Genomic DNA, 103219 nt, shown 5'->3' with positions numbered 1-103219 from the left:
GGAAGCTCCTATCGACTCTGTCGAGGTAAGACGGCGGCCATTGTAGCTGTGCACCGGCTGGTTATCCACAAGAACCCGCCCCGTGCCACTGCGATTCCGCTTTACCAGACAGAATGCAAATCCATCCTGCAAGCCTGTTGATAACCCCGCATAAGGGCGGTGTTCAACCCTGTGGGAAAGCGATGAGCTATGTCCGCTGTGGATATATCCGGGTTTCATCCCCAGGCTGCACAGAGGCTCCCCACCCCTGCCGCACCGCTTTTCCACCTGGTTTGCAATCGCTGCAACCCTTGCTGCGTAGAGCCTGCAGAAAGGTATCCACAGATCGTGGTGGGTACATACATAAGCATTACATCTTAAGAGCTTATATTTCTTTTCTTTCTTATCTATTTTCTGGCTCGGCGGAACTGGTTGGAAATTGACCTGGCTGGACAGCTTCTCTACAATCGCCGGTCTCTTAAAAGGGGGCCATTCCGGCCCGCAATGGATCACCAGGTAATCGCACCATGAAACGCACTTTCCAACCCAGCACCATCAAGCGCGCTCGTACCCATGGCTTCCGTGCCCGCATGGCCACCAAGAACGGTCGTCAAGTTCTGTCCCGCCGTCGCGCCAAAGGCCGTAAGCGTCTGACCGTCTGATATCGGAACAGGTAGTGAGTCGGGGCTTCGGCCGGGAAAAGCGTCTGCTGACTCCCCGCCAATTCAAGGCAGTCTTCGACTCCCCTTCCGGTAAGGTGCCTGGCAGGAACGTCCTGCTGCTGGCACGCGAGAACGATCTGCAATACCCCCGCCTCGGGTTGGTGATCGGCAAGAAAAGCGTCAAGCTTTCGGTGGAACGTAACCGCATCAAGCGGCAGATACGGGAAACCTTTCGTCACCACCAACTGGAATTGGCGGGCTGGGACATCGTGATCATCGCCCGCAAGGGATTGGCTGATCTGGACAATCCCGAACTGGCGAAGCAGTTCGCCAAGCTCTGGAAGCGACTGTCACGCAACCCAGCCAAGGCCGCCGTCGAACCTGGAGCCGCCAACAGCACCCATGCGTAAATTGGCCATTGCTTCGATCAAGGTCTACCAGTACGCCATCAGTCCGATGATGGCCAGTCACTGTCGTTTCTATCCAAGCTGCTCCTGCTATGCACTAGAGGCCATCGAAACCCATGGTCTGTTGCGTGGCGGCTGGCTGAGCCTGCGCAGGTTGGGGCGTTGCCACCCGTGGAACCCTGGTGGCTACGATCCTGTGCCTCCTCACAACACTTCCAATTCATCTCCGATGGCCGAGTAACCATGGATATCAAACGCTCGATACTGCTCGTAGCTCTGGCAGTCGTTGCCTACCTGATGGTTCTTCAGTGGAACCAGGATTACGGTCAGGCAGCTTTGCCGACCGAAACCGCGCAAAGCCAGCCAGCCGCTCCGGCACTGCCGGACAGCCCGAGTGCGACGACCGAAGGCAATGCTGATGACGTCCCGGCCGTGGCCGGTCAGCAGCAAGCCAGCGCCCTGCCAGCCAGCGCACCGAGTAGTCAACTGATTCGGGTGCGCACCGACGTATTGGATCTGGCCATCGATCCGCGTGGCGGGGACATCGTCGAGCTGCATCTGCCGCAGTATCCTCGCCGTCAGGATCGGCCCGATGTGCCGTTCCAGCTGTTCGAGCGCAGCGGCGAGCGTACCTATGAAGCGCAGAGCGGCCTGATTGGCGATGGTCCGGACAAGGCCAGCGGCCGTCCGCAGTACAGCAGCGAGAAAACCGAGTATCGACTGGCCGAAGGGCAGGATGAGCTGGTTGTCGACCTGAACTACAGCGCCGATGGGGTCAACTACACCAAGCGCTTTACTCTGGAGCGAGGCAACTACGCGCTGAAGGTCAACTACCTGATCGACAACCAGAGTGAAAAGCCCTGGACCGGCTATCTGTTCGGCCAGCTCAAGCGCGACAACAGCGGCGACCCATCCTCGAGCACCGCCACCGGCACCGCCACTTATCTGGGTGCCGCGCTGTGGACCAAGGACGAGCCCTATCGCAAGGTCTCCATGGGCGACATGGATGAAAGCAACCTGCGCGAAAGCGTGCAGGGCGGCTGGATCGCCTGGCTGCAGCACTACTTCGTCACCGCCTGGATCCCGCAGGCGGACGACACCAACCAGGTGCAGACCCGCAAGGACAGCCAGGGCAACTACATCATCGGTTTCACCGGCCCGGCGGTCACCGTGCCGGCCGGTGCTCAGGGTGAGACCGGCGCCACGCTGTATGCCGGCCCGAAGAGCCAGGACAAACTGGAAGAGCTCTCGCCGGGTCTGCGTCTGACGGTCGACTACGGCATTCTCTGGTTCATCGCCCAGCCGATCTTCTGGCTGCTGGAAAATATCCACGCGCTGCTCGGCAATTGGGGCTGGTCGATCATCGTGCTGACCATCGTCATCAAGCTCGCCTTCTTCCCGCTCTCTGCCGCTAGTTACCGGTCGATGGCTCGCATGCGCGCGGTCTCACCGAAGATGCAGGCGCTGAAGGAACAGCATGGCGACGATCGCCAGAAGATGTCCCAGGCGATGATGGAGCTGTACAAGAAGGAAAAGATCAATCCGCTGGGTGGCTGCCTGCCGATCCTGGTGCAGATGCCGGTGTTCCTGGCGTTGTACTGGGTCCTGCTGGAAAGCGTCGAGATGCGCCAGGCGCCTTGGATGTTCTGGATCACCGACCTGTCGATCAAGGATCCGTTCTTCATTCTGCCGATCATCATGGGCGTGACCATGTTCATTCAGCAGCAGCTCAACCCGACTCCGCCGGACCCCATGCAGGCTCGGGTGATGAAGCTGTTGCCGATCATCTTCACCTTCTTCTTCCTCTGGTTCCCTGCCGGTCTCGTGCTGTACTGGGTGGTCAACAACGTCCTGTCCATCGCTCAGCAGTGGTACATTACCCGCAAGATCGAGGCCGCGGCGAAGCCCGCCTGACGCCTCAGATGCTCATGCACAACGCCCCTTGATTGGGGCGTTCTGCTATCTGCGATCCAGAAAGGAGGCCGCATGAATCCAGTTCGCGACACCATAGCCGCCGTCGCTACCGCCCCGGGGCGCGGAGGGGTCGGTATCGTCCGGGTCTCAGGGCCACGGGCCAAGGCCATCGCCATTACCCTGACCGGTCGTGAGCCAACACCACGGCATGCGCACTACGGTGGATTTCACGCAGACGATGGCGAGGTGATCGACGAGGGCTTGCTGCTGTTCTTTCCAGGCCCGCATTCGTTCACCGGTGAGGACGTACTCGAACTACAGGGGCATGGTGGCCCGGTTGTTCTGGACATGCTCCTGCAGCGCTGCGTCGAACTCGGCGTGCGTCTGGCTCGACCAGGCGAGTTCAGTGAGCGCGCCTTTCTCAACGACAAGCTGGATCTGGCCCAGGCCGAGGCAATCGCCGATCTCATCGAAGCGAGCTCGGCACAGGCAGCGCGCAACGCGGTGCGTTCGCTGCAGGGCGAATTCTCTCGCCGCGTGCACCAACTGACCGAGAAGTTGATTCAGCTACGTATCTACGTAGAAGCGGCGATCGATTTTCCTGAGGAAGAGATCGACTTCCTCGCCGATGGGCATGTCCTGGCGCAGCTGAATGCCGTGAGAGCAGAGTTATCCACAGTGCTGCGGGAGGCCGGCCAGGGTGCATTGCTGCGGGACGGGATGACGGTAGTGATCGCGGGACGCCCGAACGCCGGTAAATCCAGCCTGCTCAATGCACTCGCGGGCCGCGAGGCTGCGATTGTGACCGACATTGCCGGGACCACCCGCGACGTGCTGCGCGAACACATCCTCATCGATGGCATGCCGTTGCATGTCGTCGACACGGCCGGTCTGCGCGACACCGACGATCAGGTCGAGCGCATCGGCGTGCAACGTGCGCTCAACGCCATCGGCGAAGCGGACAGAGTGCTGCTGATGGTCGATGCCAGTGCACCTGAAGCGCTGGATCCCATGGCCCTCTGGCCGGAGTTTCTCGAGTTCAGCCCGGCACCGAACCGGGTGACGCTGATCCGAAACAAAGCCGATCTGAGCGGTGAGCCGATCGCGATTCGCTTTGACGACAGCGGACAGGCAACCCTGAGCCTGTGCGCCCGATCAGGTGAAGGGATCGAGCTGCTCCGCGAACACCTCAAGCAGTGCATGGGCTACGAGCAGACTTCTGAAAGCAGTTTCAGCGCTCGGCGCCGCCATCTGGACGCACTGCGTCTGGCCGACCAGTACCTGCAGCATGGGCATGCCCAACTGACACTGGCCGGCGCGGGCGAGTTGCTGGCCGAGGATCTGCGCCTGGCACAACAGGCGCTCGGCGAGATTACCGGAGCGTTCAGCTCGGACGACCTGCTCGGGCGAATCTTCTCCAGCTTCTGCATCGGTAAATGACTCAGAACGGGCGTTGATCACGCCCGCTTCACTTCCTTTCCCTTCACCCACAACTCACAACGTCGCGCTGTAGAAACCCAGCGCAGGCATTCGGCTGCCCGTGTGCCGTCAATGAGCCCTGTGGAAAAGCCCGCCTGAAGACAGTAGAAAAGTCATCTTAAAAGCGGGTGACAAATTCATGTGTGCATAACTAGACCTTTAATCCACAGGATGCGCGCCGCGTTCACACGGCTAACACCCAGCCGAAGCACAGGCTTATCCTTCCCTGGAGAACTAGAGCGACGCGGGCTTCAGAGGCTTATCCACAGAACGGTACTCCACCATACATAAACATAAAAATAAGCTTCTTATCTATTTCTTCTCTATTTCTATGTTTACCCACTGACGTACCTCCGTCGAATGGTTGGTCATTTTTTGCTCAGAGCCCTTCTTTAGCTCCGGCTAAATCCCTATACTTCGCGGTTTCCCAAACTCCCATCTAGACAGGCACGAGGTGCGTGGTGGACTTCCCTTCCCGTTTTGACGTGATCGTTATCGGCGGCGGCCATGCCGGCACCGAAGCTGCGCTGGCAGCGGCACGCATGGGCGTGAAGACCCTGCTGCTCAGCCACAACGTGGAAACCCTCGGCCAGATGAGCTGCAACCCTGCCATCGGTGGCATCGGCAAGAGTCATCTGGTCAAGGAAATCGACGCTCTGGGCGGCGCCATGGCGACCGCGACCGACAAGGGCGGCATCCAGTTTCGTGTGCTCAACAGCCGCAAGGGACCAGCCGTGCGTGCCACCCGTGCACAAGCTGACCGGGTGCTTTACAAGGCAGCCATTCGCGAAGCCTTGGAAAACCAGTCCAACCTGTGGATATTTCAGCAAGCGGCCGACGACCTGATCGTCGAGCAGAATGAGGTCCGTGGCGTCGTCACCCAGATGGGGCTGCGTTTCCTCGCCACGTCAGTGGTGCTGACCACAGGAACCTTTCTTGGCGGACTTATCCACATAGGTCTGCAGAATTATTCAGGCGGACGTGCAGGCGATCCGCCTTCGATCGCCTTGGCCAAGCGCTTGCGCGAGTTGCCGCTGCGCGTCGGCCGGCTGAAGACCGGCACACCGCCACGTATCGACGGCCGTTCGGTAGACTTTTCGCAGATGACCGAGCAACCTGGCGACACGCCGCTGCCGGTGATGTCCTTTCTCGGCAGCCGGGAGCAGCATCCGCCGCAGGTCAGCTGCTGGATCACCCACACCAACGCGCGTACTCACGAGATCATCGCCGCCAACCTTGATCGCTCGCCGATGTATTCCGGCGTGATCGAAGGCGTGGGACCGCGCTACTGCCCTTCGATCGAAGACAAGATTCATCGTTTTGCCGACAAGGACAGCCATCAGGTCTTCCTCGAGCCGGAAGGCCTGACGACTCACGAGCTTTATCCCAACGGCATCTCCACCTCGCTGCCGTTCGACGTGCAGTTGCAGATCGTGCAGAGCATCCGCGGCATGGAGAATGCGCACATCGTGCGGCCGGGCTACGCCATCGAGTACGACTATTTCGATCCGCGTGATCTCAAGTACAGCCTGGAGACCAAGGTCATTGGCGGGCTGTTCTTTGCCGGTCAGATCAATGGCACCACCGGTTACGAAGAAGCTGGCGCCCAGGGGCTGCTCGCGGGAGCCAACGCCGCCTTGCGCGCGCAGGGCAAGGACAGCTGGTGCCCGCGACGCGATGAGGCCTACCTCGGCGTGCTGGTCGATGACCTGATCACCCTCGGCACGCAGGAGCCGTATCGCATGTTCACCTCGCGCGCCGAGTACCGGCTGATCCTGCGCGAGGACAATGCCGACCTGCGCCTGACCGAGAAGGGCCGCGAGCTCGGGCTGGTGGACGACGCCCGCTGGGCGGCGTTCTGCGCCAAGCGCGAGGGCATCGAGCGCGAGGAACAGCGCCTGAAGAACAGCTGGGTGCGCCCGGGCACGCCGCAGGGCGATGCCATCGCCGAACGCTTCGGCAGTCCGCTGGCCCGCGAGTACAACCTGCTCAATCTGCTCGCTCGTCCCGAAATCGATTATCAGAGCCTGATCGAACTGACCGGGCCGGGCGAACCGGATCCTCAGGTCGCCGAGCAGGTCGAGATCAAGACCAAATACGCCGGTTACATCGAGCGGCAGCAGGACGAGATCGAGAAGCTGCGCGCCAGCGAGAGTGTCGCGCTGCCGGCAGATCTCGATTACGCGACCATCCCGGGGCTGTCCAAGGAAATCCAGCACAAGCTCGGCCAGGCTCGCCCCGAGACGCTTGGCCAGGCCTCACGTATTCCCGGGGTCACTCCCGCTGCGGTGTCTCTGCTGATGATCCACCTGAAGAAGCGCAGCGCCGGTCAGCAGCTGGAGCAGAGCGCCTGATGAGTCTGGTCAGCGAATCCCACGCCGAAGAACTCGTCCGCGGCGCAAGACAGCTCGGCATCCCGCTGGACGATCATCAGCAACAGTTGCTGCTGGCCTACCTGGCGCTGCTGATCAAGTGGAACAAGGCCTACAACCTGACCGCCGTCCGCGACCCGGACGAGATGGTGTCGCGGCACCTGCTCGACAGCCTGAGCGTGGTGCCCTTCGTCGCCGAAGGTGGGCGCAACTGGCTGGATGTCGGCAGCGGTGGCGGCATGCCTGGCGTGCCGCTGGCGATCATGTTCCCCGAGCTGGCCTTCACCCTGCTGGACTCGAACGGCAAGAAGACGCGCTTTCTCACCCAGGTGAAGCTGGAGCTGAAACTGACCAATCTCGAGGTGGTGCACAGCCGTGTCGAGCAGTTCCAGCCAGCCATCGCTTTCGACGGCATCACCTCGCGTGCCTTCAGCTCGCTGGAGGACTTTGCCAGCTGGACACGCCATCTGAGCGATACCGAAACGCGCTGGCTGGCGATGAAAGGCGTGCAGCCGGACGACGAGCTGCAGCGACTGCCAGCGGACTTCCGCCTCGATGCCTGTCACGTACTCAAGGTTCCCGGTTGCCAAGGCCAGCGCCATCTGCTGATACTGCGCCGCACTTCATGACCCGGACAGACACTGACCATGGCTAAAGTCTTCGCCATTGCCAACCAGAAAGGCGGTGTCGCCAAGACCACCACCTGTATCAACCTGGCCGCTTCGCTGGTTGCGACGCGCAGGCGCGTGCTGCTGATCGATCTCGATCCGCAGGGCAACGCCACCACCGGCAGCGGTGTGGACAAGCTCGGCCTGGAATACTCGATCTACGATGTGCTGATCGGCGAATGCAGCCTGGTTGATGCCATGCAGTTCTCCGAGCACGGTGGCTACCAGTTGCTGCCGGCCAACCGCGACCTGACCGCGGCCGAGGTGGCCCTTTTGAATCTGCCGGCCAAGGAAAAGCGCCTGCGCGAAGCGCTGGCGCCGGTCCGCGAAAACTACGACTACATCCTCATCGACTGCCCCCCGTCGCTGTCGATGCTGACCATCAATGCTCTGGCTGCATCGGACGGAGTGATCATCCCAATGCAGTGCGAGTACTACGCGCTCGAAGGGCTCACCGACCTGGTCAACTCGATCCAGCGCATCGGTCAGGCACTCAATCCGAGTCTGAAGATCGAAGGTCTGCTGCGCACCATGTACGACCCGCGCAGCAGCCTGACCAACGATGTCTCCGAGCAGCTCAAGGCGCATTTTGGCGACAAGCTCTACGACACCGTCATCCCGCGCAACGTCAGGCTCGCCGAGGCACCCAGCCACGGTATGCCGGCGCTGGTCTACGACAAGCAATCCAAGGGCGCACTGGCCTACCTGGCCCTGGCCGGAGAACTGTCGCGACGCCAGCGCCAGTCGGCGCGTGGCGCCCTCGCATAAGGACTACTCATGGCGACCAAGAAAAGAGGCCTAGGCCGCGGACTCGATGCCCTGCTCGGCGGCGCCAGTGTTTCGGCCATGCAGGAAGAGGCTGCCAAGGTCGATACCCGCGAACTCCAGCACCTGTCGCTGGAGCTGATCCAGCGCGGCAAGTACCAGCCGCGACGTGACATGGACCCGCAGGCACTGGAAGAGCTGGCACAGTCGATCAAGAACCACGGCGTGATGCAGCCGATCGTGGTGCGACCGCTGAGTGGTGGTCGCTACGAAATCATCGCCGGCGAGCGGCGCTGGCGGGCCAGCCAGCAGGCCGGGTTGGAGAAGGTGCCAGCGCTGGTTCGTGAGGTCCCGGACGAAGCGGCGATCGCCATGGCGCTGATCGAGAACATTCAGCGCGAAGATCTCAACCCGATCGAAGAGGCGGTGGCGCTGCAGCGTTTGCAGCAGGAGTTCCAGCTGACCCAGCAGCAGGTCGCCGATGCGGTCGGCAAGTCGCGTGTCTCCGTCAGTAATCTGCTGCGACTGATCGCCCTGCCGGACGAGATCAAGACGCTACTTGCCCATGGTGATCTGGAGATGGGCCATGCGCGCGCCTTGCTGGGTTTGCCGGGTGACCAACAGGTCGAGGGCGCGCGGCATGTTGTCGCACGTGGCCTGACGGTCCGCCAGACCGAGGCCCTGGTACGTCAGTGGCTGAGCGATAAGGAAAAGCCGAAGGCCGAGGTCAAGAGCGATCCGGACATCAGCCGCCTGGAACAGCGCCTTGCCGAACGGCTGGGCTCGCCGGTGCAGATCAAGCATGGGCAGAAGGGCAGGGGCCAACTGGTGATCCGCTACAGTTCACTGGACGAACTGCAGGGCGTTCTGGCGCACATTCGTTGATACAAAATCCATGTAGTGCCGGTCGGAAAATACTACCGGAGAGTTGAACCCCGGCTGGCCTGCTCCTATACTCGCCGCGCTTTTTTGACTGCGGACAATTATTTACGCGGCCCGCTGCAGCGATGGAAATCCGGTGAACATACGCAACAGAACACCCTTCCATCGTCTTCCGGCTTTTCGCGTATTGCTGATGCAGGCGATGGTCGTGGTTGCGACCGCTGTGTCATGTGGCCTGGTATTTGGTATGGTCGCCGGCTACTCCGCGCTGTGTGGCGGTCTGATTGCGCTGTTGGCGAACGTGTATTTCGCGTACAAGGCCTTTCGGTACTTTGGCGCACGTTCGACTCGGGCAATCATCCAGTCCTTCTGGTCTGGCGAGATGGGTAAACAGATTCTGGCAGCAGCGCTGTTTGCGTTGGTGTTCGTGGGAGTGAAGCCGCTGGACCCGATTGCCTTGTTTGCCGGCTATCTGCTGGTTCTGGGTGTCGGAGCAAGCGCGCTCCTGCTGATGAAAAACAATCCGAAGCATTGAGCATTGAGGCGTTTATGGCGAGTACCCCCGCTGAATATATCCAGCACCACCTGCAAAACCTCACCTACGGCAAGCTGCCGGCAGGTTACGAGCGTGCTGATGGCTCCGTTCTCGATCAGGCCACCTGGACCATCGCTCAGACGGGTCTGGAAGCTCGTGACATGGGCTTCATGGCCTTTCACCTGGATACCCTTGGCTGGTCGCTGCTGATGGGCGCCATCTTCATCCTGCTGTTCCGCAGCGCCGCCAAGTCTGCCACCGCCGGCGTACCGGGCAAGCTGCAAAACTTCGTCGAGATGTGCGTCGAGTTCGTCGAAGGCGTGGTCAAGGACACCTTCCATGGCCGCAACCCACTCATTGCTCCGCTGGCGCTGACCATCTTTGTCTGGGTGTTCCTGATGAACAGCCTGAAGTGGATCCCGGTCGACTACATTCCTGGCATCGCTGGGCTGCTCGGTCTGCCGGCCTTCAAGATCGTGCCGACCGCCGATCCCAACGGCACCTTCGGTCTGTCGCTCGGCGTGTTCATCCTCATCCTGTTCTACAGCGTCAAGGTCAAGGGTATCGGTGGTTTCAGCAAGGAACTGGCTTTCACCCCGTTCAACCACTGGTCGCTGATTCCGTTCAACCTGTTCCTGGAAATCCTCGGTTTGCTGACCAAGCCGCTCAGCCTCGCGCTGCGTCTGTTCGGCAACATGTATGCCGGTGAGGTGGTGTTCATCCTTATCGCGCTGCTGCCGTTCTACGTGCAGTGGACCCTGAATGTACCCTGGGCGATCTTCCACATCCTGGTGATCCCGCTTCAGGCGTTCATCTTCATGGTTCTGACCGTGGTGTACCTGAGTTCTGCTCATGAAGATCATGGGCACGCCGAGCTCACGCCGTAACAGCTGAACCGTTACAACCGTTTTGCTTTACCCAAGAAAACCTTAACCCCCTTAGCTTCAGGAGCTTTACATGGAACTCGTCTACATCGCCGCCTCCATCATGATCGGTCTGGGTGCCCTGGGCACCGGTATTGGCTTCGCCCTGCTGGGTGGCAAGCTGCTGGAATCCACTGCTCGTCAGCCGGAGCTGGCTCCTCAGCTGCAAACCAAGACCTTCCTGATGGCCGGCCTGCTCGACGCCGTACCGATGATCGGCGTTGGTATCGCGATGTACCTCATCTTCGTTGTCGCCGGTTAATCACTTTCCGGTTTGAGATGGGGTTCGCCGGGCGGACCCCGTCGCCGTGGAATGACTCCCGCGTTGAACGAGATAGCACGAGGTAAATCGCTGTGAACATTAACTTGACGCTGTTCGGTCAAACGCTCGCCTTCGCTATCTTCGTCTGGTTCTGCATGAAGCTCGTATGGCCGCCAATCACGGCAGCCATGGCAGCGCGCCAGAAGAAGATCGCCGAAGGACTGGATGCGGCAGGCCGTGCGCAGCAGGACCTGAAACTGGCTCAGGACAAGGTGTCCAACACTCTCCGCGAGACCAAGGAGCAGGCTGCCCAGATCATCGAGCAGGCGAACAAGCACGCCAATGCGATCATCGAGGAAGCCAAGCAGCAGGCACGTGCCGAAGGCGAGCGACTGGTCGCCGGCGCCCGCGCCGAGATCGAACAGGAAGTGAACCGTGCCAGGGACCAACTGCGCAGCCAGGTAGCGGCTCTTGCCGTCGCCGGTGCAGAGAAGATCCTGGAGTCCCAGGTGGACGCCAAGGTACACAACGAGCTGGTCGAAAAACTGGCCTCCCAACTCTAAGCGAGGCAAGCGATGATCAATACCCAGACGCTTGCTCGGCCTTACGCGAAAGCCGCTTTCGAGTTTGCCAGCGCCGCAGGACAGACCGATTCCTGGTCAAAAATGCTCAACCTGGCTGCCGTCGCTGTTGAAGTCCCAGAAGTCGCAGCGTTGCTGAACGACCCTCGTCTGACCAGCGAAAGCAAGGTCCAGGCGCTGGTACGTGTACTTGGTGACGATGCCGACGAGGCGTTCCGCAACTACGTTCAGACCCTTGGCGAAAACGATCGCCTGTCGGTCCTGCCGACCGTGTGGGAGCTGTACGAGGACATCAAGGCGCAAGCCGAGAAAACGCTCGAGGCAGAAGTTGAAACCGCCTTTGAGCTCAGCAACGCGCAACTCCAAACTTTGGCTGCCGCCCTGTCGAAGCGGCTAGATCGCACCGTCAACCTCCAGCAGGTCGTGAATCCTGCGCTGATCGGCGGCGTGTTGATTCGCGCCGGTGATGTGGTTGTCGACGGTTCGGTCCGCGGCAAACTGAGCCAGTTGGCCGAATCGTTGAAATCCTGATTTGAGGGTCATGGCATGCAGCAACTGAATCCTTCCGAGATTAGTGAAATCATCAAGCAGCGCATCGAGAAATCGAATGTCGCTGCTCAAGCCCGTAACGAGGGCACCGTCGTCAGCGTTTCTGACGGTATCGTACGCATCTACGGTCTGGCCGACGTCATGTACGGCGAAATGATCGAGTTCCCTGGCGGCATCTTCGGCATGGCACTGAACCTGGAGCAGGACTCCGTAGGTGCCGTGGTTCTGGGTAACTACCTGGGCCTGACCGAAGGCATGAGCGCCAAGTGCACCGGCCGCATCCTCGAAGTTCCGGTTGGTCCGGAACTGCTGGGTCGCGTGGTCGACGCGCTGGGTAACCCGATCGACGGCAAAGGCCCGATCAACGCTCAGGCGACTGATGCGGTCGAGAAAGTCGCACCGGGCGTGATCTGGCGTAAGTCGGTCGACCAGCCGGTACAGACCGGTTACAAGTCGGTCGACGCCATGATCCCGGTAGGCCGTGGCCAGCGTGAGCTGATCATCGGTGACCGTCAGATCGGCAAGACCGCCCTGGCCATCGACGCCATCATCAACCAGAAGAACAGTGGCATCCGCTGCGTCTACGTTGCCATCGGTCAGAAGCAGTCGACCATCGCCAACGTGGTGCGCAAGCTGGAAGAGCACGGTGCCCTGCAGAACACCATCGTGGTGGCTGCTTCGGCTTCCGAGTCCGCTGCGCTGCAGTACCTGGCTCCGTATGCCGGCTGCACCATGGGCGAATACTTCCGCGACCGCGGTGAAGACGCGCTGATCGTCTATGACGATCTGTCCAAGCAGGCCGTGGCCTACCGCCAGATTTCCCTGCTGCTGCGCCGTCCGCCGGGACGTGAAGCCTACCCGGGCGACGTGTTCTATCTCCACAGCCGTCTGCTGGAGCGCGCTTCCCGCGTTTCCGAAGAGTACGTCGAGAAGTTCACCAACGGCGCCGTGACTGGCAAGACCGGTTCCCTGACCGCTCTGCCGATCATTGAAACCCAGGCTGGCGACGTTTCCGCGTTCGTTCCGACCAACGTGATCTCCATCACCGACGGTCAGATCTTCCTGGAATCGGCCATGTTCAACGCAGGCATCCGTCCGGCCGTCAACGCCGGTATTTCGGTATCCCGCGTGGGTGGTGCGGCGCAGACCAAGATCGTCAAGAAGCTGTCCGGTGGTATCCGTACCGCACTGGCTCAGTACCGTGAACTGGCGGCATTCGCCCAGTTCGCTTCCGACCTCGACGAAGCGACCCGCAAGCAGCTGGAGCATGGTCAGCGCGTTACCGAGCTGATGAAGCAGAAGCAGTACGCGCCGATGTCCATCGCCGACATGTCCCTGTCCCTGTATGCCGCCGAGCGTGGCTATCTGGCGGACGTGGAAGTGGCCAAGGTTGGCGCCTTCGAGCAGGCCCTGATCGCCTTCTTCAACCGCGAGTTCGCCGACCTGATGGCGAAGATCAACGTGAAGGGCGACTTCAATGACGAAATCGACGCTGGCCTGAAGGCTGGTATCGAGAAGTTCAAGGCCACGCAAAGCTGGTAAGCCGCAGCGGGAGCCGCGAGGCTCCCGCCTGCTAACCCGATAGGTGTCAAATGGCAGGCGCAAAAGAGATTCGCAGCAAGATTGCGAGCATCAAAAGCACGCAGAAGATCACCAGCGCCATGGAAAAGGTGGCGGTCAGCAAGATGCGCAAGGCACAGATGCGCATGGCTGCCAGCCGCCCTTATGCGGAGCGGATCCGGCAGGTAATCGGCCATCTGGCCTACGCCAACCCGGAATACCGTCACCCGTTCATGGTGGAGCGTCCGGTCAAGCGTGTCGGCTATATCGTCGTGTCTACTGATCGTGGTCTGTGCGGTGGCCTGAACATCAACCTGTTCAAGGTCCTGATCAAGAACATGAAGGAGTGGCACGATCAGAAGGTCGAAGTCGACCTCTGCGTGATCGGCAACAAGGGCGCGAGCTTCTTCCGCAGCTTCGGCGGCAACGTCGTCGCGGCGATCGGCAACCTCGGCGAAGAGCCATCGATCAACGATCTGATCGGCAGTGTCAAGGTCATGCTGGACGGCTTCCACGAAGGCCGTATCGATCGCTTGTACCTGGTATCCAACAAGTTCATCAACACCATGACCCAGAAGCCCACGGTCGATCAGCTGCTGCCCCTGGCCGCAGACGAGAACGCCGAGCCGGTCAAGAAAGGTCAGTGGGACTACCTCTACGAGCCGGACGCCCAGCAGCTGCTGGATGCCCTGCTGGTTCGTTTCATCGAGTCCCAGGCCTATCAGGCGGTGGTTGAGAACGGCGCAGCCGAACAGGCCGCGCGGATGATTGCCATGAAGAACGCAACCGACAACGCCGGTGAGCTGATCAGCGACCTGCAACTGGTCTACAACAAGGCCCGTCAGGCTGCGATCACTCAGGAAATTTCGGAAATCGTCGGCGGCGCTGCCGCGGTTTAAGAACGGTTCAAATATTCAGAGGAACCAAACATGAGTAGCGGACGTATCGTTCAAATCATCGGCGCCGTTATCGACGTGGAATTTCCGCGCGATCTGGTACCGAACGTCTATGACGCACTGAAAGTTCAGGGCGCCGAGACCACCCTGGAAGTCCAGCAGCAGCTGGGTGACGGCATTGTCCGTACCATCGCCATGGGTTCGACCGAAGGCCTCAAGCGCGGCCTGGACGTCGTCAACACCGGCACCGGTATCTCCGTACCGGTCGGCAAGCAGACCCTGGGTCGCATCATGGACGTCCTGGGTAACCCCATCGACGAAGCCGGCCCGATCGGCGAAGAAGAGCGCTGGACCATTCACCGCGCTGCGCCGTCCTATTCCGAGCAGGCTGGTGGCAACGAGCTGCTGGAAACCGGCATCAAGGTTATCGACCTGGTTTGCCCGTTCGCCAAGGGCGGTAAGGTCGGTCTGTTCGGTGGTGCCGGTGTCGGCAAGACCGTAAACATGATGGAGCTGATCCGTAACATCGCGATGGAGCACAGCGGTTACTCCGTGTTCGCCGGTGTGGGTGAGCGTACTCGTGAAGGTAACGACTTCTATCACGAGATGAAGGACTCCAACGTTCTGGACAAGGTAGCCCTGGTGTACGGCCAGATGAACGAGCCGCCGGGAAACCGTCTGCGCGTTGCTCTGACCGGTCTGACCATGGCCGAGAAGTTCCGTGACGAAGGCCGTGACGTACTGTTGTTCGTCGACAACATCTACCGTTACACCCTTGCCGGTACCGAAGTGTCCGCCCTGCTGGGTCGTATGCCTTCGGCGGTAGGTTATCAGCCGACCCTGGCCGAAGAGATGGGCGTTCTGCAGGAGCGCATCACCTCCACCAAGAACGGTTCGATTACCTCCGTACAGGCCGTATACGTACCTGCGGACGACCTGACCGACCCGAGCCCGGCGACCACCTTCGCCCACCTCGACGCTACCGTCGTACTGTCGCGTGACATCGCCTCCCTGGGTATCTACCCGGCGGTCGATCCGCTCGACTCGACTTCGCGTCAGCTGGATCCGCTGGTCATTGGCCAGGAGCACTACGACACCGCTCGCGGCGTTCAGTACGTGCTGCAGCGCTACAAGGAGCTGAAGGACATCATCGCGATCCTCGGTATGGACGAACTGTCCGAGACCGACAAGCAGCTGGTATCCCGTGCTCGTAAGATCCAGCGCTTCCTGTCCCAGCCGTTCTTCGTGGCCGAAGTCTTCACTGGCTCGCCAGGCAAGTACGTGCCGCTGAAGGAAACCATCCGTGGTTTCTCCGGCATCCTCAATGGCGACTACGACCATTTGCCGGAACAGGCGTTCTACATGGTCGGCAGCATCGACGAAGCCATCGAGAAAGCCAAGAAACTGTAACTGGCGCGCCCGCTTGCGGGCGCCAACCAGCCTGACCCGCAGCTGCGGGTCAGGCTGATTACCGAGGCATGAACATGGCTATGACAGTGCATTGCGACATCGTCAGTGCGGAAGAAGAGCTGTTCTCGGGGCTGGTGGAAATGGTCGTCGCCCACGGCAACCTGGGTGACATCGGCGTTCTGCCGGGTCACGCGCCGCTGCTGACCGATCTCAAGCCGGGTCCGGTTCGAGTGATCAAGCAGGGTGGGGACGAGGAAATCTTCTACATCTCCGGCGGCTTCATCGAAGTCCAGCCGAACATGGTGAAGGTTCTCGCCGATACCGCTACCCGCGCCAAGGACATCGACGAAGCTGCCGCGCAGGCCGCCGTCAAGGCTGCCGAGAAGGCCCTGCACGAGAAGGGCGCTGAGTTCGATTATGGCTCCGCGGCCGCTCGCCTGGCCGAGGCTGCAGCCCAGCTGCGGACCATCGAGGCAATGCGCAAGAAGTACGGTCGTCACTGATCGACTCGCAACTTCATCGCGCACGAGTAAAAGGGTAGCCTTGGCTACCCTTTTTCTTTGTCTGCCATTTGTCGGCGCTGATACCAGCTGCACCCTGACTACCTACAGGTGAGCTGTCGGGCCGAACCCGTTCAGGAATCGCTTCATGTCCCTCGATATCGTCATTCTCGCCGCCGGTCAGGGCACCCGCATGCGTTCGGCACTGCCCAAGGTGCTGCATCCAGTCGCCGGCCAATCCATGCTCGGTCACGTCGTAAGCACGGCGCGCGCGCTGCAGCCGCGCAGTATTCAGGTGGTGATCGGCCACGGTGCCGAGCAGGTGCGCCAGCGGCTGGTCGGGGACGACCTTAACTACGTGGTTCAAGCCGAGCAGCTGGGTACCGGGCATGCGGTGGCCCAGGCGTTACCGAATCTGTCGGCCGAGCGCGTTCTGATCCTCTACGGCGATGTGCCGCTGATCGAGGCCGAGACCCTTCAGCGTTTGCTGCAAAAGGTCGGACCCGAGCAGCTGGCGCTGCTGACGGTGACCCTGGATGACCCGACTGGCTACGGCCGGATCGTCCGTGACGCGAACGGCGAAGTGCAGGCCATTGTCGAGCACAAGGATGCCAGCGCCGAGCAGAAGGCGATCCGCGAGGGCAACACCGGGATTCTCGCCGTACCGGGCAGCCGCATCGGCGAATGGCTTGGCCGCCTGTCCAACAGCAACGCTCAGGGCGAGTACTACCTCACCGACGTGATCGCCATGGCCGTGGCCGATGGGCTGCGGGTGGCCACCGAACAGCCACAGGACGCCATGGAGGTGCAGGGCGCCAATGACCGCATCCAGCTCGCCGAACTGGAGCGCCACTACCAGCTGCGTGCTGCGCGCCGGCTGATGGCCCAGGGCGTCACGCTGCGCGACCCGTCGCGTTTCGATCTGCGCGGCGAAGTGAGTGTCGGCCGGGACGTGCTCATCGACGTCAACGTGGTGCTCGAGGGCGAGGTGGTCATCGAGGATGATGTACAGATCGGCCCGAACTGCGTGATCAAGGACAGCACCCTGCGCCGCGGCGCTATCGTCAAGGCCAATTCCCATCTGGACGGTGCGGTGGTGGGCGAGGGCGCCGACTGCGGACCGTTCGCCCGGCTGCGTCCCGGCAGCACACTCGGTGCCAAGGCGCATGTGGGCAACTTCGTCGAGATGAAGAATGCGAGCCTCGGCGACGGCGCCAAGGCCGGTCATCTGAGCTACCTGGGCGACGCCGAGATCGGCGCGCGGACCAACATCGGCGCCGGGACAATCACCTGCAACTACGACGGCGCCAACAAGTTCAAGACGGTGATGGGCGAGGACGTGTTCATCGGCTCCAACAGCTCGCTGGTGGCGCCGCTGAATCTGGGCGACGGCGCCACTACCGGCGCCGGGTCGACCATCACTGCGGACGTTCCGGCGCATACCTTGGCACTCGGTCGCGGACGTCAGCGCAATATCGATGGCTGGCAGCGACCGGTGAAAAACAAATCCTGAGGAAAAAGGGCGTTGGCTGGATGGCGTGTGCCGACTTCCGGCTGCCGGGCAGGGCTTGCGATCGCCTCGGGCATATGTTTTGATTCGCGCCGTTAACTTTCGAATCGAAACATATAAATGTCGAAGCGCAATACACCACAACGTCGTCACGTCATCCTGGCGCTGCTCAACGAGCGCGGCGAGGTCAGCGTCGATGAGCTGTCGCGGCGCTTCGAGACGTCTGAAGTCACCATCCGCAAGGACCTCGCCGCCCTGGAAAAGAATGGCCTGCTGCTGCGCCGCTACGGCGGTGCGGTCTCGCTGCCGCAGGAGCTGATCGGCGACACTGCACAGCCCGTCTCGCCCTACAAGCAGGCGATCGCCCGCGCGGCTGTCGGCTGCATTCGCGAGCACGCGCGGATCATCATCGACAGCGGCACCACCACCGCGGCGATGATCCCTCAGCTCGGCTACAAGCACGGGCTGGTGGTGATGACCAATTCGCTGAACGTGGTCAATGCCCTGCGCGAGCTGGAGCACGAGCCGGTGCTGCTGATGACCGGCGGCACCTGGGACCCGCACTCGGAGTCCTTCCAGGGCCAGGTGGCCGAACAGGTGCTGCGGTCCTATGACTTCGACCAGCTGTTCATCGGCGCCGACGGCATCGACCTGGAGCGCGGTACCACCACCTTCAACGAGCTGCTTGGGCTGTCGCGGGTGATGGCCGATGCCGCACGCGAGGTCATCGTGCTTGCCGAGGCCGACAAGATCGGCCGGCGCATCCCCAATCTCGAGCTGCCCTGGAGCAGCGTGCACACCCTGATCACCGATGAGCGCCTCAGCGACGAGGCGCGCACCAGCATCCTGGCCCGCGGCGTGAAGCTGATCTGCGTGGCCATCGAACCCCATTTGGAGACCTGAGTATGTGTGGCATCGTTGGCGCCGTCGCCGAACGCAACATCACCGCGATCCTTCTCGAAGGCCTCAAGCGCCTGGAATACCGTGGCTATGACAGTGCCGGCGTTGCCGTGCTGGACGAGAACGGCACACTCGAGCGCCTGCGCCGCAACGGCAAGGTTGCCGAACTGGAGCAGGCTCAGCAGCAGACGCAGCTGGCCGGCCGCCTGGGCATCGCTCACACCCGCTGGGCCACCCATGGCGCGCCCTGCGAGCGCAATGCCCATCCGCATTTTTCCGGTGATGATCTGGCGGTGGTGCATAACGGCATCATCGAGAACCACGAGGCGTTGCGCGCTCGGCTCAAGGAGATGGGTTACGTATTCGTCTCGGATACCGACACCGAAGTCATCGTCCATCTGCTACATCACAAGCTCGATTCGCTCGGCGACCTCACGGCTGCACTGAAGGCAGCGGTCAAGGAACTGCATGGCGCCTATGGTCTGGCAGTGATCAGCGCCAAACAGCCGGATCGCCTGCTCGCCGCACGCAGCGGCAGCCCGCTGGTGATCGGTCTGGGCCTGGGCGAAAACTTCCTCGCCTCCGACCAGCTGGCACTGCGGCAGGTCACCGACCGCTTCATGTATCTGGAAGAGGGCGATATCGCCGAGATTCGCCGTGACGCCGTGCAGGTTTGGGATGTCGATGGCCAGCCGGTGAAGCGCGAGGCCGTGCAGTATCACGAAGGCGCCGAGGCGGCGGACAAGGGCGAATACCGCCACTTCATGCTCAAGGAGATTCACGAGCAGCCCAAGGTCGTGCAGCGCACCCTGGAAGGCCGTCTGGGCGATCGTCAGGTGCTGGTCGAGGCCTTCGGTCCGCAGGCCGGCGAGCTGTTCGCCAAGGTCCGCAACGTGCAGATCGTCGCCTGCGGCACCAGCTATCACGCCGGCATGGTGGCGCGTTACTGGCTGGAAGAACTGGCCGGCATTCCCTGCCAGGTCGAAGTCGCCAGCGAGTTCCGTTACCGCAAGGTGGTGGTGCAGCCGGACACCCTGTTCGTCACCATTTCACAGTCCGGCGAGACGGCCGACACCCTGGCGGCGCTGCGCAACGCCAAGCAGCTGGCCAGCGGCGAGGGCGGCTATCTCGCCAGCCTGGCCATCTGCAACGTCGGCATCAGCTCACTGGTACGCGAGTCGGACCTGACCCTGCTGACCCAGGCCGGGCCGGAAATCGGCGTCGCCTCGACCAAGGCGTTCACCACCCAGCTGGTCGGGCTGATGCTGCTGACACTCGCCCTGGGCCACGTCCGCGGCACCTTGAGCGCGGCCCGCGAAGCGGAGCTGGTCGACGAACTGCGGCGGCTGCCGACCCGCCTGGGCGAGGCGCTGGCCATGGATGCCACGGTGGAGAAGATCGCCGAGCATTTCGCCGAGAAGCACCACACGCTGTTCCTCGGTCGCGGCGCGCAGTACCCGGTGGCGATGGAAGGCGCGCTCAAGCTCAAGGAGATCTCCTACATCCACGCCGAGGCCTATCCGGCTGGTGAACTCAAGCACGGCCCGCTGGCGCTGGTGGATGCCGACATGCCGGTGGTCACCGTGGCGCCGAACAACGAGTTGCTGGAGAAGCTCAAGTCGAACCTGCAGGAAGTGCGCGCCCGTGGCGGCGAGCTGATCGTCTTTGCCGATCGCGAGGCGGGTTTCGACAATGGCGAGGGCATCTTCCTGGTGAACATGCCGCACATCCACGATGCGCTGGCGCCGATCCTCTACACCCTGCCGTTGCAGCTGCTGTCGTACTACGTCGCCGTGCTGCGCGGCACCGACGTCGACCAGCCGCGCAATCTGGCCAAGTCGGTAACGGTGGAGTAATACCGACCTCGCAGGGTTCTCGGCGTCGTCGTCGGTATTGATGACGACGCCGTGGTCGCCGCCGCCATTGGCCGGCCTGGCTCCTGGCAGCAGGTCTCCTCAGCGATTTCTCGGCGAGCGCGCCAGCCGTTCGCGGATGATCGCGAACATCCCTTCCTGCTGTCACAGTCCACGTCCGGGTGAGCATTGCCAGGCGCAACTCCATGGATGTGTGAACGCATGGCTGCGCTGCGTCGCTCAGCCGGCAGATCGCAATAGCGCGTTGCCAGGTGATTTCCGCCTTCGGCAAGCCTGTGCAAGCAGGGGCTGAGCGTCGTCGTAGCCCGTTCGTCGGCTAGCCGCTCGCCGCCCTCACGAGACCCTTTCAGCACCCGATACAGAGGCCAAATTCATAACCTCTGTGACTACCCGATTCGTTCGCTACTGGCCTTCGAATTCGAGCAGAAGATGCCTTGCACTACCCAAGCCCCAGTCAGGTCAGCTGGGGCCCCGAGGTGCCACATGCTGAAAAACATCTCCTTGAGCCGGAAACTGATTCTGATCGTACTCGCGCCCCTGTTGGGGTTTCTCTGGCTCGGAACGCTGTACGTCAATGAAAGCTACAAGACGTTGCGGCAGATGGAGTACACCGTCGAGGCCAGCTCTGCGGCGCAGCAGGTGAGTCAGCTGATCACCACCCTGCAGCGTGAGCGTGGCGCAAGCGGTGTGTTCCTCGGCAGCCAGGGACGGCTCATGAGCCGGCGGCTGCCGGGCCTGCGTCAGGCGACGGACGAAGCCTCCAACGCCGTTGCAACACTGGCGCTGAAAGACGACGCCCAGCTGGCCAGCGCCTTGCTCGCGCTGAACGAACTGCGCGGCACCCGAGCGCAGATCGACAGTTTCGCGATCAGCAACGTGGAGTCCGGCGCGCGCTTCACCGGCATCATCAAATCACTGATCGGTTTCACCCACGCGCTTGAAGCGCGCGTCGAGGATGCCGAGCTGGCGCGGGCGCTGAGCGGGCTCAACCAGTTCATCGAGATGAAAGAACGCGCCGGCCGTGAGCGCGCCATGCTCGGTGTAGTGTTCGGCCAGGACCGGTTCGATGCCACGTTGCTGGCTTCATTCAGCCGCAACCTCGGCGAGTTCACCGCCTACCTGGACGGCTTTCGGCGTACGGCAGCTGAGCGTCTCGTCGGCCTGCTCGACCAGCAGATGCAGCAGGGCAGTGCACAGGAAGTCGCCCGACTGCAGCGTCTGGCCTTCGACGTACCGATCGGCCAGAGCCTCGGTGTGGACAGCGAAACCTGGTTCGAGACGGCCACCAGCCGGATCGATCTGATGGGCGAGGTGGAACGCCAGCTGGCCGAGCATGTGGGCGAGCTCGCAGCCGCCTCGCGCGATGAAGCACGCAGCGCCCTGTGGATGACTCTGACAGCGGTGATCGTCGCCCTTGTTGCAGTCACGGTGTTGTCGTTGCTGATCATCCGCAACATCAAGACGGCGGTACATGAGGTCAATCACGCCCTGCTGGCGCTTTCCGCACGAGACCTCACCGCCAAGGCCGACTACCAGGGGCGCGACGAATTCGGCGAGATCGCGAGTAACCTCAATGTCATGGCCGGTGAGCTGCAGCAGATCGTCAGGGAGATAGGCAGCGCCACGGCACAGGTCGCGACGGCCGCGGAAGAGTCGTCGGCGGTGACGGTGCAGACCAGCGCCAGCATCGATCGCCAGCGGCAGGGAACCGAGCTGGTGGTGACCGCGATCAACGAGATGAGCGCGACGGTGCGCGATGTGGCGCGCAGCACCAGCGATGCCGCCGAACTGTCCCAGCGGCTGAACACGAACGCTGCACAGGGCCGCGCCGAAGTGCAGGACACCATCGACCTGATCCGTCAGCTGTCGGATCAGGCCGACCAGACCGCGCAGATCATCGAGAACCTGAAGCAGGAAAGCGATTCGATCTCCTCGGTATTGGACGTGATCCGTGGCATCGCCGACCAGACCAACCTGCTGGCGCTCAATGCCGCCATCGAAGCGGCACGCGCCGGTGATCACGGGCGCGGCTTCGCCGTGGTGGCGACGGAAGTGCGCATGCTGGCGCAGAAGACCCAGGAGTCGACCGGCAGCATCCAGACAATGATCGGCAACCTGCAGACCGGCGCTGACCGCGCGGCGCGCTCCATGCAGGACACCCTGAGCAAGGCACAGGCGGGCTCCAGCAACATTGGCCGCACCGGCGAGCTGCTCGAGGAGATCGCCGCAGGGGTCGCCGCGATCAGTGACCGCAACATCCAGATCGCTACCGCGGCGGAGGAACAGAGCGCTGTTGCCGAGGACATCAACCGCAACGTCGTGGAGATCAACGACGTCGCCATCCAGGTCAGCGCCGGAGCCGAACAGACCGCCATGACCAGCCTGGAGCTGGCGCGCCTGGCCGAGCAACAGCAGCAGCTGGTCGGTCGCTTCAGGGTCGCCTGACCGGTTTTCAGCCGAACAAGGCAAGGCCCCACGGGGGCCTTTCTCTTTCAGCCGTAGGCGCCCTCGGCTTCCAGCGCGGCGGCACTGGCGAATAGGCCGAAGGTGGCTTCGGCTGCAGCCAGCATCGGCGCCCATGAAGACGCCGAGGCCTGCTGCTCGAGGCGGCTGAGAAATGTCGGCCAGAGCCGGGCGACGTCGCCGTGTTCGAGGTAGCGAACGGGTGCGGTCGGATCGGCCTGACGAACCCGCCGTGCAAGTACCTGCCCGCCCAGGCGGGAGCCTTCCAGAACATAGGCGGCGCCCCAGCAGCTGGCGATCTCGCTCAGCTCGGGAGCGGGCAGCGCGACGGGCGCCTGGCAGTCCAGATCGGCCAGGTCATCGAGCAGGGCATGCCGTCTTGCCCGCGCGGGCCAGTCCATCAGCAGGGTGGCGATGCCGGCCTGCTCCAGGGCTGTCTCCACCGCGCGCAGCGCCCGCGCATGGGCACGCAGGAAGCGACGGTAGTCCTCAGGCCGCCCGAGATCGAACTCCGAGTAGGCGGCATCGACCCGCTCGTGCAGCGGTGCCGTTGCCTCACGCAGGCGCAAACGCAGTTCAGCCATCCGCCAGACTGCCCTCACTAAGTGCCAGATGAATCTTGTTCGCCAGCTGTTCCTCGCGAAACGGCTTCTGGATGATCGAGTAGCCTTCCAGGCCCAGTTCGCACAGCTCGGCATAACCGGTTACAAACACTACCGGCAGCTCCGGGTGACGTACTCGCACCGCACGCGCCAGCTCGCCGCCGTTCATACCCGGCATGGCGAAGTCGGCCAGCAGCAGGTCGACCTCCGCGCCCTGGGTGAGCAACTGCAGCGCGTCATCGCCGCTATCCGCGGCGATCACCGTAAAGCCCAGATCCTCGAGCATCTGGGCGGTCACTTCGCGCACGCTGTGGTCGTCGTCCACCAGCAGGATGCAATGCTGACTGTTGCTCTCGGCGGAGCCACTGCTCGCCGCGCTGGCCGGCTCCGGTTGGCGTGGCGCCGAAGTACGCGGTAGGAACACCTTCACGGTCGTGCCGACGCCTTCGCGGCTTTCGATGCGCGCACCACCACCGGACTGTTTGGCGAAGCCGAACACCTGGGCCAGGCCGAGCCCCGAGCCCTTGCCGACTTCCTTGGTGGTGAAAAACGGCTCGAACGCCTTGCTCAGCACGGCTTCGCTCATGCCGGACCCGGTGTCGGCGACCGACAGCATCACATACTCACCGGGGCTCGGGTCTTCGGCGCGCTGTGCCGGCTGGTCGATCACCACGTTGCGTGTACCCAGCGTCAGCCGGCCGCTATCAGCCATTGCGTCGCGGGCGTTGATTGCCAGATTGAGGATGATCATCTCGATCTGGGTCGGGTCCACCAGGGCGTGCCAGATGTCCGCCTGGGTGTCCGTCTCGATGCTGACGCTGCCACCCAGGGTGCTCTTGAGCAGGCTGAGCAGGTTGACCAGGGTGTCGTTGAGGTCGATGGCGGTGGGTGCCAGCTGCTGGCGCCGGGCGAAGGCCAGCAACTGGCTGGTCAGGGTGGCGCCGCGCTCGCCCGACTCGCGGATGTACTGCAGGCGACGCAGGCTGCGCTCCAGCGGCGCGCCGTTCTGCAGGTCGTTTTGCAGGAAGCTGGCGCTGGTGAGGATCACGGTCAACAGGTTGTTGAAGTCGTGGGCGACGCCGGCGGTCAGCTGGCCGACGGCTTCCAGGCGCTGCATCTGCTGCAGTGTGGCCTCGACACGTTCGCGCTCCTGGATCTGCGCGCGCAGCTCGCGGTTGGCATCGGCTAGTTTGTCGACCGCGGCGATTTCGCTGGTGATGTCGCGTGCTGCCGAGTAGATCCGGCCGCCATCGGCCACGGCCGACCAGGACAGCCAGCGGTAGCTGCCGTCGCGGTGGCGCATGCGATTGACGAAGCGGGTGGTGACCTTGCCACGGCCCACTCGCGCGGTCTCTTCCAGCGTCGCCTGCAGGTCGTCCGGGTGTACCAGGCGGGTCAGCGGATGCTCCATCAGCTGCTCCAGCGGCCAGTCGAAGGCCTGTTCCCACATCGGATTCAGCGCGACCGGCATCATGTCCGTATGGGTCACGGCGAGCAGATCGCGCGACAGCTCCCAGGTGCGATCGCGCTCTCGGGTGCGTTCCTGAACGCGCTCACCGAGGGTTTCGTTCATCTGCCGCAGCGTCTGGGTCGCCAGCTGCTGCTCGGTGATGTCCATAAGCACGCCAACGAAGCGCGTACAGCGCTCGCCGTCGAAAAACGCCTGGCCGCGGGTTTCCATCCAGCGCATGCGCCCGTCCTCGAACAGCACGCGATAGGTGGTGCTGAATTGGCCGGCGTCGCTACCGGAAATGGCGCGGGCAACCTGCTCGCGCATGCGTTCGCGGTCGTCCGGATGGCAGAGCCGCTCGAACAGCGGCATGTCGACCGGCGTCTCGGCAGCGATTCCCATCATCGCGCGGCAGCGCTCGTCCCAGATGAGCGTGCCGCTCTGCGGTTCGTAGTCCCACATGCCCAGGCGTGCCGCATCGATAGCCAGGCGCGCGCGTACCTCGACCTCGCGCAGCGCCTGTTCGGCCTGCAACCGGCGCCGGCGCTCGTTGACCTCGCCCATCGCGCGTTCCACCGCCTTGGGCAGGAAGCCGAGGTTCTGCTTGAGCACGTAGTCGACCGCGCCGGAGCGCATCATGTTGACCGCATGCTCTTCGCCGAACACACCGGACAGAAAGATGAAGGGGGTCTGCGGCGCGAGCCGACGCGCTTCCTGCAGCGCCTGGCTACCGGAGAAACCGGGCAAGATGAAGTCAGCCAGGATCAGGTCGAATTCGCGCCGTTGCAGGGCTTCGACCACACCGGCCCGGTCATATACCAGCTCGGTGCGCAGGTCGTAGCCGCTGCGTTCCAGCGCCAGCTGGGCAAGTTCGGCGTCGTGCGGGCTGTCCTCGATGAACAGGACGCTGATGTTCTTTGACGCTGGCATATCCAACCTGTCGAGGAAGCAGGAATCATCGAAACGGCCCGCCAGGCACGGGCCGGCAAAGCTCGTTCAGTTCTTTTCGTCTTTGTTGCGCGCGCGCTTGAGACGCAGCGAACCGGGTGGCGGCTCGTTGAGCACGGCCCAGAAGATGCCGAGGTCGGAGATTGCGGCGACAAAATCTTTGAATTCGACCGGTTTGACGACGTAAGCGTTCACCCCGAGCTCGTAGGCTTTCATCAGGTCGGGTTCTTCCCGCGAAGAGGTCAGCATGACCACCGGAATGCTGCGCAGCTCGGCGGTCTCGCGGACGGTCTTGAGCACTTCCAGCCCGTCGACCTTGGGCAGCTTCAGGTCCAGCAGCAGCACTGCAGGATTGCCATCGGCGCGATCGGCGTAGGCGCCGGTGCGCTGCAGGTAGTTCAGCGCCTCGGCGCCGTCACGCATGATCACCACCTCATTGGCCAGCTGGCTGCGCTCCAGCGCGATCAGGGTGAGTTCCAGGTCGTGGGGGTTGTCTTCGACCAGCAGTATCGGTTTCAGCATCAGATGTCTCGGTCCAGGAGGGACGATGTATAGGACAGTTTTGGGAGTGAGAAGTAGAACGTGGCGCCCTTGTCCAGCTGGCCTTCGGCCCAGACCTGGCCGTCGTGGCGCTCGATGATGCGGCGCACGCTCGCCAGGCCGATGCCGATACCTTCGAACTCCTCCATGCGGTGCAAGCGCTGGAACACGCCGAACAGCTTGCTCGAGTACTGCATGTCGAAGCCGACGCCGTTGTCGCGCACATAGACGACCACTTCGCCGGCGCGCTGTTCGGCACCCACCTCGATGACGGCCACCTCCCGGGTGCGGCTGTACTTGACCGCGTTGTCGATCAGGTTGCGCAGCACCATGTGAATGAAGGCGGCATCGGCGACTACGATCGGCATCGGCAGCAGGTGCCATTCGATCTGGCGTCCTTCGCAGTCAGGCGCCAGCTCCTCGCGAATCGAGGCGACCAATGCACCGAGGTCGACATCCGACAGGCGCAATGCCGAACGGCCCATCTGCGAGAAGCTCAGCAGGTTATCCACCAGCGTGCCGGCGAAGCGCGCGGCGTCGGCGATGTTGTCGAGAAAGCGCATCCCACGTTCGCTCAGTTGCTTGCTCTCCATCTCGCTGAGCAGCTCGGTGTAGCCGGCGATATGCCGCAGCGGAGCGCGCAGGTCGTGGGAAACGCTGTAGGAGAAGGCCTCCAGCTCCTTGTTGCTGGCGCGCAACTCGCCGGCCAGCTGGGCCATCTCCTCGGCTTTGCGCAAGACGATACCGAGCACCGCATTGCGCAGTTCCAGCGCGCCCTCGATCACCACCTGATCCCAGGGCTGCGCATAGCCGCGCAGGGTTTCCTGCCATTGTTCGAAGCTGTGCCGCGGAGTGAGCGCGCCACTCTGACGGTCGATCTGTTTTTCCGGCTGACCGGCCCAGTTGACGGTCTTGATCTGCTCGTGGCGAAACCAGATCAGATAGTGCGCGTGCAGGCGCGAGATGGAGATGGCCATGACCCCGGCACAGTGCTCGGCGAGCGCCGGCATGTTGGGAATGTCGCGGCTGATGCAGTCACTGTGGAAGACCAGTTCGTCGCGCCGTTCGCCCAGCCACCGCGCCAGCTGCAGGATCTGTTCATGGTCCGGTGTGTCGCCGACGGTTTCGCACTTGTCGGCGGAAATGATCGCCGCGCCATCGGCACCGGCGAACCCCAGCACCACCTCGGGGAGGTGGCGGAAACCCTCGACCACGCTGTCGCGATCGGCCATCGCCGCGAGCAGGTGGACGATCTGGTGGCGCAGTTCCAGCTTGCGCTGAGCGACGATCTCGCTTTCCCGCGCCTCGATTTGCAGCGAAAGGATGCGTCCAAGCAGCTCGCAGGCGGTGCGGGTCTGGTAGCTGACCGCACGCGGTTCGGCATCATGGCAGGAGATCAGCCCCCAGAGGCGGTCGCGAATGACGATGGAGATCGACATCGACGCCAGCGTGCCCATGTTGCGCATGTACTGCAGATGCACCGGGGAGACGCTGCGCAGTGCGGCGAAGCTCAGATCGAGCGGTGCCCCGGAGATCGGGTTGAGCGCCGGCACCAGGGGCGAGGGTTGATAGTTGGCGTCCTGAATCACCCGGATCAGGTTTTCGCGATACAGCCGGCGCGCCTGCTGGGGGATGTCGGCAGCCGGAAAGCACAGCCCGAGATAGCTTGGATAGCCGGGGTCGGCGACCTCTGCCAGCACTACGCCATTGTCTTCGGCGTCGAAGCGATAGGCCTTGACGCGGCCGAAGCCGGTGATGCGCTTGACCTCCCGAACCGCCAGTTGGCAGAGCGCTTCCAGCTCGCGGCTGTCCTGCAGTTGGGCGACGAAGGTGCGCATCAGCGGGTAGAGGGTGTCATAGGCCTGGCCGGAGGTTTCCGCGCGTTCGAATTCGAGGATCAGCTGGCCGCGATGGCGATGGCCGAGCAGGGCGAACGCCTGGCCGGCGACACCGGTGAGACCGATGCTTACATCGCTCAGGTGGAAGGGGTTGTGGTCGTCTTCGCTCAGTGCCGTGAGACCGGCTTCGATGCGTGCGGTGGGTAGCAGGTTCGACAGAGGCTGGCCGACCAGCGAGCGGGCGTCTATCCCGAGCCAGCGCTGAACGTTTTCACTGGCCTGCTGCACACGCAGCTCGGGCTCGCTGACCACCAGCAGGAAACCATGGGGCTGGATGCTACCGGGGATATGGATTGGTTCGTCGGCGCATCGATCGATGGCCTGGAGCAACTCCTGGGCTTCGGTAGTAGTCATTGCGTGTCCTTGTTCAGGTCCGAGCGGACCAGATGTGTTTGGCAGGCACCAATGCAAATTGCTACCTAATTTCTGCAATTGTGCGTATTGAATCGGGCAAGTCGCCGTGAATGTATTAACCGAGCGTTTCGCTAAGCCATGCACTTTAACGCGACAGAACTGGCTCGCCAATCCGGCGGACTGTATAAACGGGGCCTTGCCTGGGGGCATACGACAGGAGGTGGGTGTGGAAGAAGTCATCGAACAGCTGCGCGAGCTCAACGAGCCGGTGCCGGTACCGCTGGAACTGCCGGACGACGATCTCTTGGTGGAGATCGAGGAGCAGCTTTTGATCAATCTCCCGTTCGGCCTGCGCGAGTTCCTGCTCCAGGTCAGCGATGTGATCTACGGGCGCCTGGAGCCGGTCACCGCTACCGATCCGCAGTCGCACACCTATCTGCCGGAAGTCGCCGCCAATGCCTGGGATGCCGGCGTGCCGCGCGATCTGATTCCGATCTGCCAGGACGGGCGTGACTACTATGTGGTCGACCTGGAAGGTGAAGTCACCCTGTGGGACGGCGACGACTGTGAGCTCACCGAAGAAACCTGGGAGACGGTCTGGCACTGGGCGCGCGACGTCTGGCTGGAAAGCTGAAACGGATGTACGACGCTGTCCACACGGCCCCGCCGTGGCGGCCTGCTAAGCTGTGTACCCGCCGGTCACTTTGCCTTACTTCATGCTGACTCTTAGCAATCTCTTCCTGTTCATGTTGCTGGCAGCCGCGGCCGCCTGGCTCTGGCATTCCCATGGCATTCGCGAGCGTGCCCTGCAGGCAGTGCGGCGACATTGTCAGAAGCTCGATGTGGAACTGCTCGACGGTAATGTGGCGTTTCGCAAGCTGACCCTGTTGCCGGATGCACGCGGCCAGCGCCGGCTTGCCCGCATCTACGGGTTCGAGTTCACGGTCACCGGTGAGCAGCGGCACCCCGGTACCATCGTCATGTTCGGTGCCCAGGTCGGCCGTATCGAGCTGGCGGCACACCCGTTCCAGCCCGCCGACGAGCCGGGGCGGGTGATCCAGCTGGACGACTGGCGCCGCCCCCGCGATTGACGGGTCAGTCGTCGATACGACACGCCGTCATGCCCTGTTGCAATTCCGCCTGCGACTGCGGTTCGCTGAAGATCAGCTCTATCCTCGAATCCCGCCGCCACTCGCTGCTCCTGAAGACCAGCACCTGACCATCCAGTGCATTGGCTGACTGCCAGCCGCTGCGGCCGTGGACCACCAGTTTGGTGCGACGCCAGGGCCAGCGCGCCAGCCATTGCGAGAGCTGGTCGAGATCGAAACGCTGGCTCGGGTGCCAGCGCCAGCCGATGCTCCAGTACTCCGCTGTCACCTGAACCTGGCAGATCGGCTGGCGCGGATCGAGCCAAACCTGCGCCAGCGTCGCCGACCCGCAGGGCAGGGTGGTCGCGCGTGCTGATTCACTGGCGCGAGCGTCGATACCGGGAAGCCGTTCCAGGGGCAACTGGCCTTGCGTGGTCCAGTAAAGCGTTTGCTTGGGCAGTTGCTCAGTCAGTCGTGTTCGACCGGATGCGTCCAGCGTTTCACTCTTGTTCAGCAACAGCAGGCCGGCGTCGTTCAGGGCCTGCCGCTGGCTGTCGGGCAGGGCTTCGCCGCGGCTGAGGGCGGCGGCATCCAGCACGAGCACGCTCGGCTGGATGCTCAGCACGCTCTGCCATGGCGACTGGCCGAGCTGACGCAGCAGTTCCGCCGGGTGACCCAGGCCGGAGGGCTCGATCAGCAAGCGGTCTGGTTTCGCCTGGCGCAGCAGGCGCGCCAGGCCAACCTGGAACGGCACGCCGTTGACGCAGCACAGGCAGCCGCCGGGGATCTCCGCCAGACTGATACCGTCTGCTTCGGTCTTAAGCAACGCGGCGTCCAGGCCGATCTGGCCGAACTCGTTGATCAATACGGCCCAGCGTTCGTCGGCGGGCTTCTGATCGAGCAGGTGGCGGATCAGGCTGGTTTTGCCGGCGCCAAGCGGGCCGCCGATGACATGGGTCGGGATATGTTCGAGCATGGCGGCCATGTTGCGCATTTTGCGCTGGGTCTGAAAGGGGCCGGTGGCTCATGCTAAAGTCACCGGCGGTTCTCGGAGAGGTGAAATCGTGCGGCTACCGTTCTTGCTGACAGCCCTGTGCGGCCTGCTAGTCGCTGCCGACGTGATGGCTGAAGCGTGCGTCATTGACAGCCACGACGACCGCGTGGCAGTGAAGCTTTGCCAGGCGAACATCAATATCCCCGCAGAGCTGTTCCGCAACGGCTTCTGTCAGCCGCAGTTGAAGGATCACGAGGTCAAAGTCGAGTTCGTCGATCAGTGCCCGGACGGTGCCTTCGGTGTCTGCCGCAACGCGCAGGTGTCGAACATGCCGTACCGGCAGGACATCCACTATTACGGCATCGCCAGTGATGCGCGCTTTCTCCAGCCCGCTTGCGAGCAGAACAACCAGGGCCGCTGGGAGAAGAACTGACGCCAGCCCAGCAGGCATAGGGGTTTCACGTGGAACCTCTGCTGATTTCTCTTTTGCCTCTTACCTAGCCGGTTTCAATGCGCCGCAATCGTCCGCTATCCAGCGCGCGTGGGATTCGATTCGTGACGTTCCAGTCTCGGTGCCCTGGCGGTATTGGCTTTCCACGGTGCTGACGAACTCCTTGTCGCTGATGAAGCGCGTCTCGCCCTGACCTTGGGCATCCGGGCACTCGAACCTGAATTTCCACAGCTTATCGCCACGCTCGGTGATCTCCTGCTTGCACGCCGGATCGTCCTGAAACGGCAGGTCCCCCGACGCCACCTGCGCTTCGCTCAGGCAGATCCGTACCCCGTTGGCGCCCAGCTGCACACCATGCGCGGCAAACATTCCTTCCATCATCCGGCGCTGGTCGGCAGGCAGGTTGCGCATCTGCTCCATCATCTGCTGCATGGCCGGCAGTTGCTGGCCGTCCACCTGAATGTCGCCACTGCTGAATTCCCACAGGCCCGGCAGGATCTGCTGCGCATGGGCCGGCAGCAGGGCCAGCGAGAGGCTGAACGACACGGCTAGTGATAGAGGGCGGATCATGCTCGAGCTCCTGAGGCTATGTCCTCTCAGCCTAGCCGAACGGTCGCCGCAGTACCGGTCAAATGCTGACGGTCATCCGATCGATGAGCAAATGCGGCGATTGCCATGGATTTATGTTGTTGAGAAGCGTTAGCATTAACGCCTGCTGCGCTCATGGGAGGCCGCATGGCAACTGAAGGCATGCTTCGGCAACAGATGCTGCACCGTCTCTACGCCGATCATCACGGCTGGCTCAATGGCTGGCTGCGTCGGCAGCTGGGCTGCAATCAGCGTGCGGCTGACCTGGCGCAGGATACCTTCGTGCGCGTGCTCAGCAAGGATCAGGACATGGCTGCCATTCGCGAGCCCAGAGCCTACCTGCACACCATCGCCAAGGGGCTGCTGATCAACCATTGGCGGCGTCGACAGATCGAGCAGGCCTACCTGGATGCACTTGCCCTGCAGCCGGAACCGGTCGTGCCATCGCCCGAATCCCAGGCGTTGATCGTCGAAACCCTGTTGCAGATCGATGCCATGCTGATGCGTCTGCCGACCCGGGTCCGCAGCGCCTTTCTGATGTCGCAGCTGCACGGCATGACCTACGCGGCGATCGCCAGCGAACTCGGCGTCTCCGAGCGTATGGTGAAGAAGTACATGAGCCAGGCCATGCTGCACTGCCTGATGCTGGTCGAGGACGATTGATGGGCATCGATTACCGCGTGCTGCAGGAGGCGGCGAAATGGTTCGCCGTGTTGCAGTCCGGCTCGGCCAGTCGCGCAGAGCATCAGGCATGGTCCGCATGGCTGGAACAGCCGGAACATGCCCGCGCGTGGGCTCGGGTCGAGCGCATCAGCGGGCAGTTCCAGCCCCTGGCGGCCGACCCGGTCGGCCGAAGCGCGGGTGGGCTTCTGCACAGCCGCCGATCGAATCGGCGCCAGGCGCTGAAGATGCTGTCGGTGCTGTGCGGTGGCACTGCGCTGAGCCTGGCCAGCGGACATATACCGTGGCGACAGTGGACCGCCGACGAGCGCACCGCGGTGGGTGAGGTGCGCGACGTGAAACTGGCCGATGGCTCAAACCTGTGGCTGAACACCGATACGGCGCTGGATATCGCCTTCGATACCAAGACACGGCGGCTGACGCTGTATCGTGGCGAGTTGCTGATCGAGGCCCCCGCCAGCCGGCGGGCGCGCCCGTTGCTGGTCACCAGCCGCGAAGGGCGGTTGTACAGCGAGCAGGCCGCGCGCTTTTCGGTGCGCCAGGACGATGGGCGGACCCGGGTCAGTGTCTTCGCCGGAATAGTGGATATTCAGCTGGACGGCTTCGGCATCACCAGCATCCCGGCCGGGCAGCAGACGGCGTTCGGCAGTCGCGGCGTCGAACCGCTCGAGGCGGCCAGCGCCGAGCACCAGGCCTGGACCACCGGTGTGTTGTTGGCCGATAACCAGCGCCTGGAGGACTTCCTCGCCGAACTGTCGCGCTATCGGCATGGCTACCTCGGTTGCGATCCACGAATCGCCGATCTGCGCGTCGTCGGGGCATTTCCCCTTGCCGATACCGAGCGGGTGCTGGACGCGCTGGCCGCCACGCTGCCGGTGCGTATCGAGCGACGTATGGCCTGGTGGGTCAGTCTCGAGCCGGCGATCGAGCGCGCTGGCGTTTGACCCAATACGGACACGAATAAAAAATATTCGCATCTGCAGTTCCCTTTCTTCGAACTGGCCGGGCATAGGACGAAACCCGTCACGTCGAACAGGATCATTCATGCGCTCTTCCGCCTTGCCTTTCACCCCCAATCGCTCCCGTACCCTGGCGCTGGGTATCCGCGCCGCGCTGCTGTGCCTGCCGCTGGCTGCTGTCGTACCCGCTGTCGCGCAGGCACAGGCGGCAACCCAGCAGGCCGTGCGCAGCTACGATATCCCCGCAGGCGCGCTGTCCAGCGCGTTGAGCCGCTTTGCCGGCGAAGCGGGCGTGTTGCTGTCGGTCGACGGCAGCCTGGTGCAGGGTCTGGAAAGCAACGGGCTCAAGGGTCAGTACGGCATCGATGAAGGTTTCGCCGCACTGCTGCAGGGCAGCGGTCTGCAGGCCGTGCGTGATGGGCAGGGTAACTATTCGCTGGAGCGCCGCAGCGCACAGAGCGATGCCGTCGAGCTGCAACCGATGACCGTCGAAGGCTTCGCCCTGGGCAACGCGCTGGGCTCGATGGAAGGCTACAACGCCACCCACAGCAGCGTTGCGACCAAGACGAGCATGCCGTTGGCAGAGACTTCGCAGACCGTCTCGGTAGTCACCCGCCAGCAGATCGAGGATCAGGGCTCACGTTCCATCGCCCAGGCGGTGCGCTACACACCGGGCCTGATGAGCACGCCCTATGGCGCCACCACCCGCTACGACTACGTGGCCATGCGTGGTATTACCGATGGCTCGGTGGACAACCTCTACCTCGATGGGCAGAAGCTGTTGGGCGACAGCGGAACCTATAGCAGCCTGCAGGTCGATCCGTATTTCATCGAGCGCATCGACATCCTCAAGGGCCCATCCTCGGTGCTCTACGGCCGTAGCCTGCCTGGCGGCCTGGTAGCGATGACCAGCAAGAAACCGCAGAAGGAAGCCAGCCGCCAGCTGCAGTTCTCCTACGGCAGCAACGACTACAAGCAGGCGGCGTTCGACTTCACCGGCCCGCTTGCCGACGAGCGCATCGCCTACCGTCTGGTCGGCGTCGCCAAGGACGCCGACAACCAGGTCGATGGCATCGAGGAGCAGCGCTATGCGGTGATGCCCTCGGTGAGCATCGACTTCACCGACGACACCCGCCTGACCCTGCTGGCAATGCTGCAGCGCGATCCGGATAGTGGCTACCACGGCGGCCTGCCGGCCGATGGCACGGTCACGTCGCACAACGGTCAGCGCATTTCGCGCAGCTTCTTCGAAGGCGACGAGGATTACGAGAAGTTCGAGCGCGACCAGCAGATGATCGGCTATCAGCTCGAGCATCGCTTCAACGACGTGGTTTCGGCGCGGCAGAATTTCCAATACCTGGACTCGACCGTGGACTCCGGGCAGGTCTACCAGTACGGCTACGCGACGGCCGACGAGCTGGTGCGTTACTACACGGGTGCCGACGAAGCGCTGCACGCCTGGACCATCGACAACCAGCTGCAGTTTCTCTTTGATACCGGCGCGCTCAGTCACACCCTGGTGACCGGCCTCGATTACCAGCGGCGCAAGGCGAAGGTGAGTTATGACGCAGGCTACGGGCTGCCCACGATCAATCCCTACACCGGTGTTGTCGGCGCCGGCGCGCCGGTGTTCTATCACCAGTACGACGAGACTCGCGAGCTGGAGCAGACCGGCCTCTACGTGCAGGATCTGATCAGTCTGGGCAACTGGCGCTTCTCCCTCGGCATGCGTCAGGACTGGGTTGACGTGTCCTTCGACCATACCGACGACGCCAGCTACGGCGATCAGGACGATCGCGCCAAGCTGGAGCAGTTCACCGGCCGCGTCGGCGTCCTTTATGCCTTCGACAACGGCCTGTCGCCCTATGCCAGCTACTCCGAGTCGTTCAACCCCAACGCCACCGCGGCCTATAACGAGGTATCGCCGGGTGTCTACGACATCGCCTTGCTGGACGCCACCGAAGGCGAGCAGTACGAGGTGGGCCTGAAGTACCAGCCGCTGGGCACCGATGATCTGTACACCATCTCCTACTTCGACCTGAAGCAATCCAACCTGGCGAACAAGGACTCCAACGAGAACTTCTACCGCGCAGTGGGTGAGCTCACCTCGAAAGGCGTGGAAGTCGAAGCGCGCCTGCGGCCCATCGAGCAGGTCAACCTGATCGCCAGCTACACCTACATGGATGTCGAGTATTCCAAGGACTTCACCGGCGCCGCTGGCGTCAACAACCGCGGCAATACGCCGAACGCGGTGGCGCGCAACATGGCTTCGCTGTGGACCGATTACACCTTCGATCAGGGTCCGCTGGCCGGTCTGCAGGTAGGCGGTGGCGCGCGCTACTTCGGCAAGAGCTGGGCGGACGCGGAGAACACCCTGCGCATCCCGTCCTACACCTTGTACGACGCCATGCTCGGTTATGACCTGTCCCGCGTCGGGCTGCGGGGTGTCGGCGTGCGCCTGAACCTGAACAACCTCACCGACGAGAAGTACGTCGCTGCGTGCAACAGCCTGAGCCAGTGCTACTACGGCGAGGAGCGCAATGTCATGGCTACCGTGACCTACGACTTCTGATCAACGCTGAACTGCCGCCGGCCCCACAGGGCCGGCGGGTTTGTGCTTTCTGAAGGACGGACAACCGACGATGCGTTCGATTCTCGTGCTCCTGCACCGCTACATCGGCCTGGCCACGGCGATCTTCCTGTTTCTCGCCGGCATTACCGGCAGCATCCTGGCCTTCCACCACGAGCTGGATGAATGGCTCAACCCGGAGTTCTACCACACCACCAGTGAGGGCCCGGTGCTGGCGCCGGGAACGCTGGTGGAACGTGTCGAGCAGGCCAACCCGCGCATGCAGGTCTGGTACATGGAGTTCCCCAGCGAGCCCGGCCATGCCGCGCTGATGGCGCTGGTGCCGCGCAACGATCCGGCCACTGGCAAACCGTATGACGAGCGCCCGGTGGTGCAGTACATCGACGCGGTGACCGGCGAGCCGGTGGGCACGCGCTACTGGGGCGAATGCTGCTTCTCGCGCAAGAACTTCGTGCCCTTCATCCTCGAGTTCCACTACAACCTGTCGTTGCCGGGCAACTGGGGGCTATGGTTGATGGGTATCGTGGCGATCGCCTGGGTGCTCGATTGCTTCGTCTCGCTGGTGCTGACCTTTCCCCGTGGCCGGCCGTTCCTTTCCAAGTGGTGGACGGCCTGGAAGATCAAGCGTCAGCGCATGAACCACGACGTGCACCGCGCCGGTGGCCTGTGGCTGTGGCTGCTGCTCACGCCGGTGGCGGTCAGCAGCGTGGCGATGAACCTGCCGGAGCAGGTGTTCAAGCCGGTGGTTTCACTGTTCTCGCCCGTTGAGCCGAGCGTCTACGAGGCCCGTGGGCGGATGCCGGCCGATGAGCTGGGCACTACCGCCTACGACTTCCACCAGGCGTACGACTACGCCATGCAGCACGCCGCCGAGCTTGGCCTGACGGAGGCTATTACCGAGCTGTACTACAGCTTCGAGTACAACTTCTATGGCGCCGGTTTCGGCGAGCACGACAGCAATCAGGGCAATGCCTGGCTGTTCTTCCACGGCACCGACGGGCGCCTGCTCGGTCAGGAGATTCCTGGCCAGGGCACGCTGGGGCAGCAGTTTCACCTGCTGCAGCCGGCGATCCACGGCGGGCGCATTCTCGGCCTGCCGGGGCGTATCCTCATTGCCCTGCTCGGTGTGGCGATCGCGGTGCTGTCGGTGACCGGCGTGGTGATCTGGTGGCGCAAGCGACGCGCACGCATCAGCGCGTCGCTGCGTGAACCACGAAGGGGGAATGCAGCGTCGGCAAATCCGGTCGGTGAGCCATGATGGCCAACAGGCTCGTGTTTCTCACTCCGCCTGGTTGATCAACTCGGGCAACTGCTCGGCCAGCTTCTGCACCCGCAGCGGCGCGCGAATAAAACCCTGCTGGCGGCCGTCCGGGCCGATCAGCACCAGGTTGCCGCTGTGGTCGACGGTGTAGTTTTCCTTGCTGGTATCCCCCGGAATGAAGGGGATGCCGACGCCATTGGCCAGTGTCTGGATGCCGTCCAGTGGGCCGGTCAGGCCCTGGAAGCCGGCGTTGAAGTAGCCCAGATATTGCTTGAGCTTCTCCGGTGTGTCGCGATTCGGGTCGACGCTGACGAGGATGATGCGCAGCTGGTCGCGCACGGCGTCGGGCAGCATGCCATTGAGCTGGCGCAGCTCCGCGAGTGTGGTGGGACAGATGTCCGGGCAGAAGGTGTAGCCGAAGAACAGCAGCGTCCATTGTCCGTCCAGCTCGTCCACCTTCACCGCTTCGCCGTCCTGATCCGTCAGGCTCAGTGACGGCACCGGGCGGCTCTGCGGCAGCAGGACGATGCCGGCATCCAGCAGCTGGGTGGGGTCGAGCTGGCGCTGGCTGTTGAGCACCTTGGAAACCGTCAGCCCGACGACCAGCGCCACCAGCGCCACGAGAATGAAGACGGTTTTCTGGATGCGGGTCATGGATGTCCTTAGTGCAGCTGCTTAGAAATCGAGCAGCAGATAATGATCAACCAGCAGCGCGATGAACAGCGCGAACAGGTACCAGATGCTGAATTTGAACGTCTTGATTGCCGCATGTGGCCGGCTGTCGCGGTACAGCGCGATGGCCCAGTAGAGGAAGCGCGCGCCCAGCAGCACCGCGGCGGCCAGGTACAGCGGGCCGCTCATGTGGATGGCGAAGGGCATGAAGCTGACCGCCAGCAGCATCGCGGTGTAGAGCAGGATGTGCACCTTGGTGTAGTGCACGCCATGGGTCACCGGCAGCATCGGTACGTTGACCTTGGCGTACTCGTCCTTGCGGTGAATGGCCAGCGCCCAGAAGTGCGGCGGCGTCCAGGCGAAGATGATCAGCACCAGCAGCAGCGGCTCGGCGGTGACCTGGCCGGTTACCGCGACCCAGCCGAGCAGGGGCGGCGCGGCGCCGGCCAGGCCGCCGATGACGATGTTCTGCGGCGTGGCGCGCTTGAGAAAGCCGGTATAGATCACCGCGTAACCGATCAGCGAGGCCAGCGTCAGCCAGGCGGCGAGGGCATTGGTGAAGGTCAGCAGCAGGGCCAGCCCGCTGACGCCGAGAACGAAGGCGAAGGTCAGTGCCGCCGCCGGTGAGACCCGTCCTTCGGCCAGGGGACGCTTGTGGGTGCGGGCCATCACCGAATCGATCTGCCGGTCCACCACATGGTTCACCGCCGCCGCGCCGCCGGCGCACAGGGCGATGCCCAGGTTGCCGAATAGCAGCACCGTCCAGGGCACGCCGGCGCGGGTGGCGAGGAACATGCCCACCAGCGAGGTGATGAGCATCAGCAGCACCACCTTCGGCTTGGTCAGCTCCAGGTAGTCGCGCCAGGTGGCCTGGGCGCCGCGTTCGCTGAGTAGAGTCGCCATGGGGGTTCTCCTTGTGGTCATGCGCGGGGCAGATCGAGCTGCCCCGTCGTGTTCGAAATCGATGCCGGCTCGGTTTGCCGGGCGGCATGTGCAGGCTGGCGCAGCCGGTAATTGACCAGTACCAGCACCAGCAGCAGTGCGGCGCCGCCACCGTTGTGCGCCACGGCCACCGCCAGCGGCAGGTTGAGCAGCACGTTGCTGATGCCCAGCCCGACCTGCAGCGCCAGCGCGGCGACGAGCAGCCCGGCCAGCCGGCCGAGGCCGCGGCGCCAGAGCATGGCGGCGAGCGCCAGCAACAGCAGCGTCACGCACAGTGCGCCGACGCGGTGGGTGAGATGGATGGCCGTGCGCGCCTCGCCGTAGAGCAGGCCGCCGAGGTAGTTGGGGCCGATGTCGTGGTGGGTCAGGTTGAAGGCGTTGGCGAAGTCCATCCGCGGCCACCATTCGCCGTGGCAGGTGGGGAAATCGGTGCAGGCCACCGCCGCATAGTTGCTGCTGACCCAACCGCCCAGGGCGATCTGCGCCACCACCGCGAGCAGGGCGATGCCGGCGAATCTGCGCAGACGACCGTCCACGGCCGGCAAGGGAGCAAGCGCGCCGGACAGCCGCAGGCACAGCAGAAACAGCAGGCTGAGCGTGGTGAAGCCGCCGAGCAGGTGCGCGGTGACCACTTGCGGCCAGAGCTGCAGCGTCACCGTCCACATGCCGAAGATCGCCTGGGCGATGACCACCGCAAGCAGCAGCAGCGGCAACTTCACCGGCTGCCCGGATTGGCCGCGACGGCGTATCGCCTGTACCGCGAGGGCGAGGATCACCAGCCCGAGGGCGCCGGCGAAATAGCGGTGGACCATCTCGTTCCAGCCCTTGCGTACCTCCAGTGGTGCATCGGGGAAGCGCAGCGCGGCAAGGTTCTGCTTGTGTTCGCTCATGGGCACGGCGAGAAAACCGTAGCAGCCGGGCCAGTCCGGGCAGCCGAGGCCGGCGTGGGTCAGCCGCGTATAGGCGCCGAGCAGCACGACCAGCACGGCCAGCGCGGTGGCGATCAGGGCGAGGCGGTATCCGGGTCTGGCCATCGGGTTCTCCTTGGGCGGTCTGTTTGGGACCGCAGCGCAGCGGCACAGTGCCTCAGCCGATCTGCGAGATTTTCAGCAGGTACTTCAGGTCGTCGAGGATCGCCTTGCCGTCGGCGCCAGCGTCGTAGCGCAGCACCAGGTTGCCGTGCGGATCGACGATCCACAGCTGTGGCGTGGCGGGCGCCTCGGGGTTGCGGGCATAGACGGCGGCGTCCAGGGCATGGTGTTGCAGCTGTGGATATTCGCGGCGCAGGCGCTGTTCGTAGGCTTCGTCCAGCGCAGTCGCACTGGCCAGCGCATGGCTGGCGCGGGCCGCTTCGCGGGCCAGGCCGATATTGATCTGCCGGGCCAGATAGACCAGTTGCTGGCATTGCGCCTCGCAGCCCTGCGGCGCGGTGACCAGCAGCTCCCACCGGCGCTCCGGCGCTGTAGCGCTGACGCCGATGGCCGCACGGTCCTGGCCGTTGGCGATCAGCACGCCGTCATAGCTGCGGCTTTCCGGCACCCAGAAGCCGAAGCGGTACATGGCCGAAGCCAGCAGCATCGGGCCGAGCACCACGCCGATGATCAGCAGCAGTTGCAGCCGACCGCGGCCGCGTTTTCCGTCACCGCTGGAGAGGGTTGGATTCATCGTGCTCACTGCGCTTCCCCCGTGCCTGATGCACACCGAAATAGATGAACAGCGCCAGCAGGGCCGCCGCCAGGGCGAACCACTGCACGGCGTAACCAAGGTGCTGCGAAGGGCGCATGCTGGTGATCGCCCAGTCGGCGCGGTAGGCACTCGGGCCTGGTTCCAGGCGCAGTTCGTGAATCACGCCCGCGCGGCCGGCCTGCTGCCACATCGCCTCGATGTCGACATGGTTGATCAGCCGCGGCCAGCCCTCGGCCGTGCGATGACTGAAGACGAACGGCTTGCCCGGCGGCACGTAGACCCAGGCGGCGAGCTTGAGCGACTGCGCGGGGGTATCGAAAGCCGGCGGTATGCGGCGGTCCGGCCAGGGAATCCAGCCGCGGTTGACCATCACCCAGCGGTCGCTGAGTTCGTCATGGAAAGGCTGCAGCAATTCGACGCCGACCTTGCCATTGCGGGTGCGGCTGTCGAGCAGAAAGCTGTACTCGGCATCGAAGCGACCCTGCAGGAACACCCGGGCGAAGGCCGGATCGTTCAGCCGTTCGATCTCGTGGGGCGCCAGCGGCGCGGCCTGTTGGCGGGCTTCCTGGCGCTCCAGCAGCTCGCGCTTCTGCTCGCCACGTTCCAGCTGCCAGAAGCCCAGCCACACCAGCACCGGCAGCAGGGCCAGCACCAGCAGGGTCGGCAGCAGCCCGGGCCTGAAGCCGCTCATGGCCGGCAGCCTGATGTGTCGATACGGCTGGCTATACTCCACCCCCAATACCCCTGTCGTGGAATCGCTCATGCTCAAGGCGGCGATCGTTCTGTTGTTAGTGGCCACGCTGGTCAGTCTGTTCAGTGGGTTGTTCTTCCTCGTCAGGGACGAGGGCCGTACCTCCCGCGTGATCACGGCCCTGTTCATTCGCGTCACGCTCAGCGCGCTGACCGTTGCGCTGATCGGCTGGGGTTTCTATACGGGGCAGCTGCGCCCCGCCTTCGGTTTCTGAGCGCTCCCTAGATCACGTAGACGAATACGAACAGCGCGATCCACACCACGTCGACGAAGTGCCAGTACCAGGCCGCTGCCTCGAAACCGAAGTGCTGTTCCGGGCTGAAATGCCCGCGCAGGATGCGCACCAGCATCACCGTGAGGATGATCGCGCCCATGGTCACGTGGGCGCCGTGAAAGCCGGTGAGCATGAAGAAGGTTGCGCCGTAGATGCCCGAGCCCAGGGTCAGCCCGAGTTCAGTGTAGGCATGCACGTATTCTTCGATCTGCAGGACCAGGAACGCCGCACCCAGTAGCACGGTCAGGCCCAAGCCGAGCTTCAAGTGCTGGCGGTTGTTCTTGCGCAGCGCATGGTGCGCCCAGGTCAGGGTGAAGCTGGAGCTGACCAGCAGGATGGTGTTGATCAGCGGCAGGCCCCAGGCACTGATGGTGCCTTCCGGTGCCGGATAGAGCTTCGGGTCGGGATTGTTCAGCAGCGGCCAGCTGTACTCGAAGTTGGGCCAGAGCATGTTGCTGATGCCCTTGTCGCCCTCACCGGCGAGCCAGGGGCCGGTCCAGTAGCGGATGTAGAAGAGCGCGCCGAAGAAGGCGAGGAAGAACATCACTTCGGAAAAGATGAACCAGCTCATGCCCCAGCGGAACGAGCGGTCCATCTGTGCGCTGTACAGTCCGGCGCGGCTTTCCCTGACCACCGAGCCGAACCAGCCGAACATCATGTAGGCGATCAGCAGCGCGCCGACGAAGAAGATCAGCGGCCCGTTGGACGAATCGCGCGCGGCCTTGAGGTCGTTGAACCAGCTGCCCAGGCCATAGAAGGTGACCAGCAGGGCGATGGTGGCGATGATCGGCCATTTGCTCTGATCAGGAACGTAGTACTGCTCGTGGGTGGTCTGTTGGCTCATTGCAGACTCTCCTTGGCCGGGGCCGATGTGGCGTTGACGGCCACCGGCGGCTGGCGGGACGTGATGTCGAACAGCGTGTAGGCGAGGGTCAGGTGATGCACGTCGGCGGGCAGGTCGCGATCGACGATGAAGCGCACCGGCATTTCGATGCGCTCGCCCGGTTGCAGCACCTGCTGGGTGAAGCAGAAGCATTCGGTCTTGTGGAAATACGCGGCCGCCCGCGACGGCGAGACGCTGGGGATCGCCTGGGCGGTCATCGGCTTGTCGGTCGGGTTGTAGGCGACGAAACGGATTTCCTGGCTGGCGCCGGGGTGCACGCTGAGCTGGTCGGCCAGCGGGCCGAACTCCCAGCGCATGCCGGCGGCGTTGGTGGCAAGGAACTGCACCCGCACCGCACGCGCCTCGTCGGCGCTCTGCACGCCTGTGTAGGCGCCAGCGGTCTTGCCGTTGATACCGAAGGCCTGGCACATCACGTCGTAGATCGGCACCAGCAGGAAGCCGAAACCGAACATGCCGACCACGACGAACAGCAGGCGGCGGACCAGGCGCTGGGTGGGCAGGGACTCGCTCATGGCAGCCTCCGCGATCGAGGGTTGCGGGCGGCCCGGCAACCTCCGGTCACGCCCCGATGGATGCTCACGGCGTCAGCTCCCCGCCGGTGCCCTTGCGGTGCTCGTGCACATGGCTCATGTCCGGCGGCACCTGGAAGGTGTGGTAGGGCGCCGGCGAGGGCACGCTCCATTCCAGTCCCTCTGCGCCGTCCCAGGGCTTGGCCGGTGCAGGTGCGCCGCCGCGGATGCACTTGATGACGATGAACAGGAACAGCAGTTGGGTGGCACCGAACATGAAGGCGCCGACGCTGGAGACCATGTTGAAGTTGGCGAACATCATGTTGTAGTCCGGGATGCGCCGCGGCATGCCGGCCAGGCCGACGAAGTGCATCGGGAAGAACGCCAGGTTCATGCCGATGAAGCTCAGCCAGAAATGCAGCTTGGCCAGGGTCTCGTCGTACATATGTCCGGTCCACTTGGGCAGCCAGTAGTAGGCCGAGGCGAAGATGCCGAAGATCGCCCCCGGCACCAGCACGTAGTGGAAGTGCGCCACCACGAAGTAGGTGTCGTGGTACTGGAAGTCCGCCGGGGCGATGGCCAGCATCAACCCGGAGAAGCCTCCGATGGTGAAGAGGATGACGAAGGCCACGGCGAACAGCATCGGCGCCTCGAAGGTCAGCGAGCCGCGCCACATCGTCGACACCCAGTTGAACACCTTCACCCCGGTGGGCACTGCGATCAGCATGGTGGCGTACATGAAGAACAGCTCGCCGGTCAGCGGGATGCCGACGGTGAACATGTGGTGTGCCCAGACGATGAAGGAGAGGAAGGCGATCGCCCCGGTGGCGTAGACCATCGAGGTGTAGCCGAACAGCGGCTTGCGGCTGAACGCCGGGATGATCGAGCTGACCGCACCGAAGGCCGGCAGGATCATGATGTACACCTCGGGATGGCCGAAGAACCAGAACACGTGCTGGAACAGCACCGGGTCGCCACCACCGGCCGCGCTGAAGAAGCTGGTGCCGAAGTGGATGTCCATCAGCATCATGGTCACCACGCCGGCCAGCACCGGCATCACCGCGATGAGGAGGAAGGCGGTGATCAGCCAGGTCCAGACGAACAGCGGCATCTTCATCAGCGTCATGCCTGGCGCGCGCAGGTTGAGGATGGTGGCGATCACGTTGATCGCGCCCATGATCGAGCTGATGCCCATCAGGTGGATGGCGAAGATGAAGAAGGTCACCGACTCCGGCGCGTAGGTCGTCGACAGCGGCGCATAGAAGGTCCAGCCGAAGTTCGGCCCGCCGCCCTCCATGAACAGGGTCGAGACCAGCAGGCCGAAGGCCGCCGGCAGCAGCCAGAAACTGAAGTTGTTCATCCGCGGCAGGGCCATGTCCGGCGCGCCGATCATCAGCGGGATCATCCAGTTGGCCAGGCCGACGAAGGCCGGCATCACCGCGCCGAAGACCATGATCAGGCCGTGCATGGTGGTCATCTGGTTGAAGAATTCCGGCTGCACGATCTGCAGGCCCGGCTGGAACAGCTCGGCGCGGATCACCATGGCCATCGAGCCGCCGAGCAGGAAGGCGCAGAAGCTGAACCACAGGTACATCGAACCGATGTCCTTGTGGTTGGTGGTCAGCAGCCAGCGCGAGAGCCCTTTGGCCGGGCCGTGGTGGTGGTCATGCCCGACATGACCATGGTCGTCGATCACTGCACTCATCACCTGATCCTCTTACTGGGTGGCTTCTTCGGCCTGTTTGAAGTCGAGCACGTCTTTCGGCGTGACCATGTCGCCTGTCTCGTTGCCCCAGGCGTTGCGCTCGTAGGTGATGACGGCAGCCAGGTCGACTTCCGACAGCTGCTTGCCGAACGCCGCCATGGCGGTGCCGGGCTTGCCGTTGACGACGATGTCGATGTGCGCCTCGACGTCGCCGGTGGCGATGGCCGAGCCCTTGAGGGCCGGGAACATCGGCGGGATGCCTTCGCCGGTTGGCTGATGGCAGGAGGCGCACGCGGTCTGGTAGACCTTCTCGCCGCGCTCGGAGAGCTCTTCCAGGGTCCATTCCTTGCTGGTCAGCTCGGCCAGCTTGGCGGCCTCGGCCTTCTTCTCGCCGAGCCAGCTGGCGTAGTCCTCCTGCGACTTGACCTCCACCACCACCGGCATGAAGCCGTGGTCCTTGCCGCAGAGTTCGGTGCACTGGCCGCGGTAGATGCCCGGCTGCTCGACGCGGGTCCAGGATTCGTTGATGAAACCGGGAATGGCGTCCTTCTTCACCGCCAGATCCGGCACCCACCAGGAGTGGATCACGTCCGCCGCGGTGATCAGGAAGCGCACCTTGGCGCCGGCCGGGATCACCAGCGGCTCGTCGACTTCCAGCAGGTAATGCTCGCCCTTGGGCGACTGGTTGTTGATCTGATCGCGCGGCGTGGTGAGGTTGCTGAAGAACTCCACGTCCTCGCCCAGATACTTGTAGTGCCACTTCCACTGGTAGCCGGTGATCTGCACGTCCACGTCCGATTCGCTGGAGTCGTAGATGTGGATCAGCGTGCGCGTCGCCGGGATCGCCATGCCCACCAGGATCAACAGTGGGATGACCGTCCAGAGCACCTCGACGCGAGTGTTTTCGTGGAAGTTGGCGGAGTGCTGACGCTTGGAGCGGCGGTGCGCGATCATCGAATAGATCATCACGCCGAACACCAGCACGCCGATGACCACGCAGATCCAGAAGATCGTCATGTGCAGATCGAACACCGACTGACTGACGTCAGTGGCGCCGGAGCGCATGTTCACGTCCCAGGCCGCCTGAGCCTGGCCAAATATTGCCGAAAGCCCAAGCCCCATCCAGATGCATGGATGTCGAGACATTGCGGGTTCCCCTTATGATTCTTGTTATCCCGCCGACTGCCATCGCACCGCCGAAAATCGGCTGGCCGGGGAAACCATTCCCGTCATGCCAGCTACGTTCTCGATCAGTCCGATTCTGCCCAGCATGGCCACCGAAAGACTCGGTGACCGACTGGACGCTTGCACGCGCAGTCGGAACTCAATCAGGTACGCCTACGATTCGGAGTATAGACAGCGATCCCACTCTCGCAATTTAAGCGCGGGGCGTGTCTGGCTCGGGCTGTGCGGGGTCGTCGTTCTTCTTCACACCGCGAATGTTCATCGCCGCCAGGCAGACCTGCAGGACGATCAGTGCCCAGGCCTCGGCGTGCCAGCCCCAGATCACCCAGAGCAGGTTGCTCAGCAGGAAACAGCAGAAGCCGACGAAGCGCCGGCCGGGTCGCAGCGAGCCGATCAGCCAGGCGGCGATCACCGTGACCGCCATGGCCGGCCATTGCAGCAGATCGATCCAGTCCACGATGCCTCCGGTGTGGGAATACAGGGATTGGTGCCGTGGCGGGTTGGGATAGTTCCTTGCGGGCGCGCCTGGCAAATGGGCGCAACGACCGATGACGGGCCGCGTCATCGCCCCCGTACCGCAATGCATGCCTGTGTTGCGGTGGATGGGTGAAGCGCCATCCACCCTACGTCTGCTCCCCTGTGGATAAGCAAAGCGTTATCCACATCCACTGATCCGCCGCGTAGGGTGGAAAACTGCGAAGCATTTTCCACGCGTCTGATGGCACCCGCGCGCAGCCCAGGCCGGGCCGCAGCCCGCTGCGTGGCAGCGTGCCTCACGATGGATGAATGACGCATCATCCACCCTAGGCCCCTACCCCAGGGCAACCACTCAGATCAGGCTCAATTGCTGCCCGGGCGGCGCGAAAATGCTGCAATCCAGCCCGTAGTTCTGATCGCGGCGGTTGAAACCCAGGCGCTTGCAGGCGAGCTGGAAACGCTGGGCGAGCAGCTGGGCGAACTGGCCTTCGCCGCGCATGCGGCTGCCGAAACGGCTGTCGTAGTCCTTGCCGCCGCGGGACTGGCGCACCAGACTCATGACATGGGCGGCGCGCTGTGGGAAGTGTTCCTCCAGCCAGCCCTCGAACAGCTCGGCTACCTCATGGGGCAGGCGCAGCAGCACGTAGCCGGCCGAACGCGCACCCGCCTCGCGGGCGGCTTCGAGCAGGTGCTCCAGTTCCATGTCGTTGATCATCGGAATCATCGGCGCGCACATCACGCTGACCGGCACGCCGGCCTCGTGCAGCGTGCGCAGCACCCGCAGACGCGCCGAGGGCGAGGCCGCACGCGGCTCCATGATGCGTTTGAGCTCGTCGTCCAGCGTGGTCAGGCTGACCGACACGCTCACCAGCCGCTGTTCGGCCAGCGGCACCAGCAGATCCAGGTCACGCAGCACCAGCGAGCCCTTGGTGATGATGTGCACCGGGTGCTTGAAGCGCAGCAGAATCTCCAGCGCCTGACGCGTCAGCCGCTGCTCGCGCTCCAGCGGCTGATAGGCATCGGTGTTCACCCCCAGCGCGATGGGCTGCGGCACATAGCCCGGCTTGCTCAGCTCGGCTTCCAGGCGCTCGGCGAGGTTGGTCTTGGCGATCAACCGGGTCTCGAAGTCGATGCCCGGAGAAAGATCCCAATACGCGTGCGTTGGCCGCGCAAAGCAGTAGATGCAACCGTGTTCGCAGCCGCGGTAAGGGTTGACCGAGCGATCGAAACCGACGTCCGGCGACTGGTTGCGCGTCAACACCGACTTGGCGATCTCACGACGCACCTCGGTGGCGCGGGTCGGCGGGACGTCCTGTTCCCAGCCATCGTCATAGGCCTCGCTGCGCGTCGGGGCGAAGCGGTTGTCGGGATTGGTCGCGGTCCCGCGGCCGCGGGGTGTGGAATGCGGAGCGCTCATGCTTCGGCTCTGTCTATTACTGTTCATGCATACAGTACTCGTCGCTTCGACAGCATGCCAGCCGGGGCGATCGGTGGTGCTAGCGACCGTCGGTCGTTTCTGGCGGGAACATTTGCCCTGTCCCCGGGACAAAAGGGGCTGACGCAAACGGAGCCAGCCGGCGAATACAAGGACGATCGGCGCGCGCACGCGCAGCCGATCCGGCAGTACCGGCATGCACGTGCAGTGCGCTCCCGTCTTTCTTCACTGCCGCCACTCGTCAGGAGCAGACCCCATGCATCCCACCGGTTCCTTCCATACCCGGGAGAACAATTTCGACTTCCTGCGCTTCTTCGCTGCCGCGCTGGTGCTATTCGCCCACAGCTATCCGCTGGTTGGCCGCCGCGGTGATGAACCCCTGACGTTGCTGACCGGCTACGAAAAGGGTGGCTCGATCGCCGTCGGCATCTTCTTCGTCATGAGCGGCTATCTGATCGCGTCGTCCTGGCTGGCCAGCAGTAGCCCGAAGAGCTTTCTCATCAAGCGCGCGCTGCGCATCTTTCCCGCGCTGATCGTTGCGGTACTGCTGTCGGCCTTCGTCATCGGTCCGTTGGTCACGCAATTCGACCTCGCGCGCTACCTGGCCGCCGACGGTACCTGGACCTATCTGCAGAACATCCTGCTGGTGACGCGCTACGAACTGCCCGGGGTGTTCACCGGCAACGCCTACCCCGACGTGGTCAACGGCTCGCTGTGGACACTGCCGCTGGAAGTGCTGATGTACATCGGCGTGATGATTCTCGGCCTGACCGGTTTCCTCAAGCGCCGGCTGATCTTCCTGCCGATCGCCGTGCTGGCGGTCGGGCATTTCTGGCTGCTGGGCAAGCTGGGTATCGAGTCCTACTTCATCAAGAACATCTTCAAGCTCGGCCTGCTCTACTACAGCGGCTCGGCACTGTTCCTCTATCGCGACGACATTCCCTGGCGCGGCTGGATCGCGGCGCTGCTGTTCGCCGCGCTGGTGGCGACCTTCCGCACCGACATCGGCCCGCTGGTGTACTTCGTCGCGCTGCCATACCTGGTGCTCTACCTGGCCTACGCGCCGCTGCCCTGGGTGTCGCGTTTCGGCAAGTACGGCGATTTTTCCTACGGCCTGTATATCTACGCCTTCCCGTTCCAGCAGCTGACCATTTACCTGTTCGGCCCGCAGGTCGGCGTGCTCGGCCTGACGCTGATCGCCTTCGTGCCGACGCTGATCCTCGCCGCGCTGTCCTGGCACCTGATCGAAGCGCCGGCGATGAAGCTCAAGCGCCTGTTTGCTTCGCCACCGCAGCCGGGACGGGCGACGCCGAAGGTTGAGGGCTGATTTGGAAGGTTCACAGGGCTTTCGACCGGCTGAGTGTTGCCGGCCTGCTTAGGCGTATTTCTGCGGATCGGGGCATATACCAAGCAACCTGATGCCCCGAGTTTCGGCCTCCGCCCACGAAGAGGCGTCCCTGCCTAGGCGGCCCCGTCCTTCGTTCCTCGCTCGGCGTCCATGCCTCGCGTCCCCCTGCGCAACGCCTCCACTCGGCCTTCTGACGAGCTCGGGGTCCAAGGCGCCTGGGAGATTGAGAACGGGGTTCGCTGCGTTTTGCTTGGCTTTGGCTTTTCTTCTGCGCGGACTGGCAGGCAGCACCAATCGCCCCTTTCAGGAGGGTGAGCGCAATCGTCGCGTAGAGGGGCGAGCCGCAGGGATGCGGCGAGAGTCGTAAAGGGCCATGGATGGCCCTTGTACGACGACCCTCGGAACGGCGATGGAGCGAACGGACCCTGCGCGCAGCGCAGGGCCGGATGGAGGGGCAAGACTTTTTGGTTCCTTTTGGCGGGGCCGGCCATCCGGGCGAATGCCAAAAGGAACTCGCCCAGCAGGGCGAAACCAAGCCATCAAGCGACTCGACAATGGATATGAGGCAAGACCTTCCAGCACACCACCGTCTAGGCCAGCCTGCCCCAAACCCCACGAACGCAAACAAAAAAGAAAAAGCCCGCCGATTGGCGGGCCTTTCGGTTCAGCCGAGACGTATCACTCCGGCTTCTTCAACTTCGGATTAGGAAAAAACTGCACCGACTGCACCTGCGGGTTGGCCGGCTTGGACTGGACCTTGTTCACTCGCGTGCCCAGCTCCATGGGTACCGACTGGCCCTGGGCGTTGAGGGTGTCGGCGTAGCCGCAGTCGATGCATTCGCGGTGCGGCACACCGTCGACATCCCACATCTTGATGCAGTCCGTGCCGCTGCACGCCGGGCATACGGCCCCGGCGATGAAGCGCTTGGTGGTGACTCGGGATACTTCGTTGCTCATGCCGCGGCCTCCGCTACCAGCCCGAGGTGGCGCAGCAGAGCGTCGATGGACGGCTCGCGGCCTCGGAAATCGACGAACAGTACCATCGGCTCCTGGGAACCGCCACGCGCCAGGATGGCCTCGCGGAAGGCGCGGCCGGTCTCGGCGTTGAACACCCCTTCTTCCTCGAAGCGCGAGAAGGCGTCGGACGACAGCACCTCGGCCCACTTGTAGCTGTAGTAACCGGCGGCGTAACCGCCGGAGAAGATGTGCGCGAAGCTGTTGGGGAAGCGGTTATAGGCCGGCGGCCGCATCACCGAGACCTCGTCGCGGATGTGTTCGAGCACCTCCAGCACGCTGCGACCGTCACCGTGGGTGGCGTGCAGTTCGAAGTCGAACAGGGAGAACTCCAGCTGGCGCGCCATCATCATGCCGGACTGGAAGTTCTTCGCCGCTAGCATCATGTCCAGTTTGTCCTGTGGCAGGGCTTCGCCGGTCTGGTAGTGGCCCGAGATGTGCGCCAGGCCTTCGGGGTCCCAGCACCAGTTCTCCATGAACTGGCTGGGCAGCTCCACCGCATCCCAGGCCACGCCGTTGATGCCCGACGCGCCAGCGTGCTCGACCTGGGTCAGCAGGTGGTGCAGGCCGTGGCCGAACTCGTGGAACAGCGTGGTGACCTCATCATGGGTCAAGAGCGCCGGGCGCTCGCCCACCGGCGGGGTGAAGTTGCAGACCAGGTTGGCCACCGGCGTCTGCAGCGTACCTTCTGCGGTGCGGCGCTTGTCGCGGGCGCCGTCCATCCAGGCGCCGCCGCGCTTGTTCGGTCGCGCGTAGAGGTCGAAGAAGACGCGCCCGACGTGCTCGCCGTTCTCGGTGATCTCGAACAGCCGCACATCCGGGTGCCAGCCATCGAACTGCTCCAGCTCATGGATCTGGATGCCGTACAGGCGCTGGACGATGCCGAACAGCCCGGACAGCACCTTGTCGATCGGGAAGTAGGCGCGCAGCTCTTCCTGGTTCAGGCTGTAGCGCTGCTGGCGCAGCTTCTCGGCGTAGTAGCCCAGGTCCCAGCTCTGCAGGTCGTCCAGACCCTGCTCGGCGGCGAAGGCGCGCAGTTCGGCCAGGTCGCGTTCGGCGAACGGCTTGCTGCGCACCGCCAGGTCGCGCAGAAAGCTCAGTACCTGCTCGGTGGATTCGGCCATCTTGGTCGCCAGCGACAGCTCGGCGAAGTTGCGATAGCCCAGCAGGCCGGCCAGCTCGTGACGCAGCTCGAGGATCTCGGCCATCACCGGGCCGTTGTCGAACTGCCCGGCATTCGGGCCCTGGTCCGAGGCGCGGGTGCAGTAGGCGGTGTAGACCTCCTCGCGCAGGCCGCGATTGTCGGCGTAGGTCATAACCGCGTAGTAGCTGGGGAATTCCAGGGTGATCAGCCAGCCGTCGAGGCCCTTGGCCTTGGCCGCCTCGGCCATCTGCGCCTTGGCCGAGTCGGTGATGCCGGCCAGCAGGCTCTCGTCGGTGATGTGCCGGGTCCAGGCCTGCGTGGCGTCCAGCAGCTGGTTGGAGAACTTGCTGCCCAGCTCGGCAAGCTTCATCTGGATGGCGCCGAAGCGCTGCTGCTCGACCGGCGGCAGGTCGATACCGGACAGGCGGAAGTCGCGCAGCGAATGCTCGAGGATGGTCTTCTGCGCCACCTCGAAACCGGCGGCCGCGGGGCCGGAGGCCAGCGCCTGGTAGGCCTCGAACAGCGCGCGGTTCTGCCCGAGTTCCGTGTAGTAGGCCGACAGCTTGGGCAGGCAGGCCTCGTAGGCGGTGCGCAATTCCGGGCTGTTGCACACGGAGTTGAGGTGGCCGACCGGCCCCCAGGCACGGGCGAGGCGATCATTCAGCTCGTCCAGCCCGACCACCAGGGTCTGCCAGTCCAGGCTTTCGGCCGGGCGGCTGAGCAGCTCCTGGATCGCCACGCGGTTGTCGCCGAGGATGGTGTCGACGGCCGGCTCGACGTGCTCCGGACGGATTTCGGAATAGGGCGGCAGGTCGAATTGTTGCAGCAGGGGATTGTTCGCGCTCACGGGGACACCTTGTGACGAAGAGGGTTGCAGGCCGCTCGCTGGAGCGAGGCCGGACGTGGCAGGCAGATGTCCTAGATGGACGCGCTGTCGTGCTTTTTCAACGCCGGTCGGCCGGTTGTTACTCTGACCACGGCGGGCGGCATGCTGCTCAGCCCGGGTCCGCAGCGGCAATGCCGGCCATCTTAATTACAATCGTCCCTTCCCGCAGCCAAAGAGGTTTCTATCGTGGCGATACGCAGCTACCAAAACAGCACTCCGACACTGGGCGAGCGCGTGTTCGTCGACGACTCCGCCGTGGTCATCGGCGATGTGGAAATCGGCGCCGACAGCTCGGTGTGGCCGCTCACGGTGATCCGCGGCGACATGCACCGCATCCGCATCGGTGCGCGCTCGAGCATCCAGGACGGCAGCGTGCTGCACATCACCCATGCCGGGCCGTACAACCCGGACGGCTTCCCGCTGACCATCGGCGACGAGGTCACGGTCGGGCACAAGGTCACGCTGCACGGCTGCACCCTGGGCAACCGCATTCTGGTGGGCATGGGCTCGATCGTGATGGACGGCGTGGTGGTCGAGGACGAGGTGATCATCGGCGCCGGCAGCCTGGTGCCGCCGGGCAAGACGCTCGAGTCGGGCTACCTCTATGTCGGCAGCCCGGTGAAGCAGGCGCGCCCGCTGACCGACAAGGAGCGCAGCTTCTTCAGCTATACCGCTGGCAACTACGTCAAGCTCAAGGACCAGCACCTCGCCGAGCGCGGCTGATCCCGCTCACTTGGCGAACAGCTGGCCGATGTCCTTGAACGCCTTGAACTCCAGGGCGTTGCCGCAGGGGTCGAGCAGGAACATGGTCGCCTGCTCGCCGACCTGGCCCTGGAAGCGCACGTAGGGCTCGATCACGAAGCGCGTGCCGCGCGCCTTCAGCCGCTCGGCCAGCGCTTCCCATTGCTCCCAGCCGAGTACCACGCCGAAGTGCGGCACCGGCACGTCGTGGCCATCCACCGGATTGCTGTGCGCCGCCTCCTGATGCGGCATCTTCGGCGCCTCGTGGATCACCAGCTGGTGGCCGAAGAAATCGAAATCCACCCAGTGATCGCTGCTGCGGCCCTCGGCACAGCCGAACGCCTCGCCGTAGAAGGCGCGGGCGGCGGCCAGATCGTAAACGGGAATGGCGAGATGGAAGGGCGAAAGCGTCATCGGGTCGTACTCCGGAAATGGCAAGACGTTTCGAGTGTAGAGGCTTTCTGGCCGTACCGAGCATCGCCGGTGGGCTTCAGCCCGGCAGAAGCGCCTTGATTCACCCCCATCCCTAGAGCCTTTTTCCGCCGATCGGCCTACCCTGCAGCAGACCGGAGACGAAAGGAGAGACGTCGATGCGTGCCATGTTGCTGGGACAGATTGGCCAACCCTTGCAGCTGCGCGAGCTGCCCATGCCGCAACCGGGGCCTGGCGAGGTCCGCGTGCGGGTGCTGGCCTGTGGCGTCTGCCGCACCGATCTGCACGTGGTCGACGGCGAACTGCCGGAGGCGCCGCTGCCGATCATTCCCGGCCACGAGATCGTCGGTCTGGTCGATGCCTTGGGCGAGGGCGTGACCGGCTTCGAGCCGGGCCAGCGGGTCGGCATTCCCTGGCTGGGGCATACCTGCGGTACCTGCAGCTATTGCCAGCACGCCGAGGAAAACCTCTGCGACGCGCCGCAGTTCACCGGTTACACGCGGCCCGGCGGCTATGCCGAATACGTGGTGGCCGATGCCCGCTTCGCCTTTGCCCTCGGCGAGGAGGGCGACCCCGTGGCGCTGGCACCGCTGCTCTGCGCCGGGCTGATCGGCTGGCGTTCGCTGGTCAAGGCCGGTGACGGCAAGCGTCTCGGGCTGTACGGCTTCGGTGCTGCGGCGCATATCGTCATGCAGGTGGCGCGCTGGCAGGGGCGCGATGTCTATGCCTTCAGCCGCCCGGGCGATGTGGCGGCGCAGGACTTCGCCCGTTCGCTGGGCGCGGTCTGGGCCGGTGATTCGGGCGAGCTGCCGCCGGTGCCGCTGGATGCCGCGATCATCTATGCGCCGGCGGGCGAGCTGGTGCCGGCCGCCTTGCGCGCGCTGCGCAAGGGTGGCCGGGTGGTCTGCGCCGGCATCCACATGAGCGATATCCCGAGCTTCCCCTACGACATCCTCTGGCAGGAGCGCGAGGTGGTCTCGGTGGCCAATCTCACCCGCCAGGACGGCCTGGAGTTCTTTCCGGTGGCCGCCCAGGTCGGCATCCATACCGAAACCCACGCCTACCCGCTGGAGCAGGCCAACCAGGCGCTGGATGACCTGCGCAACGGGCATTTCCAGGGTGCTGCGGTGCTGGTGCCCTAGCGAGATGCGCCAGCGCGCAAAGCCCTGGCGCGGTACGGCGAACGGCAAGGATCGGATTGGCGATGGCGCAGTCACACTCCAGACAGCCAATGCCAAATGAAGGAGCCCCGCCATGAGCGTCACCGTGAGCAAGCTCCAGGGCGACGAGATTCCCGAGCATCTGCGCGGGCCGGATATCCGGGTGGTCTACCGGGTGACCGATGCCGAGGGCCACAGCCGCTACCTCACCGACGAAGTCGAAGCTGCACAGCTGGCGGTCAGCATCAGCGACCGCCAGCAGCGATAGCCCGGCGTGGGGCCGTGAGCCTCAGCCGGCCAGCACCGAGTCCACCAGCGCCTTGGCCTCGGCCTGGATGCGTGCCAGGTGCGCTTCGCCCTCGAAGCTCTCGGCGTAGATCTTGTACACGTCCTCGGTGCCGGACGGCCGCGCGGCGAACCAGCCGTTCGCCGTCTCCACCTTCAGCCCGCCGATGGCCGCGCCGTTGCCCGGTGCCTCGGTGAGGATGCGCGTGATCGGCTGGCCGGCCAGCTCCTTGGCACTGACCTGCGATGCGGAGAGCTTGCCCAGGCGCGCCTTCTGCTCGCGATTGGCCGCAGCGTCGATGCGCTGGTACACCGGCGCGCCGAAGCGGTCGGTCAGCGCCTGGTAGCGTTCGCTCGGGTCCTTGCCGGTGACTGCGGTGATCTCCGCGGCCAGCAGGCCGAGGATCAGCCCGTCCTTGTCGGTGGACCAGGCGCCGCCCTGCTTGTCGAGGAACGAAGCGCCGGCCGACTCCTCGCCGCCGAAGCCCAGGCTGCCATCCATCAGGCCGTCGACGAACCACTTGAAGCCCACCGGTACCTCCACCAGACGGCGGTCGATGCCGGCGGCAACACGGTCGATCATCGACGAAGACACCAGCGTCTTGCCGATGCCGGCCTCGGCGCTCCAGCCCGGGCGATGGGTGAACAGGTATTCGATGGCCACGGCCAGGTAATGGTTGGGGTTCATCAGCCCGCCGGAGCGGGTGACGATGCCGTGGCGGTCGTGGTCGGTGTCGCAGGCGAAGGCCACGTCGAAGCGGTCCTTGTTCTCGATCAGCCCGGCCATGGCATGTGGCGAGCTGCAGTCCATGCGGATCTTGCCGTCCCAGTCCAGGCGCATGAAGCGGAAGGTCGGGTCGACCACCGTGGACAGCACCTCCAGCGGCAGGCCGAAGCGCTCGGCGATGCGCGGCCAGTAGTGCACGCCGGCGCCGCCCAGCGGGTCGACGGCGAACTTCAGGCCCGAGCCGCGGATGGCGTCGAGGTCGATCACCCGCTCCAGCCCGCCGACATAGGCGTCGATGAAATCGAAGCGCTGGGTGGTGGCGGCCTTGAGCGCCTGGCGGTAATCCATGCGCTTGACGCCATCGAGACCGGCGACCAGCAGCGCATTCGCGCGCTCCTGAATCCACTTGGTCACGCCTGTGTCGGCCGGGCCGCCATTGGTGGGGTTGTACTTGAAGCCGCCATCGCCCGGCGGGTTGTGCGACGGCGTGATGACGATGCCGTCGGCCAGCCCGCTCGTGCGGCCGCGGTTGTAGCTGAGGATCGCGTTGGAGATCGCCGGGGTCGGGGTGTAGCCCGGCTCGCCGCCGGTTTCCGGGCAACCCGCGTCGATGCGCGTGTCGATGCCGTTGGCCGCCAGCACTTCCAGCGCCGAGACGAACGCCGGTTCGGACAGCGCGTGGGTGTCCATGCCCATGAACAGCGGGCCGTCGATGCCTTCCTGGCGGCGGTAATCGCAGATCGCCTGGGTGGTGGCGAGGATGTGCCACTCGTTGAAGCTGCCCTTGAACGAGGAACCGCGATGCCCGGAGGTGCCGAACGCCACCTGCTGCGCCGGGTCGGACGGGTCCGGCCGGTCGCTGTAGTAGCGCGCCACCAGGCGCGGCAGATGAGTCAGGGTGTGCGGGTCGGGCAGGCGTCCGGCGTTGGGGGCGATGCTCATGGGGCGGTCCTTTGTGAAGAAGGCGATGCGCCGGCCGATCCGGGCGCGGCGAAGAGCGAATGAAACGCCAGTCGGCGTCGTTTATCCAGAGCTAAGACCGCAGCGACGGTAGCGGTTCCCTGATCGCGGCGCACCGCGCCGCTGCGCTTCAGCCGAACGCACTCGTCGCCCCGCCGGAACCTGCACCCGGGCGGCCTTTCTTCTGCTTGTTGGCCGGCAATTCGCCGGCCCGCGACCCGGAGGTTCAGCCATGAACGTCGACGAACGCATCCGCCAGCGCGCCTATGAAATCTGGCAAGCCGAAGGCCAGCCGGAAGGCAAGGAAACCGAGCATTGGCAACAGGCCCGCGAGGAAATCGAGCCCTTCTACAAGGAAGGCGACCCCGAGGCCGGCAGCATCGAAAGCAGTGTGGCGATACCCATGCCGAAATCGGACAACACGCACTAACCATACAGGCAGGGCGGCGAAGGCGCGGCAGGCGTCGTCCCGCCCGAATCTGTTGCCACGTTCTCACCCTTCCCATCCTCTGCCCCGGCGCGCTGGAGCCTGCCGAAGCGCGCTGCTAGAGTGCCGCCGCTTGCCAACCACCGGCTGACAGGACGTCTGCCCAGCCGCCGCACAGGATGCTTCCATGAAAAAGCTCGCGCTCGCCGTAGCCGTACCCCTGGCCCTCTTCGGGGCCGCCACTTTCTACACCAGCACCCAGGTCGAATCGACCGCCCGCGATGCCGTCGACCAGGCCAACCTCAAGCTGCGCGAGATGGGCGTCGGCGCCGGGGCCGATGTCAGCCTCACCCTGCTCAGCTTCGAACGCGGCCTGCTGTCCAGCACCGCGCGCTATCAGATCGACATCGATGTAGCGGATGACGAAGGCAACACCGAGCACTACGCCCTGCTGCTGAACGATCGCCTCGAACACGGCCCCTTTCCCGTCTCGCGCCTGAGCCGTGGCCAGCTGATGCCGGTCGCCGCGCAGAGCCACTTCGAACTCGAACGCACGCCGCTGACGCAGAAACTGTTCGACGCCGCCTCCGGCGAAGTGCCGCTGGTGGGCGAGGTGACCATCGGCTATGACGGCGGCCAGGCCGGCGATCTGCACACGGCCGCGCTGAATATCGAAGACGAAGACGGCAGCGTGCGCATCGCCCCCGCCAACCTCAACTTTGAGGCGAACAAGGACGGCAGCGACGTACGCATGGACGGCGAGCTGGCGGAAGTCGATATCGACCTGCAGCGCAGCGACAGTGGCCAGCCGGTACAGGTGAGCCTGCGCGGCATCGGCCTGAGCGCCGACAAGCAGGATTACGACGCCGGTTTCGGCTTCGGGCCGTCCGCCATCACCCTGCAGCGCATGGAAATCAAGGCCGGCGATGAGCCCGCCGTGGTCATCCAGCAGGCCTCCGTCGAGGAGGCACTGAGCCGCGGCAGCCGTGGCCTCGATCAGACCATCGGCTACCGCATCGGCGAGGTCAGCGCCAAAGGCCAGACCTTCCGCAACCTCGCCCTCGTCTTCAGCCTGCGCAACCTCGAGGAAAGCAGCCTCAAGGCCCTGGTGGCGAGCTACAAGGACATCCTCGACCAGAGCGCCACCCCGCAGGAATCCTTCGCCGGCATGACCAGCGCCCAGCAGCAGGAACTGCAGGCCCGTGCCCTGCAACTGCTCGAACACAAGCCCACCCTGGCCCTCGACGAGTTCGGCTTCGAAACCGCCCACGGCGCGGCCCGGCTGTCGGTCGTGCTCGACCTGCAATCGCCGAGCGCAGAAGCCTTCACCCCGGACGCGATGATCACCAGCATGCTCGCCTCGCTCAAGGCCGACGCCGGCATCGACAAGGACCTGGTGCGAGACATCGCCGGGCTGGTCGTGCAGAACAACGCGCGTGACGGCCAGCTCGACCAGGCGGCACTGCAGCAGGAAACCGAGGCCGCCACCGAGCTGTTCAGCGGCATGGCGCTGAACACCGGCTGGTCGCGTCTGGAGGGCGAGCGGCTGGTCAGTTCGCTGCACTACGCCAATGATAAGGTGACCTTCAACGGTCGCGAAATGAGCGTGCCGGAGTTCCTCGGCTTTGCCTTCGGCTCCGTACAGAACGCGGGCCTGCTGGGGCAGTAAGCCGCGCTGCGCACAAACTGAAAGATGCGGCCCTGTCTGTCTTTGACCCGACGGACAGGGTCGTTTCATTTCTGGCGTTCGCGCGGTTCCACAGCCATGAATGCCCGGACGCGCTCTCCATGCTCAGTCGTGCGGTGCGCCGGCTCCCAGGCGCTCACTCAGGTAATCCAGAAAACAGGTGATGCGCGAAGCCAGCGCGCTGTTGCGGTAGTACACCGCGTTGATCGGCTGGCGCACGTCGACGCGCTGCGCCGCCAGCACCTCCACCAGCTCGCCGCGCTGGCGGTCCCGGCCAGTCATGAAGTCCGACAGGCTGGCGATCCCTTCGCCGGCCAGCGCCAGCTCGCGCACGGTGTCGCCGCTGGAGGCGCGTAGCGCCGGGTTGATCCGCCAGCTCTCGCCGAGCGCGTGGCGCAGCGGCCAGTCGTTGAGACGATCCGGCTCGGTAAAGCCGATCAGGCTGTGCTCCGCCAGGTCTTCGACGTGTTGCGGCGTGCCATGCCGCGCCAGATAGGCCGGGCTCGCCAGCACCCGGCGCATGGTGTGGCACAGCGGCCGTGCATGCAGGCTGGAATCGGGCAGCGGGCCGATGCGGATGGCCAGATCGATGCGCCGCTCCAGCAAATCGACGATGCGGTCGTCGCTGTGCAGCTCCAGCTCGATCAGCGGATAGCGCGCGCGGAAATCCCCGATCAGCGGCACGATCACATGCAGCATGAACGGCGACGCGGTATTGACCCGCAAGCGCCCGGCCGGCGCCTGCCGCCGCAGGGCCATCTGCTCCTCGGCTTCCTCGACGCTGGCCAGAATCCGCCGCGCCTGCGCCAGGAACGCCTCGCCTTCCTCGGTCAGCTCGAGGCGCCGCGTGGTACGGCGCAACAGCGTCACCGCCAGCTTGTCCTCCAACCGACTCAACGCCCGGCTGACGCCCGAGGCGGTCTGTTCCAGCTGCTCGGCCGCAGCGCTGATCGAGCCACTGTCGACCACGCTGACAAAGGCGAGCATTTCGTCGAGGTTGGTTTTCATCGGTGGGAATCGCATCGCAGGGCGGAAACAACGAGTCTGGCGGCAGCGCCGCGCGGCGGCAACCGGACCGGCGCGGGCCCCCGGTGGCGGATCCGTCGATCAGCCGCTGGCGAAAGGGGCCACGGCCTCAAACGCCCTTTTCGTTCGGCCCCGGCACATTCACCCCGTCCAGCGTGGAACGGCTGTGTCCGGCGCTATCGGTGATCACGCTGAAACTACCATCGGTCTCCAGCACCACCGCCTCGATACCATCCAGCGCGGCCAGCCCCTGGCTGCGTGCGGCGGCCCGCACCTCATCCTCGGTCACCCGCGCCACGCGCATGGCATCGCCGAGAAAACGCCCGCGAAAGAACAGCAGCGCCGGCTCGCCCGTCACCGTCCGCCGCACCCACGCCACCCGCACGCTGGACCAGGTGACCACATACTGCAGCCCGATCAACAGCGCGAACGCCAGCACCCCCTCGGCCAGCGACACATTGCGATTGAGCAGAATCGTCGCGAACGTCGAACCCAGCGCCACCGTCACCACCAGATCGAACGCATTCATCTTCGACAACGTCCGCCGGCCCGACAGGCGCAACAGCAACACCAGGCTGATATAGGCCAGCACGCCCACCACCAGCGTGCGTATCAACGTCGTTGCGCTACTGAAAAACATGCCTTCCACGATCACCTCCGCAACTGAGCCATGCAGGGTGGACAGGGTAGATGGGCGGAAAGTGCATACGGCGCGAATGACCGCGCATCAGGCGACAGTGTGAAAACCGAGGATTAATCCATCGTCTGCTTTACCCATACGGAAGTAGTGGCTAATGTGCCAGCACGCGCAGCAACTGCGCACTCGATCACGGTTCCGCTGCGACGCTACGAGTCGCACGGCCTGTTTACCAAGGAGGGTACAGATGGCGCGCTTTTCCCTGTTCGCTTCGACACATCCGGCGAGCGGCTTCTTTCTGATGAGAAAAGCGAGAGAAAAAGATGGCGATTTATTATTCGCAGAAATCCCGTCCTGTTAAAAAATAAATCTGTCCCCTTTTTCCACGAACGAAGACGCTACTAGCCTCTCATATCAAACTACACTAAGTGCTCGAAAAAGCTTATGGAGTCAATATGAAAACCAGAATCTTATCTCTTCAGTTTGCCTTTTTTCTAAGGGATATAGTGGCTAGGCCAGATCTCGAATTTGGAAGCCTAAACTCTGAAATGTTAAATATCTTTGACGCCATGCCTCAGATGATACCAATCCCACCGGAGCTCCCGCCTGAAGTTCCGGTAATAGTCCTTTCTTCCGAAAAGAAAGATTACTCATGCAATATTTCAAGGTCAAGAATTGACTTTATTCTTCAGCGTATAAACGATCAAAAATCGAACAGCGATATTCTTAAAGATTTCAATGCAAAGGTTTCAGGTTTAACCAAGGCCGTGCTTTCCAAGCAGGAAGTTGTAAGATTTGGAATGGTAGCAAGATATTTCCATCAAGATAATTCGGCACTTCAAACTCTACGCAAGAAATTCTTCACCAGTGCCGTTGATGGCGCAGAAGAGTTAAGCTTAAGATTCAATAAAATCAGCGAATCGCACGGCTATAAGATTAATGATATACACGAAATAAATGCGACAGAAGCAGTTACAAATGGAGTTTCTGAGAAGGGGATTTATATCCAGAGAGATATAAACAATATTCCCATCGGTGGAAAACACTTCAGTTTTGAAACGCTTCAAAAACTGTCTCAAAGATTTGCCCCGAGAATATCCGAGAGCGAAATTGAGGCACTAGTAAAATGACCAGCACGTCAACAACTCCGCCATATTCAGGTGCGATAACATCTTCAACACCAACACCGCCGCAAAACTATATGATGAGCCCGCCAGCTGCTCCCCCAAACAATAGCTCTTCACAATTTAATATTAGTGATTGGGTAATATTGCTTATCAGTATGGCGCTCACAGGCGTAATTGGATTTTTTTCTTCATTAATTGCGGTTAAGGCAGATATAGCAGAAAACAAGAAAGAAATTTCAGTCGCTTTTGAAAGAATAAAACATAATCAACTTGAAACTTCTGGCATCAAGGACAGCCTCAGGAACTTAAACTCTGTCGATAGTCGCGTAAGCGTGCTGGACACGAAGATTCAAAATCTCGAAAAGGTCGTTGATAGGCAATCAATACCCCAGCCTGATAAATAAAATTTAATTAGCCGAAAAATAAGACCATAAAGGGGACGAATTTATTTACCGTTCAGGTGGTTAGCTTCGTAGCCCTGTCACTTTATCTGGCGTAGCCCTCTACAAGGTTCGAACCTTTGCAACTAACAACTCTCCTCATCCCAACCTATACGCAAATGCTCAAAACCCTCTCCGGCTGGCTGAAGAAGGCGCAGGCCCAGCTACCGGAAGCAGAGGCGCAGGCGTTGTTATCCGCGCGGCTGGCGCCGGATATGTTTCCGCTGTCGACTCAGGTTCGCTTTGCCTGTGTGCAGGCGCGGGAGGCCGTGTGCCGGCTGAGAGGCGAGGCCTTTCCGGCTGTGATCAACGAGCTGCTGGACGAGGGGCGGCAGGCGGGTGAGCGGCCGGGCACGCTGGCCGATGCCTATGCGCGGATCGATGAGACGGTCGCTTTGTTCGACGGCCTCGCCGCCGATGCGCTGGATATGGACGCGGGCAAGCCAATCGCCCATGAGCTGGCAAACGGGATGATCTTCGACCTGACTGCGGAGCAGTACGCCCGTGACTGGACGCTGGCGCAGTTCTATTTCCACGTGATGACCGCGTATTCGATCCTGCGTAAGGAAGGGATCGAGCTGGGCAAGGCGGACTACGTGGCGCACATGCTGCCGTATCTGCGGCCGGAATCGGTTCGGAAGGGGTAGCGGCGGCGCTTCCGTCTTTTACGGCCAGCGGATGTATTTTGTGGCTCAGCCGTTCGGTACGACCTCGTAGGGCGTATTGCTGAAGAAAATGTTGCGCCAATCCGGGCGCCATTGAGGGATGCTCAGGGTAAAGGCTTGGGTGTGCTTGTCGAAGGCTATCCAGGTCACGCCCAGGTTTTGGCTGTCCTCGCTCGCCCGCATATCCACCGACCGCGTGGTAAACAGCGGGCTGCGAAATACCTTCGACCCATCCGTACGGTCGACGATGCGTAGATAGGACAGTCCTCCACCAGGAGCTAGGAGGCCCCGTACCGGCACGCTCTCTATGAGATGACCACCTTGCGGGCTGACTTGTGACACCGACGGAGGCGCGTTCAGAACATCGTTCAGGCTCCAGCCAAAGAGCAGGGCGAACGCGGCGAGAAGGCTGCAGACGGTGAGAGCGGGTTTCTTCATATCAGCGTTTCGGCAGGGTGATGGCGGGCGTGCCGGGTGCAAAGGTTTGCGTAGGAGATCGGAGAATACTCGGAAGTCTCCGCTTCGTTATGTATCTGGCCCGGAGTCGGGGAAATGACTGTTCAGCACAAGCAATGCAGCGAGGTGGTCTGAACTTAACGCGTGGAAAAGGCTTCGCCGTTTTCCACCCTACGGATGCGCGCTGTCGGCAGAGGAGTGCGGAGTGGCGTAGGGTGGACAACGCTCTGCTTGTCCACCGATGCGAATCGACGGGCCGGGCAGGTGGTTGGCGAAACGCTCGCGGGCTCGGGGCGTCCAACCGGAATGCCGCACCGGAGCGGTCGTATTTGCGAACGACGTTCGCCCACCTCGCCACAAAGCAGACCTCCCCATGCTTTTCCGCCGTTTCGAAAACCTGATTGATGTCTTCAAGCCCAGCCCGGACGTTGCGCCTCCGGCCGGGATGCTGCGCTTCTATGCCCATTACCTGAAGCAGGTCTGGCCGTTGATGACCGCCGTGCTGGTGGTCGGCTTTTTCGCGGCGGTGATCGAGGTGGCGCTGTTCAGCTTTCTCGGCCAGTTGATCGATATGGCCCAGGCGACCGATGACGCCCGGACCTTCTTTGCCGAGCACCGCAACGAGTTGCTGTGGATGGCGGCGGTGGCGCTGGTCATCCGGCCGCTGGTGTTCGGCCTGCACAACCTGCTGACGCATCAGGCGATCAACCCTGGGCTGACCAACCTGATCCGCTGGCAGAACCATCGCTATGTGCTCAAGCAGAGCCTGAACTTCTTCCAGAACGACTTTGCCGGGCGCATCGCCCAGCGGGTGATGCAGACCGGGCCGTCGCTGCGCGATTCGGCCATGCAGGTGATCGATGCGCTGTGGCATGTGGTGGTCTATGCCGGCAGCGCGCTGTATCTGTTCGCCGCCGCCGATCTGCGCCTGATCGTGCCGTTGCTGCTGTGGATCGTCGGCTACAGCGCCGCGCTCTGGTACTTCGTGCCGCGTATCCGTGCGCGCTCGGCAGCGGCGTCCGCGGCGCGTTCGAAGGTGATGGGGCGGGTGGTGGACGGCTACAGCAATGTCGCCACGCTCAAGCTGTTCGCCCATTCGCGGGAGGAGGAGAGCTACGCCCGCGAGGCGATGCAGGAGCTGCTCGGCAAGTTCCGCCTGCAGTCGCGGGTGATCACCAGCCTGGATTTCCTCATCACCTGCATGAACGGCCTGTTGATCGTCGGCACCGGCGCGCTGGCGCTGTGGCTGTGGAGCGAGGCGCGGATCACCACAGGCGCCATCGCTCTGGCGCTGGGCCTGGTGATCCGCATCAACAACATGGCCGAGTGGATCATGTGGGTGGTCAACGGCATCTTCGAGAACGTCGGCACCGTGCAGGACGGCATGAAGAGCATCGTCCGGCCGCGCGATGTGCTCGACCCCGAGGACGCCAGGCCGCTGCAGGTGGAGCAGGGCGGCGTGCGCTTCGAGGATGTGCATTTCCATTACGGCAAGCAGGGCGGGGTGATTAGCGGGCTGACCATCGACATTCGCCCGGGCGAGAAGATCGGCCTGGTCGGGCCGTCGGGCGCGGGCAAGTCGACGCTGGTCAACCTGCTGCTGCGCCTCTATGACCTGGAGAGCGGGCGCATCCTGATCGACGGGCAGAACGTCGCCGAGGTCAGCCAGGAGAGCTTGCGCGCCAATATCGGCGTGGTCACCCAGGACACGGCGCTGCTGCACCGTTCCATCCGCGACAACCTGCGCTACGGCAAGCCCGACGCCACCGAAGAAGAGCTCTGGGCCGCGGCGCGCAAGGCCCGCGCGGATGCGTTCATCAAGACCCTGGACGACAGCCAGGGCGGCAAGGGCTTCGAGGCGATGGTCGGCGAGCGCGGCGTGAAGCTCTCCGGCGGGCAACGGCAGCGCATCGCCATCGCCCGGGTGCTGCTCAAGGACGCGCCGATCCTGGTGCTCGACGAAGCCACCTCGGCGCTGGATTCGGAGGTCGAGGCGGCGATTCAGGAGAGCCTGGACACCCTGATGGAAGGCAAGACGGTGATCGCCATCGCCCACCGGCTGTCGACCATCGCGCGCATGGATCGGCTGGTGGTGATCGACGGGGGCCAGGTGATCGAGACCGGCACCCATGCCGAGCTGATCGCCCGCGGCGGGCTCTATGCGCGGCTGTGGCAGCACCAGACCGGTGGCTTTGTCGGGGTGGATTGATAAGAAACGGGCAAGCCAGGGGTTTTTCGTCCACTCTGCTTGTCGGCCTGTTGGAAGGCGCGGCGCGGCAGCGCTGAGCTGTCCCGCCGTGTTCTCAATAACCAGGGGCGGGTTGGGCGAGCCTGAATCCAGTCGAGCGCAGAGGTGCATATGAACATTTTCCTGACATCCTCCTTTGCTGAAGTCGTGGACTTGTTTGTCAGGTTCACCGGAGGCGAGTGCCGCGGCAGGACGGTTACGCTGATTCCTACGGCGAGCCTTGCCGAGGAGGTCAATTCCTACCTTGTTGCGGCCAGGGAGGCGCTTGTCGAAGCCGGTCTGGTGATCGATGAACTCGAGGTTTCAACCGCAACTCAGGACGAGATCGTCAGCAAGCTCGAACGTGGCGATTACATCTATGTGTCAGGCGGCAACACCTTCTTTCTGCTGCAGGAGCTGAAGCGCAAGGGCGCGGACAGGTTGATCGCGGAACAGGTCAGGGCCGGGAAGTGCTACATCGGCGAATCCGCCGGCTCCGCGATACTCGCCCCCAGCATCGAATACATAAAGGCGCTGGACGACGTTTCTGCCGCGCCTGATCTCGAGTCCTTTGCGGCCTTGGGGTTGGTCGATTTCTACCCGCTACCGCATTACCGAAACGAGCCGTTCGCCGAGGCTGTCGAGCAGGTGCTGAAAGAGCATGGGGATGCGCTGGATCTCCGGCCGTTCAGCAATAACCAGGCGATCGCCTTGTCGGGCGGGCATGCCGAGCTTCAAACCAGCGGTGATTGAGTTTCATACCCGTCCCGAGCCTACTTGCGGCACACCTTGGGCAAGTCGGCGCAGGGCGTTTCGTGGCCGCTCCATCTGAACCCTCCCACACCGCGTCCACTCGTACCTCTAGCCACAGCCAAAGAACCGAGAGGGAGTCTGCCATGACCGATAAACAAGCCAGCGTCCGCCACGATGCCGCGCAGCAGCGCTATGAGCTGCTGGTGGAGGGCCAGCCACTCGGCTTTGCCGAGTACAGCGAGCAGGGCGAGCGGATGGTCTTCACCCATACCGAGGTCGACCCCAGCCTGTCCGGGCAGGGGCTGGGTAGCGTGCTGGCCGAGGGTGCGCTGGACGATGCACGGCGGCGCGACAAGCGCGTGGTGCCGCAATGCGAGTTCATCGCCCGCTACATCGAGCGCCACCAGGAATGGCAGGACCTGGTCGATCCGGCCTGACCGCTCGTTATCGCTCGGACGACCGGGTAAAGCGGTGGGCTGAAGCCCACCCTACGGGTGAGGAGGTCGATGCGCGGTAGGGTGGGCTTCAGCCCACCAACGGTAGCGACCGGGGCGGTGGTGTTATCGAGTGCTAGCTGCCGCCGCCTGGCTTAGCAGAGGGTGATCGCATGGATGGTCGAGAGTTTGTCTGGGCGCATTTCAAGCTCAATGCCGAGCAGCGCCTGCGTGGCTTCAACTTCTTCGTGGTGCTGGCGATCTTTGCCGATGGCGGTGTACTGGCGGCGCTGCAGCAGGGTTTCTCGCCGGGGCTGCTGATTCTGCTGGGTGCCTTCACCGTCTTGCTGGCGCAGGTGTTCTGGCTGGTGGACGCGCGCAGCCGACAGCTGCTGGAGCTGACCATCGCGGCGCTGAAGGAAATGGAAGCCGACTATCCCGAGAGTTACCGGCTGTTCGCCGCCGACGCGCTGGGGCAGAGCCGGGTGATCAGCTACACCTTCGCCATCCGCGCGCTGCTGCTGGCGCAGATGGGCTTCGGTCTGGGTGTGGTCGGCTACGGGCTTAACCAGTGGTGATGTGCGGTGCGGTTGTCTGGCGCGGTGGAAGCACCGCATCGAGGTTCTGACGCGCAGCCACCGAGGCGGCTGGCGTGCCATCCGTCGATGGCCACGGGACTGCGGCGAACGCTCCTTGCCCCAGGCCGGTCGGTACTAGCAACTACCGGGAGAACTGACGATGTCGACATCGAGCAATCTGTTATGGGCCGCTCTGGCGATCGGCGCGGTGACGGGCATGCGCAGCATGCTGGCGCCCACGCTGGTCAGTCGCGCGTTGAGCGAGCGGGATGATCTGCACGGTGCGGGCGAGGCGGCGCGGCTGCTGACGTCCGATTCGGCGCAGACCTTCCTGCCGGTACTGGCAGCCGGGGAGATTGCCGGCGACAAGATGCCCTTCGCCCCGGATCGCACCATCGTGCCGTCGATGATGTTTCGCGCGGTATCCGGTGGGGTCAGTGCTGCCGCGCTGGCCGGCGTGCGGCGCGAGCCGGTACTGCTGCCGGCACTGCTGGGTGCGACGGCGGCGCTGCTCGCCTCGAAGATCGGCCTGAGCCTGCGCAAACCCTATCAGCCGCATGCGCTGCTCAACGCCGCACTCGGCACCGCCGAAGATTGCCTGGCGCTGAGTCTGGGCCGAACCGGGCTGCGCCAGGCGCTGGGCGAGAACCAACGCCGGCGTTGAGGTGTGAACGCGTAGGGTGGGCTTCAGCCCATCAGAGAGGATGCGCATGTGGCGGTGGGCTGAAGCCCACCCTGCGGGCGGAACGGGACGCGGCGTGGAAGGGTGACAACATCGTTCGCCCTGTTCTCACCCTTCCAGGCGAAAGCCGTCAGCTCGGCCGCTGGATCACGCAGATGCGGTCACGGCACAGCCCCGACTCGCGTGTACCGACACCGGGCGCTACCTCTGGAGTGCTGGCGCTGGCGCCGTGGCCGCTGCTGCCGGCCCCGGTCGGCGCCGTGGTTGCGGTGGTTGGCGGGTAGTCGGTACCGGCGCGTTTGCCGGCACTGCCAATGCCGTGGCTGCCCGTATCCGGCTCGGTGGTACGCGAAGCGCTGCTGCCCGCGCCCAGGGTTTCGCTTTCCCTGTCGCTGCCTGCCATGGCGCCAGCGTGGTGCGTCTGCTGGCCGGTGAAATGCTTGTCCAGATGGCTGTCACCGCCGGTTGCGCCGGCATAGGGGCTGGTGGGGCCGGGGTAACCGTCCGCTGTACCAGTGGCGCCATGTTCGTCGATATCAATGGCGCCGTTGTACTCCAGCGCATCACGGGCCTTGGCCAGCTGATCCTCGTCGACCACGTCCACCGCGATCACCAGGGCGCCGCGGCGCACCGCCTCCGGATAAGCCGTCGCATGATGGCGATGCTGCTCGTGCGGCTCATGACCGAACAGCGATTTGAAGAAGTGCGCGACCTTCGATTCGTGCTCGGTGCGGTCCACCGGCGTATCGGGCGTGGTGCTATAGGGCGCCTCATAGGCGTGGATGTCGGCGCTCTCGGCGCCCACCGCGTGGATCTGTTCACGCGGAATGCCGCGTGCCATCAGGTCGCCGCGGGTTCGATTGGCGTCGGTCAGCGTGGCGAACGCTGCTACCAGTGTGTGTTTCATGGATCACCTCACGTTGTGCTGTACAACCGGGTTGGAGCGCTGTGCATGGCGAACACGAAGAGGGGGCAGGAAATGAGAGCCCCTGCTGATCGATGGCAGCGCTCATATCTGATTGGGTAGGCAGCTGCCGTGAGAGTTCAGCAGGCGGGATCGGCGGTCAGTGGGCTCGGCCGCTGGCGCAGGCGGGAAAGGCGCTGCCGTTCGCGCCTGCGCAGGGTTGGCGACGGCTCAGTCGAGGTCGGCGGCGCTGTGGCGCTCGGGCGCCTGCTCGGACTCATCGCCCCAGCTGCGGTTGACCTTGCGCCCGCGGATGACCGCCGGTCGCGCTGCAACCTCCTTGGCCCAGCGCTGCACGTGCTGGTACTCGTGCACCGAAAGGAATTCGCCGGCGCCATACAGCTCGCCCAGCACCAACCCGCCGTACCAGGGCCAGATCGCCATGTCGGCGATGCTGTAGTCGGCACCGGCCACGTAGCGATGCTCCGCCAGCTGACGGTCGAGCACGTCGAGCTGGCGTTTGACCTCCATGGCGTAGCGGTTGATCGGGTATTCGTACTTTTCCGGCGCGTAGGCGTAGAAGTGGCCGAAACCGCCGCCGAGGAAGGGCGCCGAACCCATCTGCCAGAACAGCCAGTTCAGCGTCTCGGTGCGCGCGCGGATCTCGGTCGGCAGGAAGGCGCCGAATTTCTCGGCGAGGTAGACCAGGATCGAGCCGGACTCGAACACCCGCAGCGGTTCGCCGTCGACGCTGCGGTCCACCAGCGCGGGTATCTTCGAGTTCGGGTTGATCTCGACGAAGCCGCTGCCGAACTGGTCGCCCTCGCCAATCTTGATCAGCCAGGCGTCGTACTCGGCGCCGCTGTGACCGAGGGCGAGCAGCTCCTCGAGCATGATGCCCACCTTCACCCCGTTGGGCGTGGCCAGCGAATACAGCTGCAGCGGGTGCTTGCCCACCGGCAGCGGCTTCTCCTCGCGCGCGCCGGCGGTTGGCGCATTGATACTGGCGAACTTGCCGCCGGAGGGGGCATCGTGGGTCCAGACCTTGGGCGGTACGTAAGTGGTGTCGGGCATGTCGATCTCCTCGAGCGGGAACGGGGTGTGCAGGGCATGCTACGCGGTCGGCGGGCGCGGTCGAAATCGAGCCGGTCGATATTGGTCATCGATGGCTGAGGGTTTGTTCTGCGTGGTAGTTCTTTGAGATGCACCAGAAGATCTTTTTTCCCGATCGGTAAAAATTCGATGCACTGGCCAGCGGCAGAGAGTATTTTCCCTATTGGGAAAAAATTGGAACTGAGCTGTTTCCGAAGGGCAAATTGTACGGAACGGGAAAATGGCTGAACCTACCGCATTTGTTTCGATGGCCGAGCTGGGCAAGCTGATTCAGCGCACTCGCAAGGGTCAGGGGCTGCGTCTGGTGGACGCTGCCGGCCTGTGTGGCGTGAGCGTGCGCTTTCTGAGCGAGCTGGAAAATGGCCGCGAGAGCTGTTCGTTCGGACGGGTGCTGAACGTGTGCCATACGCTGGGCATCGAGCTGCTGGCGGCTAGACGTGACGGGGGCGACCTGTGAGCGGACTGCTCGGCGTCTACCGGGGTGATTGCCGTATCGGTGAGCTTTGGCTGGGTGACGATGGCCGGAGCATGGGTTTTCGATATAGCGAAGCAGCGCGGTTTGCAATTTCCAATAGCTTGCCGCTTGCAACCGGTATGTTTGCGCCAACGCTCGGCACGGCACACAACTGGTTTGCCAATCTACTTCCCGAAGAAGCTTCGCGGCAATTGCTGGTGAACCGGCTTGGGATCGCCGATGACGACTTTTCGCTGTTGGCCGCCATAGGTGGTGATTGTGCCGGTGCGTTGCGTATTGTTGACCCGGAGCGGGCCGATGCGTTGATCGAATCTGGCCAGGAGCCGGTCGACCCCAATCAGCTGGCGCGCTGGGCGCAGGGTAAAGAGCGCTACGCCTTGTTCCAGCCGGGCAAGGCGACACGTCTTTCCCTTGCCGGCGCTCAGGACAAGATTCCCGTAATCCTCGAAGGCGGCCAGCTCTACCTCCCGAGCGGTGCCGCCGCTTCTTCGCATCTGATCAAGTTCTCGCTAAAGCCGGCGTTGGTTTTCAACGAGCTCTATATGAACCGTCTGGCTCGGATCGCTGGGCTTTTGGTTCCCGACTCGCACGCAGGTCAGGCAGGGAAGGCTCACTATCTTGCCGTGGCTCGTTACGATCGTGAGCGAGTGGATAACCAGATCGAGCGTGTGCACCAGGAGGACATGTGCCAGGCGCTTGGCTATCCGCGGCGGCTCAAGTACCAGGAAGAGGGCGGTCCGACGCTGGCGGCCTGCGCAGGGCTGTTGCGCGCGGTGACGACCACGCCTGCGCTGCAGGTGCGTCAACTGCTGCGCTGGCAGATATTCAACGTGCTGGCCGGCAACAGCGATGGCCATGCCAAGAACATTTCGCTGTTGCAAGACGCCAAGGGGCGCTGGTCACTGGCGCCGGCCTATGACCTGGTATGTACGATGGTGCTGCCATACAGCCCCAATCTTGGTTTCGCGGTCGGCAGCAACTTCCATCCGCAGCAGCTGCGCAGAGCCGATTGGGAAGAGCTGGCACGCCACATGGGCCTTGCGCCGCCGTTCGTACTGCGGGAGCTGCGGCAAATGCTGGATCTGCTCGAGCCAGCTGCCAATAGCGCCGAGTTGCAAGCCGAGCTGGAGACGGTTGGCATGGATGAGGTGGGTTGGGCGAAGGTGCAGCATGTGCGCAAATATGTCGTTCAGCAGTGCCGCCGCTATCGCAAGTTGTAGTGGCTAGGGTCCTGCCTTCGGGAATGTGCTTCGCAGCCTGCGACGTATCGATCAGCGGTACTGCCAACAAGCGCTGCCGACGATCCGGCGTCCGGCGCTCGCTTTAGACTCCTTCCTACTGTCCCTTCGACGCGGGGCCAACCCTGATACAGGACGTCACGATGCTTCTCGGCAAACGCGATCAGACCCGTATGGAACGGCAACTCTCCAGCTGCCTGACCCAGGCCTGTGAAGCTGGCAAGGCGGAAATCGTCGGCTTCAGCTGGCTCACTCATGAGGTCGATTACGCGCGCTTCCCCGAGAGCCTGCAGGTCACGTGGGTATTCGCCACGGAGGCGCAGCGCGCTATGGCGATTGGTCAAGGTCAGGGCGCACGCATGCAGGCGCTCACCCGGGCGGCGCTCGCTGAGGCGGGTATCGACATGGATGCCCTGATCGCACCGGTGCGTTTCGACAGCGAGGAAGCCTGCAAGCGCGACGATGGCGGTGACTGGCAGCGCCGCCTGGCCCGCAACGGCGCGACACGGCACTGACAGTGGGCAAGGATGTCGAGAATCCGTGCATTTCCGTCTGCAAGCTCACGGACGAGGTGTGTACCAGCTGTGGTCGCACCAAGGACGAGATCCGCAAATGGAAGCGCATGAAGCGGCCGGACAAGAAAGCTACGGTAGAGCGCGCGGCGCAGCGGTTGAAGGCACTGAAGAAGAAGAAAAAGAAAGGCTGAGCCCACAAGGGGCGCCACGCGTGGGTGTCGCCTGCCGGCGCTGGGCGGGGCCGCCGGCATGTCCATGCCTGATGCCGGTCGGCCGGAATCTGCTGAAAAGCCCGCTACAGGAATGAAAAAAGCCGCTGCCCTCTCACGGGGGCAGCGGCTTTTCGGTTACGGCATTAAAGCCTCAGCCGCGGGCGCCACGTACTCCGGCGCTGATCTCGCGGCACAGGCCAAGCACGCCTTCTACCGCAGCCTCCGGGCTCTTGGCCCCGGCGATCTGGTCGATCAGCGCCGAGCCGACCACCACACCCTCGGTGAGTCGGGCGATAGCCGCGGCCTGCTCCGGGGTGCGGATGCCGAAGCCGACGCATACCGGCAGATCGGTGTGGCGCTTCAGGCGTGCCACGGCTTCCTCGACGTGTTCCAGGGTGGCGGAACCTGCACCGGTCACGCCGGCCACCGAGACGTAGTAGACGAAGCCGGAGCTGCCGTTGAGTACGGTGGGCAGGCGCTGGTCGTCGGTGGTCGGGGTGGTCAGGCGGATGAAGTTGATGCCGGCGGCTTGGGCCGGGTCGCAGAGTTCGTCGTTATGCTCCGGCGGCAGGTCGACGACGATCAGGCCATCCACTCCGGCCTCTTTCGCATCGCTGACGAAACGCTCGACGCCATAGGCGAAGATCGGGTTGTAGTAGCCCATCAGCACCAGCGGCGTGCTCTGGTTGGTCTCGCGGAATTCGCGGACCATCTGCAGCGTCTTCGGCAGGTTCTGCTTGCCGGCCAGGGCGCGGATGTTGGCCAGCTGGATCGCCGGGCCGTCGGCCATCGGGTCGGTGAACGGCATGCCCAGCTCGATGACATCGGCGCCGGCTTCCGGCAGGCCCTTGAGGATGGCGAGGGAGGTGGCGTAGTCCGGATCGCCCGCCGTCACGAAGGTGACCAGCGCGGCGTGGTTTTCCTGCTTCAGCTGTGCGAAGCGGGCCTGCAAGCGGGAATTCACCGAGCTCATATGTGTTCTTCCTGTTCGTCGTAGTGGTGCATGACGGTTTGCATGTCCTTGTCGCCGCGGCCGGAGAGGTTGACCACCATCAGGTGCTCCCTGGGCAGCTTGGCCGCGCGCTTGAAGGCTTCGGCCAGCGCGTGGGCGGATTCCAGCGCGGGGATGATGCCTTCCAGGCGGCAACACAGATGGAACGCTGCCAAGGCTTCGTCATCGGTGCAGGGCACGTATTCGACGCGCTTGATCTCGTGCAACCAGGCGTGCTCCGGGCCGACGCCGGGGTAGTCGAGGCCGGCGGAAATCGAATGCGCGTCGGTGATCTGGCCGTCTTCGTCCTGCAGGAGGAAGGTGCGGTTGCCGTGCAGCACGCCCGGCGCCCCGCCGGCCATGCTGGCGGCGTGCTTGCCGGTGTCGATGCCGTGGCCGGCCGCTTCGACGCCGACGATCTGCACGGACTCGTCATCGAGGAAGGGGTGGAACAGGCCGATGGCATTCGAGCCGCCGCCGATGCAGGCGACCAGCGAGTCGGGCAGGCGGCCCTCCTTCTGCATGATCTGTTCGCGAACCTCGTTGCCGATTACCGACTGGAAGTCGCGCACCATGGCTGGGTATGGGTGCGGACCGGCGGCGGTGCCGATCAGGTAGAAGGTGTTGTGGACGTTGGTCACCCAGTCGCGCAGCGCCTCGTTCATCGCGTCCTTCAGCGTGCCGGTGCCGGCGGTGACCGGAATCACTTCGGCGCCCAGGAGCTTCATGCGGAAGACGTTGGCCTGCTGGCGCTCGATGTCGGTGGTGCCCATGTAGACCACGCACTGCATGCCGAAGCGCGCGGCCACGGTGGCCGTGGCCACGCCGTGCATGCCGGCGCCGGTCTCGGCGATGATGCGCTGCTTGCCCATGCGCTTGGCCAGCAGGATCTGGCCGATGCAGTTGTTGATCTTGTGCGCGCCGGTGTGGTTCAGGTCTTCGCGCTTGAGGTAGATCTTCGCGCCGCCGAAGTGCTCGGTCAGCCGCTCGGCGTAGTACAGCGGGCTGGCACGGCCGATGTAGTCGCGCTGGAAGTAGGCCAGCTCCTCGAGAAAGGCCGGGTCGCCCTTGGCTTTTTCGTATTCGGCGGCCAGCTCGTTGATCAGTGGCATCAGGGTTTCGGCGACGAACTGGCCGCCGAAGCGGCCGAACAGCCCGCGGTTGTCCGGGCCGGTGCGGTATGAGGTCATGCGAGGCTCCTTGGAGGGTGCCGACACGCAGTCGGGGTGAGCGTAGGGTGGACAACGGTGCAGCCTTGTCCACGCGATCGATACGCCAGCGTGGAAAATCGCTTCGCGGTTTCCACCCTACGGCAATCATTGAGGGTGAGCTTACGGCTGCCGGCGCCGGGTTAAAAGCGATAAGATCGCCCGAACCTGTCAGGAAAACTCACATATATGGCCCGCGATCTGCCACCGCTCAATGCCCTGCGTGCCTTCGAGGCGGCTGCCCGCCTGGGTAGCGTAAGCGAAGCCGCACGCGAGCTGCACGTCACCCACGGGGCCATCAGCCGGCAGCTGAAGCAGCTCGAAGAAGCCCTCGGTCTGGCCCTGTTCGCCAAGGAAGGGCGCGGCGTAAAACTCACCGATGCCGGCGTGCGTCTGCGTGACGCCGCCAGCGAGGCCTTCGAACGCCTGCGCAGCACCTGCATCGAGCTGCAGCGACAGACCAGCGAGGCGCCGTTCGTGCTCGGTTGTCCCGGCAGCCTTTTGGCGCGCTGGTTCATTCCGCGGCTGGACCGGCTCAATCGCGACCTGCCGGAGCTGCGCCTGCAGCTATCGGCCAGCGAGGGCGAGCTGGACCCGCGCAAGCCGGGGCTGGATGCGACGCTGTGGTATGCCGAGCCACCGTGGCCGGCGGACATGCAGGTGTTCGAACTTGCCGCCGAGCGCATCGGCCCGGTGCTCAGCCCCTACCATCCGCGTTGCGTCGAGCTGCGCGACGCGGCGCCGGCGGCCCTGCTCGAGGAGACGCTGCTGCATACCGCTTCACGCCCGCAGGCCTGGCCGAACTGGGCGCGCCAGCAGGGGCTGGACCCTGCACGGCTGCGCCTGGGGCAAAGCTTCGAGCACCTGTATTTCCTCCTGGAGGCGGCGCTGGCCGGCCTTGGCGTGGCCATCGCGCCCCAGCAACTGGTCGCCGACGATCTGCAGTCCGGCCGGTTGCTGGCCCCCTGGGGCTTCGTCGAGACCGATGCCCGGCTGGCGCTCTGGGTACCGGCGCGGCGCGCCGATCGACGCGCCGAGCGACTGGCCGATTGGTTGCGCCAGCAGCTGATCTGACAGGGCGATGCTGTAGGGAGCGGTGGCAGAGCGAGGCGTTTCAACTTCGCTTGGCGGCGGTGCAAAGCGGGGCGCGAGGTGCGTAGCGGTTCGTTTCGAAATACTTCGTAAAAAAATCCGGGGTGCGATCGGAACTTCCCGCCAACCTCCGTTGGAGGCGCGATTAGCGTTTCGCTTCAGGCGTACCGGGACGCCACTGGAGGGTTGAATCCCGAATTGCCGTGAACTCACAAACGCCGCAGGAAAACCAATTTTATGTGAGCGCCATCCTCTGGTGCTGACGTCCAATCAATGGCAGAGGAGAAGCACGATGAACAACAAACTTCACGCAATGCTCGGTGGTATCGCTCTCGCAACGGCTATGGCCGCCAGTGCTCCGGCTGTCGCAGATGACGGCGATTTCGACGTTTGGGATAAAGACGATACCGGCGTGGTCACCGTTGGCGAATGGGATACGGGTTTTGATAAGGATGGGCTGTTCAACCGCTGGGACAGCGACAAGGACGGGATGCTCTCCAGCGATGAATACGGCGAAGGACTCTTCAATTCCTATGACGCCGACGGTAGCGGCGACTGGAATGAGGATGAGTACAACACCTTCCGCGACGACGCTGGCGACCGAGGCTGGCTGGACGTCTGACGTATCCGTTCTGCAGCAGTGATGAAGCCGCCTTGCGCCATGGCGGCTTTGCCCATGATGCAGGCCGCTCGCCGAGCGGTGTCTGCTGAGCAGCGAACCCGGTTCGCTGCTCTACAAAACACCTATCGAAGGAGGGGTTTCCATGAAGACGCTTTCGAAAACGCTCATCGCAACCGCTACCGCGGCACTTGCTACTGCGTCGCTCGCAGCAGAGTCGGGTAACGATCCGCGTCCCTATCAGCAGCCGGATGGAACCTGGATCAGTATGAAAGGCACCGTGGAATCGGTGAAACCAGACTCGTTCATTCTCGACTACGGCACGGGCAGCATCATTGTCGAGATGGACGACTGGGATTGGTACGCCGAGGGTAGCGCGCTGAAGAAAGGCGATAAGGTCACGGTGTATGGCGACGTGGATGATGACCTGTTCGAGATCACCTCGATCGAGGCCAACAGTGTCTACGTCGAAGGCCTGAACAGCTTCTTCTTTGCCAGCGCCAACGATGAAGAAACGCTTTGGCGAACGGCAACCTTTGTGCCGTCAAGCGAAACCACGATTCAGGGCACCGTTCAGTCGGTCAAGGATCGAGAACTGACCCTCGATACGGGCGACGGCTCGCTGACCGTCAATACCCTCTCCATGTCCTATAACCCGTTGGACAAAGACGGTTTTCAGCAGATCGAGAAAGGTGACCGCATCAGTGTGACCGGGCGGATGGACGAAGCCTTCTTCGGCAATCGTGAATTCAATGCGCAATCCATAACAACCATTTCCGAGGACAGCAGGAAGCCGCAGAACAGCTGATTCGCTTCGCCGTCCGCGTCTCTTAATGGCCCCGCTTTCGCTGCGAAGCGGGGCTTTTTTTGTGCCCGGAACCGTGGAAGCACCGTTACGCCGCAGCGTAGCCGACGAACGGCTACGCCATCTATCCGGCGCCACTAAATCGACATCATTAATGCCGATACAGTTCGGGAGCACCCACCGAGCAGCATTCCATTCGCCGTGGGCTGTCAGTAGTCGTTCAGGAGAACAGTGATGGTCTACAAGAAGCGTGTCGGACTTTTCCTATGTGCGCTGCTCGCGATCGGGGCAGAACCGCTTTCAGCCAAGCCCAACCCGGTGGCTGCCTCGCTGAAGGCGGGGCGGCCGTTCGTCGAGGGTGAATTGCTGGTGCAATTCAAGCCCGGCGCCTCGGAGACTGCGAAAAATGCGGCGCTGAGCAGACAGGGTGCAAAGGCCATGCACAAGCTGCTGGCCAAGGCTGCACGTAAGGACGCCAAGGGTGATCTGGTGCAGGCACAGCTGGGCAAGGGCAAGAAGCTCGATGCCGCGTTGCTGGCCCGCCTGGCTGCCGATCCGGCCGTGGAGTTTGCCGAGCCCAACTGGATCTACCGCACCCAACTGGCCAATCCCAACGACCCTGGGCTCACTAGCCTGTGGGGCATGCAAGGCGCGACCACATCGCCAGCCGCGCCTTACGGCAGTGGTGCGCTGGCTGCCTGGAATGCAGGCGTGGCGTGCTCCAGCCGCATTCACGTCGGCATCATCGACGAGGGCGTGATGACCACCCATGGTGATCTGCGCAGCAACATCTGGATCAACCCGGGCGAGGGCAGCCGCGCCGATCGCAAGGACAACGACCGCAACGGCTTCGTCGACGACATCCACGGTTGGGATTTCAATGCCAATAACGCCAGCGTCTACGACGGCGCGGCAGACGACCATGGCACCCATGTCGCCGGTACGGTTGCCGCGGTTGCCAATAACGGCGCCGGGGTATTCGGCGTCTGCCCGAGCGCGAAGCTCATCACGGCGAAGTTTCTCGGCGCCAACGGTGGCACCACAGCCGGTGCGGTAAAGGCCATCAATTACCTGACGCAGCTGAAGCTGGCGAAAAGGATCAATCTGGTAGCGACCAACAATTCCTGGGGCGGCGGTGGCTATTCGCAGGCCCTGTATGACGCCATTCGTGCTGCCGGTAACGCCAACATCCTGTTCATTGCCGCGGCTGGAAACAGCGGGCTGGACATCGACACGACGCCAAGCTATCCGGCGAGCTACCAGTTGCCGAACGTCATTGCCGTGGCTGCGATCGGCCAGAACGGCCAGCGCGCCAGTTTCTCGAACTACGGTGTGAAGAGCGTGCATATCGCCGCGCCGGGTGTGAACGTCGTCTCGACCGTACCCACTGCCAGGGGTGCAGCCGGTTATGCCTACATGAGTGGCACCTCGATGGCGGCTCCCCATGTAACGGGTGCGGCAGCGCTGTACGTCTCGCTCAACCCCTGTGCCACCGCGGCGCAGATCCGTGAGGCACTGCTGCGCATGGCGGTGCAGGACCCTCAGCTGACCGGTGTGGTGCAGCTCAACCGCCGTCTGGATGCCTCGAAGATTCGCCGTGAGCTGGCGTGCACGACACCCTGACCTGCACTCACGTGGCCCAGGCGCGTCGCCGGCAGCGTCGGTTCGCTCGCGCAGCCAGCGCTCAGCTGGCCAGGGCGGTCTGCGAGGCGGCCTCTGCGGCGGCGACCTTTTCCTCGGCGTAGCCGCGCGGATTGCGGCTCTGCCAGCGCCAGGCGTCGGCGAGCATGCTGGTCAGGTCCTTTTCGGCGCGCCAGCCGAGTTCCAGTTCGGCCTTGGTCGGGTCCGACCAGCACTGGGCGATGTCGCCGCGGCGGCGCGGTTTGATCACGTGGGGTAGTGGTCGGCCGGTGACTGCCTCGAACGCGGTGATCATCTCGCGCACCGAATGGCCCTTGCCGGTGCCGAGGTTCCACGTGGAAACACCGTGGACCAGTTGCAGGCGCTCCAGCGCCTTGAGATGCCCCCGGGCCAGGTCGACCACATGGATGTAGTCGCGGATGCCGGTGCCGTCCGGCGTCGGGTAGTCGTCGCCGTAGACGCTGAGCTGCTTACGCCGGCCCACCGCCACCTGCAGCATGTACGGCAGCAGGTTGTTCGGCACGCCGTTGGGATCTTCGCCGATCAGCCCGGACTCGTGGGCGCCGATCGGGTTGAAGTAGCGCAGCAGCCCGATGGACCAGCGCGGGTCGGAATCGGCCAGGCCCTTGAGCACGTTCTCGGCCATCAGCTTGGACTGGCCATAGGGATTGGTCGGTACGCCGGTGGGGCGGTCCTCGGTGATCGGCATCAACGGCGACTCGCCGTAGACAGTCGCCGATGAGCTGAACACCAGCTTGAAAATGCCCGCTTCGGCCATCGCCTGGCACAGCGCGATGCTGCCGCCGACATTGGTCTCGTAGTAGGAAAGCGGCTCGCGCACGCTTTCGCCAACGGCCTTGAGGCCGGCAAAGTGCATCACCGCAGTGATCGGGTAGGCAGCGAACAGCGCCTTGAGCAGCGCGCGGTTGCGCACATCGCCTTTGACGAACTGCAGTGGGCGGCCGGCCAGTTGCTCGACACGGTCCAAGGCCAGCTGCGAGCTGTTGCACAGGTTGTCCAGCACCAGTACCTCATGCCCCGCCTGCAGCAGTTCGAGTGCTGCGTGCGAGCCGATGTAGCCGGCCCCTCCTGTCACCAGAATCATCTGTATACCTCCGCGGTTCGCTGTCTTTTGGACACGCTCGGGACGCTGCAGCGGGGCCGTAGGCGGCGCTGCATGAGTCTCCGTGATTGGGTTCGGCGAAACGGAACGGGAGGGGCGACGACGGGCTGCGCGCCGGTTCCGGTGCCGGATCTGTTCGGGCGTCCTGCTGATACGGACGGAGCAAGGTGCGGGCGAGTTCAATTCACCCGCCAGCCGGCCGACGGCCTGCACATCGGATGACTGGCGGGAACCCGGGGCGAGGAAAGCCGTCCATTGCCGGCGGATGACGCGGCCTGCAGGATCCTGCGCGGCCGTCGGGCATCGCGAGATGAATCGCCTTACGCAGGGCAGCGCTGGCTTTGCAGTGACGGGTGATCGGGCAGCGGAGGCCTGGGCGCCGCCACCGAAAAGAGGTGCTCCAGATGAGCTGGGCCGGCCCGTTCCAGTACGACATCGGTAAATCCCGCAACGCGCAGCAGGCGCCGGCCGAAGTGGTCTTCGACGATCAGATCCCGACCCTGCTGTGTCTGTCGCATCTGCGCTGGAGCTTCGTCTACCAGCGCCCGCAGCACCTGATGTCGCGCTTCGCCCGCGACTACAACGTGCTCTTCCATGAAGAACCGATTCCCACCGAGGACGCCGCGCCCTGGCTGGAAGTGCGTCCCGAGGAGAATGGCGTGCAGGTGCTGATTCCGCGCCTGCCGGCCGGCTGCGAAGGCGATGCGGCGAACCGCGCGCAACGCAAGCTGCTGGACGATTACCTGGAGAAGCTTGGCGTCGGCGAGCTGATGCTCTGGTACTACACGCCGATGAGCCTGGCCTTCTCCGAGCATCTGGCGCCGAGCCTGATCGTCTATGACTGCATGGACGAACTCTCGGCGTTTCGCGGCGCGCCGCCGCAGCTGATCGAGCGCGAAGTGGAGCTGATGTGCCGCGCCAACCTGGTCTTCACCGGCGGCTACAGCCTCTACGAGGCCAAGCGCCAGCGCCACGACAATGCCCACCCGTTCCCCAGCAGCGTGGATGTCGAACACTTCGCCGCCGCGCGCCGGCCGCAGCATGACCCGGAGGATCAGGCGGAAATCCCCCATCCGCGTCTGGGCTTCTACGGCGTGATCGACGAGCGCCTGGACCTCGAGCTGATCGAGCAGGTCGCACGGATGAAGCCGGAGTGGCAGATCGTGCTGGTCGGCCCGGTGGTCAAGATCGACCCGGCCGAGTTGCCGCAGCGCGACAACATCCACTACCTGGGCGGCAAGACCTACGACGAGCTGCCGCAATACCTGTCTGGCTGGGACGTGGCGATCATGCCGTTCGCGCTGAACGAATCGACCCGCTTCATCAGCCCGACCAAGACCCCCGAATACCTCGCCGGTGGCTGTCCGGTGGTGTCCACGCCGATCACCGATGTGCTGCGCACCTATGGTGACACCGGCATCGTGCGCATCGCCGACAGCGCCGAGGCGTTCGTCGCTGCCAGCGAAGCCGCGCTGGCCGATGCCGAAGACCGTGACGCGCTGCTGGCCAAGGCCGACGAGATCCTCGGCGACATGTCCTGGGATCACACCTGGAGCCTGATGAAGGAGAAGATGCAATGCGCGATATGAGCCCGCAGGACAGCAACCCGGAACGTCTCGGCGGTGGCGCGGGCGACCAGCCACAGGCGCGCAGGCGTGGCTTCGATTACCTGATCGTCGGCGCCGGTTTCGCCGGCAGCGTGCTCGCCGAACGCCTTGCCGCGGGGCTGAACAAGCGCGTGCTGGTGGTCGACCGGCGCCCACACATCGCCGGCAATGCCTACGATTACCACGACGAATCCGGCGTGCTGATCCACCGCTACGGCCCGCACATCTTCCACACCAATGCCCAGCGCATCGTCGATTACCTCTCCCGGTTCACCGAGTGGCGCCCCTACGAGCACCGCGTGCTGGCGCAGGTGGATGGCCAGCAAGTGCCGATCCCGATCAACATGACCACGCTGAACCGGCTCTACGGTCTGAACATGACCACCGAACAGGAAGCGGCCGACTTTCTCGCCAGCCGCGCCGAACCGGTGAAGAACATCCAGACCAGCGAGGATGTGGTGATCAACGGCATCGGCCGCGAGCTGTACCAGAAGTTCTTCCGCGGCTACACCCGCAAGCAGTGGGGGCTGGACCCGTCGCAGCTGGACAAGTCGGTGACCTCGCGCATCCCCACGCGCACCAACATCGACGACCGCTACTTCACCGACAGCTTCCAGCAGATGCCCAAGCACGGCTACACGAAGATGTTCGAGAAGATGCTGGCGCACCCGAACATCAAGGTGATGCTCAACACCGACTACCGCGAGATCCGCGACGAGGTGCAGCATGATCATTTGATCTTCTGTGGACCGATCGACGAATACTTCGACTACCGTTTCGGCAAGCTGCCGTACCGCTCGCTGAAGTTCGAGCACAAGCAGCTCGACCAGGAACAGTTCCAGGCCGTGGGCACGGTCAACTACCCCAGCGTGGACGTGCCCTACACACGCATCAGCGAGTACAAGCACCTCACAGGGCAGGTCCACCCGAAGACCAGCATCACCTACGAGTACCCCTCGGCCGAGGGCGATCCCTACTACCCGATCCCACGGCCGGAGAACGCCGAGCTGTACAAGCGCTATCAGCAGCTGGCGGACGAAACGCCGAACGTGACCTTCGTCGGCCGTCTCGGCACCTACAAGTACTACAACATGGACCAGGTGGTGGGGCAGGCGCTGGCGCTGTACAAGCGCATCGAGGAAGCCGAGCTGGCGAGCCAGCCGCAAGCGGTGCCCGAGCAACTCGGCTGAAGCGCAGCGGTCGTTATGCCTGAGGCTCGCCGGACGGCGAGTCCTCGGCCGCCCTGGCGGCCATCGAGTCATCCATGAGGTCAGCGATGCACCACCCCAGTCTGTTCAAGAGCTTTTTCCTTGGCGGTTTCGAGTGTTCCAACCACCGGCGCAGCGACGGGCGCCGTCTCGATCTGCTCGCCGCGACCGGCCACGACCGCTGGGCCGCGCACGACTACGCCGAGCTGCACCGGCATGGCCTGCACAGCGTGCGCGACGGCCTGCGCTGGCACCTGATCGAGCGCACGCCGGGGCAGTACGACTGGTCGAGCTTTCTGCCCATGCTTGAAGCCGCGCAGCGCCAGGGCACCCAGGTGATCTGGGACCTGTGTCATTACGGCTGGCCGGACGACATCGACATCTGGCGGCCGCAGTTCGTCGAGCGCTTCGCCCGCTATGCCGCGGCGGTGGCGCAGCTGATCAGGGACGAGAGCGACGAGGTGCCGTTCTACGCACCGCTCAACGAGATTTCCTTCTGGGCCTGGGCCGGTGGCGACGAGGCCTACTTCAACCCCATGGCCCGCGGCCGCGGCTTCGAGCTCAAGCACCAGCTGGTGCGCGCCACCATCGCCGCGATGCAGGCGATCCGCGCGGTCGAACCGCGGGCGCGTTTCGTCCAGGTCGACCCGGCCATCCATGTGGTCGCCGGCAACGACCGGCCCGGCCCGCAGCGCGATGCCGAGCGTTTCCGCCAGTCACAGTTCGAGGCCTGGGACATGCTCTGCGGCGAGCAATGGCCGGGGCTCGGCGGTGCGCCGGAGTTTCTCGACATCATCGGCGTCAACTACTACTCGGACAACCAGTGGTACCACGGCGATGGCCGCACCATCGAGCGCGACAACCCGGATTACCGGCCCTTCAAGGGCATCCTGCGCGAGATCCACCAGCGCTACCAACGCCCACTGCTGATCGCCGAGACCGGCGCCGAGGGCGACCTGCGCGGCGACTGGCTGCGCTATGTCAGCGAGCAGGCGGGCCTGGCGATGCAGGCCGGTGTGCCGGTGGAGGGCATCTGCCTGTATCCGGTGCTGGACTATCCGGGCTGGGCGGACGAGCGACACTGTCCGGTTGGCCTGCTCGGTTTTGCCGACGAAAGCGGCCGGCGCTGCGTACACCAGGGGCTGGCCGATGAGCTGCGCCTGCAACAGGCGCGCTTCAGCCAGTCGAATCCGGCCCCGCAACTCGCCGCAGTGATGTCATGAACCAGGCGGCCGCCGTGCCCCAGGCAAAGGCCGCCGAGCTGCCGTTGCCCAGCCGTCCGGTGGCGTTTCTCTGGCATTACATCTGCGCGCGGCCCTGGCATTTCGGCGGCCTGCTGGCACTGATCATCGGCGCGGCGAGCTGCGCGGTGGCCGTGCAGTACGGCATGAAGCTGCTGGTCGATGCGATGGCGCAGGGCACCTCGGATCGCGGTTCGGCCAACGTCTGGTGGCCGTTGGGGCTGTTCATCGGCCTGATCGTCACCGAGAACGTGTTCTGGCGCCTAGGCGGCTGGCTTGGTTGCCGTACCGTGGTGGCCAGCGTGGTGGACATCCGCGTCGACCTGTTCAAGCACCTGACCGGCCACCCGATGCGCTATTTCACCGAGCATTTCGCCGGCTCGCTGGGCAATCGCATCTCCGCCCTCGGGGCCGCGGCCGGTTCGATCTATGGCGGGCTGGCGTGGAAGATCGTGCCGCCGATCGTCGACTTCCTCGGCGCCGTGGTGGTGCTGTTCACCGTCGGCTGGCAGATGGCGGTGGCGCTGATCGTCTTCGTCGCCATCGTCGCGGCGCTGATCACCGGCTTCGGTATCCGCGGACGCAGCAAGCATCAGCGTTTCGCGGCGCAATCGGCGCGGGTCGGCGGCGAGCTGGTGGACGCGGTGTCGAATGTCTGGACGATCAAGGCGTTCTCCGCCCGCGATCGCGAGGCCGAACGCCTGGCCCACGAGATCGGCTACGAGGCCCGCGCCCAGCGGCGCAGCTGGATGTACCTGGAAAAGGCGCGGGTGATGCACGACATCTGCCTGTCGGTGATGGCCGGCGGCATGCTCGTCTGGGCGATCAGCCTGTGGGTCGACGGCTCGGTGACCGCCGGCGACGTGGTGCTGGTCAGCGCGCTGACCTTCCGCATCCTGCACGGCTCGCGCGACCTCGCCCTGGCGCTGGTGGACACCACCCAGCAGCTCGGTGCGATCGACGACACCCTGCGCATCATCGTCCAGCCGCATGGCCTGGACGACCCGGACAACCAGCTGCTGCTGGCCGAGGGCGATATCACCTTCGACGGCGTCTACTTCAGCTACGCCGACCGTGGCGCGGTGTTCGACCACCTCGACCTGCACATTCCGGCCGGGCAGAAGGTTGGCGTGGTGGGCTCGTCCGGGGCCGGCAAGTCGACCCTGATCAACCTGATCCAGCGCCTCGACGATGTGCGTGACGGGCGCATCCTGATCGATGGTCAGGACATCCGCAGCGTCAGCCAGGACAGCCTGCGCGAGAAGATCGCCGTGGTCCCGCAGGAAACCGCGCTGTTCAACCGCAGCATCCGCGAGAACATCCGCTACGGCCGCCCGGAAGCCAGCGATGAAGAGGTGATCCAGGCCGCGCGCAGTGCCTTCTGCGACGCCTTCATCCGCGAGCTGCCGCAGGGCTATGGCACCCTGGTCGGCGAGCGCGGCGTGATGCTTTCCGGCGGCCAGCGCCAGCGGTTGGGCATCGCCCGGGCGTTCCTCAAGGATGCGCCGATCCTGATTCTCGACGAGGCCACCTCGGCGCTCGACACTCACTCAGAAGCGGAGATCCAGGCGGCACTGAACAACCTGGTGCATAACCGCACCGTGGTTGCGGTGGCGCATCGGCTGTCGACCCTGGCGAGCTTCGACCGGATCATCGTGCTGCGTAACGGCCGCATCGTCGAAGACGGCGCGCCGCAGGAACTGCGCCGCCAGGGCGGTGAGTTCGACAGCCTGTGGCGCATGCAGGCCGAGGGCTTCACCCAGCAACCCGATGTGGTGCCATGAAGCGTGTCGTGGTGAATTCCAGCAGCCTGCGTGCGCTCGGCTATGACCCCGAGCAGCAGGTGCTGGAGGTGCAATTCAGCAGCGGTGCGCTCTATCGCTATGAAGCGGTCCCGCCCGAAGCGGTGCAGGCCTTGCTCGATGCCGACTCGCTGTGCCGGCATTTCAACCAGGTATTCAAACCGCAGCATTACCGCTATCGGCGCCTGGAGTGAGCGTGCCGGGAACCGCGCGGATAAGCTGCGCGTTATCCACCCTACGTAGGCCTGCATCCCGTAGGCCGGGCGGCGCGCGGTGGATGTAAAAGCGACATCCACTCTACGGAGCACAACGTGGATGCGCAGGGTGGAAAACTGCGCGGCATTTTTCACCGGGGCGATTCGCCGCCCGCCATCGTCGGATCGACCGCTGCGCTGAACTTCCGGGGCGCTCTGCGGGCCTCAATCAGGCAGGACGCGTCATTCCCGAGCGGAGGCTCTTCAGACCAGAAGGGGACATCATGTCGGATCATCACACGTACAAGAAGGTTGAAATCGTCGGCTCCTCGCGCAACAGCGTCGATGAGGCGATCCAGAACGGTATCGCTGAGGCGTCCAAGTCTCTGCAGAATGTCGAGTGGTTCGAGGTCGGTGAAATCCGCGGCCATGTCGAGAACGGCAAGGTCGGGCATTTCCAGGTCACCATGAAGGTCGGCTTCCGCCTCGAGAACAGCTGATCGCCACGCGCGGTCGCCGTTCAGTCGGCGACGGCGCGGCTGCGCTCATAGCGGCGCAGCAGCGGCTGGGTGCTGAGCCCGTGCAGCACGATGCTCAGCGCTACCACCGATAGCACCAGGCTGATAATGGTCTGCGCTTCGTCCGGCAGCAGGCCGTGGGTCACTGCGTAGCTCAGGTAGTAGAGGCTGCCGACGCCGCGAATGCCGAACCAGCCGGCGGTCAGGCACTGGGCGCGGTCGAGGTAGCGCCGGGGCATCAGCAGCATCACGCTCAGCGGCCGAATCAGCAGGAATAGCGCCAGGCCGAGCGGAACCGCACGCCAGTCCCAGTGCACCGAGACCAGCACCCCGAGCATGGTCACCAGCAACACTTCCAGGCTGCGTTCCAGCTGCCCGCCGAATGCCAGCACATCACCCATCAACACGCCCGCGGCGACCTTCGGCTGGCCCAGCTGGCGATCGTCCAGCGACAGCGCGCGGGGCGCCAGGCCGCCTTCGGCGAGGTGCGGGACGGCGTCGTTGATCAGCTCCTCGGATGGCGTCTCGGAGCGCCCGGCGGCGGCAATTTCCGCGTGACGCAGGCCGAGACCGGCGGCGAACACCGCGAGAAAGCCCCAGGCACCAGCCAGTTCAGCGCCGACGTAGGCCAGCGCGATCAGCGCCAGGGCCAGCGAGTCGTTGGGCGACATCGCCGTATCGGTGTGGCGTGCGCGCAGGTAGATGGCCACGCGGCCGACCAGTTTGCCGAGCAGAAAGCCGATCAGCAGCCCCGCCGGTACCGCCCACAGCAGCCGGTGCAGCGCCCACTCGCTGACCCAGTCGGCCTCAAGCTGGCCCTGTGCGATGAGCATCAGGCCGAACACCACGAAGGGAAACGCGGTGCCGTCGTTGAAGCCCGCCTCGCCGGACAGGCCGTAGCGCAGGCGGTCGCTGTCGCGGGCATCGTTGACCTGCACCAGGCTCGCCAGCACCGGATCGGTGGGCGCCAGGATCGCCCCGATCAGCACCGCGACACCCCAGCTCAGGCCGAACAGGTAGTGGCAGAGCAGGGTGACGCCGCCGATGCAGGCGAGCATCACCGGCCCGGCCAGTACATAGGCGCTCTTCCAGGCCGGATGCCGTAGCGGCATGCGCAGCTTGAGGCCGCTGACGAACAGCGACACCAGCACCGCGACTTCGGTGAGGTGTTCCATCCAGCCGGCGATATGCAGGAATTCCATCTCCCACAGGCCGATGCCGAGCTGGCCGATGAGCACGCCGAAACCGAGGTAGATCAGGGACGTGGTGATTGGCAGCCAGCGCAGGAAGGCCGAGGCGAGGGCGAGGATCAGCAGCAGGACGCCGAGTACGGCCATCCATTCGAGAAAATTCATGCATGTTCCGATGGCGGGGCGCGGTGTTGCGCCCAGGGGGTGTATGCCATTGGAACGGTGGCCGGCGGCAGGGTTCGCCGGCAGTGCCGCGTGAGGCCGCCGCCGGTCAGGGCAGCGGCCGGCTTGCTACTGGCGCAGCTCGGCGACGATCTCGAAGGCGCGATGGCGGTCGGCGGTTTCGTAGAGGTCGCAGGTAAAGATCAGCTCGTCGGCCTGGGTCTGCTCGAGCAACACGTCGAGGCGCGCACGAACCTTCTCCGGGCCGCCAATCAGCGCCAGGCCGAGGAAGTCGCCCACGGCCTGCTGCTCATGCGGCAGCCACAGGCCCTGCATGCTCTGCACCGGCGGGCGCAGCACCAGGCTCTGGCCGCGGATCAGCGAGAGGATGCGCTGGTAGACGCTGGTCACCAGGTACTCGGCCTGCTCGTCGCTGTCGGCGGCGATCAGCGGCACGCCGAGCATCACGTAGGGTTTGTCGAGCACCGCCGAAGGCTTGAAGTTGTCGCGGTAGAGCTTGATCGCCTGATGCATGTAGCGCGGCGCGAAGTGCGAGGCGAAGGCGTAGGGCAGGCCCTTGGCCGCGGCCAGCTGGGCGCTGAACAGGCTGGAACCGAGCAGCCAGATCGGTATGTTGCTGTTCACTCCCGGCATGGCGATGACGCGCTGATTGGGCTGGCGCGGGCCGAGCAGCAGCTCCAGCTCCTCGACGTCCTGCGGAAAGTCGTCGGCGCTGCCCATGCGGTCGCGGCGCAGTGCATGGGCGGTGAACTGATCGGCGCCGGGGGCGCGACCGAGCCCGAGGTCGATGCGGCCCGGATAGAGCGCTTCCAGCGTGCCGAACTGCTCGGCGATCACCAGCGGCGCGTGATTCGGCAGCATCACCCCGCCGGCGCCGAGGCGGATGCGCGTGGTGTTGGCGGCCAGGTAGCCGAGCAGCACCGCGGTCGCGGCGCTGGCGATACCGTCCATGTTGTGGTGTTCGGCCACCCAGAAGCGCTGGAAGCCGAGCCCCTCCACGTGACGCGCCAGGGCCAGGGCGTTGTGCAGCGCCTGGGCCGGCGTGCCGTCGTCGCGGATCGGCGCCAGATCGAGCGCGGAAAAGCGGGTGTTTGCAATGCGGGACATCGTTTACCTCATGACGTAAGGCGGTCGGGTGCGAGCGGGCTCAGTGGCAATGCTCGGCCTCGGCCTCGACCAGCACGTTGCGCTGTTCGTCGCGCAACCAGCCTTGCGGGGTGAAACCCAGCGAGCGGGCCTGGAACAGGTAGCGCTGGCCGGGTTGGAAGTCGTCGTAGCGGATCACCAGGGTGCAGCGAATGGTGTGGGTTTCGCCGAACAGGCCGAAGTCGCCCCCTGTCACTTCGAATTCGTAGCGCGCTTCGAGTTCATGGGCGCCCGGCGGGACCTGGAAATAGCGACCGTCGGGGGTGCGTTTGCCGTCCAGCTGGTCGGACATGAAGATGTCGCTGGGCTGCGCGGTCATGTCGACCCAGGCCATGTTCGGGTCGGGTTGCGGCAATGGCCCGGCGCAGCCGGCCAGGGCGAGAAGGGCGGGCAGGACGAGGGGGAGTGCGCGACGCATGGCTGGATCCTCGGCGAATGGCGGGGTGAGACGCGCTGCGCCTCACCGATGCCGTCGAGGGTGCGCCAGATGACGGCGCATTTCAACGCGGACTCAGCGGCCGGCGAGGTCGCCGCAGCCCTTTTCCTCGGCGCGGGCCAGCACGTACTGGTGCTGGTCGTAGAGCTTGGCCCAGGGCCGGAAGCCGTAGCCGCCGGCCACCAGGCGATAGCGCGCGCCGGCGGTGAACTTGTCGTACTCCAGGGTCAGCTTGCAGTCGCGCGGCAGCGGGTTGCTGCCGGGGCCGACATTGGCGCCATTGACCTCGAAGCGGTAGCGCATCTCCAGCTTGCGGCTGCCAGGCTGAACCTGGAAATAGCGGTCGTCCTCCAGCGTCTTGCCATCCACGGCCACCGCCTGCAGCTGGGTTTCGCCGTTCGGGTTGAGCTCGATCCAGGCCTGCTCGGGATCGGGCTTGGGCATCCACATGGAGCAGCCGGCCAGGCTGGCGAGCAGAGTGACGAGAAGGAAACCGCGCATGTACAAGGCTCCAGCCGGTGATCATGGGCCGGCAAGGGTTCGATTGGGCGTTATGGGCTGCCGCAGGTTGCAATCGGCAGCACGGCCTTTGTAGGGTGCGCTACGCACGCCGGCGCCAGCCCGACCACCGAGCGATACACCCGATGCCCAAGCCCAACGCCGCCTCCATCGACAGCCGCAGCCTGCGCTGGGTTCCCCTGCTGCTTGCCGTCTGTCTGAATGGTTGCAGTTATTACGGCCAGCTCGCGGTCGGCCAGCTGGAGCTGCTGCGCCAGCGTGAACCCATCGAGGCGCTGATCGCCGATGACTCACGCGATGCGGCGTTGCGCCAACGGCTGGGCGAGGTGTTGCAGGCGCGGCGCTTCGCCAGTCAGGCGCTGGCGCTGCCGAACAACGACAGCTATCGGCTCTACGCCGAACTCGGTCGGCCCTATGTGGTGTGGAACCTGTTCGCCACCGAGGAGTTCTCGATCAAGCCGCTGGAGCACTGCTTTCCCATCGCTGGCTGCGTGGCCTATCGCGGCTACTTCCGCCAGGGTGCCGCCCGCGGCGAGGCGGCGCGGCTGCGGCTGAGTGGGCTGGATACCCATGTGGCAGGTGTCGAGGCCTATTCCACCCTCGGCTGGTTCGCCGATCCGTTGCTCAGCTCGATGCTGCGGCGCAACGACGAGCAGCTGGCGGCGCTGATCTTCCACGAACTGGCCCATCAGCAGCTGTATCTGCCCGGCGACTCCGCCTTCAACGAGTCCTATGCCACCTTCGTCGAGCGCGAGGGGCTGCGTCAGTGGCGTGCTCATCGCGACCTCCCGCAGCGGGATGAACAGGCGCGGGTGCGCTATCGACAACTGGTTGAGCTGCTACTCGAGACCCGCCAGCGCCTCGACCAGCTGTATGCGTCGGGTCGCTCGCCAGGCGAGATGCGCGCGCTGAAGCAGGCCGAGTTCGCGACGCTGCGTCAGCGCTATCGACATCTGCGCGACAGCCAGTGGAACGGCGATAGGCGCTTCGATCGCTGGTTCGCCCAGCCGCTGAACAACGCCACGCTCTTGCCGTTCGGCCTGTATGACCGCTGGGTGCCGAGCTTTGCCGCGCTGTTCGAAGCGAACGGCCGCGACTGGGCACGCTTCCATGCCTCCGTCGCGGCACTGGCCGAACGCCCTGCCGACGAGCGGGAGCGGGCGCTGGTGCAACTGGCCGACTGATCAGGCGAAATGGCGGGACCGGCAACCGCGCAGGTTACGCCGAACCGGGCCGCTTGAGCCGAAAATCTCCAATCTACCGTTCATCGGCAGCGATCTGCTGAACCGCCGAACGGCACGAATCATTTTTCAGCCCCTCCGGTCCCCTTTAAAGGTCGCCGATATTCACGGCGGCGATCCCCCATGCCTGATACCCACGCATAAAAACGGAGGCTCCATGGAGACCATTTCCGGAATTTTCGACAATAAAGGCACGCCACTGGAGAAGCAGAAGTTCACCTGGAAGGAAATGGCCGGCAAGCCGATCAGCAAGCTCGACGACGATGCGTTCACCCGGGTGCGCATCATCCTCATGAACGGCGTCGAGACCGATGCCCTGCGCCTCAAGCACGGCATTGCGCGCTTCAACAAGGAGCTGCGCCTGCCACTGGCCGAAATCCGCCGCGTCGAGCAGCACCAGGCGACCATGGTCAACTGGCTGATCGGCGCCGACCATTCGCCGCTGGAGACCACGGTCGCCTACGAACAGGTGGCGATCGAGGTGACCGCCGCAGTGGCACAGAACGAGCCCGATCCCTACCAGGCGCAGACCTATCGCTTCGGCCTGCTGGAAGACTTCGACCACCTGTACCGCTACGCGGCGATGCTCGATCGCCTCGAAGGCAAGGACGCCAACAACATCCTGCAGGGCTATACCGATCTCGTTCCCGGCCGCCCGACTTCCGAGCATCACCGCCATCCGGAAAACGACATCCGCGACAATTACGAGAAGAACAGCGCCGCGCTGATCACCAAGATCCACGCGGCGCTGATCACCGGCGCGGAATACCAGACCCACGACTACTACCAGAACATCGGCCCGCTGTTCGCCGATCCGCTGGCGCGCCAGCTGTACGCCGAGATCGCCTCGGTGGAAGAGCAGCACGTGACCCAGTACGGCTCGTTGTCGGACCCCAGCGAGAGCCATATCGAGAAGTGGCTGGTGCACGAGGCGATGGAGGTCTACATGTACGCCAGCTGCGCCGAGCAGGAGAGCAACCCGCGCATCAAGGCGATGTGGGAGCGTTTCCTCGACTACGAGCTGGGCCACCTCAACGTCGCCTGCGAGTGGTTCAAGAAGATCGAGGGCCGCGATCCGGCGGAAATCCTCGCCGGCCCGCTGCCGAAGATGGTCGAGTTCAAGAGCCAGCGCGATTTCGTGCGCCAGGTGCTGGCCGCCGAGGTCAACCTGCGCACCGCCGGCCCGGCCTACGTGGACAAGGCCAAGGAGCCGCAATCGTCGCTGGATTACCGCAACCATCTCGCCTCGCAAGGGCTCGCCTCGGACATCGTCTCGGCGGGTTACCAGTGGGCACCGGGTGGTGAACTGATGCGCAAGGCTTCCTGAGGAGACTGACATGGCTACTGCAGCGAAAGTGGGTACCAATTACACCGGCGTGCAGATGTCCCCGAAGGACACCAAGCGCCTGCTCGAAGCGGTCAATGAGATTCACCCCGACGTGCCGGGTGATGAGCGCGGCATGCTCGTCGAACGCACCGAGCGTGCGGCCGAGGCCGACCGAATCGGTTCGGTGCCGGTGCCGGGTTCGGCCAAGGGCATGCTCAAGACCGGCTTCGACATGATGAAAGGCAAAAGCCCCGAGGTGTTCATCGACAAGCTCGGCGAGCGCCTGGCCTTCGAGCGCAACGGCGTGCGCCTGTACGAGGCGATGATTGCCAAGGCCAAGGCGCTGGAAACACCCGATGCCGGGCTGATCGACACGCTCAAGCACATTCGCGACGAAGAGCACGAGCACATGATGCTGGTGCACCAGGCGATCGAGTCACTCGGCGCCGACCCGACGGCGCAGACCCCGTGCGCCGATGTCGTCGGAGCTATGGCCCTGGGGATCGTCAATGTGCTGACCGACCCGCGGACCAATGTCCCGCAGTGTCTGAATGCGTTGCTTACCGCGGAGCTGGCCGACAACGCGGCCTGGGAGCTGCTGATCGAGCTGGCACAGGCGGCTGGGCATCCGAACATCGCCGACAGCTTCGTCAAGGCGAAGACCCAGGAAGATGATCATCTGGTGAAGATCAAGACGCTTATGCGGCGGGATCTGATCATGCAGACCAAGTAATAGCGTGTGAGTGGGACGCTTTGGCGCACACCATCGAAAGGGGTGTGCGTCTTTTTTTTGGGCGCGGAAAGGTGCTGCGGAGTTAGGGGCATTATCGGCTTTTTGTAGTGTCCGATTTCCGAGCTGCTTGGGAGCTTGGTTTCGCCCTGCTGGGCGAGTCACTTTTTCCAGGCGCGGAAAAAGTAACCAAAAACGCTTTGCCCCTGCATCCGGCCCTGCGCTTCGCTCCGGGTTCGTTCCCTACGCCGCCGCTCCGAGGGTCGCCGTACAAGGGCCATCCATGGCCCTTTACGGCTCTCGCCGCATCCCTGCGGCTCGCCCCTCTCCACGACGGCTTCGTTCACCCTACTGAAGGGGCGTCTGGAGTCGCCTGAGGGCCTGTGCGCTAAAGCCAAGCCAAGAATTCGTTAGCTATTCCCACGCTTTTGAGTAGATAGCCGCTCCCGGCGCCACCTTGCCGCTAAACGCATCTGCCGTAGGATTGCAGCAGTGGCTCCCAGGGCTACTGGGATTTGTCGAGTTCTTGCTTTTGTTCGCACGAAGTATCAGGCGACACGCAGCGCCCCATCAGGAGGGTGAGTGGAATCGCTGTGTAAGGGGTTGAGCCGCAGGGATGCGGCGAAAGGCTTAAAGGGCCATGGATGGCCCTTGTAAGCCGACCCCTGGAGCAGCGATGGAGCGAACGTACCCCGCGCGAAGCGCGGGGCCGGATGGCAGGGGCATAGACCTTTTGGTTTCTTTTGGGGCGACTGCCAAAAGAAACTCGCCCAGCAGGGCGAAACCAGGCCGTCAGGCGACTGGCTAACGGCCATGAGGCAAAAACGTTCATCCAGCTCACCCAGCCTGCTAGGCCGGCAAAGGACCAAAGAAAAAGGGGTGCCGTCTGCGCGAACACCCCTCTTCAACGATCACCGGCCAGCCGGTCAATCGTTCCCGACACTCGCCGCTTGCACGGTACAGCCCCAGACTTCCAGCGCCGGCTGGTCCGCTTGTGGCGGGCCTAGCCATTCGCTCATCGCGTGGCAACGCTGGTCAAAACACAGTTGGTAATCCCCTGCCTCGGGGGTTCGCCCCAGGCGCAGGAGTGGCAACGCTGGCATCTGGCGCTGGTAGTGCCAGGCCCCGTCACGCAGTTCGGCGTCATCCGGGATTTCCATCCCGGCACCAGAACCCTTGACCCGCGCTTCGCCGAGTAGCAGCCCGTCCGGCGTCACGCGGTAATCCTCTTCCCAGCGGATCTTCTCGATCGTGTGGTTCCACGCCAGGGTGAAGGTGGGCGTGGGCACTTCGGCCCACACCACACCGGCCAGCCCCAGGCACAGACCGATCACGCCGCCGCCGGCTCGGCGCGACGGGCGCGCCAGATGTGCTGAGCGAGGAAGATCGCGCCGAGGGCGAAGCCGACCTCGTCACTCATCGGCGTGGCGAGGATCATCGCGGCACCGGCGACGAAGCCCAGCACTTTTTCCCACAGCGCCATGGGCCGCTGCAGGTAGCCGGTGAACACCGCGCCCCACAGGCCGATGGCGAACGCCGCCTTGAACAGCATGTACAGCGTGGCGCCCCAGTCCCCGCCTTGCATCATCAGCGCCGGGTTGTACACCGCCATGAACGGCACGATGAAACCGGCGATGGCGATGCGGATGGCCCACATGCTGATCTTCAGGCCCTTCTCCTTGGCGATCGGCGCGGCGGCGAAGCAGGCCAGCGCCACCGGCGGAGTCAGGTCGGCCATGATGCCGAAGTAGAAGACGAACATGTGCGAGACGATCAGCGGCACGCCAAGGTCGAGCAGCGCGGGTGCGGCGATCGAGCTGGTGATGATGTAGTTGGGAATGGTCGGGATGCCCATGCCCAGCACCAGGCAGGTCAGCATGGTCAGGATGAGCGAGAGGAACAGGTTGTTCTCGCCGACCGCGAGGATGTAGCCAGCAAAGGTCGAGGCCACGCCAGTCAGCGAAACGATGCCGATGATCACGCCGACCAGGGCGCAGGCGATACCCACCGGCACCGCATGGCGCGCACCTTCGACCAGCGCGTGCAGGCAGATGGTCAGGGTGTCGCGACCGCCCTTGATGAACCAGCACACGGCCACCAGCGCGGCGATGACGCCGAAGATCACCCCGATGCCGAGCTGGAAGAACCCGGCGCAGAGCAGGCCGAGGGCGATCCAGAAGGCGATGCGCAGGCCGAACGACGACACCTTGAGGATGATCGCCGAGCCGAGGATGACGATGGCCGTCAGCGCCAGGCCGATGGTGCCGGCGAACATCGGCGTGCGTCCGGAGAACAGCAGCCAGACCAGCACCAGCAGCGGGATCAGCAGGTACCAGCGCTCCTTCACCGCGGCCCAGGCACTCGGGCATTCGTCTTTCGGCAGGCCCTTGAGACCGGCGCGCTTGGCTTCCAGGTGGACCATCCAGAACACCGAGCCGAAGTACAGCAGCGCGGGGATCAGCGCGGCCTTGGCGATCTCGACGAAGGGCACGTTGATGGTTTCGGCCATGATGAACGCTACCGCGCCCATCACCGGCGGCATGATCTGGCTGCCCATCGACGAGGTCGCCTCGACGCCACCGGCGAAGGCCGGGCGATAACCGAAGCGCTTCATCAGCGGGATGGTGAACTGGCCGGTGGTGACCACGTTGGCCACGCCGGAACCGGTGATGGTGCCCATCAGCGCCGAGGACACCACCGACACCTTGGCCGGGCCGCCGAGCTTGTGGCCGAACAGACCCATGGCGAAGTCGGTGAACAGCTTGATCATGCCCGCCTGCTCGAGGAACGAGCCGAACAGGATGAAGAGGAAGATGTAAGTCGCCGAAACGTAGGTCGGCGTGCCGTACAGGCCTTCGGTGCCGAACGACAGCTGGTTGACGATCTGGTCCAGGTAATAGCCGCGGTGCGCGAGATCACCGGGCAGGTATTCGCCGAGCAGGCCATAGGCGAGGAACAGCCCGCAGATGATCGGCAGGGCGATGCCCATGACCCGGCGCGCGGCCTCGAACACCAGCACGATCAGCGTCAGGCCGACCACCATGTCGGTGGTGGTCATGTCGCCGGAGCGCTGGATCAGGTCAGCCTCGAAATACCACTGGTAGATGAAGGTCGCGAAACCGGCCAGGCCAAGTACCCAGGCCACGGGCTGGAACGGCTTGCCGTTGCCGCGCGCCGGGTAGCAGAGGAACACCAGCAGCAACAGGAAGCCGACGTGACCGGCGCGCAGCACCTGGCTGGACACCGGGTGAAAGGCGGCGGTGACGATCTGATAGATGGAGAACAGCAGGGCGACGTAGAACAGCGCCCTCGGCCATTCGCTGGGGCTGGCGTGCAGCCCTTGGCTTTCGCTCATGGAATCATTCTCTCACTGCAAGGTGGGGGCCTGTAGAAGCAGGCTTGCCAACGAGGCAACGCGGGCAAGCCTGCTGCTACAAGGATGCGGGCTGGAGCAGGCCGCAGGGCCCGCTCCGCCCGTCTGTCAGCGCTGGGTTACTTGAGAACCCCGGCTTCCTTGTAGAAGCGCTCGGCGCCCGGGTGCAGCGGGATCGGCAGGTTCTTGGTGGCGTTTTCCAGCTTGATGTCCTTGGCGGCGGAGTGAGCGTTGCCCAGGGCCGACAGGTTGTCGAACATCAGCTTGGTCATCTGGTAGGCCACTTCGTCGGAAACCTTCTCATGGCTGACCAGAATGTTGGTGATGGCCACGGTCGGTACGTCGGCATCCTGACCGTCGTAGGTGCCGGCCGGAATCACGCCGGCCTGGTAGGCGTCGCTCTCGATCTTCTCGACCACGGCGGCCGGAATCTCGACGAAGGTCACCGGCATGGTGCTGGCCAGGTCGCGGATGGCGGCCATGCCCAGGCCCGAGGACTGCAGGGTGGCGTCCAGCTGGCGGTTCTTGATCAGCTCGACCGACTCGGCGTAGGGCAGGAACTCGACGCGGCCCATGTCCTCGTAGCTCAGGCCGGCGGCCTTGAAGATCGCGCGGGCGTTCAGCTCGGTGCCGGACTTCGGCGCGCCGACGGAGATGCGCTTGCCCTTGAGGTCTTCCAGAGTCTTGATGCCGGACTCTTCGCTGGCAACGATCTGGATGTAGTTGTTGTAGGTACCGGCGATGGCGCGCAGGCGCTTGAGCGGAGCCTTGAAGCCGGCGTCCTCGACACCGTTCCAGGCATCGGCCACCGAGTCACCCAGGGAGAAGGCCAGTTCGCCACGGCCGGCCTGCAGCAGGTTGAGGTTTTCCACCGAAGCCTTGGTGGCTTGCACGGAAGTCTTGGCGCCATCGATCTTGTTGTACTGCTGCGACAGGGCCACGCCGATCGGGTAGTACACACCGCTGGTACCGCCGGTGAGGATGTTGATGAAGGTCGGCGCAGCGACGGCCGCGGTGCTGGCAGTGAAGGCCGCAGCGGCAGCGAGCAGGCCCAGGCGTTTGGTCAGTCTCATGGTGGATCTCCGTTTCGTTTTTATTGGTTGACGCAGCATGTTGACGATAGACGATGCCGCGTTCAAGAACGCGCCAGACGAGCAAGCAGAGGGGCGATGGCACCGGAAAGATCCGGAGGATGGATATCGCTGGCAGCTCTTCTTGTCGTTGGAATCGCATCGAGCAGATTGCTAGTAGCAGAAGCCGTGCCAGGCACGCATAGCCCCTGCTACAAGGGCTGCTGCCTGCATGGACAAGGGTGATAGGCAAAAATCCGCCTATGCGATGAGAGACCTCGGCAAGAAACCGCTTATCGGGGCGGAAGTGAGCGCGAAACTTGCCCGGCGCGTGGGCTTCGAATACAGACGAATCGTTCGATGGAAGGCTCGCCATGAGCGCGGAAATCAGCGCCAAGGATCTGGGCATCGACATGAGTGACGGTGAGCACGCGCTGTTCAAGTGGTTTCTCGCCAGCTTTCTGTTCGGCAAGCGCATCCAGCAGGACATCGCCGCCGAGGCGTATCGCGTCATCGTCGACAAGCACAAGCGCGATACGCCGCGAAAACTGGGCAATTGCAGCTGGCAGCAGCTGGTGGACATGCTCGGTGAAGGACACTACGTACGCTACGACGAGTCCACCGCCGAGCGGCTGCTCAAGCTCTGCGAGAAGCTCAACCAGGAATATGGCGGCAAGCTCGGGCGCATCCATGAACTCAGCGAGAACCGCAAGGACCTGGAACGGCGGCTGGCGGAATTCGAGGGGATCGGGCCGAAGACCGTGGAAATCTTCATGCGCGAGGCCGCCAGGGTCTGGTACTGAGCGCGCCGGACGGCGCTTGCGTAGCGCGGCCGAAGCGTTAGAGTGGCGCCATCGCAACGCCGAAGTCCGCCATGCGCATCGTTCTGCTCGTCCTCAGTCTGTTCCTGCCCATCGCCGCCAGCGCCGCGCCGGCGCCCTATTACCAATGGCAGAGCAAAGTCGACGGCACCATCATCTGCCGCCAGACCTCACCGGGCGAGGGTTGGCAGAAACTCGACGGACGCCCGTTCCGTGACCTCAACTGCAGCATGCCGGCCGCGCGGGTCGAACGCCCGAGCAGCGTGCCGGGTTTCCGCCCGCAGCCGGGGCGCTAGCCTGCGTCAGCCCGGAATCCGCTCCATGCTTCATGGCTGTAGGGTGGAAAACCGCGCAGCGTTTTCCACGCGTCGGAGGCCTGCCCGACGTTTCGCCATGCAACGGACCCATGGTGGATAAGCTTCGCGTTATCCACCCTACGCTGCCATGGCCATCGGATTGGCCCTCGTAGGGTGGAAAACCGCGAAGCGTTTTCCACGCGTCGCGAGCAGGCGGCTCGGTGTCCTCCCGCCTCTGGACCATGGAAACGCCTATCTGCGAAGCGCTAGAGCGTCATCCCGTCGTATGCCAGGCACACCTTGCCCGGCAGTTCCCGTGACGCCTGCATGAACCAGGCATCCAGCTCGTGGCCGATGTGGGTCAGCACGGCTTGCGCCGGCTGCAGGTCGTCGATGCTCTGCAGCGCACGGGTCAGGTCGTTGTGGTTGCGCGGTGGCGCGTCGCGCGGTGGTGTCGAGCAGTCCAGCACCAGCACATCCAGCACGGTGTCCTGCAGCCGTTCGCGCGTGCTGTCCGGCAGACCGACGGTGTCGGTGAGGTAGGCGATACGGCGCCCGTGACCTTCCAGCAGGTAGCCGAAGGTGGGTTTCGAATGCACCAGTGGCAGCGCGGTGACGCGCAGCGTGCCGAGCGATCGCTGCTCGAAGGCGGCGAACGGCTCGCTGAAATCGAGGATGCCGGGATGCTTGTAGAGATCGGCGAGGCCGTGGGGATCGTCCGGGCCGTGCACCGGGATGCGCAGTCCCACGCCCCAGCGCAGCTGCAGCAGGCCCTGGGCGTGGTCGGCGTGGTAATGGGTCTGCAGGATGCCGTTGAAGCTGCCCGGGGCGAAGCGCTCGCAGAGATCAGGCAGACCGCTGTCGAGCAGCCAACGCTGGTCGCCACATTCCACCAGCGCCGAGCAGACACGGCGGCGGCGACGCGGGTCGAGCTGCGCGGCGCGGCAGGCCGGACAGGCGCAGTTATACACCGGCACCTGTGCGGCGCCGCCGGTGCCGAGCAGGGTCAGCCGCATTGGCGGTGCTCGTCGAGTAGCTGCAGCAGGCGTTCGACGCTGCTCTGCAGCGAAGCGGAATTGTCCACGCGGACGTAGTCGTCCAGCTCACCGCTGAACAGTGCATTGCGCGCCAGGCGTGCCTCGATCTGCTCGGGCGTCTCCCGGCCGCGGGTCAGCAGGCGCTCGCGCAGCACGTCCTGCTCGACGGTCAGCAATACCGCCAGCAGGTCCGGGTAGCGCTGCCGCGCCTCGGGCAGATAGCCGCGCGAGCCGTTGACCAGCACATCCTCGCCGGCCGCCAGCCAAGCGTCGATTTCGGCGGGAATGCCGTAGGCCAGCCCGTTCGCGCGCCAGGCGAGGGCGAACGCCCGCTCGGCCTCCAGGCGCTCGAACTGTTCGATGCTCACCGAGTGTGCGGCTTCGCCGATGGCTTCGGCCGAGCGGGTGATGACCCGCCGGGCGATGCGCACGCCACGCTCGGCTAGCGGCGCGCGGGCAGCGTCGAGCAGGCTGTCCTTGCCGGCGCCGGACGGGCCGATCAGGTAGATCAGGCGGCCTTGCATCAGATCACCTCCAGAGACGGGAGAACGCGGGGCGTGGACCGGCATGGTAGCGGCAAGCCGCCCCGCAGGGGACATCATGGTGCGGGCGCGAATGCATCAGAACACCCGCCGACCCTGGCGCCAGACCTGGCCGATCACCGGCTGGCCCTTGTGCACCTGCGCCTGGACCAGGTCGGCGCGCAGCCCGACGGCGATCTCGCCGCGATCATCCAGCCCGGCCGCGCGTGCCGGCGCCAGGCTGATGGTGGCGATGGCGCGCGGCAGGTCGTAGCCGTTGTCCTGTTCGGCCAGGCCCAGCGCGGCCTGCAGCAGGCTGGCCGGGTAGTAGTCGCTGGAGAGGATGTCCAGCACGCCGCGCCGGGCCAGATCGGCAGCGGCGATGTTGCCCGAGTGCGAGCCGCCCCGGACGATGTTCGGCGCGCCCATCAGCACCTTCAGCCCGCGTGCGTGGCTGGCCTCGGCGGCCTCGAAGGTGGTCGGGAATTCGGCGATGGCCATGCCGTAGTCCGCCGACTCGCTAACGTGCTCCAGGGTCGCGTCGTCGTGGCTGGCCAGCGCCAGGTCGCGGCTACGGCAGATGTCGACGATGGCGGCGCGCTGCTGGTCGCTGTGCCGCGCCGAGTTGGCCAGCTGCTCGGTCACGAAGGCATCCATCTCCGCCGGGCTCAGGTGGTACTTGCCCATGTAGTACTCGCGGTACTTCTCCATGCGCGCGAACTGGCGCTGGCCCGGCGCGTGGTCCATCACCGAGACCAGCTGCACCAGGGGCTGCTCGATTAGCTCGCGGAACAGCTCCAGGCACTGCGGGTGGCTGACTTCGCAGCGCAGGTGCAGGCGGTGTTCGGCGCGGGTCTGCCCGGCCGCTTCGGCCTCGGCGATGGCCTCGAGCATCACCCCGAGCTGCTGCATGCGCTTGCCCTTGGGATTGATGTCGCCGATCGACAGCGCATCGAACACCGTGGTGATGCCGGCGGCGACGATCTGCGCGTCATGGGTCAGCACCGCCGAGGCGGACGGCCAATCCACGCCGGGGCGCGGGCTCATGTGCTTTTCCAGATTGTCGGTGTGCAGTTCCACCAGCCCCGGCAGCAGCAGGTCGCCGCCCAGGTCCTGGGCCTGCGGCAGGCTGCTGGCGCCTTCGCTGATATCGGCGATCAGGCCGTCGCGGATCAGCAGGCTGCCGTGGATCACCTGATCGGCCAGCACCAGGCGGGCGTTGCTGAGTATCTGTTCAGCTGGCATGGGCCAGGTCCTCCTGCGTCATGTCCAGGTAACGGTCGGCGACTGCCTCGCGGATCGCGCGGTCGTGGAAGATGCCTATCAGCGCGCTGCCGGCGGCCCTGGCCTCGCCGATCAGTTCCAGCACCACGCCGGCGTTGGCTTCGTCCAGCGACGCGGTGGGTTCGTCGAGCAGCATCACCGGCCAGCCCACCATGAAGCCGCGCGCCAGGTTGACCCGCTGCTGCTCGCCGCCGGAAAAGGTCCCGGGGGCCAGCTGCCAGAGCCGTTCGGGAATGTTCAGCCGGGTCAGCAGCGCCTTGGCCCGCGCCTCGGCATCGACACGCGTCCAGCCGCGCGCCAGCGCCGGTTCCATCACCACCTCGAGCGCCGGCACCCGCGGGATCACCCGCAGGAACTGGCTGACGTAGCCCAGCGTCTGCCGGCGCACCGCGAGTACCTGACGTGGTTCGGCGCCGACCAGCTCCAGCCAGTCGCCGGCATGGCGGATACGGATGCTGCCGCCGGCGGGCAGGTAGTTGCCGTACAGCGTGCGCAGCAGGGTCGACTTGCCGGCGCCGGACTGACCGTGCAGCACCAGGCACTCGCCGGCGGCGACGGTGAAGTTCAGCCCGCGCAGCACCTGCAGGCTGACGCCGTGCTGCTGGTGCAGGGTGAAGGTCTTGGCGAGGTCGCGGACCTCGATCAGGTTCGTCATGACGGATTCCTTCATGGCTGCAGCACCGAGGACACCAAGAGCTGCGTGTAGGGGTGCTGCGGGTCGTCGAGGATCTGGTCGGTCAGACCCGACTCCACCACCCGCGAGCGGCGCATAACCATCAGCCGGTCGGCCAGCAGGCGTGCCACGGCGAGGTCGTGGGTGACGATCACCACCGCCAGGTCCAGCTCGCGCACCAGCCCGCGCAGGAGGTCGAGCAGGCGTGCCTGCACCGACACGTCGAGGCCGCCGGTGGGTTCGTCCATGAACACCAGCTTCGGACTGGAAACCAGGTTGCGGGCGATCTGCAGGCGCTGCTGCATGCCGCCGGAGAAGGTCCGCGGCAGGTCGTCGATGCGCGCCGGGTCGATCTCCACCTGTCTGAGCCAATCCAGCCCGGCGGCGCGCAGCTGGCCGTAATGCCTGACGCCCTGGGCCATCAGCCGCTCGCCGATGTTGGCGCCGGCGGAAACCCCCATGCGCAGGCCGTCGCGCGGGTTCTGTTCGACGAAGCCCCATTCGGTGCGCAGCAGCGTGCGCCGCTCGGCTTCGCTGGCGGCGTAGAGGTCGAGCCAGTCGCCGGCAGCATCGCGGTACTGCACGCTGCCGCGATCCGGCGGGCAGCGGCCGCAGAGCAGCGAGAGCAGGGTGGACTTGCCGGAGCCGGACTCGCCGACGATGCCCAGCACTTCGCCGGGGTAGAGCTCGAAGGACACGCCCTGGCAGCCCTTGTCCGGGCCGTACAGGCGGGTCAGGTCGCGCACCGCGAACAGCGGCTCGGTGCCGACGCCCGCGGCGGGCAGCGGTTGTTCGGCGGCACTCATGGGCGGCTCTCCTGGGGCTGGGCGCGCTGCGCGCAATAGTCGGTATCCGAGCAGACGAACTGCTTGCTGCCGGCGTCGTCGACGATCAGCTCGTCGAGGTAGGAATCGCCGCTGCCACAGATGGCGCAGCACTGTTCCCATTGCTGGATCTGGAACGGGTGATCCTCGAAATCCAGGCTGACCACGCGG

Annotated in this window: 105 protein-coding genes (1 of these 105 running past the window's edge); 63 read left to right on the top strand and 42 right to left on the bottom strand. The window is 64.2% G+C overall.

The features are described 5' to 3' along the window. The first annotated feature begins 506 nt into the window (after positions 1 to 506). From rpmH to OUY36_RS21865, 22 genes are all read left to right on the top strand, one after another. Positions 507 to 641 carry a 50S ribosomal protein L34 gene (gene rpmH, locus OUY36_RS21970; protein ID WP_003290924.1) on the top strand — a complete coding sequence of 45 codons (135 nt, stop codon included), beginning with the start codon at positions 507 to 509 and terminating at the stop codon, positions 639 to 641. 14 nt (positions 642 to 655) lie between these two features. Beyond that, positions 656 to 1051, top strand: a complete 396-nt coding sequence (gene rnpA / locus OUY36_RS21965) for a ribonuclease P protein component (protein ID WP_063540256.1) — start codon at positions 656 to 658, stop codon at positions 1049 to 1051. Next, positions 1044 to 1289, top strand: a complete 246-nt coding sequence (gene yidD, locus OUY36_RS21960) for a membrane protein insertion efficiency factor YidD (protein ID WP_063540255.1) — start codon at positions 1044 to 1046, stop codon at positions 1287 to 1289. Before rnpA ends, yidD begins: the two co-directional genes overlap by 8 nt. A 2-nt stretch (positions 1290 to 1291) precedes the next feature. Continuing rightward, complete coding sequence (yidC, locus tag OUY36_RS21955; protein WP_125867548.1) at positions 1292 to 2962, top strand: membrane protein insertase YidC; 1671 nt, start codon at positions 1292 to 1294, stop codon at positions 2960 to 2962. A 72-nt stretch (positions 2963 to 3034) separates the two neighbouring features. Further along, the gene (mnmE, locus tag OUY36_RS21950) at positions 3035 to 4402 is read left to right on the top strand and encodes a tRNA uridine-5-carboxymethylaminomethyl(34) synthesis GTPase MnmE (RefSeq protein ID WP_267936085.1); all 1368 of its coding nucleotides are present in this window, start codon (positions 3035 to 3037) and stop codon (positions 4400 to 4402) included. 500 nt (positions 4403 to 4902) lie between these two features. Next, positions 4903 to 6795: a tRNA uridine-5-carboxymethylaminomethyl(34) synthesis enzyme MnmG gene (gene mnmG, locus OUY36_RS21945; protein ID WP_267936083.1), complete on the top strand. Its 1893-nt coding sequence runs from the start codon at positions 4903 to 4905 to the stop codon at positions 6793 to 6795. Then, the gene (gene rsmG / locus OUY36_RS21940) at positions 6795 to 7442 is read left to right on the top strand and encodes a 16S rRNA (guanine(527)-N(7))-methyltransferase RsmG (protein ID WP_267936081.1); all 648 of its coding nucleotides are present in this window, start codon (positions 6795 to 6797) and stop codon (positions 7440 to 7442) included. Before mnmG ends, rsmG begins: the two co-directional genes overlap by 1 nt. An 18-nt stretch (positions 7443 to 7460) precedes the next feature. Continuing rightward, the gene (locus OUY36_RS21935; RefSeq protein ID WP_003303699.1) at positions 7461 to 8249 is read left to right on the top strand and encodes a ParA family protein; all 789 of its coding nucleotides are present in this window, start codon (positions 7461 to 7463) and stop codon (positions 8247 to 8249) included. A 9-nt stretch (positions 8250 to 8258) separates the two neighbouring features. Continuing rightward, complete coding sequence (locus OUY36_RS21930; RefSeq protein WP_156246194.1) at positions 8259 to 9131, top strand: ParB/RepB/Spo0J family partition protein; 873 nt, start codon at positions 8259 to 8261, stop codon at positions 9129 to 9131. A gap of 133 nt (positions 9132 to 9264) precedes the next feature. Next, the gene (locus tag OUY36_RS21925) at positions 9265 to 9663 is read left to right on the top strand and encodes a F0F1 ATP synthase subunit I (protein WP_267936080.1); all 399 of its coding nucleotides are present in this window, start codon (positions 9265 to 9267) and stop codon (positions 9661 to 9663) included. 14 nt (positions 9664 to 9677) lie between these two features. Beyond that, the gene (atpB, locus tag OUY36_RS21920; protein ID WP_063540249.1) at positions 9678 to 10550 is read left to right on the top strand and encodes a F0F1 ATP synthase subunit A; all 873 of its coding nucleotides are present in this window, start codon (positions 9678 to 9680) and stop codon (positions 10548 to 10550) included. A gap of 70 nt (positions 10551 to 10620) precedes the next feature. After that, positions 10621 to 10848, top strand: a complete 228-nt coding sequence (gene atpE / locus OUY36_RS21915; protein ID WP_003290909.1) for a F0F1 ATP synthase subunit C — start codon at positions 10621 to 10623, stop codon at positions 10846 to 10848. A gap of 92 nt (positions 10849 to 10940) precedes the next feature. Next, the gene (locus tag OUY36_RS21910; protein WP_102839105.1) at positions 10941 to 11411 is read left to right on the top strand and encodes a F0F1 ATP synthase subunit B; all 471 of its coding nucleotides are present in this window, start codon (positions 10941 to 10943) and stop codon (positions 11409 to 11411) included. 12 nt (positions 11412 to 11423) lie between these two features. Continuing rightward, complete coding sequence (locus OUY36_RS21905; protein ID WP_011915194.1) at positions 11424 to 11960, top strand: F0F1 ATP synthase subunit delta; 537 nt, start codon at positions 11424 to 11426, stop codon at positions 11958 to 11960. 15 nt (positions 11961 to 11975) lie between these two features. Then, positions 11976 to 13520: a F0F1 ATP synthase subunit alpha gene (atpA, locus tag OUY36_RS21900; protein ID WP_019405952.1), complete on the top strand. Its 1545-nt coding sequence runs from the start codon at positions 11976 to 11978 to the stop codon at positions 13518 to 13520. 50 nt (positions 13521 to 13570) lie between these two features. Continuing rightward, positions 13571 to 14437 carry a F0F1 ATP synthase subunit gamma gene (gene atpG / locus OUY36_RS21895; protein ID WP_063540246.1) on the top strand — a complete coding sequence of 289 codons (867 nt, stop codon included), beginning with the start codon at positions 13571 to 13573 and terminating at the stop codon, positions 14435 to 14437. A 30-nt stretch (positions 14438 to 14467) separates the two neighbouring features. Further along, on the top strand, positions 14468 to 15844 hold the full coding sequence (atpD, locus tag OUY36_RS21890) for a F0F1 ATP synthase subunit beta (protein ID WP_003284839.1): 1377 nt from the start codon (positions 14468 to 14470) through the stop codon (positions 15842 to 15844). A gap of 74 nt (positions 15845 to 15918) precedes the next feature. Next, on the top strand, positions 15919 to 16347 hold the full coding sequence (locus tag OUY36_RS21885; RefSeq protein ID WP_003303687.1) for a F0F1 ATP synthase subunit epsilon: 429 nt from the start codon (positions 15919 to 15921) through the stop codon (positions 16345 to 16347). A 145-nt stretch (positions 16348 to 16492) separates the two neighbouring features. Then, on the top strand, positions 16493 to 17857 hold the full coding sequence (gene glmU / locus OUY36_RS21880) for a bifunctional UDP-N-acetylglucosamine diphosphorylase/glucosamine-1-phosphate N-acetyltransferase GlmU (RefSeq protein WP_267936072.1): 1365 nt from the start codon (positions 16493 to 16495) through the stop codon (positions 17855 to 17857). A 117-nt stretch (positions 17858 to 17974) separates the two neighbouring features. Continuing rightward, positions 17975 to 18757: a DeoR/GlpR family DNA-binding transcription regulator gene (locus OUY36_RS21875; protein ID WP_267936070.1), complete on the top strand. Its 783-nt coding sequence runs from the start codon at positions 17975 to 17977 to the stop codon at positions 18755 to 18757. Between the two features lie 2 nt (positions 18758 to 18759). Continuing rightward, complete coding sequence (gene glmS / locus OUY36_RS21870) at positions 18760 to 20610, top strand: glutamine--fructose-6-phosphate transaminase (isomerizing) (protein ID WP_125867539.1); 1851 nt, start codon at positions 18760 to 18762, stop codon at positions 20608 to 20610. A gap of 501 nt (positions 20611 to 21111) precedes the next feature. Next, on the top strand, positions 21112 to 23073 hold the full coding sequence (locus OUY36_RS21865) for a methyl-accepting chemotaxis protein (RefSeq protein WP_267936051.1): 1962 nt from the start codon (positions 21112 to 21114) through the stop codon (positions 23071 to 23073). A gap of 47 nt (positions 23074 to 23120) precedes the next feature. Here OUY36_RS21865 and OUY36_RS21860 read toward each other — a convergent pair whose 3' ends face one another. The 4 genes from OUY36_RS21860 to OUY36_RS21845 all read right to left on the bottom strand — a co-directional run bounded on the left by OUY36_RS21860 (position 23121) and on the right by OUY36_RS21845 (position 28883). Beyond that, positions 23121 to 23675, bottom strand: a complete 555-nt coding sequence (locus OUY36_RS21860) for a biliverdin-producing heme oxygenase (protein WP_125867538.1) — start codon at positions 23673 to 23675, stop codon at positions 23121 to 23123. After that, positions 23668 to 26073 carry a response regulator gene (locus OUY36_RS21855; protein ID WP_267936050.1) on the bottom strand — a complete coding sequence of 802 codons (2406 nt, stop codon included), beginning with the start codon at positions 26071 to 26073 and terminating at the stop codon, positions 23668 to 23670. Before OUY36_RS21855 ends, OUY36_RS21860 begins: the two co-directional genes overlap by 8 nt. 66 nt (positions 26074 to 26139) lie before the next feature. After that, positions 26140 to 26613: a response regulator gene (locus tag OUY36_RS21850; protein ID WP_023446463.1), complete on the bottom strand. Its 474-nt coding sequence runs from the start codon at positions 26611 to 26613 to the stop codon at positions 26140 to 26142. After that, entirely contained in the window at positions 26613 to 28883 is a 2271-nt protein-coding gene (locus OUY36_RS21845; protein WP_267936049.1) for an ATP-binding protein, read from the bottom strand. The genes OUY36_RS21850 and OUY36_RS21845 overlap by 1 nt, the downstream gene beginning before the upstream one ends. Positions 28884 to 29109: 226 nt before the next feature. On the opposite strand from OUY36_RS21845, the gene OUY36_RS21840 reads away from it, so the two are divergent. Both OUY36_RS21840 and OUY36_RS21835 read left to right on the top strand, forming a co-directional pair. Next, on the top strand, positions 29110 to 29517 hold the full coding sequence (locus tag OUY36_RS21840) for an SMI1/KNR4 family protein (RefSeq protein WP_063540238.1): 408 nt from the start codon (positions 29110 to 29112) through the stop codon (positions 29515 to 29517). An 82-nt stretch (positions 29518 to 29599) separates the two neighbouring features. Beyond that, on the top strand, positions 29600 to 29974 hold the full coding sequence (locus OUY36_RS21835; RefSeq protein ID WP_102839668.1) for a DUF3301 domain-containing protein: 375 nt from the start codon (positions 29600 to 29602) through the stop codon (positions 29972 to 29974). A gap of 4 nt (positions 29975 to 29978) precedes the next feature. On the opposite strand, the gene OUY36_RS21830 is transcribed toward OUY36_RS21835, so the two are convergent. After that, complete coding sequence (locus tag OUY36_RS21830) at positions 29979 to 30965, bottom strand: CobW family GTP-binding protein (RefSeq protein ID WP_267936048.1); 987 nt, start codon at positions 30963 to 30965, stop codon at positions 29979 to 29981. Between the two features lie 70 nt (positions 30966 to 31035). Here OUY36_RS21830 and OUY36_RS21825 point away from each other — a divergent pair, with 70 nt between their 5' ends. After that, positions 31036 to 31398 (top strand): NADH:ubiquinone oxidoreductase, encoded by a 363-nt coding sequence (locus OUY36_RS21825; protein WP_110778638.1) that lies wholly within the window; start codon positions 31036 to 31038, stop codon positions 31396 to 31398. Positions 31399 to 31458: 60 nt separating this feature from the next. On the opposite strand, the gene OUY36_RS21820 is transcribed toward OUY36_RS21825, so the two are convergent. After that, positions 31459 to 31986 carry a DUF3617 domain-containing protein gene (locus OUY36_RS21820; RefSeq protein ID WP_110778639.1) on the bottom strand — a complete coding sequence of 176 codons (528 nt, stop codon included), beginning with the start codon at positions 31984 to 31986 and terminating at the stop codon, positions 31459 to 31461. Positions 31987 to 32151: 165 nt separating this feature from the next. Here OUY36_RS21820 and OUY36_RS21815 point away from each other — a divergent pair, with 165 nt between their 5' ends. The 4 genes from OUY36_RS21815 (at position 32152) to OUY36_RS21800 (ending at position 37492) form a co-directional block, all read left to right on the top strand. Beyond that, positions 32152 to 32667 (top strand): sigma-70 family RNA polymerase sigma factor, encoded by a 516-nt coding sequence (locus OUY36_RS21815; RefSeq protein WP_102839093.1) that lies wholly within the window; start codon positions 32152 to 32154, stop codon positions 32665 to 32667. Continuing rightward, positions 32667 to 33629: a FecR domain-containing protein gene (locus OUY36_RS21810; protein ID WP_156246202.1), complete on the top strand. Its 963-nt coding sequence runs from the start codon at positions 32667 to 32669 to the stop codon at positions 33627 to 33629. Before OUY36_RS21815 ends, OUY36_RS21810 begins: the two co-directional genes overlap by 1 nt. A 100-nt stretch (positions 33630 to 33729) precedes the next feature. Next, on the top strand, positions 33730 to 36216 hold the full coding sequence (locus OUY36_RS21805; protein WP_267936047.1) for a TonB-dependent siderophore receptor: 2487 nt from the start codon (positions 33730 to 33732) through the stop codon (positions 36214 to 36216). Positions 36217 to 36286: 70 nt separating this feature from the next. Next, positions 36287 to 37492 (top strand): PepSY-associated TM helix domain-containing protein, encoded by a 1206-nt coding sequence (locus OUY36_RS21800; RefSeq protein ID WP_267936046.1) that lies wholly within the window; start codon positions 36287 to 36289, stop codon positions 37490 to 37492. 21 nt (positions 37493 to 37513) lie between these two features. Here the strand turns inward: OUY36_RS21800 and OUY36_RS21795 are convergent, their stop codons facing one another. From OUY36_RS21795 to OUY36_RS21775, 5 genes are read right to left on the bottom strand one after another with little or no spacing between them, the layout of a single operon-like run. Further along, entirely contained in the window at positions 37514 to 38149 is a 636-nt protein-coding gene (locus OUY36_RS21795) for an SCO family protein (RefSeq protein WP_267936045.1), read from the bottom strand. Positions 38150 to 38170: 21 nt separating this feature from the next. Continuing rightward, complete coding sequence (gene cyoE, locus OUY36_RS21790) at positions 38171 to 39070, bottom strand: heme o synthase (protein ID WP_200630236.1); 900 nt, start codon at positions 39068 to 39070, stop codon at positions 38171 to 38173. A 17-nt stretch (positions 39071 to 39087) separates the two neighbouring features. Further along, positions 39088 to 40143, bottom strand: a complete 1056-nt coding sequence (locus OUY36_RS21785; RefSeq protein ID WP_267936043.1) for a COX15/CtaA family protein — start codon at positions 40141 to 40143, stop codon at positions 39088 to 39090. A gap of 52 nt (positions 40144 to 40195) precedes the next feature. Beyond that, positions 40196 to 40774, bottom strand: a complete 579-nt coding sequence (locus tag OUY36_RS21780; protein ID WP_110778647.1) for a hypothetical protein — start codon at positions 40772 to 40774, stop codon at positions 40196 to 40198. Further along, a complete protein-coding gene (locus OUY36_RS21775; protein ID WP_267936042.1) occupies positions 40749 to 41486 on the bottom strand; it encodes an SURF1 family protein in 738 nt (245 codons plus the stop codon). Before OUY36_RS21775 ends, OUY36_RS21780 begins: the two co-directional genes overlap by 26 nt. A gap of 70 nt (positions 41487 to 41556) precedes the next feature. Here OUY36_RS21775 and OUY36_RS21770 point away from each other — a divergent pair, with 70 nt between their 5' ends. Next, a complete protein-coding gene (locus OUY36_RS21770; RefSeq protein WP_013984507.1) occupies positions 41557 to 41760 on the top strand; it encodes a twin transmembrane helix small protein in 204 nt (67 codons plus the stop codon). A gap of 7 nt (positions 41761 to 41767) precedes the next feature. On the opposite strand, the gene OUY36_RS21765 is transcribed toward OUY36_RS21770, so the two are convergent. The 6 genes from OUY36_RS21765 to OUY36_RS21740 all read right to left on the bottom strand — a co-directional run bounded on the left by OUY36_RS21765 (position 41768) and on the right by OUY36_RS21740 (position 48017). Then, the gene (locus OUY36_RS21765) at positions 41768 to 42664 is read right to left on the bottom strand and encodes a cytochrome c oxidase subunit 3 (RefSeq protein ID WP_133455193.1); all 897 of its coding nucleotides are present in this window, start codon (positions 42662 to 42664) and stop codon (positions 41768 to 41770) included. Next, on the bottom strand, positions 42661 to 43236 hold the full coding sequence (locus tag OUY36_RS21760; protein ID WP_267936041.1) for a cytochrome c oxidase assembly protein: 576 nt from the start codon (positions 43234 to 43236) through the stop codon (positions 42661 to 42663). The genes OUY36_RS21765 and OUY36_RS21760 overlap by 4 nt, the downstream gene beginning before the upstream one ends. A gap of 64 nt (positions 43237 to 43300) precedes the next feature. Beyond that, positions 43301 to 44938 (bottom strand): cytochrome c oxidase subunit I, encoded by a 1638-nt coding sequence (gene ctaD, locus OUY36_RS21755; protein ID WP_267936039.1) that lies wholly within the window; start codon positions 44936 to 44938, stop codon positions 43301 to 43303. A 12-nt stretch (positions 44939 to 44950) separates the two neighbouring features. After that, positions 44951 to 46084 (bottom strand): cytochrome c oxidase subunit II, encoded by a 1134-nt coding sequence (gene coxB / locus OUY36_RS21750; RefSeq protein WP_267936038.1) that lies wholly within the window; start codon positions 46082 to 46084, stop codon positions 44951 to 44953. Between the two features lie 232 nt (positions 46085 to 46316). Further along, positions 46317 to 46547, bottom strand: coding sequence for a hypothetical protein (locus OUY36_RS21745; protein WP_202633981.1), 231 nt, complete (start codon positions 46545 to 46547; stop codon positions 46317 to 46319). A gap of 405 nt (positions 46548 to 46952) precedes the next feature. After that, entirely contained in the window at positions 46953 to 48017 is a 1065-nt protein-coding gene (locus OUY36_RS21740; protein ID WP_267936036.1) for a PA0069 family radical SAM protein, read from the bottom strand. Positions 48018 to 48291: 274 nt separating this feature from the next. Between OUY36_RS21740 and OUY36_RS21735 the strand changes: the two genes are divergently transcribed. Continuing rightward, positions 48292 to 49362 carry an acyltransferase family protein gene (locus OUY36_RS21735; protein ID WP_267936035.1) on the top strand — a complete coding sequence of 357 codons (1071 nt, stop codon included), beginning with the start codon at positions 48292 to 48294 and terminating at the stop codon, positions 49360 to 49362. 699 nt (positions 49363 to 50061) lie between these two features. On the opposite strand, the gene OUY36_RS21730 is transcribed toward OUY36_RS21735, so the two are convergent. Further along, positions 50062 to 50340, bottom strand: coding sequence for a YheV family putative zinc ribbon protein (locus OUY36_RS21730; RefSeq protein ID WP_095460327.1), 279 nt, complete (start codon positions 50338 to 50340; stop codon positions 50062 to 50064). After that, complete coding sequence (gene prlC / locus OUY36_RS21725) at positions 50337 to 52388, bottom strand: oligopeptidase A (RefSeq protein WP_267936034.1); 2052 nt, start codon at positions 52386 to 52388, stop codon at positions 50337 to 50339. Before prlC ends, OUY36_RS21730 begins: the two co-directional genes overlap by 4 nt. A 225-nt stretch (positions 52389 to 52613) precedes the next feature. Between prlC and OUY36_RS21720 the strand changes: the two genes are divergently transcribed. Then, a complete protein-coding gene (locus OUY36_RS21720) occupies positions 52614 to 53150 on the top strand; it encodes a gamma carbonic anhydrase family protein (protein WP_013984495.1) in 537 nt (178 codons plus the stop codon). Between the two features lie 6 nt (positions 53151 to 53156). Here OUY36_RS21720 and OUY36_RS21715 read toward each other — a convergent pair whose 3' ends face one another. Beyond that, positions 53157 to 53582 (bottom strand): VOC family protein, encoded by a 426-nt coding sequence (locus OUY36_RS21715; protein WP_011915155.1) that lies wholly within the window; start codon positions 53580 to 53582, stop codon positions 53157 to 53159. Positions 53583 to 53758: 176 nt separating this feature from the next. Here OUY36_RS21715 and OUY36_RS21710 point away from each other — a divergent pair, with 176 nt between their 5' ends. Then, positions 53759 to 54742, top strand: coding sequence for a zinc-dependent alcohol dehydrogenase family protein (locus OUY36_RS21710; protein WP_267936032.1), 984 nt, complete (start codon positions 53759 to 53761; stop codon positions 54740 to 54742). 112 nt (positions 54743 to 54854) lie between these two features. Beyond that, a complete protein-coding gene (locus tag OUY36_RS21705; protein ID WP_013984493.1) occupies positions 54855 to 55028 on the top strand; it encodes a hypothetical protein in 174 nt (57 codons plus the stop codon). 21 nt (positions 55029 to 55049) lie between these two features. On the opposite strand, the gene pgm is transcribed toward OUY36_RS21705, so the two are convergent. Next, positions 55050 to 56714 carry a phosphoglucomutase (alpha-D-glucose-1,6-bisphosphate-dependent) gene (gene pgm / locus OUY36_RS21700; protein WP_267936030.1) on the bottom strand — a complete coding sequence of 555 codons (1665 nt, stop codon included), beginning with the start codon at positions 56712 to 56714 and terminating at the stop codon, positions 55050 to 55052. A 250-nt stretch (positions 56715 to 56964) separates the two neighbouring features. On the opposite strand from pgm, the gene OUY36_RS21695 reads away from it, so the two are divergent. Next, positions 56965 to 57162 (top strand): DUF2934 domain-containing protein, encoded by a 198-nt coding sequence (locus OUY36_RS21695; RefSeq protein WP_014818523.1) that lies wholly within the window; start codon positions 56965 to 56967, stop codon positions 57160 to 57162. A gap of 184 nt (positions 57163 to 57346) precedes the next feature. Next, complete coding sequence (locus OUY36_RS21690; protein ID WP_267936028.1) at positions 57347 to 58828, top strand: YdgA family protein; 1482 nt, start codon at positions 57347 to 57349, stop codon at positions 58826 to 58828. A gap of 123 nt (positions 58829 to 58951) precedes the next feature. Here OUY36_RS21690 and OUY36_RS21685 read toward each other — a convergent pair whose 3' ends face one another. Both OUY36_RS21685 and OUY36_RS21680 read right to left on the bottom strand, forming a co-directional pair. After that, positions 58952 to 59854, bottom strand: coding sequence for a LysR substrate-binding domain-containing protein (locus OUY36_RS21685; protein ID WP_267936027.1), 903 nt, complete (start codon positions 59852 to 59854; stop codon positions 58952 to 58954). A gap of 127 nt (positions 59855 to 59981) precedes the next feature. Beyond that, the gene (locus OUY36_RS21680; RefSeq protein ID WP_063540210.1) at positions 59982 to 60521 is read right to left on the bottom strand and encodes a DUF421 domain-containing protein; all 540 of its coding nucleotides are present in this window, start codon (positions 60519 to 60521) and stop codon (positions 59982 to 59984) included. Positions 60522 to 60964: 443 nt separating this feature from the next. Between OUY36_RS21680 and OUY36_RS21675 the strand changes: the two genes are divergently transcribed. The 3 genes from OUY36_RS21675 to OUY36_RS21665 all read left to right on the top strand — a co-directional run bounded on the left by OUY36_RS21675 (position 60965) and on the right by OUY36_RS21665 (position 62723). Continuing rightward, positions 60965 to 61639, top strand: a complete 675-nt coding sequence (locus tag OUY36_RS21675) for a hypothetical protein (RefSeq protein ID WP_152482028.1) — start codon at positions 60965 to 60967, stop codon at positions 61637 to 61639. Then, positions 61636 to 62040 carry a hypothetical protein gene (locus OUY36_RS21670; protein ID WP_267936024.1) on the top strand — a complete coding sequence of 135 codons (405 nt, stop codon included), beginning with the start codon at positions 61636 to 61638 and terminating at the stop codon, positions 62038 to 62040. Before OUY36_RS21675 ends, OUY36_RS21670 begins: the two co-directional genes overlap by 4 nt. A 155-nt stretch (positions 62041 to 62195) precedes the next feature. Further along, positions 62196 to 62723: a DUF1993 domain-containing protein gene (locus OUY36_RS21665; RefSeq protein WP_063540209.1), complete on the top strand. Its 528-nt coding sequence runs from the start codon at positions 62196 to 62198 to the stop codon at positions 62721 to 62723. A gap of 45 nt (positions 62724 to 62768) precedes the next feature. Here the strand turns inward: OUY36_RS21665 and OUY36_RS21660 are convergent, their stop codons facing one another. Beyond that, positions 62769 to 63179, bottom strand: a complete 411-nt coding sequence (locus OUY36_RS21660) for a hypothetical protein (RefSeq protein ID WP_053527414.1) — start codon at positions 63177 to 63179, stop codon at positions 62769 to 62771. Between the two features lie 391 nt (positions 63180 to 63570). Here OUY36_RS21660 and OUY36_RS21655 point away from each other — a divergent pair, with 391 nt between their 5' ends. From OUY36_RS21655 to OUY36_RS21635, 5 genes are all read left to right on the top strand, one after another. Next, positions 63571 to 65406: an ABC transporter ATP-binding protein gene (locus OUY36_RS21655; protein ID WP_267936022.1), complete on the top strand. Its 1836-nt coding sequence runs from the start codon at positions 63571 to 63573 to the stop codon at positions 65404 to 65406. A gap of 150 nt (positions 65407 to 65556) precedes the next feature. Beyond that, positions 65557 to 66177, top strand: a complete 621-nt coding sequence (locus OUY36_RS21650) for a Type 1 glutamine amidotransferase-like domain-containing protein (protein ID WP_267936020.1) — start codon at positions 65557 to 65559, stop codon at positions 66175 to 66177. Positions 66178 to 66320: 143 nt separating this feature from the next. Further along, entirely contained in the window at positions 66321 to 66614 is a 294-nt protein-coding gene (locus OUY36_RS21645) for a GNAT family N-acetyltransferase (protein WP_267936019.1), read from the top strand. 170 nt (positions 66615 to 66784) lie between these two features. Continuing rightward, a complete protein-coding gene (locus OUY36_RS21640; protein ID WP_063540205.1) occupies positions 66785 to 67189 on the top strand; it encodes a hypothetical protein in 405 nt (134 codons plus the stop codon). A gap of 160 nt (positions 67190 to 67349) precedes the next feature. Beyond that, positions 67350 to 67853: a DUF4126 family protein gene (locus OUY36_RS21635; RefSeq protein ID WP_267936018.1), complete on the top strand. Its 504-nt coding sequence runs from the start codon at positions 67350 to 67352 to the stop codon at positions 67851 to 67853. Positions 67854 to 68001: 148 nt separating this feature from the next. Here OUY36_RS21635 and OUY36_RS21630 read toward each other — a convergent pair whose 3' ends face one another. Further along, on the bottom strand, positions 68002 to 68778 hold the full coding sequence (locus tag OUY36_RS21630) for a hypothetical protein (RefSeq protein ID WP_267936017.1): 777 nt from the start codon (positions 68776 to 68778) through the stop codon (positions 68002 to 68004). A 228-nt stretch (positions 68779 to 69006) separates the two neighbouring features. Then, a complete protein-coding gene (gene yghU / locus OUY36_RS21625) occupies positions 69007 to 69849 on the bottom strand; it encodes a glutathione-dependent disulfide-bond oxidoreductase (RefSeq protein ID WP_267936015.1) in 843 nt (280 codons plus the stop codon). 259 nt (positions 69850 to 70108) lie between these two features. On the opposite strand from yghU, the gene OUY36_RS21620 reads away from it, so the two are divergent. The 4 genes from OUY36_RS21620 to OUY36_RS21605 all read left to right on the top strand — a co-directional run bounded on the left by OUY36_RS21620 (position 70109) and on the right by OUY36_RS21605 (position 72307). Continuing rightward, complete coding sequence (locus tag OUY36_RS21620) at positions 70109 to 70345, top strand: helix-turn-helix domain-containing protein (RefSeq protein ID WP_224109194.1); 237 nt, start codon at positions 70109 to 70111, stop codon at positions 70343 to 70345. Then, positions 70342 to 71583 (top strand): type II toxin-antitoxin system HipA family toxin, encoded by a 1242-nt coding sequence (locus tag OUY36_RS21615; RefSeq protein ID WP_267936014.1) that lies wholly within the window; start codon positions 70342 to 70344, stop codon positions 71581 to 71583. The genes OUY36_RS21620 and OUY36_RS21615 overlap by 4 nt, the downstream gene beginning before the upstream one ends. A 161-nt stretch (positions 71584 to 71744) precedes the next feature. Beyond that, positions 71745 to 72116 carry a hypothetical protein gene (locus OUY36_RS21610; RefSeq protein WP_267936012.1) on the top strand — a complete coding sequence of 124 codons (372 nt, stop codon included), beginning with the start codon at positions 71745 to 71747 and terminating at the stop codon, positions 72114 to 72116. Positions 72117 to 72118: 2 nt separating this feature from the next. Further along, entirely contained in the window at positions 72119 to 72307 is a 189-nt protein-coding gene (locus OUY36_RS21605) for a DUF1289 domain-containing protein (protein ID WP_043217728.1), read from the top strand. A 172-nt stretch (positions 72308 to 72479) separates the two neighbouring features. On the opposite strand, the gene trpA is transcribed toward OUY36_RS21605, so the two are convergent. Together trpA and trpB are read right to left on the bottom strand one after the other, a co-directional pair. Then, positions 72480 to 73301 carry a tryptophan synthase subunit alpha gene (trpA, locus tag OUY36_RS21600; RefSeq protein WP_267936011.1) on the bottom strand — a complete coding sequence of 274 codons (822 nt, stop codon included), beginning with the start codon at positions 73299 to 73301 and terminating at the stop codon, positions 72480 to 72482. After that, positions 73298 to 74509, bottom strand: coding sequence for a tryptophan synthase subunit beta (trpB, locus tag OUY36_RS21595; protein WP_125860535.1), 1212 nt, complete (start codon positions 74507 to 74509; stop codon positions 73298 to 73300). Before trpB ends, trpA begins: the two co-directional genes overlap by 4 nt. A 207-nt stretch (positions 74510 to 74716) precedes the next feature. Between trpB and OUY36_RS21590 the strand changes: the two genes are divergently transcribed. From OUY36_RS21590 to OUY36_RS21575, 4 genes are all read left to right on the top strand, one after another. Then, positions 74717 to 75601, top strand: a complete 885-nt coding sequence (locus OUY36_RS21590) for a LysR family transcriptional regulator (RefSeq protein ID WP_267936010.1) — start codon at positions 74717 to 74719, stop codon at positions 75599 to 75601. A 310-nt stretch (positions 75602 to 75911) separates the two neighbouring features. Next, on the top strand, positions 75912 to 76241 hold the full coding sequence (locus OUY36_RS21585) for a hypothetical protein (RefSeq protein ID WP_267936009.1): 330 nt from the start codon (positions 75912 to 75914) through the stop codon (positions 76239 to 76241). Between the two features lie 142 nt (positions 76242 to 76383). Next, positions 76384 to 77046 carry a NirD/YgiW/YdeI family stress tolerance protein gene (locus OUY36_RS21580; RefSeq protein WP_156246231.1) on the top strand — a complete coding sequence of 221 codons (663 nt, stop codon included), beginning with the start codon at positions 76384 to 76386 and terminating at the stop codon, positions 77044 to 77046. Between the two features lie 231 nt (positions 77047 to 77277). After that, positions 77278 to 78666, top strand: a complete 1389-nt coding sequence (locus OUY36_RS21575; RefSeq protein WP_267936008.1) for a S8 family peptidase — start codon at positions 77278 to 77280, stop codon at positions 78664 to 78666. A gap of 61 nt (positions 78667 to 78727) precedes the next feature. Here the strand turns inward: OUY36_RS21575 and galE are convergent, their stop codons facing one another. After that, on the bottom strand, positions 78728 to 79789 hold the full coding sequence (gene galE / locus OUY36_RS21570) for a UDP-glucose 4-epimerase GalE (RefSeq protein ID WP_267936007.1): 1062 nt from the start codon (positions 79787 to 79789) through the stop codon (positions 78728 to 78730). Positions 79790 to 80211: 422 nt separating this feature from the next. Between galE and OUY36_RS21565 the strand changes: the two genes are divergently transcribed. From OUY36_RS21565 to OUY36_RS21540, 6 genes are all read left to right on the top strand, one after another. Continuing rightward, positions 80212 to 81396, top strand: a complete 1185-nt coding sequence (locus tag OUY36_RS21565; protein ID WP_267936006.1) for a glycosyltransferase family 1 protein — start codon at positions 80212 to 80214, stop codon at positions 81394 to 81396. Continuing rightward, entirely contained in the window at positions 81384 to 82604 is a 1221-nt protein-coding gene (gene glf / locus OUY36_RS21560) for a UDP-galactopyranose mutase (RefSeq protein WP_267936005.1), read from the top strand. The genes OUY36_RS21565 and glf overlap by 13 nt, the downstream gene beginning before the upstream one ends. Before the next feature lie 86 nt (positions 82605 to 82690). Next, on the top strand, positions 82691 to 83845 hold the full coding sequence (locus tag OUY36_RS21555) for a beta-glucosidase (protein ID WP_267936004.1): 1155 nt from the start codon (positions 82691 to 82693) through the stop codon (positions 83843 to 83845). Beyond that, positions 83842 to 85647, top strand: a complete 1806-nt coding sequence (locus OUY36_RS21550; protein ID WP_267936003.1) for an ABC transporter ATP-binding protein — start codon at positions 83842 to 83844, stop codon at positions 85645 to 85647. The genes OUY36_RS21555 and OUY36_RS21550 overlap by 4 nt, the downstream gene beginning before the upstream one ends. After that, positions 85644 to 85859, top strand: a complete 216-nt coding sequence (locus OUY36_RS21545) for a KTSC domain-containing protein (RefSeq protein WP_267936002.1) — start codon at positions 85644 to 85646, stop codon at positions 85857 to 85859. The genes OUY36_RS21550 and OUY36_RS21545 overlap by 4 nt, the downstream gene beginning before the upstream one ends. A gap of 284 nt (positions 85860 to 86143) precedes the next feature. Next, a complete protein-coding gene (locus tag OUY36_RS21540; RefSeq protein ID WP_003303828.1) occupies positions 86144 to 86359 on the top strand; it encodes a dodecin in 216 nt (71 codons plus the stop codon). 20 nt (positions 86360 to 86379) lie between these two features. Here OUY36_RS21540 and OUY36_RS21535 read toward each other — a convergent pair whose 3' ends face one another. From OUY36_RS21535 to OUY36_RS21520, 4 genes are all read right to left on the bottom strand, one after another. Then, positions 86380 to 87732, bottom strand: a complete 1353-nt coding sequence (locus OUY36_RS21535; protein ID WP_063540186.1) for a cation:proton antiporter — start codon at positions 87730 to 87732, stop codon at positions 86380 to 86382. 126 nt (positions 87733 to 87858) lie between these two features. Further along, positions 87859 to 88857: an LLM class flavin-dependent oxidoreductase gene (locus tag OUY36_RS21530; RefSeq protein ID WP_041013852.1), complete on the bottom strand. Its 999-nt coding sequence runs from the start codon at positions 88855 to 88857 to the stop codon at positions 87859 to 87861. Positions 88858 to 88897: 40 nt separating this feature from the next. After that, positions 88898 to 89314, bottom strand: a complete 417-nt coding sequence (locus OUY36_RS21525) for a PA0061/PA0062 family lipoprotein (RefSeq protein WP_011915133.1) — start codon at positions 89312 to 89314, stop codon at positions 88898 to 88900. A gap of 93 nt (positions 89315 to 89407) precedes the next feature. Beyond that, the gene (locus tag OUY36_RS21520; RefSeq protein WP_011915132.1) at positions 89408 to 89833 is read right to left on the bottom strand and encodes a PA0061/PA0062 family lipoprotein; all 426 of its coding nucleotides are present in this window, start codon (positions 89831 to 89833) and stop codon (positions 89408 to 89410) included. 143 nt (positions 89834 to 89976) lie between these two features. On the opposite strand from OUY36_RS21520, the gene OUY36_RS21515 reads away from it, so the two are divergent. The 3 genes from OUY36_RS21515 (at position 89977) to OUY36_RS21505 (ending at position 93152) form a co-directional block, all read left to right on the top strand. After that, complete coding sequence (locus OUY36_RS21515; protein WP_267936001.1) at positions 89977 to 91035, top strand: aminopeptidase; 1059 nt, start codon at positions 89977 to 89979, stop codon at positions 91033 to 91035. Positions 91036 to 91249: 214 nt separating this feature from the next. Then, on the top strand, positions 91250 to 92419 hold the full coding sequence (locus OUY36_RS21510) for a hypothetical protein (RefSeq protein WP_200597108.1): 1170 nt from the start codon (positions 91250 to 91252) through the stop codon (positions 92417 to 92419). A gap of 10 nt (positions 92420 to 92429) precedes the next feature. Then, positions 92430 to 93152: a DUF892 family protein gene (locus OUY36_RS21505; protein ID WP_063540182.1), complete on the top strand. Its 723-nt coding sequence runs from the start codon at positions 92430 to 92432 to the stop codon at positions 93150 to 93152. Between the two features lie 923 nt (positions 93153 to 94075). Here the strand turns inward: OUY36_RS21505 and OUY36_RS21500 are convergent. The 3 genes from OUY36_RS21500 to OUY36_RS21490 all read right to left on the bottom strand — a co-directional run bounded on the left by OUY36_RS21500 (position 94076) and on the right by OUY36_RS21490 (position 97595). Further along, positions 94076 to 94483, bottom strand: coding sequence for a DUF1850 domain-containing protein (locus OUY36_RS21500; protein WP_200597114.1), 408 nt, complete (start codon positions 94481 to 94483; stop codon positions 94076 to 94078). Next, a complete protein-coding gene (locus OUY36_RS21495) occupies positions 94480 to 96504 on the bottom strand; it encodes a TRAP transporter permease (RefSeq protein ID WP_267936000.1) in 2025 nt (674 codons plus the stop codon). The genes OUY36_RS21500 and OUY36_RS21495 overlap by 4 nt, the downstream gene beginning before the upstream one ends. A gap of 137 nt (positions 96505 to 96641) precedes the next feature. Continuing rightward, positions 96642 to 97595: a TAXI family TRAP transporter solute-binding subunit gene (locus OUY36_RS21490; protein ID WP_011915125.1), complete on the bottom strand. Its 954-nt coding sequence runs from the start codon at positions 97593 to 97595 to the stop codon at positions 96642 to 96644. Positions 97596 to 97966: 371 nt separating this feature from the next. On the opposite strand from OUY36_RS21490, the gene OUY36_RS21485 reads away from it, so the two are divergent. Both OUY36_RS21485 and OUY36_RS21480 read left to right on the top strand, forming a co-directional pair. Further along, positions 97967 to 98395 carry a DNA methylase gene (locus tag OUY36_RS21485; protein ID WP_017244205.1) on the top strand — a complete coding sequence of 143 codons (429 nt, stop codon included), beginning with the start codon at positions 97967 to 97969 and terminating at the stop codon, positions 98393 to 98395. A gap of 71 nt (positions 98396 to 98466) precedes the next feature. Continuing rightward, positions 98467 to 98709, top strand: a complete 243-nt coding sequence (locus OUY36_RS21480) for a hypothetical protein (protein WP_063540180.1) — start codon at positions 98467 to 98469, stop codon at positions 98707 to 98709. A 266-nt stretch (positions 98710 to 98975) separates the two neighbouring features. Here OUY36_RS21480 and phnP read toward each other — a convergent pair whose 3' ends face one another. From phnP to OUY36_RS21450, 6 genes are all read right to left on the bottom strand, one after another. Next, positions 98976 to 99725: a phosphonate metabolism protein PhnP gene (phnP, locus tag OUY36_RS21475; protein ID WP_267935998.1), complete on the bottom strand. Its 750-nt coding sequence runs from the start codon at positions 99723 to 99725 to the stop codon at positions 98976 to 98978. Further along, positions 99716 to 100270 (bottom strand): phosphonate metabolism protein/1,5-bisphosphokinase (PRPP-forming) PhnN, encoded by a 555-nt coding sequence (phnN, locus tag OUY36_RS21470; RefSeq protein ID WP_102839038.1) that lies wholly within the window; start codon positions 100268 to 100270, stop codon positions 99716 to 99718. The genes phnP and phnN overlap by 10 nt, the downstream gene beginning before the upstream one ends. Positions 100271 to 100366: 96 nt before the next feature. Further along, positions 100367 to 101512, bottom strand: coding sequence for an alpha-D-ribose 1-methylphosphonate 5-triphosphate diphosphatase (locus OUY36_RS21465; RefSeq protein WP_267935997.1), 1146 nt, complete (start codon positions 101510 to 101512; stop codon positions 100367 to 100369). Beyond that, positions 101502 to 102206 carry a phosphonate C-P lyase system protein PhnL gene (phnL, locus tag OUY36_RS21460; protein ID WP_122097688.1) on the bottom strand — a complete coding sequence of 235 codons (705 nt, stop codon included), beginning with the start codon at positions 102204 to 102206 and terminating at the stop codon, positions 101502 to 101504. Before phnL ends, OUY36_RS21465 begins: the two co-directional genes overlap by 11 nt. An 11-nt stretch (positions 102207 to 102217) precedes the next feature. Next, complete coding sequence (gene phnK, locus OUY36_RS21455) at positions 102218 to 103030, bottom strand: phosphonate C-P lyase system protein PhnK (protein ID WP_267935995.1); 813 nt, start codon at positions 103028 to 103030, stop codon at positions 102218 to 102220. Then, a protein-coding gene (locus OUY36_RS21450; protein WP_267935994.1) for an alpha-D-ribose 1-methylphosphonate 5-phosphate C-P-lyase PhnJ crosses the window boundary here: on the bottom strand, positions 103027 to 103219 show its 3' portion. 677 nt of this gene lie beyond the right edge of the window; the window shows 193 of its 870 coding nt (coding positions 678-870); the start codon falls outside the window, past its right edge; its stop codon occupies positions 103027 to 103029. Before OUY36_RS21450 ends, phnK begins: the two co-directional genes overlap by 4 nt.

It is taken from the genome of Stutzerimonas sp. R40042, from assembly GCF_026642215.1.
In the GTDB taxonomy this organism is placed as follows: domain Bacteria; phylum Pseudomonadota; class Gammaproteobacteria; order Pseudomonadales; family Pseudomonadaceae; genus Stutzerimonas; species Stutzerimonas frequens.
Note: the sequence above shows the minus strand (reverse complement) of the source record. Positions and strands in the feature narration are given on the sequence as shown.

Bases quoted from the DNA above. Each gene is read 5' to 3' on its own strand.
- OUY36_RS21620 (WP_224109194.1), top strand. From the start codon at position 70,109: ATGGCTGAACCTACCGCATTTGTTTCGATGGCCGAGCTGGGCAAGCTG.
- OUY36_RS21885 (WP_003303687.1), top strand. From the start codon at position 15,919: ATGGCTATGACAGTGCATTGCGACATCGTCAGTGCGGAAGAAGAGCTG.
- OUY36_RS21480 (WP_063540180.1), top strand. From the start codon at position 98,467: ATGCGCATCGTTCTGCTCGTCCTCAGTCTGTTCCTGCCCATCGCCGCC.
- ctaD (WP_267936039.1), bottom strand. From the start codon at position 44,938: ATGAGTGCAGTGATCGACGACCATGGTCATGTCGGGCATGACCACCAC.
- OUY36_RS21590 (WP_267936010.1), top strand. From the start codon at position 74,717: ATGGCCCGCGATCTGCCACCGCTCAATGCCCTGCGTGCCTTCGAGGCG.
- OUY36_RS21520 (WP_011915132.1), bottom strand. From the start codon at position 89,833: ATGCGCGGTTTCCTTCTCGTCACTCTGCTCGCCAGCCTGGCCGGCTGC.
- OUY36_RS21610 (WP_267936012.1), top strand. From the start codon at position 71,745: ATGCTTCTCGGCAAACGCGATCAGACCCGTATGGAACGGCAACTCTCC.
- OUY36_RS21810 (WP_156246202.1), top strand. From the start codon at position 32,667: ATGGGCATCGATTACCGCGTGCTGCAGGAGGCGGCGAAATGGTTCGCC.
- rpmH (WP_003290924.1), top strand. From the start codon at position 507: ATGAAACGCACTTTCCAACCCAGCACCATCAAGCGCGCTCGTACCCAT.
- OUY36_RS21820 (WP_110778639.1), bottom strand. From the start codon at position 31,986: ATGATCCGCCCTCTATCACTAGCCGTGTCGTTCAGCCTCTCGCTGGCC.
- OUY36_RS21515 (WP_267936001.1), top strand. From the start codon at position 89,977: ATGCCCAAGCCCAACGCCGCCTCCATCGACAGCCGCAGCCTGCGCTGG.
- OUY36_RS21745 (WP_202633981.1), bottom strand. From the start codon at position 46,547: ATGGCGGTCACGGTGATCGCCGCCTGGCTGATCGGCTCGCTGCGACCC.
- OUY36_RS21490 (WP_011915125.1), bottom strand. From the start codon at position 97,595: ATGAGACTGACCAAACGCCTGGGCCTGCTCGCTGCCGCTGCGGCCTTC.
- OUY36_RS21580 (WP_156246231.1), top strand. From the start codon at position 76,384: ATGAAGACGCTTTCGAAAACGCTCATCGCAACCGCTACCGCGGCACTT.
- phnP (WP_267935998.1), bottom strand. From the start codon at position 99,725: ATGCGGCTGACCCTGCTCGGCACCGGCGGCGCCGCACAGGTGCCGGTG.
- OUY36_RS21835 (WP_102839668.1), top strand. From the start codon at position 29,600: ATGCTGACTCTTAGCAATCTCTTCCTGTTCATGTTGCTGGCAGCCGCG.
- OUY36_RS21935 (WP_003303699.1), top strand. From the start codon at position 7,461: ATGGCTAAAGTCTTCGCCATTGCCAACCAGAAAGGCGGTGTCGCCAAG.
- atpD (WP_003284839.1), top strand. From the start codon at position 14,468: ATGAGTAGCGGACGTATCGTTCAAATCATCGGCGCCGTTATCGACGTG.
- OUY36_RS21695 (WP_014818523.1), top strand. From the start codon at position 56,965: ATGAACGTCGACGAACGCATCCGCCAGCGCGCCTATGAAATCTGGCAA.
- OUY36_RS21645 (WP_267936019.1), top strand. From the start codon at position 66,321: ATGACCGATAAACAAGCCAGCGTCCGCCACGATGCCGCGCAGCAGCGC.
- OUY36_RS21495 (WP_267936000.1), bottom strand. From the start codon at position 96,504: ATGAGCGAAAGCCAAGGGCTGCACGCCAGCCCCAGCGAATGGCCGAGG.
- OUY36_RS21760 (WP_267936041.1), bottom strand. From the start codon at position 43,236: ATGAGCGAGTCCCTGCCCACCCAGCGCCTGGTCCGCCGCCTGCTGTTC.
- OUY36_RS21670 (WP_267936024.1), top strand. From the start codon at position 61,636: ATGACCAGCACGTCAACAACTCCGCCATATTCAGGTGCGATAACATCT.
- glf (WP_267936005.1), top strand. From the start codon at position 81,384: ATGCGCGATATGAGCCCGCAGGACAGCAACCCGGAACGTCTCGGCGGT.
- OUY36_RS21675 (WP_152482028.1), top strand. From the start codon at position 60,965: ATGAAAACCAGAATCTTATCTCTTCAGTTTGCCTTTTTTCTAAGGGAT.
- OUY36_RS21765 (WP_133455193.1), bottom strand. From the start codon at position 42,664: ATGAGCCAACAGACCACCCACGAGCAGTACTACGTTCCTGATCAGAGC.
- OUY36_RS21505 (WP_063540182.1), top strand. From the start codon at position 92,430: ATGGCTACTGCAGCGAAAGTGGGTACCAATTACACCGGCGTGCAGATG.
- OUY36_RS21830 (WP_267936048.1), bottom strand. From the start codon at position 30,965: ATGCGCAACATGGCCGCCATGCTCGAACATATCCCGACCCATGTCATC.
- OUY36_RS21690 (WP_267936028.1), top strand. From the start codon at position 57,347: ATGAAAAAGCTCGCGCTCGCCGTAGCCGTACCCCTGGCCCTCTTCGGG.
- OUY36_RS21650 (WP_267936020.1), top strand. From the start codon at position 65,557: ATGAACATTTTCCTGACATCCTCCTTTGCTGAAGTCGTGGACTTGTTT.
- OUY36_RS21800 (WP_267936046.1), top strand. From the start codon at position 36,287: ATGCGTTCGATTCTCGTGCTCCTGCACCGCTACATCGGCCTGGCCACG.
- OUY36_RS21875 (WP_267936070.1), top strand. From the start codon at position 17,975: ATGTCGAAGCGCAATACACCACAACGTCGTCACGTCATCCTGGCGCTG.
- OUY36_RS21525 (WP_011915133.1), bottom strand. From the start codon at position 89,314: ATGCGTCGCGCACTCCCCCTCGTCCTGCCCGCCCTTCTCGCCCTGGCC.
- galE (WP_267936007.1), bottom strand. From the start codon at position 79,789: ATGATTCTGGTGACAGGAGGGGCCGGCTACATCGGCTCGCACGCAGCA.
- OUY36_RS21635 (WP_267936018.1), top strand. From the start codon at position 67,350: ATGTCGACATCGAGCAATCTGTTATGGGCCGCTCTGGCGATCGGCGCG.
- OUY36_RS21510 (WP_200597108.1), top strand. From the start codon at position 91,250: ATGGAGACCATTTCCGGAATTTTCGACAATAAAGGCACGCCACTGGAG.
- glmS (WP_125867539.1), top strand. From the start codon at position 18,760: ATGTGTGGCATCGTTGGCGCCGTCGCCGAACGCAACATCACCGCGATC.
- trpB (WP_125860535.1), bottom strand. From the start codon at position 74,509: ATGACCTCATACCGCACCGGCCCGGACAACCGCGGGCTGTTCGGCCGC.
- OUY36_RS21640 (WP_063540205.1), top strand. From the start codon at position 66,785: ATGGATGGTCGAGAGTTTGTCTGGGCGCATTTCAAGCTCAATGCCGAG.
- atpA (WP_019405952.1), top strand. From the start codon at position 11,976: ATGCAGCAACTGAATCCTTCCGAGATTAGTGAAATCATCAAGCAGCGC.
- OUY36_RS21930 (WP_156246194.1), top strand. From the start codon at position 8,259: ATGGCGACCAAGAAAAGAGGCCTAGGCCGCGGACTCGATGCCCTGCTC.
- OUY36_RS21630 (WP_267936017.1), bottom strand. From the start codon at position 68,778: ATGAAACACACACTGGTAGCAGCGTTCGCCACGCTGACCGACGCCAAT.
- yidD (WP_063540255.1), top strand. From the start codon at position 1,044: ATGCGTAAATTGGCCATTGCTTCGATCAAGGTCTACCAGTACGCCATC.
- OUY36_RS21555 (WP_267936004.1), top strand. From the start codon at position 82,691: ATGCACCACCCCAGTCTGTTCAAGAGCTTTTTCCTTGGCGGTTTCGAG.
- atpG (WP_063540246.1), top strand. From the start codon at position 13,571: ATGGCAGGCGCAAAAGAGATTCGCAGCAAGATTGCGAGCATCAAAAGC.
- rsmG (WP_267936081.1), top strand. From the start codon at position 6,795: ATGAGTCTGGTCAGCGAATCCCACGCCGAAGAACTCGTCCGCGGCGCA.
- OUY36_RS21805 (WP_267936047.1), top strand. From the start codon at position 33,730: ATGCGCTCTTCCGCCTTGCCTTTCACCCCCAATCGCTCCCGTACCCTG.
- OUY36_RS21465 (WP_267935997.1), bottom strand. From the start codon at position 101,512: ATGCCAGCTGAACAGATACTCAGCAACGCCCGCCTGGTGCTGGCCGAT.
- OUY36_RS21905 (WP_011915194.1), top strand. From the start codon at position 11,424: ATGATCAATACCCAGACGCTTGCTCGGCCTTACGCGAAAGCCGCTTTC.
- OUY36_RS21575 (WP_267936008.1), top strand. From the start codon at position 77,278: ATGGTCTACAAGAAGCGTGTCGGACTTTTCCTATGTGCGCTGCTCGCG.
- OUY36_RS21665 (WP_063540209.1), top strand. From the start codon at position 62,196: ATGCTCAAAACCCTCTCCGGCTGGCTGAAGAAGGCGCAGGCCCAGCTA.
- OUY36_RS21685 (WP_267936027.1), bottom strand. From the start codon at position 59,854: ATGAAAACCAACCTCGACGAAATGCTCGCCTTTGTCAGCGTGGTCGAC.
- OUY36_RS21730 (WP_095460327.1), bottom strand. From the start codon at position 50,340: ATGAGCAACGAAGTATCCCGAGTCACCACCAAGCGCTTCATCGCCGGG.
- OUY36_RS21485 (WP_017244205.1), top strand. From the start codon at position 97,967: ATGAGCGCGGAAATCAGCGCCAAGGATCTGGGCATCGACATGAGTGAC.
- coxB (WP_267936038.1), bottom strand. From the start codon at position 46,084: ATGTCTCGACATCCATGCATCTGGATGGGGCTTGGGCTTTCGGCAATA.
- OUY36_RS21850 (WP_023446463.1), bottom strand. From the start codon at position 26,613: ATGCTGAAACCGATACTGCTGGTCGAAGACAACCCCCACGACCTGGAA.
- OUY36_RS21585 (WP_267936009.1), top strand. From the start codon at position 75,912: ATGAACAACAAACTTCACGCAATGCTCGGTGGTATCGCTCTCGCAACG.
- OUY36_RS21795 (WP_267936045.1), bottom strand. From the start codon at position 38,149: ATGACCCGCATCCAGAAAACCGTCTTCATTCTCGTGGCGCTGGTGGCG.
- phnK (WP_267935995.1), bottom strand. From the start codon at position 103,030: ATGAGTGCCGCCGAACAACCGCTGCCCGCCGCGGGCGTCGGCACCGAG.
- OUY36_RS21530 (WP_041013852.1), bottom strand. From the start codon at position 88,857: ATGTCCCGCATTGCAAACACCCGCTTTTCCGCGCTCGATCTGGCGCCG.
- OUY36_RS21535 (WP_063540186.1), bottom strand. From the start codon at position 87,732: ATGAATTTTCTCGAATGGATGGCCGTACTCGGCGTCCTGCTGCTGATC.
- atpB (WP_063540249.1), top strand. From the start codon at position 9,678: ATGGCGAGTACCCCCGCTGAATATATCCAGCACCACCTGCAAAACCTC.
- OUY36_RS21785 (WP_267936043.1), bottom strand. From the start codon at position 40,143: ATGGCCAGACCCGGATACCGCCTCGCCCTGATCGCCACCGCGCTGGCC.
- atpE (WP_003290909.1), top strand. From the start codon at position 10,621: ATGGAACTCGTCTACATCGCCGCCTCCATCATGATCGGTCTGGGTGCC.
- pgm (WP_267936030.1), bottom strand. From the start codon at position 56,714: ATGAGCATCGCCCCCAACGCCGGACGCCTGCCCGACCCGCACACCCTG.
- OUY36_RS21740 (WP_267936036.1), bottom strand. From the start codon at position 48,017: ATGAGCGCTCCGCATTCCACACCCCGCGGCCGCGGGACCGCGACCAAT.
- OUY36_RS21735 (WP_267936035.1), top strand. From the start codon at position 48,292: ATGCATCCCACCGGTTCCTTCCATACCCGGGAGAACAATTTCGACTTC.
- OUY36_RS21775 (WP_267936042.1), bottom strand. From the start codon at position 41,486: ATGAGCGGCTTCAGGCCCGGGCTGCTGCCGACCCTGCTGGTGCTGGCC.
- glmU (WP_267936072.1), top strand. From the start codon at position 16,493: ATGTCCCTCGATATCGTCATTCTCGCCGCCGGTCAGGGCACCCGCATG.
- OUY36_RS21545 (WP_267936002.1), top strand. From the start codon at position 85,644: ATGAAGCGTGTCGTGGTGAATTCCAGCAGCCTGCGTGCGCTCGGCTAT.
- OUY36_RS21860 (WP_125867538.1), bottom strand. From the start codon at position 23,675: ATGGCTGAACTGCGTTTGCGCCTGCGTGAGGCAACGGCACCGCTGCAC.
- OUY36_RS21655 (WP_267936022.1), top strand. From the start codon at position 63,571: ATGCTTTTCCGCCGTTTCGAAAACCTGATTGATGTCTTCAAGCCCAGC.
- OUY36_RS21770 (WP_013984507.1), top strand. From the start codon at position 41,557: ATGCTCAAGGCGGCGATCGTTCTGTTGTTAGTGGCCACGCTGGTCAGT.
- trpA (WP_267936011.1), bottom strand. From the start codon at position 73,301: ATGAGCTCGGTGAATTCCCGCTTGCAGGCCCGCTTCGCACAGCTGAAG.
- OUY36_RS21845 (WP_267936049.1), bottom strand. From the start codon at position 28,883: ATGACTACTACCGAAGCCCAGGAGTTGCTCCAGGCCATCGATCGATGC.
- OUY36_RS21715 (WP_011915155.1), bottom strand. From the start codon at position 53,582: ATGACGCTTTCGCCCTTCCATCTCGCCATTCCCGTTTACGATCTGGCC.
- OUY36_RS21565 (WP_267936006.1), top strand. From the start codon at position 80,212: ATGAGCTGGGCCGGCCCGTTCCAGTACGACATCGGTAAATCCCGCAAC.
- OUY36_RS21705 (WP_013984493.1), top strand. From the start codon at position 54,855: ATGAGCGTCACCGTGAGCAAGCTCCAGGGCGACGAGATTCCCGAGCAT.
- cyoE (WP_200630236.1), bottom strand. From the start codon at position 39,070: ATGGCGACTCTACTCAGCGAACGCGGCGCCCAGGCCACCTGGCGCGAC.
- OUY36_RS21540 (WP_003303828.1), top strand. From the start codon at position 86,144: ATGTCGGATCATCACACGTACAAGAAGGTTGAAATCGTCGGCTCCTCG.
- OUY36_RS21865 (WP_267936051.1), top strand. From the start codon at position 21,112: ATGCTGAAAAACATCTCCTTGAGCCGGAAACTGATTCTGATCGTACTC.
- OUY36_RS21815 (WP_102839093.1), top strand. From the start codon at position 32,152: ATGGCAACTGAAGGCATGCTTCGGCAACAGATGCTGCACCGTCTCTAC.
- mnmE (WP_267936085.1), top strand. From the start codon at position 3,035: ATGAATCCAGTTCGCGACACCATAGCCGCCGTCGCTACCGCCCCGGGG.
- OUY36_RS21855 (WP_267936050.1), bottom strand. From the start codon at position 26,073: ATGCCAGCGTCAAAGAACATCAGCGTCCTGTTCATCGAGGACAGCCCG.
- phnN (WP_102839038.1), bottom strand. From the start codon at position 100,270: ATGCAAGGCCGCCTGATCTACCTGATCGGCCCGTCCGGCGCCGGCAAG.
- phnL (WP_122097688.1), bottom strand. From the start codon at position 102,206: ATGACGAACCTGATCGAGGTCCGCGACCTCGCCAAGACCTTCACCCTG.
- yidC (WP_125867548.1), top strand. From the start codon at position 1,292: ATGGATATCAAACGCTCGATACTGCTCGTAGCTCTGGCAGTCGTTGCC.
- OUY36_RS21550 (WP_267936003.1), top strand. From the start codon at position 83,842: ATGAACCAGGCGGCCGCCGTGCCCCAGGCAAAGGCCGCCGAGCTGCCG.
- OUY36_RS21780 (WP_110778647.1), bottom strand. From the start codon at position 40,774: ATGAATCCAACCCTCTCCAGCGGTGACGGAAAACGCGGCCGCGGTCGG.
- OUY36_RS21710 (WP_267936032.1), top strand. From the start codon at position 53,759: ATGCGTGCCATGTTGCTGGGACAGATTGGCCAACCCTTGCAGCTGCGC.
- yghU (WP_267936015.1), bottom strand. From the start codon at position 69,849: ATGCCCGACACCACTTACGTACCGCCCAAGGTCTGGACCCACGATGCC.
- OUY36_RS21660 (WP_053527414.1), bottom strand. From the start codon at position 63,179: ATGAAGAAACCCGCTCTCACCGTCTGCAGCCTTCTCGCCGCGTTCGCC.